At 60.0% G+C, this 115,343-nt stretch carries 96 protein-coding genes and 5 pseudogenes (1 of these 101 running past the window's edge); 39 read left to right on the top strand and 62 right to left on the bottom strand.

The features are described from left to right. Positions 1–136: 136 nt before the first annotated feature. Positions 137–1,447 carry an MFS transporter gene (locus tag AACY08_RS13440; RefSeq protein ID WP_339469839.1) on the bottom strand — a complete coding sequence of 437 codons (1,311 nt, stop codon included), beginning with the start codon at positions 1,445–1,447 and terminating at the stop codon, positions 137–139. 160 nt (positions 1,448–1,607) lie between these two features. Between AACY08_RS13440 and AACY08_RS13445 the strand changes: the two genes are divergently transcribed. From AACY08_RS13445 to AACY08_RS13460, 4 genes are all read left to right on the top strand, one after another. Next, positions 1,608–2,714, top strand: coding sequence for a sugar diacid recognition domain-containing protein (locus tag AACY08_RS13445; RefSeq protein ID WP_339469840.1), 1,107 nt, complete (start codon positions 1,608–1,610; stop codon positions 2,712–2,714). Between the two features lie 91 nt (positions 2,715–2,805). Next, complete coding sequence (locus AACY08_RS13450; RefSeq protein ID WP_339469841.1) at positions 2,806–3,945, top strand: glycerate kinase; 1,140 nt, start codon at positions 2,806–2,808, stop codon at positions 3,943–3,945. Positions 3,946–3,998: 53 nt separating this feature from the next. Continuing rightward, a complete protein-coding gene (locus AACY08_RS13455; protein WP_339469842.1) occupies positions 3,999–5,063 on the top strand; it encodes a DUF1176 domain-containing protein in 1,065 nt (354 codons plus the stop codon). Between the two features lie 61 nt (positions 5,064–5,124). Continuing rightward, positions 5,125–5,637, top strand: coding sequence for a GNAT family N-acetyltransferase (locus AACY08_RS13460; RefSeq protein WP_339469843.1), 513 nt, complete (start codon positions 5,125–5,127; stop codon positions 5,635–5,637). Here the strand turns inward: AACY08_RS13460 and AACY08_RS13465 are convergent. From AACY08_RS13465 to ccoN, 3 genes are all read right to left on the bottom strand, one after another. Then, entirely contained in the window at positions 5,634–6,326 is a 693-nt protein-coding gene (locus AACY08_RS13465) for an aspartate/glutamate racemase family protein (RefSeq protein WP_339427510.1), read from the bottom strand. The genes AACY08_RS13460 and AACY08_RS13465 overlap by 4 nt on opposite strands. Before the next feature lie 90 nt (positions 6,327–6,416). Next, positions 6,417–6,626 carry a cbb3-type cytochrome c oxidase subunit 3 gene (locus AACY08_RS13470; RefSeq protein ID WP_339470045.1) on the bottom strand — a complete coding sequence of 70 codons (210 nt, stop codon included), beginning with the start codon at positions 6,624–6,626 and terminating at the stop codon, positions 6,417–6,419. Between the two features lies 1 nt (position 6,627). Continuing rightward, a complete protein-coding gene (ccoN, locus tag AACY08_RS13475) occupies positions 6,628–8,055 on the bottom strand; it encodes a cytochrome-c oxidase, cbb3-type subunit I (RefSeq protein ID WP_339469844.1) in 1,428 nt (475 codons plus the stop codon). A gap of 300 nt (positions 8,056–8,355) precedes the next feature. On the opposite strand from ccoN, the gene AACY08_RS13480 reads away from it, so the two are divergent. Next, the gene (locus AACY08_RS13480; protein WP_339469845.1) at positions 8,356–8,850 is read left to right on the top strand and encodes a hypothetical protein; all 495 of its coding nucleotides are present in this window, start codon (positions 8,356–8,358) and stop codon (positions 8,848–8,850) included. A 70-nt stretch (positions 8,851–8,920) separates the two neighbouring features. Then, positions 8,921–9,034, top strand: a pseudogene (locus AACY08_RS13485) (DUF3313 domain-containing protein); the annotation flags it as partial. A gap of 64 nt (positions 9,035–9,098) precedes the next feature. Here the strand turns inward: AACY08_RS13485 and AACY08_RS13490 are convergent. Beyond that, positions 9,099–10,499, bottom strand: a complete 1,401-nt coding sequence (locus AACY08_RS13490; protein WP_339469846.1) for a DUF1254 domain-containing protein — start codon at positions 10,497–10,499, stop codon at positions 9,099–9,101. Positions 10,500–10,655: 156 nt separating this feature from the next. Further along, a complete protein-coding gene (locus AACY08_RS13495; RefSeq protein WP_339469847.1) occupies positions 10,656–11,021 on the bottom strand; it encodes a response regulator in 366 nt (121 codons plus the stop codon). Between the two features lie 238 nt (positions 11,022–11,259). On the opposite strand from AACY08_RS13495, the gene AACY08_RS13500 reads away from it, so the two are divergent. The 5 genes from AACY08_RS13500 (at position 11,260) to AACY08_RS13520 (ending at position 17,833) form a co-directional block, all read left to right on the top strand. Next, positions 11,260–14,757 carry a response regulator gene (locus tag AACY08_RS13500; RefSeq protein ID WP_339469848.1) on the top strand — a complete coding sequence of 1,166 codons (3,498 nt, stop codon included), beginning with the start codon at positions 11,260–11,262 and terminating at the stop codon, positions 14,755–14,757. Continuing rightward, a complete protein-coding gene (locus AACY08_RS13505; RefSeq protein ID WP_445261444.1) occupies positions 14,758–15,588 on the top strand; it encodes a CheR family methyltransferase in 831 nt (276 codons plus the stop codon). It begins immediately after the preceding gene. After that, positions 15,585–16,190, top strand: coding sequence for a chemotaxis protein CheB (locus AACY08_RS13510; RefSeq protein ID WP_339469850.1), 606 nt, complete (start codon positions 15,585–15,587; stop codon positions 16,188–16,190). The genes AACY08_RS13505 and AACY08_RS13510 overlap by 4 nt, the downstream gene beginning before the upstream one ends. Then, the gene (locus AACY08_RS13515; protein WP_339469851.1) at positions 16,184–17,377 is read left to right on the top strand and encodes a hybrid sensor histidine kinase/response regulator; all 1,194 of its coding nucleotides are present in this window, start codon (positions 16,184–16,186) and stop codon (positions 17,375–17,377) included. Before AACY08_RS13510 ends, AACY08_RS13515 begins: the two co-directional genes overlap by 7 nt. A gap of 78 nt (positions 17,378–17,455) precedes the next feature. Beyond that, positions 17,456–17,833: a response regulator gene (locus AACY08_RS13520; RefSeq protein WP_339469853.1), complete on the top strand. Its 378-nt coding sequence runs from the start codon at positions 17,456–17,458 to the stop codon at positions 17,831–17,833. A gap of 30 nt (positions 17,834–17,863) precedes the next feature. Here the strand turns inward: AACY08_RS13520 and AACY08_RS13525 are convergent, their stop codons facing one another. The 4 genes from AACY08_RS13525 to AACY08_RS13540 form a co-directional block, all read right to left on the bottom strand. Next, complete coding sequence (locus tag AACY08_RS13525) at positions 17,864–22,525, bottom strand: hypothetical protein (RefSeq protein ID WP_339469854.1); 4,662 nt, start codon at positions 22,523–22,525, stop codon at positions 17,864–17,866. Positions 22,526–22,756: 231 nt separating this feature from the next. Beyond that, positions 22,757–24,400 (bottom strand): response regulator, encoded by a 1,644-nt coding sequence (locus AACY08_RS13530; protein ID WP_445262028.1) that lies wholly within the window; start codon positions 24,398–24,400, stop codon positions 22,757–22,759. Between the two features lie 44 nt (positions 24,401–24,444). Continuing rightward, entirely contained in the window at positions 24,445–25,947 is a 1,503-nt protein-coding gene (locus AACY08_RS13535) for an ATPase domain-containing protein (protein ID WP_339469856.1), read from the bottom strand. Positions 25,948–26,090: 143 nt separating this feature from the next. Further along, entirely contained in the window at positions 26,091–27,146 is a 1,056-nt protein-coding gene (locus AACY08_RS13540; protein WP_339469858.1) for a tetratricopeptide repeat protein, read from the bottom strand. A 216-nt stretch (positions 27,147–27,362) separates the two neighbouring features. Here AACY08_RS13540 and AACY08_RS13545 point away from each other — a divergent pair, with 216 nt between their 5' ends. From AACY08_RS13545 to AACY08_RS13560, 4 genes are read left to right on the top strand one after another with little or no spacing between them, the layout of a single operon-like run. Continuing rightward, positions 27,363–28,130 (top strand): SDR family NAD(P)-dependent oxidoreductase, encoded by a 768-nt coding sequence (locus AACY08_RS13545; RefSeq protein ID WP_339469859.1) that lies wholly within the window; start codon positions 27,363–27,365, stop codon positions 28,128–28,130. 12 nt (positions 28,131–28,142) lie between these two features. Then, positions 28,143–29,327, top strand: a complete 1,185-nt coding sequence (locus AACY08_RS13550) for an acetyl-CoA C-acyltransferase (RefSeq protein ID WP_339469861.1) — start codon at positions 28,143–28,145, stop codon at positions 29,325–29,327. A 12-nt stretch (positions 29,328–29,339) separates the two neighbouring features. Continuing rightward, positions 29,340–30,467, top strand: coding sequence for an acyl-CoA dehydrogenase (locus AACY08_RS13555; RefSeq protein ID WP_339469862.1), 1,128 nt, complete (start codon positions 29,340–29,342; stop codon positions 30,465–30,467). A gap of 11 nt (positions 30,468–30,478) precedes the next feature. Beyond that, positions 30,479–31,252: an enoyl-CoA hydratase gene (locus AACY08_RS13560; RefSeq protein ID WP_065873077.1), complete on the top strand. Its 774-nt coding sequence runs from the start codon at positions 30,479–30,481 to the stop codon at positions 31,250–31,252. An 82-nt stretch (positions 31,253–31,334) separates the two neighbouring features. On the opposite strand, the gene AACY08_RS13565 is transcribed toward AACY08_RS13560, so the two are convergent. The 12 genes from AACY08_RS13565 to arnC form a co-directional block, all read right to left on the bottom strand. Then, positions 31,335–32,486 carry an acyl-CoA dehydrogenase family protein gene (locus tag AACY08_RS13565; RefSeq protein WP_339469863.1) on the bottom strand — a complete coding sequence of 384 codons (1,152 nt, stop codon included), beginning with the start codon at positions 32,484–32,486 and terminating at the stop codon, positions 31,335–31,337. A 3-nt stretch (positions 32,487–32,489) separates the two neighbouring features. Then, positions 32,490–33,593 (bottom strand): enoyl-CoA hydratase/isomerase family protein, encoded by a 1,104-nt coding sequence (locus AACY08_RS13570; RefSeq protein ID WP_339469865.1) that lies wholly within the window; start codon positions 33,591–33,593, stop codon positions 32,490–32,492. Positions 33,594–33,734: 141 nt separating this feature from the next. After that, on the bottom strand, positions 33,735–34,445 hold the full coding sequence (locus AACY08_RS13575; protein WP_339469866.1) for an HPP family protein: 711 nt from the start codon (positions 34,443–34,445) through the stop codon (positions 33,735–33,737). Between the two features lie 174 nt (positions 34,446–34,619). After that, the gene (locus tag AACY08_RS13580) at positions 34,620–34,853 is read right to left on the bottom strand and encodes a hypothetical protein (RefSeq protein WP_339470050.1); all 234 of its coding nucleotides are present in this window, start codon (positions 34,851–34,853) and stop codon (positions 34,620–34,622) included. Positions 34,854–35,019: 166 nt separating this feature from the next. Continuing rightward, the gene (locus tag AACY08_RS13585; RefSeq protein ID WP_339469867.1) at positions 35,020–36,642 is read right to left on the bottom strand and encodes an ArnT family glycosyltransferase; all 1,623 of its coding nucleotides are present in this window, start codon (positions 36,640–36,642) and stop codon (positions 35,020–35,022) included. Between the two features lie 3 nt (positions 36,643–36,645). Further along, entirely contained in the window at positions 36,646–38,025 is a 1,380-nt protein-coding gene (locus AACY08_RS13590) for a UDP-glucose dehydrogenase family protein (RefSeq protein ID WP_339469868.1), read from the bottom strand. Further along, a complete protein-coding gene (gene arnF, locus AACY08_RS13595) occupies positions 38,022–38,423 on the bottom strand; it encodes a 4-amino-4-deoxy-L-arabinose-phosphoundecaprenol flippase subunit ArnF (protein WP_339469869.1) in 402 nt (133 codons plus the stop codon). The genes AACY08_RS13590 and arnF overlap by 4 nt, the downstream gene beginning before the upstream one ends. Further along, positions 38,420–38,767: a 4-amino-4-deoxy-L-arabinose-phosphoundecaprenol flippase subunit ArnE gene (gene arnE, locus AACY08_RS13600; protein WP_339416309.1), complete on the bottom strand. Its 348-nt coding sequence runs from the start codon at positions 38,765–38,767 to the stop codon at positions 38,420–38,422. Before arnE ends, arnF begins: the two co-directional genes overlap by 4 nt. Next, entirely contained in the window at positions 38,764–40,419 is a 1,656-nt protein-coding gene (arnT, locus tag AACY08_RS13605; protein ID WP_339469871.1) for a lipid IV(A) 4-amino-4-deoxy-L-arabinosyltransferase, read from the bottom strand. The genes arnE and arnT overlap by 4 nt, the downstream gene beginning before the upstream one ends. Next, on the bottom strand, positions 40,416–41,300 hold the full coding sequence (gene arnD / locus AACY08_RS13610; protein WP_339436348.1) for a 4-deoxy-4-formamido-L-arabinose-phosphoundecaprenol deformylase: 885 nt from the start codon (positions 41,298–41,300) through the stop codon (positions 40,416–40,418). The genes arnT and arnD overlap by 4 nt, the downstream gene beginning before the upstream one ends. After that, positions 41,300–43,291, bottom strand: coding sequence for a bifunctional UDP-4-amino-4-deoxy-L-arabinose formyltransferase/UDP-glucuronic acid oxidase ArnA (gene arnA, locus AACY08_RS13615; protein WP_339469872.1), 1,992 nt, complete (start codon positions 43,289–43,291; stop codon positions 41,300–41,302). The genes arnD and arnA overlap by 1 nt, the downstream gene beginning before the upstream one ends. Next, positions 43,288–44,319, bottom strand: a complete 1,032-nt coding sequence (arnC, locus tag AACY08_RS13620) for an undecaprenyl-phosphate 4-deoxy-4-formamido-L-arabinose transferase (protein ID WP_339469873.1) — start codon at positions 44,317–44,319, stop codon at positions 43,288–43,290. Before arnC ends, arnA begins: the two co-directional genes overlap by 4 nt. 412 nt (positions 44,320–44,731) lie before the next feature. Between arnC and AACY08_RS13625 the strand changes: the two genes are divergently transcribed. Together AACY08_RS13625 and AACY08_RS13630 are read left to right on the top strand one after the other, a co-directional pair. Further along, positions 44,732–45,544, top strand: a complete 813-nt coding sequence (locus tag AACY08_RS13625) for a M949_RS01915 family surface polysaccharide biosynthesis protein (protein WP_339469875.1) — start codon at positions 44,732–44,734, stop codon at positions 45,542–45,544. 108 nt (positions 45,545–45,652) lie between these two features. After that, positions 45,653–46,567: a site-specific integrase gene (locus AACY08_RS13630; RefSeq protein ID WP_339469877.1), complete on the top strand. Its 915-nt coding sequence runs from the start codon at positions 45,653–45,655 to the stop codon at positions 46,565–46,567. Between the two features lie 125 nt (positions 46,568–46,692). Here the strand turns inward: AACY08_RS13630 and AACY08_RS13635 are convergent, their stop codons facing one another. Then, complete coding sequence (locus AACY08_RS13635) at positions 46,693–47,550, bottom strand: SDR family oxidoreductase (RefSeq protein WP_339469879.1); 858 nt, start codon at positions 47,548–47,550, stop codon at positions 46,693–46,695. A 335-nt stretch (positions 47,551–47,885) separates the two neighbouring features. Between AACY08_RS13635 and AACY08_RS30450 the strand changes: the two are divergent. Beyond that, positions 47,886–48,641 (top strand): annotated as a pseudogene (locus tag AACY08_RS30450) (MCP four helix bundle domain-containing protein); the annotation flags it as partial. A 132-nt stretch (positions 48,642–48,773) separates the two neighbouring features. After that, entirely contained in the window at positions 48,774–49,499 is a 726-nt protein-coding gene (locus AACY08_RS30455; protein ID WP_445262029.1) for a methyl-accepting chemotaxis protein, read from the top strand. Between the two features lie 164 nt (positions 49,500–49,663). Here the strand turns inward: AACY08_RS30455 and gmtX are convergent, their stop codons facing one another. The 5 genes from gmtX to AACY08_RS13665 form a co-directional block, all read right to left on the bottom strand. Next, on the bottom strand, positions 49,664–50,323 hold the full coding sequence (gene gmtX, locus AACY08_RS13645) for a gamma-mobile-trio protein GmtX (RefSeq protein WP_339469881.1): 660 nt from the start codon (positions 50,321–50,323) through the stop codon (positions 49,664–49,666). Continuing rightward, entirely contained in the window at positions 50,298–52,889 is a 2,592-nt protein-coding gene (gene gmtZ, locus AACY08_RS13650; RefSeq protein ID WP_339469882.1) for a gamma-mobile-trio integrase GmtZ, read from the bottom strand. Before gmtZ ends, gmtX begins: the two co-directional genes overlap by 26 nt. Further along, positions 52,886–54,337: a gamma-mobile-trio recombinase GmtY gene (gmtY, locus tag AACY08_RS13655; protein WP_122257766.1), complete on the bottom strand. Its 1,452-nt coding sequence runs from the start codon at positions 54,335–54,337 to the stop codon at positions 52,886–52,888. Before gmtY ends, gmtZ begins: the two co-directional genes overlap by 4 nt. A gap of 171 nt (positions 54,338–54,508) precedes the next feature. Continuing rightward, positions 54,509–54,988, bottom strand: coding sequence for a hypothetical protein (locus tag AACY08_RS13660; RefSeq protein ID WP_339469883.1), 480 nt, complete (start codon positions 54,986–54,988; stop codon positions 54,509–54,511). A gap of 260 nt (positions 54,989–55,248) precedes the next feature. Next, a complete protein-coding gene (locus AACY08_RS13665; RefSeq protein ID WP_339469884.1) occupies positions 55,249–55,860 on the bottom strand; it encodes a dTMP kinase in 612 nt (203 codons plus the stop codon). A gap of 205 nt (positions 55,861–56,065) precedes the next feature. Here AACY08_RS13665 and AACY08_RS13670 point away from each other — a divergent pair, with 205 nt between their 5' ends. Together AACY08_RS13670 and AACY08_RS13675 are read left to right on the top strand one after the other, a co-directional pair. Next, complete coding sequence (locus AACY08_RS13670) at positions 56,066–57,268, top strand: M48 family metalloprotease (RefSeq protein WP_339469885.1); 1,203 nt, start codon at positions 56,066–56,068, stop codon at positions 57,266–57,268. Then, positions 57,256–62,703: a WGR domain-containing protein gene (locus AACY08_RS13675; protein WP_339469887.1), complete on the top strand. Its 5,448-nt coding sequence runs from the start codon at positions 57,256–57,258 to the stop codon at positions 62,701–62,703. Before AACY08_RS13670 ends, AACY08_RS13675 begins: the two co-directional genes overlap by 13 nt. Positions 62,704–62,797: 94 nt before the next feature. On the opposite strand, the gene AACY08_RS13680 is transcribed toward AACY08_RS13675, so the two are convergent. From AACY08_RS13680 to AACY08_RS13725, 10 genes are all read right to left on the bottom strand, one after another. Further along, positions 62,798–63,295: a flavin reductase gene (locus AACY08_RS13680; protein WP_065930110.1), complete on the bottom strand. Its 498-nt coding sequence runs from the start codon at positions 63,293–63,295 to the stop codon at positions 62,798–62,800. An 11-nt stretch (positions 63,296–63,306) separates the two neighbouring features. Next, positions 63,307–64,266, bottom strand: a complete 960-nt coding sequence (locus AACY08_RS13685; RefSeq protein ID WP_339469888.1) for a PDR/VanB family oxidoreductase — start codon at positions 64,264–64,266, stop codon at positions 63,307–63,309. 50 nt (positions 64,267–64,316) lie between these two features. After that, positions 64,317–65,057: an SDR family NAD(P)-dependent oxidoreductase gene (locus AACY08_RS13690; RefSeq protein ID WP_339457110.1), complete on the bottom strand. Its 741-nt coding sequence runs from the start codon at positions 65,055–65,057 to the stop codon at positions 64,317–64,319. Positions 65,058–65,068: 11 nt separating this feature from the next. Continuing rightward, positions 65,069–65,545 carry an aromatic-ring-hydroxylating dioxygenase subunit beta gene (locus AACY08_RS13695; protein WP_339469889.1) on the bottom strand — a complete coding sequence of 159 codons (477 nt, stop codon included), beginning with the start codon at positions 65,543–65,545 and terminating at the stop codon, positions 65,069–65,071. Between the two features lie 14 nt (positions 65,546–65,559). Further along, positions 65,560–66,834, bottom strand: a complete 1,275-nt coding sequence (locus tag AACY08_RS13700) for an aromatic ring-hydroxylating oxygenase subunit alpha (protein WP_339469890.1) — start codon at positions 66,832–66,834, stop codon at positions 65,560–65,562. Positions 66,835–66,853: 19 nt separating this feature from the next. Next, positions 66,854–67,216 (bottom strand): hypothetical protein, encoded by a 363-nt coding sequence (locus AACY08_RS13705; protein ID WP_017528258.1) that lies wholly within the window; start codon positions 67,214–67,216, stop codon positions 66,854–66,856. A gap of 16 nt (positions 67,217–67,232) precedes the next feature. Then, complete coding sequence (iacA, locus tag AACY08_RS13710) at positions 67,233–68,405, bottom strand: indole-3-acetate monooxygenase (protein ID WP_339469891.1); 1,173 nt, start codon at positions 68,403–68,405, stop codon at positions 67,233–67,235. Positions 68,406–68,751: 346 nt separating this feature from the next. After that, positions 68,752–69,375 carry an NIPSNAP family protein gene (locus AACY08_RS13715; protein ID WP_339469892.1) on the bottom strand — a complete coding sequence of 208 codons (624 nt, stop codon included), beginning with the start codon at positions 69,373–69,375 and terminating at the stop codon, positions 68,752–68,754. An 86-nt stretch (positions 69,376–69,461) separates the two neighbouring features. Beyond that, positions 69,462–69,983 (bottom strand): nuclear transport factor 2 family protein, encoded by a 522-nt coding sequence (locus AACY08_RS13720; protein ID WP_339469894.1) that lies wholly within the window; start codon positions 69,981–69,983, stop codon positions 69,462–69,464. 1 nt (position 69,984) lies between these two features. After that, a complete protein-coding gene (locus AACY08_RS13725) occupies positions 69,985–71,109 on the bottom strand; it encodes an amidase (RefSeq protein WP_339469895.1) in 1,125 nt (374 codons plus the stop codon). A 194-nt stretch (positions 71,110–71,303) separates the two neighbouring features. Here AACY08_RS13725 and AACY08_RS13730 point away from each other — a divergent pair, with 194 nt between their 5' ends. Both AACY08_RS13730 and AACY08_RS13735 read left to right on the top strand, forming a co-directional pair. Beyond that, on the top strand, positions 71,304–71,780 hold the full coding sequence (locus AACY08_RS13730) for a MarR family winged helix-turn-helix transcriptional regulator (RefSeq protein WP_062380616.1): 477 nt from the start codon (positions 71,304–71,306) through the stop codon (positions 71,778–71,780). 137 nt (positions 71,781–71,917) lie between these two features. After that, positions 71,918–73,413, top strand: a pseudogene (locus AACY08_RS13735) (aldehyde dehydrogenase family protein). Positions 73,414–73,462: 49 nt separating this feature from the next. Here AACY08_RS13735 and feaR read toward each other — a convergent pair. From feaR to AACY08_RS13770, 7 genes are all read right to left on the bottom strand, one after another. Then, positions 73,463–74,362, bottom strand: a complete 900-nt coding sequence (gene feaR / locus AACY08_RS13740) for a transcriptional regulator FeaR (RefSeq protein WP_339469896.1) — start codon at positions 74,360–74,362, stop codon at positions 73,463–73,465. Between the two features lie 23 nt (positions 74,363–74,385). After that, positions 74,386–75,507 (bottom strand): MFS transporter, encoded by a 1,122-nt coding sequence (locus AACY08_RS13745; RefSeq protein ID WP_339470047.1) that lies wholly within the window; start codon positions 75,505–75,507, stop codon positions 74,386–74,388. Between the two features lie 126 nt (positions 75,508–75,633). Next, positions 75,634–76,839: a multidrug effflux MFS transporter gene (locus AACY08_RS13750; protein ID WP_339469897.1), complete on the bottom strand. Its 1,206-nt coding sequence runs from the start codon at positions 76,837–76,839 to the stop codon at positions 75,634–75,636. Beyond that, complete coding sequence (locus AACY08_RS13755) at positions 76,836–77,684, bottom strand: alpha/beta fold hydrolase (RefSeq protein WP_339469898.1); 849 nt, start codon at positions 77,682–77,684, stop codon at positions 76,836–76,838. Before AACY08_RS13755 ends, AACY08_RS13750 begins: the two co-directional genes overlap by 4 nt. Positions 77,685–77,750: 66 nt before the next feature. Then, positions 77,751–79,043, bottom strand: a complete 1,293-nt coding sequence (locus AACY08_RS13760; RefSeq protein WP_339469900.1) for an NAD(P)/FAD-dependent oxidoreductase — start codon at positions 79,041–79,043, stop codon at positions 77,751–77,753. Positions 79,044–79,101: 58 nt separating this feature from the next. Further along, positions 79,102–79,524, bottom strand: coding sequence for a RidA family protein (locus AACY08_RS13765; protein ID WP_339469901.1), 423 nt, complete (start codon positions 79,522–79,524; stop codon positions 79,102–79,104). Between the two features lie 33 nt (positions 79,525–79,557). Then, positions 79,558–80,697: a tyramine oxidase subunit B gene (locus AACY08_RS13770; RefSeq protein WP_339469902.1), complete on the bottom strand. Its 1,140-nt coding sequence runs from the start codon at positions 80,695–80,697 to the stop codon at positions 79,558–79,560. A gap of 183 nt (positions 80,698–80,880) precedes the next feature. Here AACY08_RS13770 and AACY08_RS13775 point away from each other — a divergent pair, with 183 nt between their 5' ends. The 6 genes from AACY08_RS13775 to AACY08_RS13800 all read left to right on the top strand — a co-directional run bounded on the left by AACY08_RS13775 (position 80,881) and on the right by AACY08_RS13800 (position 85,220). Next, the gene (locus AACY08_RS13775; RefSeq protein ID WP_339457087.1) at positions 80,881–81,705 is read left to right on the top strand and encodes an AraC family transcriptional regulator; all 825 of its coding nucleotides are present in this window, start codon (positions 80,881–80,883) and stop codon (positions 81,703–81,705) included. A 149-nt stretch (positions 81,706–81,854) separates the two neighbouring features. Next, the gene (locus AACY08_RS13780) at positions 81,855–82,583 is read left to right on the top strand and encodes a response regulator (protein WP_339457085.1); all 729 of its coding nucleotides are present in this window, start codon (positions 81,855–81,857) and stop codon (positions 82,581–82,583) included. Further along, positions 82,580–83,671 carry an ATP-binding protein gene (locus AACY08_RS13785; RefSeq protein WP_339457083.1) on the top strand — a complete coding sequence of 364 codons (1,092 nt, stop codon included), beginning with the start codon at positions 82,580–82,582 and terminating at the stop codon, positions 83,669–83,671. The genes AACY08_RS13780 and AACY08_RS13785 overlap by 4 nt, the downstream gene beginning before the upstream one ends. A gap of 37 nt (positions 83,672–83,708) precedes the next feature. After that, positions 83,709–83,906, top strand: coding sequence for a hypothetical protein (locus AACY08_RS13790; protein ID WP_339457082.1), 198 nt, complete (start codon positions 83,709–83,711; stop codon positions 83,904–83,906). Positions 83,907–83,961: 55 nt separating this feature from the next. Beyond that, entirely contained in the window at positions 83,962–84,324 is a 363-nt protein-coding gene (locus tag AACY08_RS13795) for a hypothetical protein (protein WP_339469903.1), read from the top strand. Further along, complete coding sequence (locus AACY08_RS13800; protein ID WP_339469904.1) at positions 84,312–85,220, top strand: ABC transporter six-transmembrane domain-containing protein; 909 nt, start codon at positions 84,312–84,314, stop codon at positions 85,218–85,220. Before AACY08_RS13795 ends, AACY08_RS13800 begins: the two co-directional genes overlap by 13 nt. Positions 85,221–85,324: 104 nt before the next feature. Here AACY08_RS13800 and AACY08_RS13805 read toward each other — a convergent pair whose 3' ends face one another. The 9 genes from AACY08_RS13805 to AACY08_RS13845 form a co-directional block, all read right to left on the bottom strand. Then, the gene (locus tag AACY08_RS13805) at positions 85,325–86,263 is read right to left on the bottom strand and encodes a helix-turn-helix domain-containing protein (RefSeq protein ID WP_339469905.1); all 939 of its coding nucleotides are present in this window, start codon (positions 86,261–86,263) and stop codon (positions 85,325–85,327) included. A gap of 50 nt (positions 86,264–86,313) precedes the next feature. Next, complete coding sequence (locus AACY08_RS13810) at positions 86,314–87,120, bottom strand: 2-keto-4-pentenoate hydratase (RefSeq protein ID WP_339469906.1); 807 nt, start codon at positions 87,118–87,120, stop codon at positions 86,314–86,316. Then, on the bottom strand, positions 87,117–88,724 hold the full coding sequence (locus AACY08_RS13815) for a bifunctional 3-(3-hydroxy-phenyl)propionate/3-hydroxycinnamic acid hydroxylase (RefSeq protein WP_339457076.1): 1,608 nt from the start codon (positions 88,722–88,724) through the stop codon (positions 87,117–87,119). Before AACY08_RS13815 ends, AACY08_RS13810 begins: the two co-directional genes overlap by 4 nt. A gap of 61 nt (positions 88,725–88,785) precedes the next feature. Beyond that, positions 88,786–89,388, bottom strand: a complete 603-nt coding sequence (locus AACY08_RS13820; protein WP_339469907.1) for an amino acid synthesis family protein — start codon at positions 89,386–89,388, stop codon at positions 88,786–88,788. 15 nt (positions 89,389–89,403) lie between these two features. Further along, positions 89,404–89,862 (bottom strand): VOC family protein, encoded by a 459-nt coding sequence (locus tag AACY08_RS13825; protein WP_339457073.1) that lies wholly within the window; start codon positions 89,860–89,862, stop codon positions 89,404–89,406. A gap of 11 nt (positions 89,863–89,873) precedes the next feature. Beyond that, the gene (locus tag AACY08_RS13830) at positions 89,874–90,914 is read right to left on the bottom strand and encodes a VPS10 domain-containing protein (RefSeq protein WP_339469909.1); all 1,041 of its coding nucleotides are present in this window, start codon (positions 90,912–90,914) and stop codon (positions 89,874–89,876) included. Between the two features lie 12 nt (positions 90,915–90,926). After that, on the bottom strand, positions 90,927–91,721 hold the full coding sequence (locus AACY08_RS13835; protein WP_167655331.1) for an SDR family NAD(P)-dependent oxidoreductase: 795 nt from the start codon (positions 91,719–91,721) through the stop codon (positions 90,927–90,929). A 27-nt stretch (positions 91,722–91,748) separates the two neighbouring features. Continuing rightward, positions 91,749–93,239, bottom strand: coding sequence for an aldehyde dehydrogenase family protein (locus tag AACY08_RS13840; protein WP_339469911.1), 1,491 nt, complete (start codon positions 93,237–93,239; stop codon positions 91,749–91,751). A gap of 11 nt (positions 93,240–93,250) precedes the next feature. Next, a complete protein-coding gene (locus tag AACY08_RS13845; RefSeq protein ID WP_339469913.1) occupies positions 93,251–94,792 on the bottom strand; it encodes an acetolactate synthase large subunit in 1,542 nt (513 codons plus the stop codon). A 288-nt stretch (positions 94,793–95,080) separates the two neighbouring features. On the opposite strand from AACY08_RS13845, the gene AACY08_RS13850 reads away from it, so the two are divergent. Next, positions 95,081–95,839 carry an IclR family transcriptional regulator gene (locus tag AACY08_RS13850; protein ID WP_339457066.1) on the top strand — a complete coding sequence of 253 codons (759 nt, stop codon included), beginning with the start codon at positions 95,081–95,083 and terminating at the stop codon, positions 95,837–95,839. Positions 95,840–95,868: 29 nt separating this feature from the next. Here AACY08_RS13850 and AACY08_RS13855 read toward each other — a convergent pair whose 3' ends face one another. From AACY08_RS13855 to AACY08_RS13865, 3 genes are all read right to left on the bottom strand, one after another. Further along, entirely contained in the window at positions 95,869–97,191 is a 1,323-nt protein-coding gene (locus tag AACY08_RS13855; RefSeq protein WP_339469915.1) for a hypothetical protein, read from the bottom strand. A gap of 38 nt (positions 97,192–97,229) precedes the next feature. Beyond that, positions 97,230–98,666, bottom strand: coding sequence for an aldehyde dehydrogenase family protein (locus tag AACY08_RS13860; RefSeq protein WP_339469918.1), 1,437 nt, complete (start codon positions 98,664–98,666; stop codon positions 97,230–97,232). Between the two features lie 81 nt (positions 98,667–98,747). Continuing rightward, positions 98,748–100,196 (bottom strand): APC family permease, encoded by a 1,449-nt coding sequence (locus AACY08_RS13865; protein ID WP_339457061.1) that lies wholly within the window; start codon positions 100,194–100,196, stop codon positions 98,748–98,750. Between the two features lie 308 nt (positions 100,197–100,504). On the opposite strand from AACY08_RS13865, the pseudogene AACY08_RS13870 reads away from it, so the two are divergent. Both AACY08_RS13870 and AACY08_RS13875 read left to right on the top strand, forming a co-directional pair. Continuing rightward, positions 100,505–100,725 (top strand): annotated as a pseudogene (locus AACY08_RS13870) (hypothetical protein); the annotation flags it as partial. Positions 100,726–100,879: 154 nt separating this feature from the next. Then, positions 100,880–103,018, top strand: coding sequence for a methyl-accepting chemotaxis protein (locus AACY08_RS13875; RefSeq protein ID WP_339469919.1), 2,139 nt, complete (start codon positions 100,880–100,882; stop codon positions 103,016–103,018). Here the strand turns inward: AACY08_RS13875 and AACY08_RS13880 are convergent. Further along, positions 102,966–103,982, bottom strand: a complete 1,017-nt coding sequence (locus AACY08_RS13880) for a helix-turn-helix domain-containing protein (protein WP_339469920.1) — start codon at positions 103,980–103,982, stop codon at positions 102,966–102,968. The two genes, AACY08_RS13875 and AACY08_RS13880, sit on opposite strands and share 53 nt — an antisense overlap. Positions 103,983–104,191: 209 nt before the next feature. Between AACY08_RS13880 and AACY08_RS13885 the strand changes: the two genes are divergently transcribed. The 3 genes from AACY08_RS13885 to AACY08_RS13895 all read left to right on the top strand — a co-directional run bounded on the left by AACY08_RS13885 (position 104,192) and on the right by AACY08_RS13895 (position 107,696). Beyond that, complete coding sequence (locus AACY08_RS13885) at positions 104,192–105,568, top strand: aspartate aminotransferase family protein (protein ID WP_339469921.1); 1,377 nt, start codon at positions 104,192–104,194, stop codon at positions 105,566–105,568. Positions 105,569–105,595: 27 nt separating this feature from the next. Then, positions 105,596–107,050 (top strand): aldehyde dehydrogenase family protein, encoded by a 1,455-nt coding sequence (locus AACY08_RS13890; RefSeq protein ID WP_339469922.1) that lies wholly within the window; start codon positions 105,596–105,598, stop codon positions 107,048–107,050. A gap of 82 nt (positions 107,051–107,132) precedes the next feature. After that, positions 107,133–107,696, top strand: a complete 564-nt coding sequence (locus AACY08_RS13895) for a cytochrome b (protein ID WP_339469923.1) — start codon at positions 107,133–107,135, stop codon at positions 107,694–107,696. 300 nt (positions 107,697–107,996) lie between these two features. On the opposite strand, the gene AACY08_RS13900 is transcribed toward AACY08_RS13895, so the two are convergent. Then, positions 107,997–110,222, bottom strand: coding sequence for a putative bifunctional diguanylate cyclase/phosphodiesterase (locus tag AACY08_RS13900; protein ID WP_339469924.1), 2,226 nt, complete (start codon positions 110,220–110,222; stop codon positions 107,997–107,999). Then, the gene (locus AACY08_RS13905) at positions 110,219–110,506 is read right to left on the bottom strand and encodes a hypothetical protein (protein WP_339469927.1); all 288 of its coding nucleotides are present in this window, start codon (positions 110,504–110,506) and stop codon (positions 110,219–110,221) included. The genes AACY08_RS13900 and AACY08_RS13905 overlap by 4 nt, the downstream gene beginning before the upstream one ends. Positions 110,507–110,629: 123 nt before the next feature. On the opposite strand from AACY08_RS13905, the gene AACY08_RS13910 reads away from it, so the two are divergent. The 4 genes from AACY08_RS13910 to AACY08_RS13925 all read left to right on the top strand — a co-directional run bounded on the left by AACY08_RS13910 (position 110,630) and on the right by AACY08_RS13925 (position 114,586). Then, positions 110,630–111,442, top strand: a complete 813-nt coding sequence (locus tag AACY08_RS13910) for a DUF1206 domain-containing protein (RefSeq protein WP_339469928.1) — start codon at positions 110,630–110,632, stop codon at positions 111,440–111,442. Positions 111,443–111,589: 147 nt separating this feature from the next. Beyond that, positions 111,590–113,032 carry an ATPase domain-containing protein gene (locus AACY08_RS13915; RefSeq protein ID WP_339469930.1) on the top strand — a complete coding sequence of 481 codons (1,443 nt, stop codon included), beginning with the start codon at positions 111,590–111,592 and terminating at the stop codon, positions 113,030–113,032. 23 nt (positions 113,033–113,055) lie between these two features. After that, positions 113,056–113,418, top strand: coding sequence for a response regulator (locus AACY08_RS13920; protein ID WP_065873108.1), 363 nt, complete (start codon positions 113,056–113,058; stop codon positions 113,416–113,418). Between the two features lie 298 nt (positions 113,419–113,716). Further along, positions 113,717–114,586, top strand: coding sequence for an isocitrate lyase/PEP mutase family protein (locus AACY08_RS13925; RefSeq protein ID WP_339469932.1), 870 nt, complete (start codon positions 113,717–113,719; stop codon positions 114,584–114,586). A gap of 55 nt (positions 114,587–114,641) precedes the next feature. Here the strand turns inward: AACY08_RS13925 and AACY08_RS30460 are convergent, their stop codons facing one another. Together AACY08_RS30460 and AACY08_RS30465 are read right to left on the bottom strand one after the other, a co-directional pair. Next, positions 114,642–115,136, bottom strand: coding sequence for a methyl-accepting chemotaxis protein (locus tag AACY08_RS30460; RefSeq protein WP_445262030.1), 495 nt, complete (start codon positions 115,134–115,136; stop codon positions 114,642–114,644). Positions 115,137–115,229: 93 nt separating this feature from the next. Next, a pseudogene (locus tag AACY08_RS30465) lies at positions 115,230–115,343 on the bottom strand (PAS domain-containing protein) (its annotated part continues 654 nt past the right edge of the window); the annotation flags it as partial.

A 115,343-nucleotide genomic window follows, 5' to 3' on the forward strand; every position in this document is an offset into this window, starting at 1 on the left:
CTCCCACTCGGGTGCTGACACACCAGTGCTGGCTACGGCCTTTGCCCCGCACGCGTTCTATAACCTTACGATGAACCAGTTTGATGCGCGACAGCGCTACGTCGAAGATGTAGTGGGGCCTCCCACACGGACTGCATTAAGCCTTCAGGGTTCGCGTCATCCGCAACGCCAACACACTACCTGCAACAATCACCGCCGCCAGCAGGTACAGCGCCATGTCCGTAGACCCGGTGGCATCCTTCACAAACCCAACGATATAAGGGCTGAGAAAGCCAGCCATCTGGCCCATGGAGTTGATCAACGCCAACCCGCCCGCCGCCGCGCCCGCACTGAGCATGGCGGTCGGCACCGGCCAGAACATCGGCAGACCGGTGAGGGCGCCCATGGTGGCGATGGTCAGGCCGAGAATCGCAATCGCCGGGGTGGTGGCGAAATTCACCGCAATCACCAGGCCGATCGCGCCCATCAACATTGGCACCACCAAGTGCCAGCGCCGCTCTTTGCGCAGGTCCGCAGAGCGCCCCACCAGCAACATGAACACCGCCGCCAGCAGGTACGGAATGGCGCTGAGCCAGCCGATCACCAGGTTATCGCTGAAGCCCAGGCTCTTGATGATCGACGGCAGCCAGAAATTGATGGCGTACACGCCGCTCTGGATGCAGAAGTAGATCAGGCCGAACGCCCAGATCGCCGGATTCTTGAATACCTCAGCCAAGGAGTCGGTGGTGGTTTTGGGTGTGTTCGCTAGGTCGGTGGCCTGGTCGGCTTCCAGCACCGCCCGCTCGTGGGGCTTGAGCCACGTGGCGTTGGCAAAGCTGTCGCTGAGCAGGAAGTAGGCGAGGGCGCCCAGGATCACGGTCGGAATACCCTGCAACAGAAACATCCACTGCCAGCCCGCAAGACCACCTTGGCCAGCGGCGAAGTGGTTGAGGATCCAGCCGGAGAACGGGCTGCCGAGCAAGCCGGAGACCGGGATCGCCGACATGAACAGCGCCATGATCCGCCCACGGCGGAACGTCGGGAACCACTGCGAGAGGTACAGCACAACACCGGGGAAGAAGCCGGCTTCAGCCGCACCGGTAAACAGGCGCAGGGTGTAGAAATGCGTCGGCGTGGTGACGAACAGCAGGCAAGTGGACAGTGTGCCCCAGACGATCATCATCAATGCAATCCAGCGGCGCGGACCGAACCTGGTCAACGCCAGGTTGCTCGGTACGCCACACAGCACGTAGCCGATAAAGAAGATCCCGGCGCCGAGGCCGTACACGGTTTCGCTGAATTTCAAGGCATCAAGCATCTGCAATTTGGCAAAGCCAACGTTTACCCGGTCGAGGTAATTGAACAGGTAGCAGATGAAAATGAAGGGGATCAGGCGCAGGGTGATGCGTTTGTAGATGGCGTTTTTATCGTCATCGGTGGCCAGTGCGGTAGCGGCGCTCTGTGACATGGCGTTCTCTCTTTATTATGATTTTTCGCGACGCGAGGGTAACGTTGATCGCCCAAAGAGTCTCGGCCACCTGGCAGGCTGCTGTCTTTGTGCTTGCGCACAGCCAACCCTGCTTTGCGCTGTGCCTATGTACAACCCGCTTTCTAAGGAATTTAGCCCCATGTTCGAGCTGGATCATGACTTGGCGCAGAATATCGTCGATCGGACCATGGCGATTCTGCCCTACAACGTCAACGTCATGGACAGCCAGGGCCTGATTCTCGGCAGCGGTGAGCCTGAGCGTATCAACACCCGCCATGAAGGCGCGCAACTGGTGCTCGCCAATGGCCGCGTGGTGGAAATCGATGGTCAGACCGCCAAGCACCTCAAGGGCGTGCAACCGGGCATCAACCTGCCGCTGATGCACGACCAGCGCCTGATTGGCGTGCTGGGCATTACCGGCGAACCGGAAGGCCTGCGCACCTACGCCGAACTGGTGCGCATGACCGCCGAAATGTTGGTGAGCCACCGCCACCAGCAGGCCGAACAGCAATGGCGTCGTCAGCGTTGTGATGACTTGCTCGCCTTACTGTTGGCCGAAACCGGCGACTCGCCGCGCCTGGTGGATGAAGCCCAACAGTTGGGCCTAAAACCGCAGCTGGCGCGCACGCCATATCTGTTTGAGCTGGGCGCGGGGCAATCGGCAGAGGCCTTGAGTGCCTGGCTGACCTCGCGTTATCCGGACAGCTGGTGCGTCAGCTCGGCGCAATACTCATTGCTGTGGTGCCGGCCGGCGTCGGTACAGGTCGATAATCCTCGCTTGCTGGAAAAACTCGAAGGGCTGGGCTGGAATATCCTCCGTGTGGCCGTTGGCGGGCAAGCGGACGGGCTGGCTGGGTTGCGCCGCTGCTATCGACGCGTGGGTGACCTGCTCGCCTATGGTCGCGATGTATTGCCGCAGTCGCGCTTGCTGACGCTCAACCGTTATCGCCTGCCGGTGATGCTCTGGCGCCATCGAAATGATGATGCGCTCGATGAGTTGCTCAACCCGTTGCGCAAAGTCCTCGCCAAGGACAGCAACGGCCAACTGCTGGCAACGCTGCGCAGTTGGTGCGAACACGACGGGCAAAGCCAGGCCTGTGCCGATGCGCTGGGCATTCACCGCAACAGCCTGCGTTACCGCATGGAGCGCATCGCCGAACTCAGTGGTGTCGACCCGCTGACCCTCGACGGCATGCTCGCGCTCTATCTGGGCGTGCAGCTGCTGCCCCAGGCTTTGTCGCAATGAACAACAAAGCGCATCCGTACTTGTGCATTGGACTGGCGTCAGCGGCGGTGCCAACTGGCAGCATGGGCGTTATAAAAACCGGAGAAAGCCCATGAAAATCATCATCGCCCCCGACTCGTTCAAGGACAGCCTGAGTGCCGAGGGCGTCGCCCTGGCCATTGCGGCCGGGTTGGCTCAGGTCTGGCCGAATGCACAGTTGATCCAGTGCCCGATGGCGGATGGCGGTGAAGGCACGGTGGATTCGGTGCTTGCGGCCTGTAATGGCGAACTGCGTCGCCAACGCGTGAAAGGCCCGCTGGGTGGCACGGTTGAGGCGCGCTGGGGCTGGCTGGCCGATAGCCATACCGCGATCATCGAAATGGCTGAAGCCAGCGGCCTGCAGTTGGTACCGCCAGGCCAGCGCGATGCGTGCTCCAGCAGCACCTACGGCACCGGCGAACTGATCCGCGCTGCGCTGGACCTCGGCGCCCAGCGCATCATCCTGGCGATTGGCGGCAGTGCCACCAACGACGGTGGCGCCGGTGCGATGCAGGCCCTGGGTGTGCAACTGTTTGACGCTGAGGAACACGCCTTGGCGCCGGGTGGCTTGGCGCTGTCCGGTCTGGCGCAGATTAACCTTGAACAACTCGACCCACGCCTGGCCCAGGTACGCTTTGAAATTGCCGCCGACGTGAACAATCCTCTGTGCGGTCCCCAGGGGGCGTCTGCGATTTTCGGCCCGCAAAAAGGCGCCAATCCCCAGCAAGTCCAACAGCTGGACGCCGCCCTCGGTCACTTTGCCGACCACTGCGCCAAAGTGCTGCCCAAAGACGTGCGCGACGAACCCGGCAGCGGCGCCGCCGGCGGCCTGGGCTTTGCCGCCAAAGCGTTCCTGGGTGCACAGTTCCGTGCCGGCGTGGACGTGGTTGCCGACCTGGTTGGCCTGGACGCAGCCGTACGTGGCGCCGACCTGGTGATTACCGGCGAAGGCCGTTTCGACGCCCAGACCCTGCGCGGCAAGACGCCGTTCGGCGTGGCGCGGATCGCCCGGCAGCACAACGTGCCCGTTATCGTGATCGCCGGCACCTTGGGCGATGGCTACGAGCAGATGTACGCCCACGGCGTGGACGCCGCATTCGCCTTGCCTTCCGGGCCGATGAGCCTGGAGCGGGCGTGCAGTGAGGCGCCGCGCCTGTTAACCGAGCGGGCGGCAGACATCGCGCGGGTGTGGCGCACCGCTTCCCGGCACTGACGTAACGCCTCCTACATGGGATAATTCGCGTCTTTTCGACACGGAGAGTCCCCATGCTGCGCCCCGCACTCCTGGCCATGATACTGACCGGCGCCACCGCTCCAGCCTTCGCACAAGCCCCCTCGGAAACCGTGCCACTGCTGCGAGAAATCAAGGAATGGGTGGTCGGTTGCGACAACGTGCGCAACTGCCATGCCCTCAGCGCACCCAGCGGCGTTGATGAAGAGGACTACAGCTCGCTGACGTTGCACCTCTGGCACCAAACCGGTCCGCAGGGGTATCTGCGCCTGCGCTTGGATCACCGTGGTGAACCCGTGGACCTTTCCACCTTGCTGCTGGACGGTCAGCCGCTGGGCCTGGCGTTGATCTGCGATTTGCACGTTGAGTTGGACGATCAGGGCGGGGATCCCGAGGTGCAGTCCTATGGGGTGATTGAGGACGCTTCGGCACGGCGCTGGTTACAGCGTTTGCGCAACGGTCAGCAACTGCAGTTGCCAGGCGATGAGCACGCGCATGTGTCATTGAGCGGGCTGAGTGCTTCGCTGTTGTTGATGGATGCGGTGCAGGGGCGCGTGCATAACGTGACGGCGCTGGCCCGACCCGGTAAGGGCGCGGCCAATGAGGTGTCGCCACGCCTGCCGACGCCGGTGCTGCGCACATTTGTGTCACCGCCGCCGTTAAACGCGCAGGAGCAGGCGGGCCTGGTAGCGGTCGCGTTGAAGGCGGCCACGCCCGACGAGGGGGACTCTGAAGCACAAGCAGGTGCCTTGACGGCGCAGCAAGCGATGACCGTGGTGAGGTACGACTGTGCGGCCTACAACTGTGAGTACGACGTCAACAGCCGCCAGCGACAAGCGCCCTACGCAGAAACGCCTCTCAATGTGCAACCGTTGCCCCTGGATGGCGCCGCGCTGCAAGGCTCGGTGTGGTATGACGAAGCCTCCGGCACCCTGAGTTATTTCTACAAGCAGCGTGGAATCGGTGATTGTGGTGGCGCAGGCTCCTGGGTGTTTGACGGCGAGCGTTTCCAGCTCAGCGAGTTTCACATCATGCCGCGCTGCACCGGGGTCGCTTCGGGGGATTGGCCAGCATTGTGGTCGACCACGCCGGCGCCCTAGCCATCGGGCAGGCTTGGCCCCTACACTGACCGGCCACGTGTTTTTCAAAGGATGAAACGCAATGCACACACCTGAACCCCATATCGTCATCCAGCGCTTCACCGAGGCCCACCTTGAAGGCGTCGCTGCGCTCTATAACGAACCGGCTGTATGCCGTCAGGTGCTGCAAATGCCTTTCCAGTCGGTCGAGGCGTGGCGTAACAAGCTGGTCCAGGACAATGAGCGCCGGCTACAGTTAGTGGCGGTGCATGGGGGTGAAGTGATCGGCCAGCTGGGTCTTGAGCAGTACCTGCGTGTCCGCCGGGCCCACGTTGGGTCCTTCGGCATGGGCGTCGCGACGGCGTGGCAGGGCAAGGGGGTTGGCTCCCTGTTGTTGACTGCCGCGTTGGACGTCGCCGACAACTGGATGAACCTGCGCCGAGTAGAACTTACCGTGTACGCCGACAACGAAGCGGCGCAAGGGCTGTACCGTAAGTTCGGCTTCGAGGTCGAAGGCGTATTGCGCGATTACGCCCTGCGCGACGGCAAACTTGTCGACACCGTGAGCATGGCGCGTCTGCGCAAGTCGGCTTAATTCCCTAAGGCAAACGCCACCGCAGCGGCTGCATGCAGCTCGGTGGTGTCCAGCAACGGCAGGTCGCTGTGTTCGGGCTTGATCAGCAGGCTGATTTCCGTGCAGCCGAGGATGATCGCCTGGGCGCCACGTGCGGCCAGGGACTCGATCACGCCTTGGTAAACCTTGCGTGACGCATCACTGATCACGCCAACACACAATTGCTCATAGATGATCCGGTGCACGGCCTGGCGCTCGTCCGCCTCAGGCACCAGCACGGTCAAACCCTGGGCGGCCAGGCGCGACGTGAGGAAATCCTGCTCCATGGTGAACGCGGTGCCGAGCAGCCCGACCGTCAGCGTGCCAGCTTCCACGGCCGCCGCGCCCGCCGCATCGGCAATATGCAGGAACGGAATCGACACCGCAGCTTCAATACGTGGCGCCACCAAATGCATAGTGTTGGTACACAGCACTACACATTCAGCACCGCCCGCCTGCAACCGGCGCGCGGCCTCTTCGAGGATCAGCGCGGCGTCGTCCCAGCGGCCGGCGTGTTGGGCCTGTTCCACTGGGCCGAAATCCACGCTGTACATCAACAGTTGCGCCGAGCGCAACGGGCCGAGCGTGTCGCGCACGCGTTGGTTGATGAGGCGGTAGTACTCGGCGCTGGACTCCCAGCTCATGCCGCCGATAAGGCCGATGGTGCGCATGCGATGCTCCTGACACGGAAAGTCGCTTCACCTTACGCATTGACGCCTGCATAGTCATACGCAGTTGTCCGCGAAATGACCGGTGCAGTTTCACATGTTCTGGTTGACCCAGCCCGGCTTGGCCTCTTGCGGCGCCACCGCGTTGATCTGCTTGCCAGTCGCCTGCTCCACGCGCCGCGCCGCCTCCGGGTCATCGGCGAAAGGCATCAAGCTGGCGTCGTCCAGGCTCTTGTCCGACTGACCGCGCAAGCAGTACTCCACCGCGCCATACAGGCACACCACCATCAGCAAGCCCCACATATCAGGCGATCCGCGCATCAAGCTGGGCCAGCTTCAAGTCCGCGACGCGTACCGTGCGCCAGGTGTTGTAGGCCATCAACACCATCCCGGTGAGAAAGAACACGCCACCGGCAAACCGCACCACAAACCCCGGATGACTGGCCTGCAAGGCTTCGACAAACGAGTAAGTGAGGGTGCCGTCATCGTTGATGGCCCGCCACATCAGGCCCTGGGTAATGCCGTTGACCCACATCGAGGCGATGTACAGCACGGTGCCAATGGTTGCCAGCCAAAAATGCAGGTTGATCAGCGCCACGCTGTGCATCTGCTCGCGGCCGAATACCTTGGGGATCATGTGATACAGCGAGCCGAAGGTGATCATCGCCACCCAGCCCAGCGCTCCGGCGTGCACGTGGCCGATGGTCCAGTCGGTGTAGTGGGAGAGGGCGTTGACGGTCTTGATCGCCATCATCGGCCCTTCGAAGGTCGACATGCCGTAGAACGCCAGGGACAACACCAGGAAGCGCAGGATCGGGTCGGTGCGCAACTTATGCCAGGCATCCGACAACGTCATCATGCCGTTGATCATCCCGCCCCAGCTCGGCGCCAGCAGAATCAGCGACATTGCCATGCCCAAGGACTGTGCCCAGTCCGGCAGGGCGGTGTAGTGCAAATGGTGCGGCCCGGCCCAGATATACAGGGTGATCAGCGCCCAGAAGTGCACGATGGACAAGCGATAGGAGTACACCGGCCGTCCGACTTGTTTCGGTACGAAGTAATACATCATCCCCAAAAAGCCAGTCGTCAGGAAAAACCCTACGGCGTTATGCCCATACCACCACTGCACCATGGCATCCGTCGCCCCGGAATACACCGGGTATGACTTGAACCAGTCCACCGGGATCGCCAGGTGGTTGACCACGTGCAGCATGGCGATCACCAAAATGAATGCGCCGAAAAACCAGTTGCCCACATAGATGTGTTTGGTTAAGCGCCGCACCACGGTGGTGAAAAACACAATGGCATAGGCCACCCACACCACGGTCATCCACACTGCGCCGGAGAACTCGATCTCGGCGTACTCCTTGGTGGTGGTGTAGCCCAGCGGCAGGCTGATTAACATGATCACGATCACCGACTGCCAACCCCAAAAGGTAAACGCGGCGAGGCGGTCGGAAAATAACCGCACCTGGCAGGTACGCTGTACCGCGTAATAGCTGGCGGCAAACTGCGCGCTGCCGGCAAAGCCGAAGATCACCAGGCTGGTGTGCAAAGGGCGCAAGCGGCCAAAGGTGGTCCAGGGTAAATCCAGGTTCATTTCCGGCCAGACCAGTTGCGAGGCGATCCACACACCCATGGCCATGCCGACCACGCCCCAGACGATGGTGGCGATAGCGAATTGGCGGACGACTTTATAGTTATAGGCCTGTCCGATTGTTGCTGTGCTCATGCTCAGTCCTCCCACGGTTCCACGTGGCGGCACTGTAGGAAGCGTGGTTAAAACAAAACAGACTCAGAGGCACCTCATTGCAGCGGATCAGTTGCCAATATGCCTGCAGTCTGTGGCCCAGGAATTCCAAGCCCTTGGCGTCAGTACGGCTCATGCCCAATGGGAATGGCGAGGTGCTGACCGTTAAGTCAGACACGCCGGCCACTGCACTTCGTTGTTTTGCCGGCGTTAGTCGCGCGGCCGGCCACCGCATCTGCCATGATTGAACTTCGCAACCTGGCTCACCGGAGGAGATCCGCAATGGACGATGTACAGCAACTGGGCGAGATGCTTCGTCATTACGCCGATAGCGAAACGCATAAAAAACAGCAGTTCGACGTGCAGTCGGCCCGCTGGGCGCAAAAACTCGACGCGTTGTTCGGGCAGATCGAGCAATGGCTGGAACCGGTGAAAACGGTGGGGTTGCTTGAAGTGCACCGTGAGCCTTACGTGGCCAGTGGCCCAAGCATCCCGGTGGAGACGTCGACCTTCAAGACCGAGAAACTGACCGTACAGATCACCGGCAAACCGGTGGAGTTCGTGCCGGATGTGATGGGGGTGGGTGGGTTGATCTCCGTCTCCGTCATGGGGTTGACTGCCGCGCGGCATGGCAGCGTTTCCCTGGTGTTGCCTGCGGATAAAAACGATTGGCTGTGGAAGAAGACCAATGGCCTTAAAGACCCGGACACGTTCGGCTTTGACGCGAACTTCCTGGCGTCGCAGTTGCAGAGCCTGATTCCTCGCGAACGCGGCTGAACGGCAGGTGATTGGAGCGGGGCTATACCTACAGCTCAATGTTCCAACGCCGACCGCCAGGAGTTCAATAATGAGATTAAGGCAAGTCATTACCGTGCTGTGTGTCGCTTCGCTTGGACTGGCGGGCTGTGCCAGCAAGATTACGCAACCCGATGAATACGCGGGTTTTCTCTCGGACTTCAGCTAACTGAATGAAGCCCATTCGCCCTGGCCGGCTCGTTGTGGTCACAACTGGCGGCCAGTCGCTGCTACTTCAGGGGTGTCAGGGGTGGGAGCTTCCATTGGCCATTAACCGCTTCCGGCTTGGGCAGGTAAATGCGCAGTACCGCGTAGAAGGGCGCGGGCGGCGCGGGCAGCCAATTGCTCTGTTCAGCCTTCGGCGGCTCGTGGTGTTGCAGCGCCAGTGTCACGCCGCCGTCGGCGTCGCGCTTGAGGTTGGGCAGCATCCGTGAATTGATCAGGTAGCGTTTCTTGTGGTTGGGCACCAGTTGCCCGTTCTTGGCTTCATACATCGTCAGCGACCAGAACGCATCGGCCGGTGGCAGTTGGTCTTTGGCAAAGTGGACGGTGTAGCTATGACGCGCACCGTTGGCCGGTTTGCCTTCGCTATCGACGGAGTAAGTCATGTAGGTGACTTCTTCAGCCGAATTGCCGAACAAACGCTGGATAGCGCCGGCGTAGCGGTAGAGGTAGTTGTTTTTCAGGCGATCACGGCTGCCATGCAGTTCGCCACTGGTGACCTGAAGGGTGTCGAGCTTGTCTTTCTTGAATGCTGCAAACTCGGCTTTGCCATCTGCGATGCCTTGTTGCAGGGCTTTGCGTTGTTCCGCGCTGAGTTGGCTGACCTTGAAGGGCGCGCCAGGCGCGATGCCGATGGTGGCAAAGCGGGCCAGCAGGTCTTTCTCGCTGTCCTGAGGTTTGGCGTAGGCGAGCATAAAGTTCAGGTAGCGAAACAGTTGCGGGCTGTCTGTCATGGCCGCCGTGGGCTTGGGCCACTCGATCTTTGCCACCTTGGCCGGTGCGGCTTGCTTCACATAGCCGCTCAGCGGCTGCACCTTGTAGCCGTTCTGGATTTGCTTGACCTTGTTCAGGTCTTTTTCATCAAACAACTGCGTGCGGTAGAGCGCGTAGACCAGATTGCTTTCGCTGTAGATCACCCGGTCCACATCCACAGGCTGCTGGCCCTTCCAATCAGGACCCGCGACCATGTAGTGGCCGCCATGGTTGCCGGTGCTGCGAGTGCCCAGGTACGCAATGTTCTGGCTATAAAGGTCGATCAACTGCACCGAGTAATAGCGATCGTCCTCAATCCCGGGCAACGTCAGCACCATCGGCTCCCTGCGCAGGTCCATCCAGACGAAGGAATAGGGCGTGTCAGGGTTCGCCTTGGCCTGCGTGGTGTGTTTCGGGCTGAGCACTTGGGCGGAATGCCCCAGTCGGTTGATCGGCGCCTTGAAGTTGGCGCCGCCTTGATCAACAGCCTGGGTATAGAGCGTCTTGTACATCTCCACCACCGGGTAGCCATACAGGTAGGCTTCCTTGGCAATCGCCCGGGCCTCACTCGGTGTTGCCGTGAAGTCAGCCCAGGCGCCGGTACTCATGAGTATCGAGAGGCTCGCCAACAGCAGGCGCGTCGGTTTTCCAATCATGTTGTTGCGTCCTTCGTGAGTGCGTTTTGAAGAATGAGTAGGGTTGGCGCGGAGAAACGCTGAGTTTCCGGTTTTATTAGTCGAAGGTCACGTTAATCTCTGAGCATCTGACGCAAAAATGCCGCCCATGAAGGCGGCACTGAAGACAAGCCGGGATTACAGCGCAGGCAACATCGATTTGACTTTGTCGCGCAGTTGATCGATGGAAAATGGCTTGGCGATGACCTGCATGCCTGCAGACACGTCGATATTCTCGGCATAGCCGCTGGCGAACAGGATTGGCAGGGCAGGGCGCAGTTCGCGGACCTTGGTCGCCAGTTGCTTGCCATCCATGTCTGGCAGGCCAACGTCGGTCATCATCAGGTCGATCACCTGGTCAGTGTTTTGCACCAGTGCCAGCGCCTCTTCGGCATCGGCCGCCTCTACCACACTGAATTCCAACTCCTCCAAGACATCGACGATGAGCATGCGCACGATGGCATCGTCTTCGACGACAAGAATGGTGGAGGTGACTGCAGACATAATCGAATTCCCAAAAAAGGCGAGGGTTTACACGCGGCCGTTCTGACAGGCCTCTTCCTTGAGTAAGCGGGCACTCATGACAAGTTCCCGCTGGCCGTAAAAACAATGCGATAGGAAAGACTAGAGAGAATAGCGGGTTCCTTCGCAGGAATCTGTACAAAACCGTTCTAGAAAAATAGTCTTGCCCGCCACTTTGCGGCAAACTCCCGGTTTTTCCACCTTTGGCCAAGGCATTTCCATGACTCCCGCGTCGTCCGTCGATGAAAAGAGCTTTCGTAACCTCCTGAGCCGAAACGTTGCACTGCCCCTGGGTGTGGGTGTGCTCAGTGCAGTGTTTTTCGTCGTGCTGATCACCTACCTGTTGTCGGTGATCCAGTGGGTGGAACACACCGATCGGGTTATCAATAACCTGAATGAATCGTCCAAGCTGACGGTGGACCTGGAAACCGGCATGCGCGGCTTCCTGATCACCGGTGACGAGCATTTCCTCGACCCCTACGAAGTGGCCAAGCCGCGAATCCTCGCCGACCTGCACAATTTGCAGGCGCTGGTGGCGGACAATCCGCAGCAGGTGGACCGTCTCAAACGCCTGGAAGCATTGCAGGCCGAGTGGAACAACTATGCCCAGGCGATGATTGATCTGCAGCGCGCGAGCGGCGACTACCGCGGTGCGATCAAGGCCGGGCGCGGCAAGCGCCTGACTGACGAAATCCGCAAGGAATATGACGACGCGGTGGCGATGGAGCAGCAGTTCCGCATCGCCCGTAATGAAGATGTCACCCGTACAACGGTGATCAGTGTCACCCTGTACTTGGCCTTCGTGTTGGGGTTAAGCGGCTTCCTGGCTTATATCGGCCGTAAGAATCTTGTTTCATTATCAGACAGTTACAGCGAAAACCTTGCGTCGCAACAGAAGATCGCACGACGCCTGGAACGGCAAGCCTGGTTGCGCAATGGCCAGACCGAACTGGCTGAACAGGTCCTCGGCCAACTCACCGTGAACATGCTTGGCCGCAATATCCTGCAATTCTTTGCCCAGTACATGGGCTCGGCCGTGGGCGCGTTGTACGTGCGCGAAGAACACGGCGGCCTCAAGCGCGTGGCCACTTACGGTTTCTCCCGCGAGCAAGAGCAACGGGAGCAGGCCATCTACAGCGATGAAGGCATCGTCGGGCAGGCTGCCCATCTGGATCGCCTGATTCGCCTGGACGACGTGCCGGTGGATTATTTCAAAGTCAGCTCCGGCCTGGGCGAGGGCGCTACCCGCAGCGTGCTGGTGGTGCCGACCAACAATGACGAGCGGGTCAACGGGGTAGTTGAGCTGGGTTTCCTGCGCCCATTGGAAGAGCGTGACGAAGAGCTGCTGGAGCTGATCTCCAGCAATATCGGCACCTCCATCGAGACCGCTCGGTATCGTCAACGCCTGCAGGAAGTGCTGGCCGAGACCCAGCAGCTCAATGAAGAGCTGCAAGTGCAGCAGGAAGAGCTCAAGACCGCCAACGAAGAACTGGAAGAGCAGTCGCGCATCCTCAAGGAGTCCCAGGCCCACCTGGAAACCCAACAGGCCGAGCTGGAGCAGACCAACGAGCAACTGGCCGAGCAAACCGAAACCCTCGCCGAACAACGCGACGCCATGGACCGCAAGAATATCGAGCTCAACCAAGCCCAACTCGCACTGGAAGATCGCGCCGAAGAGCTGCAGCGCTCCAGCAAGTACAAATCTGAATTCCTCGCCAATATGTCCCACGAGCTGCGCACACCGCTGAACAGCTCGCTTATCCTGGCCAAGTTGCTGGCCGAGAACCCCCAGGAAAACCTCAGTGCTGAGCAGGTCAAATTTGCCGAGTCGATCTATTCCGCCGGCAATGACTTGCTCAACCTGATCAACGACATCCTGGACATCTCCAAGGTCGAAGCCGGCAAGCTGGAAGTGCGCCCGGAAACCTCCAGCGTGGCGCGCCTTGTAGACGGCCTGCGCGGGATGTTCGAGCCGCTGGCGGCTGATCGTAAACTGGGTTTCCAGGTGGACGTGCAGGAAGGTACGCCGACCCTGCTGTTTACCGACCGCCAGCGCCTGGAGCAGATTCTGAAAAACCTGCTGTCCAACGCGCTCAAGTTTACCGAGCAAGGCGAGGTCAGCCTGTCGGTGTCCCGGGCACCAGGGGAGGGCATTGCTTTCACGGTGCGCGATTCCGGCATCGGTATCGCCCCGGACCACCAGGAAAGCATTTTCGAAGCCTTCCGGCAGGCCGACGGCACCACCAACCGTCGTTATGGAGGCACCGGCCTCGGGCTGTCAATTTCCCGCGACCTGGCCACCCTGTTGGGCGGTTACATCAGTGTGACCAGCGAGCCAGGCAAGGGCAGTGTCTTTACGCTGGTAGTGCCAGAGCAGTATGTAGAGCGCGAAGCAGACGCGGCACCGATCGAACAACCACGCCAAGCAGTAGTGGTGCCTGCGCCAGTGCCGGTCAAGGTGTCACCGCTGCCGGTGGCCGATGCCAAGCAGATCCCGCGTTTCGCCGACGATCGCGACAAGGCCCCCTTCACCGCGCGCTGCATCCTCGTGGTGGAAGACGAGCCGAACTTCGCCCGCATCCTGTTCGACCTGGCCCACGAGCTTGGTTATAACTGCCTGGTGGCCCATGGCGCAGACGAAGGCTACAGCCTGGCCGAAGCGTACATCCCTGACGCGATCCTGCTGGATATGCGCCTGCCGGACCATTCCGGGCTGACCGTGCTGCAACGCCTTAAAGAACACGCCAACACCCGCCATATCCCGGTGCATGTAATTTCCGTGGAAGACCGCGTCGAGGCGGCCATGCACATGGGCGCCATCGGTTATGCCGTCAAACCCACCACCCGCGAAGAGCTCAAGGACGTCTTTGCCCGCCTGGAAGCCAAGCTGACCCAGAAGGTCAAACGCGTACTGCTGGTGGAAGACGATGACCTGCAGCGCGACAGCATTGCCCGCCTGATCGGCGACGATGACATCGAGATCACCGCCGTTGGCTTCGCCCAGGAGGCCCTCGACCTGCTGCGCAACCATGTCTACGACTGTATGATCATCGATCTCAAGCTGCCCGACATGCTCGGTAACGAGCTGCTCAAGCGCATGGCCACTGAGGATATCTGCTCGTTCCCGCCGGTGATCGTCTACACCGGGCGCAACCTGACCCGCGATGAAGAGGCCGAACTGCGCAAGTATTCGCGCTCGATCATCATCAAGGGGGCGCGCTCGCCGGAACGCCTGCTGGATGAGGTCACACTCTTTCTGCACAAAGTCGAGTCCCAGCTGTCCCATGATCGCCAAAAGATGCTCAAGACTGCGCGCAGCCGCGACAAGGTCTTCGAGGGGCGCAAGGTCCTCTTGGTGGACGACGATGTGCGCAACATCTTCGCCCTGACCAGCGCCCTGGAGCACAAGGGCGCCGTGGTGGTCATTGGGCGCAATGGCCGTGAAGCCATCGACAAACTCAACGAAGTCGAGGATATCGATCTGGTGTTGATGGACGTGATGATGCCGGAAATGGACGGTTACGAGGCTACCGCCTTAATCCGCCAGGACCCACGCTGGAAGAAGTTGCCAATCATCGCAGTGACGGCCAAGGCGATGAAGGACGATCAGGAACGCTGCCTGGCCGCCGGCTCCAACGATTACCTGGCCAAGCCGATTGACCTGGACCGCCTGTTTTCTTTGATTCGCGTGTGGCTACCGAAGATGGAACGCATTTAAGTGGAGCGACGTTTTTTGGAAACAAGCAGTGACATCGAGTTGCGCCTGTTGATTGAGGCGATTTACCTCAAGTACAGCTACGACTTTCGCGACTACTCCGGTGCGTCGGTCAAGCGCCGCGTGGCCCACGCGTTGCGCCAGTTCGACTGTGCGACCATTTCCGCCTTGCAGGAGCGTGTGCTGCACGATCCGGCGGCGTTCATGCAGTTGCTGCAATTTCTGACGATCCCGGTGAGCGAGATGTTTCGCGACCCGTCGCACTTCCTGGCGATCCGCCAGGAAGTGGTGCCGTTGCTCAAGACCTACCCGTCGATCAAGATCTGGATCGCCGGCTGCAGCACGGGCGAGGAGGTGTACTCCATGGCCATCCTGCTGCGTGAAGAGGGTTTGCTGGAGCGTACGATCATCTACGCCACGGATATCAACCCGGCGTCGCTGGATAAGGCCAAGCAAGGCATTTTCTCCCTGGAAAACGTGCGGGCCTACACGGCCAACTATCAGCAGGCGGGCGGGCAACGTTCATTTGCCGACTACTACACGGCAGCCTACGATTACGCGATCTTCGATAAGACGTTGCGCGAGAATGTCACGTTCGCCGACCACAGCCTGGCGACTGACAGTGTATTCTCAGAAACTCAATTAATTTCGTGTCGTAACGTGTTAATTTACTTCAATAAAAAGTTGCAAGATCGCGCGTTTGGATTGTTCCATGAGTCGCTGTGCCATCGCGGCTTTCTGGTGCTGGGCAGTAAGGAAACCCTGGATTTCTCCGCGTATGGCAAGCAGTTCGAGCCTCTGGTCAAACAGGAACGGATCTACCGAAAACTATGAATCAAGCGGCTGCGAGCCCGGCATCGGTCCGGGGCATAGAGGCTATCGTCATCGGTGCGTCTGCCGGTGGCGTGGAAGCCTTGCTGACGGTCTTCAGCGAATTGCCAGCGGATTTCGGCTTGCCGATCATCACCGTGCTGCACTTGCCGGATGAACGCCGCAGCCAATTGGCCGAGGTGTTCGACCGGCGTGTTGCCATGCGAGTGGTGGAGGCCCGTGACAAGGAAATGCTCGAGCCCGGCACCCTGTACTTCGCCGGGTCCGGCTACCACCTGTCGGTGGAGCAGGATCGCAGCCTGTCCCTGAGCCAGGAAGACCGTGTGCACCACTCGCGACCGGCGATTGATTTCCTGTTTGAATCGGCCGCCGATGCCTACGGCAAAGGCTTGATGGCTATCCTGTTGACCGGCGCCAACCATGACGGCGCCCGGGGCCTGGCCCATGTCAAGCAGCAAGGTGGCACGACTGTGGTGCAAGAACCCACTGAAGCTCGCATTGCTGTCATGCCCCGTGCAGCGCTGGCGCTGCACACACCCGACCACATTCTAACGTTGAGCCGGATTGGCTCACTGCTGGCTTCCCTGGAATATTCCCCATGTTAAGTACTGTCGAGGCCAAACTGCTGATCGTCGACGATCTGCCGGAAAACCTGCTGGCCCTCGAAGCGCTGATCAAGCGCGAGGACCGGCAGGTGTTCAAGGCGTTGAGCGCTGACGAGGCCTTGTCCCTGTTGCTGGAGCACGAGTTCGCCCTGGCGATTCTCGATGTGCAGATGCCCGGCATGAATGGTTTCGAGCTGGCCGAATTGATGCGCGGCACCGAAAAGACCAAGAACATCCCGATTGTGTTTGTCAGTGCTGCCGGCCGTGAGCTCAATTACGCCTTCAAGGGCTACGAAAGCGGCGCCGTGGACTTCCTGCACAAGCCGCTGGATATCCATGCGGTCAAGAGCAAGGTCAATGTGTTCGTTGACCTGTACCGCCAAAGCAAAGCAGTGAAACTTCAGGTAGAAGCGCTTGAGCGCAGCCGTCGCGAGCAAGAACTGTTGCTGTCGCGCCTGCAGGCCACACAGGCCGAGCTAGAGCAGGCGGTCCGTATGCGTGACGACTTCATGTCAATCGTCGCCCACGAAGTGCGCACGCCTCTCAATGGCCTGATCCTCGAGACCCAACTGCGCAAGATGCACCTTGCCCGGGATAACGCCGCCGCATTCACCCTGGACAAGATGCACGCCATGGTCGACCGCGACGAGCGCCAGATCCAGAGCCTGATTCGCCTGATTGAAGACATGCTCGATGTGTCGCGCATCCGTACCGGCAAGTTGTCGATACGCCCGGCGCGTTTCGACCTGGCGCAGCGTGTGAGCAACCTGGTAGAGAGCTTCGGCCCCCAAGTGGCGGCGGCGGGCTCTTCCATGGAACTGATCGTCGACGGCCCCGTGGAAGGCAACTGGGACGAGTTCCGCATCGAGCAGGTGGTCACCAATCTGCTGACCAACGCTTTGCGCTATGGGGCCAAGAGCCCGGTGGAGGTGCGCGTGTACAGCGAACACGGCGAAGCTCGCGTGGAAGTGCGTGATCACGGGATCGGTATCAGTGAAGACAACCAGAAGCGGATTTTCCAGCAGTTCGAGCGTGTGTCTGCCAGCCAAGTCGCCGCGGGCCTCGGCCTTGGGCTGTTCATTTCCGAGCAGATCGTTGCAGCCCATGGCGGCACTATCGAGGTCGAGAGCCAGATAGGCGAGGGTGCCTTGTTTCGGGTGTGTTTGCCCCTTGAGGCATTGGCATGAAATCAATCGTCACCTTGACGCAACCTCTGCGTGACCCCATGGTCGTAATTGCAGCAATTGACCGGACAAAGGCTTCCCATGAGTGAAGATGCGCAAGATGTCGTTCTGATCGTAGAGGACGACGAATCCATTATGTTTGTGCTGGGCGAGTACCTGGCCGGCCTCGGCTATCGGGTATTGAAGGCCATCGATGGGGAGCAGGCCTTCGAAATCCTGGCAACCAAGCCGCACCTGGACCTTATGGTGACCGACTACCGCCTGCCTGGTGGGATTTCCGGGGTGCAGATCGCCGAACCCGCGATGAAGCTGCGACCCGAGCTGAAAGTGATCTTCATCAGCGGTTACCCACAGGAAATTCTCGACTGCAACAGCCCCATCACACGCAACGCGCCGATCCTGGCCAAGCCGTTCGACCTGGATACGCTGCAAGCGCATATCCAGCGGTTGTTGGCTTAAGGGCACGGCGCGCGCCGCGCATTTCAGTGGTTAATGGGATAGTTTCTGCACGTTCGCATTGAGCACACTGGCGGGTGTAAACGCGAATTGCCAGCCCTGCTTTCCATCGAACCCGTCGAGGAACGCTTGAAGGCCTTTACCGTTGGCTTTATCGAGGTGGTATACCGTCATACCGCCGCTGACCTGCGGTGGGTTGCCATGGCGGATCATTGCCACGTCCAAGTCCGGACTATTGGTATTGAACAGAAATAATTCATTGTGTTTGGTCTTCTGAACATAAACCGTGTGGCCGAAATCCCCACCGTCATTGGCATGCTTGAAGTTGATAAGCCCGGACTCCTTGATGTCGGCGGCGTTGAAAGTGGTTTTCAAGTTGTCGGGCTTGATGCCCATGATGTCCAGGTAACTTGGCGAATAATTGGTGGCCGCCAAGGTATCCATCCTAGCCAGAACAGCGTCATACACCTTGGTTGAGAGTGTTCTCTCGGCTTGCCCTACGCGCAGGGCCGCCCTGTAACAGATCAAACCCTTGTTGGCCGGATGGGTATGAAGTACCTCCCAGTTCTTTTTCAACTCAAGGTGGGAGAGGCTACGGGGCACTCCGGAGGGGATAATCGGGTCTTCATACAGCGTTTTGAAGTCTGCTGAGAACACACTGTTCCTGGCCTGCCAGGCATCGTCATGATCGAAGACCTTGAACTCCAGCTTATTGGCGTCTGTGCTGTGCGTTTTATAGTGCGGCCCCAGTTTTTTGTCATGAAAAACCTTTTTCAAGCCCGCTTCCATTGCGTCTGCGCTGGGAAAGGTGGCGACGCCGAGATTCGGGTCATAAAAGTAAAAGCTCTTTTGCCCGTTTTCGATTCGGACGCCGGCCGCCATTGCATGGTTGGGCGAGTCAATCATGAGGGATTTTGATGCGGTAGCCGCGTCCAATTCCTTGACCATGTTTTGATAGGACACCTGTCGAATGGGCATGCCCGCATGGAAAGACGTTTCACCGCCGACCTGAACCTGAAGCTTGCGTAACCTCTCGATAAATCTGCGAGAAGCCGGATCAGCCGGGAAGGCAGCAGCGGTATACAGGTTTTTGATCAGCGTTTTTTCCTTGCCGTACGCCATGGCGGTTGCCATGGCGCGCGAAAGGGCGGCGCACTGCCCGTCTGACAATTGCGCGGTCTGACTGAAATACACCACTTGAGGCACAGGCACGACGTTACCGAATCGGGGCTCTACGCTGTTTATAAAACGCGTGGAGCTGCTCTTGCCGACCCCGTAGGTGATGTCATCGTAGCGTCGGACGAGAACCCCTATCTGTTCCGCTGTCATGCCCTGTTTAGTGGCCAGACGCATAATGTCTTCAATGGATGAGGTGCTGGAGAGTTTCTCAACGATCTTCGGGTCACCCAACGTGTAGCCATTATCAAACCTGGTTTTTTCTGGGCCGCTGCGATGTTCACCGACAACGCGCTTCCATTTCTTGACCATGGCCTCATCAATGCGCTTGGTGGGGTCTGATGCTCTGGACCACGCTCCGAAATGATCCACCTCGATGCGTGCAGCCGGTAAAAAGTCTTTCAGTGGCGGACCATAAGCCTGTTGTGTAAAGGGGTTATAGGCGTACCACTTGTCTTGCTTTAGAGCCGCAGGCCCCTCCAAGAAGTCGTTGTCGAACTTGAATGTGCCGTAAGACGAAGCGTCGACGTTTTTACCGGCCTTGAGCAGTTCGTAACTGTCAGTGCTGCCGGCCAAGAGTTTGTAACCGCCGACAGCGCCTTTTTGCAGGCCTTTGAGGGGTAGGGCCACCAGATTTGCGAAGGCGTCGAGGGGGTTGAGCGTAGACATCGCTGTGCGCCCGAATACTTTCGTAAGCCTGCCCAGCGTATTCAGGGATGACACCCCCGCTTGCACGCCCTTGGCGGCTTTGGCGGCAGCGCCCAGACCGACCATGAAACCGAAGGCATCAAATGCCAAGTCGACGATTCCCGCACCGATGTCCCCGGCCTGGAAGCTTTTGATCGCTGGATACACCGGAAGAAAGTTCACGAGGAACGCGCTGGCATGCTTGTACCAAGGCAGACGCGTATCGAAGGTAGTCTGGCCCCTGGCTTGATCTTCGAATGAGCGTATATCCGCGTGGCTCATCAGGGCGTCGGCAATATAGGCGGTGCGGTCACTGTTGAAACTGTTGGGGATACCGTCGGAGGCGGTTTCATCCCTGACCGTCGCCGCGTGGTTTCCCTTTGGCAGCACCTTGGGGTACTCAGAACGTGAAAGGCCCGCTCGGTATTCCTCCACCAATGCTCCCGGAACCACGTTTTTCAAATCATCGCGCTCACTGAGCGTATTTTTCTCCAGGTTGATTTCATATACGGTAACAACGCCCTGGCGTTCGGTTCGGATCAGCAGGCCGGTCCGGTTGGTCAACGGGCGTCTTTTGGTTCCTCCGTAATTGTCAGTGCTCACCTCCACCTGTTTGAAGGTTTCAAGCGTGCCTTGCTCAATATTCTTACGCGCTTCGAGGGGCAGGGTAGCGATCAGGTGCTTCACCTGTGCGCCCATTGCCTTCTCCATCTGCGCGGCATAAACCGCAAACGCTTTGGCGAATACCACATTGATATCGGGCAGGTCCTTTACAGCGTTCAGGCGGTTAATGGGCACGCTGGGGTCGTTGGACGTCCAGCCCCGGCCAAGTGCCCCGGTGAATCCCCCGTTCATGTAAATATCCACGACCGAATGCGGGCCTACGTCATCTCGGCCCTTAGTCACCGCCTCAAGGCTCTGCTTTTCAAAGTCGATGCCTTCACCCAGTGCCTTTTTCACGGCCCCGAGCGCCAATGCGCGACGCGTTGGCATTTCACGGGAGAACGCCTGAGACCCGGCGCTCAACTCTTCAAGTTGTGCGTTGTAGGCCTTGCGTACGCTGTCCACCTGGAGCGCGGTGTACTCATCCTTGGCGTTGACGGCGATGACGCCATTGGCGACGCCCCAATCCATGAGCGCAGCCTGTTGCGCTGAGGCCGCGACCACTCGATCTTCAACGGTAATGGGTGCCCGTTCCGCAAGATTGATCACTTGCGCATACGTCATAAGCGCAGTCGACCCCGGTGCCTTGGCTTCCAGGCGTGCCACTGCGACCTCAAGGCTGACCCAGGAGTGGGAGCCGCAGGTGACGCCGGCGGGAATGTCCTTCACCAGGTAAGCCGGCGCCCGGCGTGATAACAACAAGTAAGCGGCCACAGGAGCCAGTTCCGCAGTGGCTTTTTGCTTGCCTTCCAGATGAGCGGACAGCGCCGTCACAACCGTTGAAGGATGTTTGCCGACGTGCTCGGAATGCGCCAGGTCGAAACCGGCAACCTTATTACGACTGGGGGCGCCAGAGCGGTCCAGCAAGGTTTCCTGATCCAGGGACAATTGCAGTGCCGTCAACAGCCAATCGGCAACACTGGTTTCGCTCGAGAGGCCTGCGAATTTGGCTTCAAGTGACGTGCCCACCCGCTGCCCTTCAGCCGAGTTGATGATGCTCTCGATAACCCTGCGGGGCTGGGCCAGCGTCGATTGATCCAGGGCCAACTTGCTGGTCAATTGCCTGAATAGGCCGTATTTGGCGCCTGGCAGCATCGCAAGCGGTTGGTAACTGCTCAGCTGATCTTGATGGCTCGGTGGTAGCGGCCAGGACAGTGCGCCGCCAAGATTGCCATGCGGCGGCGACAGGGAGGTGGCGGCAGTGGTGCTGGTGGCGAGGTTGCGCAACTCAGCGAGGTTGGTGGGCATCATCCAACCATTGTCCTCAATAAAGCGCTTGAGGCTGATAGTGCTGCCAGTCTCCAAGCCCTGCTCGCGAGGGTAGGACGAGTGTGGATCGATAGGCAGGGTGATGACACCCAGGATCGTTTCCAGATCATTTTTGACCCTGGCCGCGAGTTGATCTGGCGTCATGTAACCCACAGAACCGGTCGGTAATTGGGCCTTCTCCTGAGCGTCCAGATGTAAGGGGGAAAATGCAGCCAACACTCGATTAATGATCTGGTTGTTAAATGTGTGTCGGTTATTGATATCCCCCCTCTCTCGCTTTTGGTGTTCGAGCGCATCTTCGTGATTCAAGTGCGCGCTACCTTCGAAAACTTTCAGCTGCTCCAACTGCACAGCACGGTCGTTTGCAGCGTCAACGGTTGTTGGCAGGGCTTCGCCATAAAACGCCGCCGCCTCCTTCACCTGCGCCATGTCGCCCCTGGGGGCGAATATGTAGGTTTGACCGTTCGCCAGAACAGTAGCTGCCTGCATGATAAGCGGCCAAGACAGGGGCAATGCGTGGCTCCTGTCCCCGACGAAACTGCCGAAATACTTGGACGTCACCGACTGGCTCCGGGCACCAGCAAGAGGCTTGACCCTGAGCACTGCAAACCCCGGGGTATTGCCTTGCGGCGGGAACAATGAGATGGGTTTTGAAAGGTCGATCCGATTCTTCTGCGCCCATTCCTTGAGGTCCGGGGACTGGAGGAGGGCGCTTAGCTGTTGGCGCCATTGCCCGAACGTCGAATCAGGCGGAATCGGCCCAATCGGCTGATCGCCGATAGACCGGGGCTTATCACTGTGAGTGCGCAAGCTATTGGCATACAGCTCGGCCAGTTGATGGTCACCATCAACGCTTGGCGGCTGCACAGAAGCGTCGGTTTGCAGAGCCGACAGCGACATGCGCGGTGCTTGGATAAGCGGGGGGGCAAGTGGGACAAAATGGGCAAGCGACGGCGTGGAGAGGTGTGCAGACAGGGTCATCAGTGCGTTCTCAGTCGGGACTGTCGAATAGGTTCGCAGCGTCGTTCTGCGAGGGTTTCCTACCTGTTTGTGTACCGAAGGAACTAAATGATTCCACGACTACCCTGCCGACCAATTACCAAGTAATGCAGGACGGGTGACAGTTGCTTGTCAGTGGTCCGTCATCTCGACTGACTGCTTGATCATCTCCCGGACCTTCGCCGTCAACAGATCAAAGGTGAACGGCTTGGTGATCAACTGCATCCCGGGATCAAGGAAACCGCCACGCACCGCCGCATGCTCGGCGTAACCGGTGATGAACAGCACCTTGAGATCCGGGCGGATCTGCCGGCCGATTTCCGCCAGTTGGCGGCCATTCATGCCGGGCAGGCCAACGTCGCTGATCATCAAGTCAATACGTTGCTCCGACTCGATGATCGGCACCGCCGTGTTGGCGTCACCCGCTTCGACATAGCCATAACCCAACTCTTTGAGTACCGTACTGACCAGCACGCGCACGGCGGGGTCGTCCTCGACAATCAGCACCGTTTCGCCCGCATTGGCGCAAGGCAGAAGCGCTGGGTCAGCCGCCACCTCGGCGACGACGTCACCGATGAACCGTGGCAGAAACAGACTGACCGTCGTGCCTTCGCCCACTTGGCTATGGATGATCACATGGCCACGCGACTGGCGGGCAAACCCGTAGATCATCGATAAACCCAGTCCCGTGCCCTGGCCGATGGGCTTGGTCGTGAAAAATGGGTCGAACACGCGGCCGATCACACTTTCCGAAATGCCACAGCCCGTGTCGCTGACGCGCAGTTCAACGTAGTCACCGGGCAGCAGGGTGCCGTAGGCGGCGGTGAATACACTATCGAGGTGGCGGTTAGTGGTCTCCACGGTCAGGCGGCCACCGTTGGGCATCGCGTCACGGGCATTGATCACCAGGTTGAGCAGGGCGTTTTCCAACTGATTGGGGTCGGCCTCGGCGGTCCACGGTTCGTGGGTGAATTGCATGTCCAGCGTGATACTTTCGTTGATGCTGCGTTTGAGCAACTCACCCATCGAGGTCACCAGTTGGTTGATCTCCACGGGCTTGGAGTCAAGTGATTGCCGGCGCGAAAACGCTAGCAGCCGATGGGTAAGGCTCGCTGCACGGTTAGCGGAGGTCACGCCTAGATCGATGAGGCTGTCCAGGTCGTCCAATTTGCCCCGGGAAATACGCCTTCGCAGCATTTCCAGGCTGCCGATGATCCCAGTCAACATGTTGTTGAAGTCGTGCGCGATACCGCCGGTGAGCTGGCCAACGGCTTCCATTTTCTGGGATTGGCGCAGGGCTTCCTCGTTGCTTCGCAGCTGCAGGGTGCGTTCTTCGACCTGCTGCTCCAGGGTTGCCAACGTACGTTGCAGGCGCAGTTCGCTCTCACTTAAGTCAACCAGGCGGTCGCGCGCCTCATACTGCCGGCGCCGGCTGCGCACGGCAGTAGTGACCAAGCTGATCAGTGTGGAGGGGTGAAACGGTCGTTCCAGAAAGGTCACGTTGCCAAGCAAATTGCTCAGGTGAGACGAGCCGCTTTGCTCCTTGCCGCCATGGTGAGTCATCAGCACGATGGGCAAATCGGACCAGGGCGGCTGGCGACGCAGGCATTCAAGCAACGCATTGAGGTCAACACCACGCAAGGCTTCGACGGCCACGATCAGCAGGCCGGCGCCTTGCTCCAGCGCCTCGCACAGTCGTGGCAAGTCGCTGGCAATCAGGCTGCCATACCCCGCTTCTTTAAGCATCATTGACGCGAGTACGCTATCACGTCCCATCGGCGCAAGAATGATTGCTCGCTCGGATACCGGTAACTGCGTACTCACTCTGACGGGTCCACGAGCAGCGGGGCTTCACTCCCCATATAAGTCGGCACCCCGCGCAATACGCCCTGGAACGACTCGAGTGGGGCACCAACGGCCACGCCGCCCGCACCGATGCGGTACTCACGGATGGTCGACTCGTGGGTACCGGTACGTTTCTTGATCACGGAAATAGCCCGTCGGACTTTGCCGAGTGCCTCGAAGTAACGCAACAGGATCACCGTGTCTGCCAGGTAAGTGAGGTCGACGGGCGCCTGCATGTCACCGACCAGGCCGTGCTGGGCAACGGTCATGAAGGTCGCGGCACCGCGCCGGTTGAGGTAAAGCAACAGTTCGTGCATGTGCAGGATCAGCGAGTTCTCTTCCGGCATGGCGGCCTGGAAACCGTTGACGCTGTCGATCACCACCGTCTTGATGCCGCGCTCGTCCACGCAGCGCCGCACGCGGTGAGAAAACTCACCCGGTGACAGCTCGGCGGCATCCACCTGCTCAATGAAAAGATTGCCGGTTGCCTGCAGTGCCGGAAGATCGATGTTCAACTGCCGCATGCGTTCGAACAGCAGGCTGAGTTCTTCATCGAAAATAAACAGCGCGGCTTTCTCTCCACGCGACACGGCGGCAGCAGCGAACAGGATCGAAATCAGCGACTTGCCAGTACCGGCTGGGCCCAGGATCAACGTGCTGGAGCCGGTCTCGATGCCGCCACCCAGCAATGCATCCAATTCGCCAATGCCGCTGGTGAGTGTTTGACGGACATAGCCGGCGCGATGTTCGGCGGCCACCAGTCGCGGGAATACGTGGATGCCATCGCCGGCAATGGTGAAGTCATGAAAGCCACCGCGGTATTTTTGCCCACGGTATTTAACCACGCGCACGCGACGCCGCTCGGCACCGTAGACGGGGGTCAGCTCTTCCAGGCGGATAACGCCATGGGCAACGCTGTGTACGGTTTTATCCAGCGCTTCGGTGGTCAAGTCATCCAGCAACAGGACCGTGGCGTTATAGCGCACAAAGTAGTGCTTGATCGCCAGGATCTGCCGGCGATAGCGCAGCGAACTCTGCGCCAGCAAGCGGATCTCCGACAAACTGTCGATCACCACGCGGGTCGGCTTGACCCGTTCCACCACTTCGAAGATCTGCCGGGTCGCTTCGCCCAATTCCAGGTCGGACGAATACAACAGACTTTGTTGGTGATCAGTGTTGAGAATGCTTTCGGGCGGCGTCAGCTCGAATATGTGGATGTTGTCATCGAGGTCCCACCCATGGGACTTGGCACCCTGGCGTAACTCGCGCTCGGTTTCCGAGAGTGTGATGTACAAGGATCGCTCGCCGCATTTGGCGCCGTCCTGAAGAAAATGGAGGGCGACGGTGGTTTTGCCGGTCCCAGGCTCACCCTCGAGCAGGAACAAATGGCTGCGAGACAAGCCGCCGGCAAGAATGTCGTCGAGACCGACGATACCGGTGGCTGCTTTGTCACTTGATAGCGCATTGGATGTAGACAAGAAGTGCCCTCAGGTCACATACGAGTAGAGGTGCGCGGTCGTTCGAACGCGCCATATTCTCTTGACCGTTGTGTATTCCGGGGGTTCAACCGTTTCAGGAGGTTTGTGCGGTGCGTCAGCTTTCAGAACACTTTGCCGACGCGCTATAGACCCTGTTGCAGTGCCGGATCGTCGGGATTCTGCTGTTCCAGTTGCGCGAGCAGCACTTGTACGTTCTGGAGCTGGCCGCTTTCCTTCCAATAGTTGACCAGCAAAACCCGGGCTTTGCGATTGGCGGGGTGGCGTTGAATGATCTCTTCCAGTTGTCGCTGGGCGGCTTCCAGTTCCTGCTGGGCGTGCAGGGTAGTGGCGAGGTCGTAGCGGTAATCCTGATTGCCCGGTTCCAATTCCACCGCTTTGGACAGACCCAGCAGGGCATAGGTGCGCTCGCCATGGTGCAGCAGCCACATCCCCAGCGCGTGTTGCAGATACGCTGATTCCGGGTGCGCCGTCAATTGGCGCGCCAGTAACTGCCGGGACTCGTCGGTCTTGCCCTGTTTGTCCAGCAGCTCGATCTGCGCCACCACGGCTTGCAGGTTGTCTGGCTGCAGTCGCATCGCCTGTGCCAGCGCATTTTGGGCTTGCGGCAACAGTGCGCTGTGTATGTACAGGCGCGCCAGTTGAATCCAGCCTTCGGCCGTTTCGGGTTGGGCCTTGAGCGCTTTCACAAACTCATCCAGCACCTGCTGCAAAGGCCCGAAGTACAGGCCCAGGGTGTCGGGGGACAGACCCAGCAGGGCGTTGGCGGCGGTGAATCGTACAGCTTGTTCGGGATCATCCAGTACCGGGCCGAGTAACAGCGTGCGCTGGCCGGTGGGCACCAGGCCGACAATGCTATGGATGGCCGCCTCGCGGACCAGCGCCGATTCGCTGCTCAGGTCTTTGTCTGCAAGCTTCAAGGCATGAGGGCTAGGGTAATTGGGCAGTTCGGCGTGCAACGCCGCGCGGCGCTCGGGCGACAGGTCCGTCCGGCCGAGTTGCTGATACAGCACACGGGCGGCTCCTGGCTCACCGTTGCGCGCCTGTTTCAGGGCTATGGAGTAACCATGGGCAATCGCAGCCGGTACGGCCACCGGGGTGGGACGGGAGAAATACCAGATCAGCACAATCGACAATAGGGCGCACAGGCCGATGATGAAGTAACGGCGAGACTTTGACATGCAGGCGTCCGAAAGCAAGGCAGGAATGCAAAGCCGTCAGCTTCGGTCAGAGCATGGCGGGTGTCAAACCCGGGAGAAACTTGCGCCCCATCGCATGTTGATCGGCGGGGGCGATGACTGGCCAAAACAGTCAGGTAGCTTGAAGGTTTTGACCATTGCCGCAGTGGCGCTCCAGAGCGACTATTCCGACAATTCGGACCGTTCAAGGAAACAATAATGCAGATTGAAAACAAAATCTTCCTGGTCAGCGGCGGCGCTTCCGGCCTCGGTGCGGCTACCGCTGAGATGCTCATTGCCGCCGGTGCCAAAGTGATGCTGGTGGACCTCAACGCCGACGCGGTGGCGGCCAAGGCCCAGCAGCTCGGCTCGAACGCCCGCAGTGCAGTGGCGGATATCAGCCAGGAAGCGGCTGCCGAAGCCGCCGTGCAGGCCACGGTTGCAGCGTTTGGCGGTTTGCATGGGCTGGTGAACTGCGCCGGTGTGGTGCGTGGCGAAAAAATCCTCGGCAAAAACGGCCCCCATGGGCTGGCAAGTTTTGCCCAAGTGATCAACGTCAACCTGATCGGCAGCTTCAACCTGCTGCGCCTGGCGGCTGCGGCCATTGCTGAAACCGAGGCGAATGCCGATGGCGAGCGCGGTGTGATCATCAATACCGCTTCCGTGGCCGCATTCGACGGGCAGATCGGCCAGGCAGCCTACGCCGCCTCCAAAGGCGCTATTGCCAGCCTGACGTTGCCTGCCGCACGTGAGCTGGCGCGCTTTGGCATTCGCGTGATGACCATCGCCCCCGGCATTTTCGAAACACCGATGATGGCCGGCATGACGCCCGAAGTGCGCGACTCCCTGGCCGCCGGCGTGCCGTTTCCGCCACGCCTGGGCAAACCCGCCGAATACGCTTCGCTGGTGCGCCACATCATTGAAAACAGCATGCTCAATGGCGAGGTGATCCGTCTCGACGGCGCCTTGCGCATGGCTGCCAAGTAAGGAGTATTCCCCATGACTGATCCCATTGTTATTGTCAGCGCCGTGCGCACGCCCATGGGCGGGTTCCAGGGCGACCTCAAGGGCCTGACCGCGCCGCAGCTGGGTTCCGCCGCGATTCGTGCCGCCGTTGAGCGTGCCGGTATCGCCAGCGACGCCGTGGATGAAGTGTTGTTTGGCTGCGTGCTGCCCGCAGGCCTCGGCCAGGCGCCCGCACGCCAGGCCGCATTGGGTGCCGGGCTGGACAAGGGCACCCGTTGCACCACCCTCAACAAGATGTGCGGCTCGGGCATGGAAGCGACGATCCTGGCCCATGATTCGCTGCTGGCCGGCAGCGTCGACGTGGTGATTGCCGGCGGCATGGAAAGCATGTCCAACGCGCCGTACCTGCTGGACCGTGCGCGTAGCGGCTACCGCATGGGACACGGTCGTGTACTTGACCATATGTTCCTCGACGGCCTCGAGGACGCCTACGACAAGGGGTGCCTGATGGGCTCCTTCGCCGAAGATTGCGCCCTGCATAACGGTTTCACCCGGGAGGCCCAGGACGCGTTCGCCATTGCCTCGCTGACACGTGCGCAAGAGGCAATCACCCATGGCAGCTTTGCTGCGGAGATCGTCCCGGTGCAAGTCACCGTGGGCAAAGAGCAGAAAACCATCCTGCATGACGAACAGCCGCCCAAGGCCAAACTGGACAAGATCAGTAGCCTCAAACCGGCGTTCCGCGAAGGAGGCACCGTCACGGCGGCCAACTCCAGCTCGATTTCCGATGGCGCGGCGGCGCTGCTGCTGATGCGCCAGTCCGACGCTGAGAAACGCGGCCTGAAGCCACTGGCAGTGATCCATGGGCATGCGGCATTTGCCGATGAGCCGGGGCTGTTTCCGGTGGCACCGGTGGGGGCGATTCGCAAGCTAATGACCAAGACCGGCTGGAGCCTGGATGACGTCGACCTGTTCGAGATCAACGAAGCTTTTGCCGTGGTCAGCCTGGTGACCATGAGCAAACTGGAAATCCCCCACGCCAAGGTCAACATCCACGGGGGCGCGTGCGCCCTGGGCCATCCGATCGGCGCCTCAGGGGCGCGGATTTTAGTGACGCTGCTCTCGGCACTGCGCCAGAACGGCCTCAAGCGCGGCGTCGCCGCCATTTGCATCGGCGGTGGTGAAGCCACAGCCATGGCCGTCGAATGCTTGTACTAAGGACTTATCATCATGCTGGCGAATGAAGAACAACGACAGATCAGCGACGCGGCCCGGCAATTTGCCCAGGAACGTCTGAAACCCTTTGCTGCCGAATGGGACCGCGAGCACCGTTTTCCCAAAGAGGCCATCAGTGAAATGGCCGAACTCGGCTTTTTCGGCATGCTGGTGCCGGAGCAGTGGGGCGGATGCGACACCGGTTACCTGGCTTACGCCATGGCGCTGGAAGAAATCGCCGCAGGCGACGGTGCCTGCTCGACCATCATGAGCGTGCACAACTCAGTCGGTTGCGTACCGATCCTCAAATTCGGCAACGAGGAGCAGAAAGAGCGATTCCTCAAACCCCTCGCCAGCGGCGCGATGCTCGGTGCCTTTGCGCTGACCGAACCCCAGGCCGGTTCCGATGCCAGCAGCCTGAAAACCCGCGCGCGCCTGGACGGCGACCATTACGTGCTGAACGGCTGCAAACAATTCATCACGTCTGGGCAGAACGCCGGTGTAGTGATTGTATTTGCCGTGACCGACCCAACTGCCGGCAAGCGCGGGATCAGCGCGTTTATCGTGCCGACCGACTCGCCGGGCTACAGTGTGGCGCGGGTCGAAGACAAGCTCGGCCAGCATGCGTCTGACACCTGCCAGATCCTCTTTGAAAACCTGAAGGTGCCGGTCGCCAATCGGCTGGGTGAGGAGGGCGAAGGCTACAAGATTGCCCTCGCCAACCTCGAAGGTGGCCGCGTGGGTATCGCCTCGCAAGCGGTCGGCATGGCGCGCGCTGCCTTCGAAGCGGCCCGCGACTATGCCCGCGAGCGCGAAAGCTTCGGCAAACCGATCATCGAACATCAGGCCGTGGCCTTTCGCCTGGCCGACATGGCCACGCAAATCGCAGTTGCCCGGCAGATGGTGCATTACGCCGCCGCCCTGCGTGACAGCGGCAAGCCAGCGCTGGTGGAAGCCTCGATGGCCAAGCTGTTTGCCTCGGAAATGGCCGAAAAAGTCTGCTCGGCCGCCTTGCAAACCCTCGGCGGTTACGGTTACCTGAGCGACTTCCCCCTGGAGCGGATCTACCGCGATGTGCGGGTCTGCCAGATTTACGAAGGCACCAGCGATATCCAGCGCATGGTCATCTCACGCAATCTTTAAGGAGCCGATACATGAGTTACGAAACCATCTTGCTCGAAGTCCAGGGCCGCGTCGGGCTGATTACCCTCAATCGTCCGCAGGCCCTGAACGCCCTGAATGCGCAACTGGTCAGCGAATTGAACCAAGCGCTGGATGGCTTGGAAGCCAACCCCGAAATCGGCTGCATCGTGCTGACGGGCTCGAAAAAGGCCTTTGCCGCCGGCGCCGATATCAAGGAAATGGCCGAGCTGACCTACCCGCAGATCTATCTGGACGACCTGTTCAGCGACAGCGATCGCGTAGCCAACCGTCGTAAACCGATCATTGCCGCGGTCAACGGCTTCGCGTTGGGCGGCGGTTGCGAACTGGCGTTGATGTGCGACTTCATCCTGGCCGGTGATAACGCCAAGTTCGGCCAGCCGGAAATCAACCTCGGCGTACTGCCAGGCATGGGCGGCACGCAGCGCCTGACCCGCGCGGTGGGCAAGGCGAAGGCCATGGAAATGTGCCTGACCGGACGCTTTATCGATGCCGTGGAAGCGGAGCGCTGTGGAATTGTCGCGCGTATCGTGCCGGCCGATGAATTGCTGGAAGAAGCGCTGAAAGTCGCCACCCTGATTGCCGGCAAATCAGTGCCGATCAGCATGATGGTCAAGGAAAGCGTGAACCGTGCGTTTGAAGTGAGCCTGTCGGAAGGCGTGCGCTTTGAGCGCCGAGTGTTCCACGCAGCGTTTGCAACGCAGGATCAGAAGGAAGGCATGGCGGCGTTTGTGGCCAAGCGTGCGCCTGAGTTCAAAGATAAGTAACAGCTGCTAGCCTCAAGCTGCAAGCCTCAAGTAAAAACCAGCTTCCCTTTACTTGCCGCTTGCAGCTTTCAACTTGAGGCTGCTAAAGCATGTAATTCTTCAGCTCCCTGGCAATCACCATCCGCTGAATCTCGCTGGTCCCTTCGTAAATCTGCGTGATCCGCGCATCCCGGTAGTAACGCTCCACCGGGTAATCCTCCAAGTACCCATACCCGCCGTGAATCTGCATGGCTGACGAGCAGACTTTCTCCGCCATTTCCGAGGCAAACAGCTTGGCCTGGGAGGCTTCCGACAGGCATGGCTTGCCCGCGCTGCGCAGTCGAGCGGCGTGCAGGATCAGCAGGCGCGCTGCATTCAGCTGGGTTTGCATGTCCGCCAGCAAATTGGCCACGCTCTGGTGTTCGATGATTGCCTTGTCGAACTGCACCCGGTCACGGGCGTACGCCAGCGCCGCCTCAAACGCCGCACGGGCGATTCCCAATGCCTGGGCGGCGATGCCGATGCGCCCGCCTTCCAGGTTGGACAGGGCAATCGCCAGCCCCTTGCCACGCTCGCCGAGCAGGTTGGCCTCAGGCACCGTGCATTGGTTGAGGGTGACGGCGCAGGTGTCCGAAGCGCGGATACCCATCTTGTGCTCGGTGCGATCCACTACAAAGCCAGGCGTTGCCGTAGGCACCAGGAACGCTGAAATGCCTTTCTTGCCCAGCTCCGGGTCGGTCATGGCGAACACAATGGCCAGCTTGGCGCGCTTGCCGTTGCTGACGAACTGCTTGGCGCCATTGAGGACCCACTGGCCGTCACGCAGTTCGGCACGGGTGCGCAGGTTGTGGGCCTCAGAACCGGCCTGGGGTTCGGTCAGGCAGAAGCAGCCAATCGCTTGGCCGCTGGCCAGGTCCGCCAGCCAGGCTTGCTTCTGTGCATCTGTGCCGTAGTTGAGGATTGGCCCGCAACCCACTGAATTGTGGATACTCATCACTGCACCCGTGGCACCGTCTCCGGCGGAAATTTCTTCCACGGCGAGGGCGTAGGCGACGTAATCGACATACGTACCGCCCCATTCTTCCGGCACCACCATGCCCAGCAGGCCCAGTTCGCCCATCTTCGCCACCAGGGCGTCGTCGATCCAGCCGGCTTTCTCCCAGGCTTGCGCGTAGGGGGCGATTTCGCCGCGGGCAAAGTCGCGCGCCATGTCGCGGATCATCACTTGTTCTTCTGTGTATTCAATGTCTTGCATGGCTTAGTTCGCAACCTTCTTGAAGTGATGAAAGAAGCTTTCTACATGGCTGAGCGCAAGCCCATGCAGGGTTGGCGGGTTCCAGCGGGGGCTCTTGTCTTTGTCGATGATCAGGGCGCGAACACCTTCGATCAGGTCGCCGCGTTCGAACCATTGCCGGTCAAGGTGCAACTCCAGGGCAAAACATTGCTCCAGGGGCAGGCGGCGGCCGCGACGTAACATTTCCAAGGTGACGGCCATGGCCAGCGGCGAGCGGGTTTTCATCAGGTTGGCGGTGGTCAGCGCCCATTCGTGGCTATCGGCGACGGTGACTTCCTGAAGCTGCTCAACGATGCTCGGTACATCCGGCAGCGCGAAGAAGTGGTCGATGGCCGTGCGCAAAGCGGCCAGCGGTGCATCGGGCAAGTGCTGCACAGCCAGTTTGGCGAGCACGCCTTGCAGGTCTTTAAGCGGTGAGTCGTGCCATTGCAGACGATCAAGCTTCTGGTCCAGCTCGGCGAGCTTCGCGCTGTCGAGATACCAGTCTGCCAAACCGCAGTACAACGCATCGGCCGCGCGGATCTGCACCCCGGTGACGCCCAGGTATGTGCCCAGCTCGCCGGGGATACGCGAGAGGAAGTAACTGCCGCCCACGTCAGGGAAGTAACCGATTGCCACTTCCGGCATCGCCAGGCGACTGCGTTCGGTGACGACGCGCAAATCGGCGCCCTGCACCAGGCCCATGCCGCCGCCCAGGACAAACCCGTCCATCAGCGCCAGTACCGGTTTGCGGTAATGGTGAACGGCCAGGTCCAGCGCGTACTCCTCGACAAAAAAATCTTGGTGCAGGCTGTCGCCGTTCTTGAAACTGTCGTACAGGGAACGTATATCGCCGCCGGCACAAAAGGCCTTCTCGCCCGCGCCGCGCAGGACCACGGCGTGCACCTGCGGGTCATCGGCCCACGCCTGCAATTGGGACGCCAGGCGGCGCACCATGTCCAGGGTGATGGCATTCAAGCCGGCGGGGCGATTGAGGGTGAGGTGGCCGATATGGTTGCGAATCTCGGCGAGCACTACGTGCTGATGCGTATCTGCGTGGCTTGTCTCGGTTGAAACCTGAGCAGTCATCGATAACTCCCTGCTTTTATTGTTCTTTATCAAGATGTTCGCGAACGAAACATCCCTTGATCGTACCAGTGCAAATTTGCCCAGTACAACCTTCAATCATGCAGGTCGTTTTTGCATTTATGCAGCGAGTGGGCGATGGACTCAAGGCACCCGACTCGCCAGCACGTCACCAATACTGCGGCGCCTGGCGTGGGTTTCGGCTGCGTGGATCAGTTGTTCCAGCGCTATGGGCTCCACGTCATAAAATTGCTCCATTTCGGCCAGCGCGTGTTTTAAATCGGCGGCGGTGATGGCGGGGTCTCGATCAGCGTTAGGGTGGGGCAAGAGGGTGGCCGGTGATTCAGCGGCGCCTTTGGGATAGCGCGTGCGCGTGGCATTGTTATAAGCCAATGCGCAGGCCAACAAGGCGCCGGCACCGAGTAGCACGGCGCCTAACTCATACCAACCCAGCGCTGCGGACGCCGGGTCAGCCAATACCAGCGTCATGGCCAGGCCACCGGCCGGCGGGTGGAGGCAGCGCAGCCAGCACATCAGCACCACCGTGATGCCCGCCGCCAGGCAGGCGCCACCCAGGGAAGGGCCGAGAACTCGGGTCACCATCAGGGCGACGACACCCGCGCAGAGGTAGCTGCCGATGATCGACCAGGGCTGCGCCAATGCACCCGATGACACGGCGAACAGCAACACGGCCGAAGCGCCGAGCGGGCCAAGCAGGTGCAATGCGACCTCCATGCCAAACACTTGGGCGCATAACCAGACACTGAAGAGTGTGCCCACGGCCATACCGATGGCGGCACGGCTCCATTCGGTGGGGCGGGTGTTGATTGCAGCGGGGAGCCAGCGAGCGAGCATTGAAGAGGGTCCATAAACAGCGGGCAAAAAAAAGGCTTGTCTGGTTGCCCGGAAAAGCCCTTTGAGCGTTCCAACCGTTGGGGGAAGAAACCTCTGCAGTGTGCCGACCTTGAAGAAAGGGTGCCAATGCATATTAATGAAGCTTGAGTGCAATAATAATGAATTGTAACGGCATTAATTGGGCAGAGAGCAACAGACCTTACCGAGCACGCGATTGCAGGTTTCTTCGTCCAAAAAACGTCGGTGAAGGCTTTCCTGTAGCCCCGGCTCACTGGCCAACGGCCCTTTCAATGCCACCAAGGCATCGCGCAACCCCATCAGCCGGTCCAAAGGCAGCATGGACACGTAGCCGACATGCACTTCGGCACGGGTCAGGGCAGACTTATCAAGCGAAACATGATCTGGCACGGTGTTGTCCTCTCGTCCTTGTTATGACCCATGGCCTGTGGCGGTAAATAAATACCGCTCCCAGGCGAGTTTACAGTCGGGTTTTGGGCACAGGAAAGGGAAAAGGCACCAGCCATTACGTAAAGCTACGTAGGAGTTTTCTGCACCGGGAGCGCCGGCGCAGGGGTCAAGGTTGCGCGGTTTTCGCCAGGTGCAGTAGCACGTAAGGGTTGTGGTCGAATTCACCGGCCAGGGTTGGGGTGATGGAGCGAAAGCGCGGGTCCGTCAGGCCTTCGTAGTCCGCAGCGCTCATCACCAACCAGGCGGGCCCTTGGATCGGCTTCAAGTCGGCCGCTTGCTGGGTGAACAACGGCACTTGGTCGCAGTCGACGTTGACCATGTATTTGATGGCCTTGGCGTCCTTGCCCAAACCGTGCAAAACCACCGGCGCCCGTTGTTGCATCACCTGCTCATGGACCTGAAGGGTAAAGGTGCGGGTGTCGTAGACACTGCGTTCCAGCGGTTCGACCACCAGAATATAGGTGGCCCAGACCGCCAATACGCCTGTAAACGCTGGTCCGACCGGGCGCAGCCGCGTCTTGAACAACGCCAGCAGCGACAGAACCTGCAGCCCCCCAAGCACGCCGAGCACCCAGCCAATATGGCTCATTTGTTCCGGATAGCGCGGTCTCGCGAACAGCAACCCGGCAATCAAAAGCGTCGGTAACGCCGTCCAGATACCCAGCATCAACCCGCGCAGCCAGGCGAAGAGCCGCCCGTGCGCCACGTGGAAGGGATACGCCGCAATAATCGCCGCCATGGGCAACATCGGTAGCACATAACGCGCCTTTTTGGCCTGGGGAATCGACAGGCCGAGCATCACCAGAAGCCCTGCGGCCGCGCAGTACCACACCAACTGCAACGCCGGCCCCGGGGCACGCCGCCCGCTGATCAGCATCGCCAGCAGCACCAACAGTGCCATTGGGTACGCCATGGCATAGTTGCCCAGGGAACTGGTGAAGTAATACAACACGCCACTGGAGCCTTCGCGGCCATCCATGCGTCCAAGGAACTGCATGCGGATCACGTCCTGCATGAAGCCTTCGCCGCCACTCAGCTTGGCCATCAGCAACAACAGGCCAACACACGCCCCCAGTAACGCCAGCGCGAGTAGGCCGAAGCTGAACAGCTGGCGCCATTGCCGGTTGATCAGATAGTAGCTGCACAACACGCCAGTGGGGATGACCAGGCCAATCGGCCCGCGGACGGCAAAGCCGACAATCAGCAACAGGTACAGCCAGTGCAGGCGTTTTCCCGCACCGAAGTGGTCATGGGCATAACCCAGGTAGAACACCGCCAAGGCGATCGCGGCCAGCATCTGGTCGAGGGACACCGAGCGGGTTTCGCTGATAAACGTGCTGCTTAGCAAGAGTATTGCAATGCTCAGCAGACCCCAGCGCTGGGAGTAGGGCGCCGTCAGTCGATACACCAGGGTGACGATAAACGCCGAGGCAATCGCCGTGGGCAGCCAAGCGGTAAAGCTGGTGACCTGGCCCAATGGCAAGGACAGCAGCCACGTCAGCAGTGTCGAAGTGGCCAGGTAATCTGCATAGGGCTGCCCGTAAGTGGTGGGGAAAAAGCTAGGCCCATGGCGCAACATCTCCTGGGCGAACACCACGAAGCGTGAGTCGAAGCCAATAATCGCCTGGTGCCAGCTGCCGGCGATAAACAGCAACAACGCCAGCAACCCCAAAACGAGGGATTGGCGGCGGATCGTTGGATTTAACAAGGGCGGTTGAGCTTTGTTCACGTCTCAGGCTTCCACAACCTGTGGCAGCCACTGCTGCTGGGGAATCGGCAAGTTGCACGAGTCGCCGCGGCCAATCGGGTAGTACTGGAAGCCTTTACGCGCCAGACGTTCGCCGTCGTAAAGGTTGCGACCGTCAAAGATCACCGGGGTTTTCAGGCGTTGGTGGATCAGGTCGAAGTCCGGCGCCTTGAACTGTTGCCATTCGGTGCAGACGATCAGCGCATCAGCCCCGCCCAGGGTGGACTCCGGGGTGCCCATGAGCATCAGTCGTGGGTCATCGCCGTAAAGGCGCTGGGTTTCCTGCATGGCTTCCGGGTCGAACGCACGCACATTCGCACCGGCGGCCCACAACGCTTCCATCAGCACGCGGCTTGGCGCATCACGCATGTCGTCGGTGTTGGGCTTGAACGCCAAGCCCCACAGCGCGAAGGTCTTGCCGCGCAGGTTGCCCTTGAAGTACGCGTTGACCCGCTCGAACAGCTTGCTCTTCTGGCGCTGGTTGATGGCCTCCACCGCTTCGAGCAGGTCGCTGGAGCAGTGGGCTTGCTTGGCGCTGTGGATCAGGGCGCGCATGTCTTTGGGGAAGCATGAGCCGCCGTAGCCACAACCGGGGTAGATGAAGTGGTAACCAATGCGCGAGTCGGCGCCGATGCCAAGACGCACGGCTTCGATGTCCGCGCCCAAGTGTTCAGCCAGCTCGGCGATCTGGTTGATAAAGCTGATCTTGGTCGCGAGCATGCAGTTGGCGGCGTATTTGGTCAGTTCGGCGCTGCGCAGGTCCATGAAGATGATGCGGTCGTGGTTGCGATTGAACGGCGCGTACAGGTCACGCATCACATCACGCACTTCTTCGCGCTCGCAGCCGATGATGATGCGGTCCGGGCGGCGGCAGTCGGCCACGGCCGAGCCTTCCTTGAGAAATTCCGGGTTGGAGACGATATCGAACTCCAGGTGCCGGCCGGCCAGGTGCAGGGCTTTCTCGATATGCGCGCGCAGGGTGTCGCCGGTGCCGACAGGTACGGTGGACTTTTCCACCAGGATCACCGGTTCCTTGCGGTGACGCGCCACTGCATCGCCGACTGACAGCACGTATTTAAGGTCAGCCGAGCCGTCCTCATCCGAAGGCGTGCCCACGGCGATAAACAGCACTTCCCCATGCTCGACGGCCAGCTTTTCATCAAAGGTGAAATGCAGGCGCCCGCTCTCCAGGTTCTCTTTCACCATCGCCGCGAGCCCCGGCTCGAAGATGCTCACATGGCCTTGCTGCAGCAGCTTGACCTTGTTTTGATCGACGTCCATGCAGATGACATCGTGACCGACTTCGGCCAACACGGTGGCCTGCACCAGACCGACGTAACCACTACCAAATACACTGATTTTCATGGGGCATTCCTGGGACTTGTAGCGCTAGCACGACGAGAGTTGATAACCAGCACACCGAGGATGACAAGCGCCACCCCCAGGGTTTTTGAAGCGGAAAAATCTTCATTGAACACTGGCAGGCTGGCCGCCAGCAGGTACACCAGGGCGTAGCTGATGCTCAACAGCGAATAGGCGCGGCCCAGCGGCAGCTGCTTGAGCGCGCCGAGCCAGCAGAGCATCGACAGCGCATAGGCGAGGATCGCCAGCATGACGACACCCAGTGCACCGAGGTCAATGCTTGCCGTGAGCCATTCATTGGGCTGCGGCAGGCGCGTCATGCTCCAGCGCATGCCCAACTGGGCGGCACTGACCAGGCCGACGCTGCCCAAGGCCAAGGCAAAACCTTGTACCCGGCTCATACGTGGCGCCCCAACAGCACGACACCGCCGATCACCAGCGCTACACCCAGCCAGTGACGGCCGTCGATGGGCTCATGAAAGACAAACCGCGCCACCAGTGTGACCAGCACGAAATTCAGGCTGAGCATGGGGTAGGCAATGCCCACTTCAAGGCGCTGCAACACCAGTAGCCACACCAGCAGGCCCAGGCCCAGGCACACCAGCGCCGACCACAACCACGGCGAGCGTAGCTTCAACGCCCAGCCATCCGGCAGGTCGCGCCAGCTTTCCACGGCGAACTTCTGTGAGACCTGGCCCATGCACGTCAGCAGGCAGGCGGCCAATAGCAGTAGCAGGGTGATCATGGGTTCACCTGCGGGAAGATCAGAATCACGATGTTGCCTTGCTCATAGCGCTTGCCGTCACCTGGCAGCAGCGCCACTTCGGCGATTTCATCGTCACCCTTGACGCGCATCACCACGCCGACCGGACCTTTCCGGCGCGCATCACTCATCCATTGCTGGACTTGGGTGGTGTCTATCTTGTGGTCCCCGGCATCCGGGTAGGCGAGGCCGTATTTGACTTCGCCAACGGTGTTATAGAGCGTCACGTCCGGGCGTGCCAGACGCCACGACAGCGCCGACGCCGCGCCCAGGTCATTGCTCAGCAACGCGGTGGCGGGTTGCAGTTCCTGCAGGTGGTCGATGATGAATTGATCCGGGGTCTTGTTGTACACCACCGAGTGCGGCAACGCGGCCGGCAACAACGCGACCATCAACCCACTGCCAAGTATGGGGGCAGCCCACCAGCGCAATGGCTGCGCGGCCTGCAGCAAGTTGACCAGGATCCAACCGAACAGGAAGGTGAACACCAGCACCAGGCTGAGGGTTTCCTGGCCGTGCTCGTATACCGGTTTTTTCAGTTGGAACCAGCTCAGCGCCAGCAGCACCACCACGCCAATGACGAGGTTCAGCCAGCCGTTGATACGCAATGCCCGGTAGCGGCCCTGGGCCAGCTTGTCGGCCAGGGTATTGCCCATCAGCAAGGCCAGCGGCAGCAGGCACGGCATGATGTAGGAGGGCAGCTTGCCCTTGGCCAAGCTGAAAAACGCCAGGGGCATCAGCAGCCACAGCAACACAAAGCCGGTTTTCGCGCTGCGCTTGTCCAGCCACGCCTGTTTTAGGGTGGACGGCAACAGGGCGACCCACGGCAGGCTGAACGCAACCAGCAACGGCAGGTAGTACCAGAACGGCTCGGCATGCTGCGCATCGTCGCCGGCGAAGCGTTGGATATGCTCGTGCCAGAAGAAGAAGTGCCAGTAGTCCGGCTCTTGCAGGTGCACCGCCAACGCCCACGGCACGCTCACGACGATCGCCACGATCACGGCGACCACGCCGTAACCCAGCAGCTCACGCAAACGCTTCTGCCAGATCGCGTAGGGCAGGGCGATCAACACCGGCAGCAGCCAGGCCAGAAAACCCTTGGTCATAAAGCCCATGCCACAGGCCAGACCGAGTAGCGCCCAGGACCCGAGACGACCTTTACGAGTCGTGCTGTCGAAGCAAAACCACAAGGCCACGCCGGTCAGGTTCACCCAGAAGGTGAACTGCGGATCGAGGTTGGCATAGCCACCCAGGGCCGCAACGCTGACGAAACTCATGTAGAGCACGGTGCTGACCAGGGTTTTCTGCGGGTCATTCCACAAGCGACGGCTGACCAGATACACCAGCAGAATGCTCAGGCCGGTGCTCAAGGCCGACGCAAACCGCACGCCAAACAGGTTTTGCCCGAAAATCGCCTGGCCCAGCGCGATCATCCAGTAGCCCGCTGCAGGCTTCTCGAAGTAGCGAATGCCCATGAAGTGTGGCGAGGCCCAGTTGCCGGTCAACAGCATTTCCTGGCTGATCTGCGCGTAACGGGTTTCATCCGGAATCCACAGGCCGTGAGTGGCCAGCGGCAGCAGGTAAAACACGCCAAACGCCAACAGGAGCAAAGGCAGGGCCATGCGACGAATCATGCCTGCTGCACTCCGAGCCAACCTTCACGGCCACTCAAGGTGCCGCGCACCAGTTGTTGCTGGGGCAGGGTGGTCAGGTCGCTGGGCAACAAATCGCCCAGCGGCTTGAAGTCGATGCCGCGCTGTGCTGCCTGGGCGAGCAACTGGCGAAAATCATTGGCCATCAGAATCCCTTCTACTTCTGCGTGGACCGTGTAGACGTTGAGCTTCGACGCGGCAAAGCGGTCGAGAATGAACGCATTAAAGTCTTTGGCAGCCACCACCGGCCCGACGACTTCATCGAAGGTCGGCAGGTCTACCGGAATTTGTGGGGTGCCCGCGCTGCCATCGGCCAAGGTAGGACGAAACAGGCTGGTGCCCCGGCAATCGCTGTTGTAGCGAAAGTTGAACCCTTGCTTGGCTTGCACCACGCGCTCGTCGGCACGCCAACCGGCGGCGGCCGAGCAGTCGATGCGTTCGCCGAGGATATCGCTGAGGGTGTCGACGCCACGACGGATCTGTTCGACCAGCTGTGCCTCACTCCAGCGCCCGGTGTTGGCCTGCCAGCCGTGGTGATCCCAGGCGTGCAGGCCAACTTCATGCCCAGCCGCCTTGGCCTGGCGCATCAAGTGCCCCAGGTCACGGCCAATCGGTTTGCCCGGCCAGGCCGTGCCGGCCAGCAGGATATCCAGGCCATACAGGCCTACCGCATTGGAACGCAGCATCTTCCAAAGGAATTGCGGACGGATCAGGCGCCACAAGTGGCGCCCCATATTGTCCGGCCCGACACTGAAGAAGAACGTCGCTTTCACCGAGGCTTCATCCAGGGTTTCGAGCAACCGCGGCACACCTTCGCGGGTGCCTCGGTAGGTGTCGACGTCGATGCGTAGGCCTGCTTGCATTAGTGCTTATCCGCGATTTCGAGCATCGCTTCACGCAAGAAGAAGTCCAGCGTGTTGCCGATGGTTTCGCTCATCTCTACGGTCGGCTCCCAGTTCAGTAGGCGCTTGGCGTTTTCGATGCTTGGCTTGCGGTGCGCCACGTCCTGGTAACCGGTGCCGTAGAACGCCTTGCTCTCAACGTCGCGGAAACCGGCGAACGGCGGGAAGTTGCCACGCAGCGGGTGCGCTTCGAACTGACGCAGCAGCTCTTCGCCCAACTGGCGGATGCTGGCTTCGTTTTCCGGGTTGCCGATGTTGATGATCTGGCCGTTGCACGCGTCGTTGTCGTTATCAATGATGCGTGCCAGGGCTTCAATGCCGTCGGCGATGTCAGTGAAGCAGCGTTTTTGCTCGCCACCGTCGAACAGGCGGATCGGCGTGCCTTCCACCAGGTTGAGGATCAGCTGGGTGATGGCGCGGGAACTGCCGATACGTGCCGAATCAAGGCGGTCCAGGCGTGGGCCCATCCAGTTGAAGGGACGGAACAGGGTGAAGTTCAGGCCCTTGGCGCCGTAGGCCCAGATCACACGGTCCAGCAGTTGCTTGGAGACCGAGTAGATCCAGCGCTGCTTGTTGACCGGGCCCACCACCAGGTTCGAGGTGTCCTCGTCGAAGTACTGGTCCTGGCACATGCCATAGACTTCGGAGGTCGACGGGAAGATCACGCGTTTGTTGTACTTGACGCAGTAGCGCACCAGCTTGAGGTTTTCTTCGAAGTCCAGCTCGAACACGCGCAGCGGGTTGCGGGTGTATTCGATTGGGGTGGCGATGGCCACCAGCGGCAGGACCACGTCGCACTTCTTGATGTGGTACTCGATCCACTCGGTGTGGATGCTGATGTCGCCTTCCACGTAATGGAAATTCGGATGGCTGCGCAGGCGCTCGATGGCGTCGGAGCCGATGTCCAGGCCGTAGACTTCGTAACGGTCGTCACGCAGCAGACGCTCGGACAGGTGGTTACCGATAAAACCGTTCACACCCAGGATCAGCACGCGGGTACGGCGTGGCTTGCGACCGGACTCGGCGCCGCGCAGCACGGAACCGTCGACCAGGCCCAGTTCGTTGGCCAGGGACGGGCCGGCCAGGTACAGGCCGTTGTCATTGCGCTGGCCAAACTTGATCACCAGGGAGTCTTCGCCGCAGGCAATGCGCAGCGGGTTGACGCTGATCACCCGGCCCGGCGCCAGGCCTTCGTTGCCCTTGAGCACTTCGGCTTGCCACACGATCAGCTTGTGCTCGCCCACGGCGCAGAAGGCGCCCGGGTACGGTTGGGTGACGGCGCGAACCAGGTTGAAGAGTTCTTCAGCTGGTTTTTTCCATTCCAGCTTGCCATCGGCGGCGGTGCGGCGGCCGAAGTAGGTGGCCTGGCTTTCGTCCTGGGCAGTTTCAGCGAGTTTGCCGGCGGCCAATTGCGGCAAGGCATCGCGCAGCAGGTTGCTGGCAGCGTCGCGCAGTTTGGCGTGCAGGGTCAGGCCGGTGTCGCTGCGCTCGATGAGGACTTTTTGCTGGGCCAGGATCGCGCCGGCATCAGCACGCTTGACCATGCGGTGCAGGGTCACGCCGGTTTCGGTCTCGCCGTTGACCAGCACCCAGTTGGCCGGGGCACGGCCACGGTACTTGGGCAGCAAGGAGCCATGCAGGTTGAACGCACCTTTGCGCGCGGTGGCCAACAGTGGCTCGCTCAGCAGGTTGCGGTAGTAGAACGAGAAAATGTAGTCCGGGTTCAGCTTGGCGATACGCTCGATCCACAGCGGGTGGTTGGCGTCTTCCGGGGCGTGCACCGCAATACCGTTGCGCGCGCACAGTTGGGCGACGGAGCCGTAGAAGTTGTTTTCCTTCGGGTCATCGGCATGGGTGAACACGGCAGCAATTTCGTAACCGGTATTGAGCAGCGCTTCAATCCCTGCACAACCAATGTCGTGGTACGCGAATACAACAGCTTTTGAACTCATGATTGGACCTGATCAGCAGAAGTAGAGGTATGGGAAGGCACCAGGCCGTCAACGACGACCACCGGAGCCGGTGCTGCCGGCGTGTTGCGCAGCACTTTTTCGATAAAGAAGCGTGGGCGCGCACGCACGTCGCTGTACATGCGGCCCAGGTATTCACCCAAGAGCCCCATGCCGATGAACTGGCCTCCGGTGAACACGAACAACACCGCAAACAGCACGAACAAGCCATCGCCAGCCCAACCGGCACCGAACACCAGGCGCATGATGATCAGGGCGAAGGCGAACAGCATGCCAAGCGCCGCCAGGCTGAAGCCGACGATGGACAGCAGGCGCAGCGGGGTCGTGGTCATGCAGGTCAGCAGGTCGAACATCAGGCTGACCAGGCGCATGGCGCTGTATTTGGATTCGCCGTGTTCGCGCTCGGCGTGATGGACCAGGATTTCCGTGGTGTGGCGGGCAAAGCCGTTGGCCAGGATCGGGATAAAGGTGCTGCGTTCACGGCAGGCGAGCATCGCATCGACGATGGTGCGGCGATAGGCGCGCAGCATGCAGCCGTAGTCGGTCATGGCCACGCCGGTGGAACGTTGTACGGCCAGGTTGATCAGGCGCGAAGGCCAACGGCGGAACGCCGAGTCCTGGCGGTTGTTGCGCACCGTGGCAACCACGTCGTAACCCAGAGCGGCTTGTTCTACCAGGCGCGGGATTTCTTCGGGCGGGTTCTGCAGGTCGGCGTCGAGGGTAATCACCACTTCGCCTCGGCACTGCTCGAAACCGGCCATGATCGCCGCATGCTGGCCGTAGTTACGGTTGAGGATCACCGCCACCACGTTGCTGCCGTCTTCAGCGGCGGCGTCTTCCAGCAATTGGGCCGAATTGTCGCGGCTACCGTCATCCACCAGGATGATTTCGTATTCGTAGGCCAGTTGCTTGCAGGCTGCCGTCGTGCGACGCAGCAATTCAGGCAGGCTCTCTTGTTCGTTGTAGACCGGGATAACGATCGACACGCAATGAATAGGGTAGGGTTTCAAAGATTCATGACCTCGGGGTTAGAGCAACTTGGAGCGTGGAAGCAGCAGCAGTCATTGGGCAAACGCCCGGTCCGCAGATTTAAAATCAGCGCCAAAGGTGAAGCATAATCAATAGGTTAGACGATATAGCGCGGTTTGCTATGAAGTGCTGCGTTCAAGATTAAGCGTAAATATGTGGAACAGATATGAAAGGCAGATGAAAAACTCGTTTATTTGACAGGTAGACAGCTAGGGTTCAGCTTAACAACTAAGGGGCTTAGGGCTTTAGTTGGTTGGCGAAATAGGAACTGTTTCTGGTACCTGCGGTTCAACTTGGGCGCGCACGCTCAGCCACCGAATGTTAGTGAAGAATCTTCTCTGCAATGCACCCCAAGTGCCGGTAAAGTAAGCCGTCTCTTGCCAGGGTGATCGGATGAATAGCGTGCAGCTTTTACGCGGCCAGTTGCGGCCAGTGTTGATGGGGTTGTTGATGAGCGTGGCGTGTGTCACGACCGTGCAGGCCGATGACGGGGTGGCGCTCACCAGCATCGACCAGGTGCCGGAAGGTGTGGAAGTGCGTGGTAAGCAAATCGCCGCCTATACCTGGGACGATAAACAAGGCAAAAACCTGCTGGTGCTCGCCGAGCAAGTCAGCGAGCGTGACGACGACGGCACCCAGTCCGCCTTTGTGTACGCGGCCCAGTACCTGATCGACGGCAACCGCCCTAAACGCGTGTGGATGCTGTACGACGATGTGCAGCATTGCGAGTTCGACGCGTCCCTGCGCTTCGACCGGGCCGCCACCAAGGTCACCGACCTGACCGGCGACGGCATCACGCAGGCTACCGTGGGGTATTCGCGCACCTGTACCAGTGACGTCAGCCCTAACGAATTCAAGCTGATCATGCATGTCGGCAAGTCGCAGAAGTACCGTCTGCGCGGTGTCGACCGGGTTGGCGCGGCCTGGTGGGACGAAGAGGCCGGCGCCTTGCGCGGCATGCCGTTGCCCAAGGATTGCAGCGTTTCTGGGCAGCAGGCGCTGGTCAGCCAATACAAGGAACAGGGCACCGAATTGCCATTGCCGGGGTGTTATGGCGACGAGAAGGACTTTGCCAAGGCGCCGGAATCGTACCTGACGTTCATGCGCCAGCACTGGTTCGCGCTGATGCAGAAGCAGGACAGCGACTGGAGCCAGACCCTGATCCAGCCGCAGGAACCCACCGAGGAGGACGACACCGCCCAGTGACTTTGTGCCAGGGCCTGTCCTGGGTTAGACTCAGCCTTCGCCAATTCACTAAATACCTTGATTAAACAAAGGCTTGCTCGAGGTATTTAATCCAAAGGCTGATTTACTTTGACTGAGTCTATCCGCAACCCGCTGACCCTCTACCTCACCCGCTTGGCCCCCTCCAGCCAACTGACCATGCGCTACGTGCTGCAAGACGCGGCCGACCGCTTGGGCTTCGAGGACATTAACCTCGAAGACATCGACTGGCCTCTGCTGCAACCCGAACACGTCATCGCCCTGGTCGCCGCTTTGCGCGAGGATGGCTATGCTCCCAATACCTCGTCGCTTTACGTGAACGCAGTGCGTGGCGTGATGAACGAAGCCTGGCGTATGAACCTGATCAGCCAGGAACACCTGCTGCGCATGCGCACCGTCAAGGCCACACCCGGCACTCGCCTGAGCCAGGGCCGCAACCTGCGGCGCAGCTTGATCCGCGAAATGATGGAAGTCTGCGCGGCCGACCCACGCCCGCAAGGCCTGCGGGACGCGGCGGTGATCGGCATTCTGTATGGGTCCGGCATGCGCAAGTCGGAGTCGGTCAACCTCGACTTGGCGCAGATCAACTTCGAAGAGCGCAGCCTGCGGGTGATCGGCAAGGGCAACAAAGAGTTGATCAAGTACGCGCCGGACTGGGCGTTCGCGAAGTTGCAGGCGTGGCTGGCGTTTCGACGTGAGCAGCTCAAGGAGGGTGAGCAGGACGACAGCTTCCTGTTCAACCGCATTCGCCGCGGCAGCCATATCACCCGCGAGCGCATCACCAAACATGCGATTTACTACATCGCGCGCCAGCGCGGCGAGCAGGTGGGGGTGAAGATCATGCCCCATGACTTCCGTCGCTCGTTTATCACGCGCGTGATCGAGGAGCATGACCTGTCGATCGCGCAAAAACTGGCGCATCACACCAATATCCAGACCACTGCCAGCTATGACGTGCGCGATGACAATGAGCGGCGGCGGGCAGTGGATCGGTTTGATTTGTAGAACCGGTGAATGAGATCCCCTGTGGGCTCCGGGCCTGCCCACGATTCAGTTACCTCGGTATTTCTGGTGTACCGAGGTGATGCAATCGCAGGTAAGCCAGCTCCCACAAGGGTATTGGGCAGGGTTCAGAGAATGGGTTTGCCGCCGGTCACCGCGTAGCGCGAGCCGGAGATATAGCTGGCCTCATCCGAGGCCAGCAACACGTAAATCGGCGCCACTTCCACGGGCTGCCCAGGCCGACCCAGCGGCGTCTCGCTACCAAAGCTCTTCACGTCTTCATCGGTCATGGTCGCCACAATCAACGGCGTCCAGATCGGGCCGGGCGCAACGCTATTGACGCGAATCCCTTTACTGCCGAGCAATTGCGCCAGACCACCGGTGAAGTTGGCAATCGCGCCTTTGGTGGCGGCGTAAGGCATCAGCGTTGGCTTGGGCATGTCGGAGTTGACGGACGAGGTGTTGATGATCGAGCTGCCGGCCTTCATATACGGCACCGCCGCCTTGCAGAGACGAAACATCGCGGTGATGTTGATATCTAAGGTCTTGACCCATTCCTCGTCCGAGATGTCCTCGAGCGTTTCATGGCTCATCTGGAACGCAGCATTGTTGACCAACACATCGATGCGGCCGAATTGCTCTACCGTCTTGTCCACCAGCGCCTGGCAGACGCTTCGTTGCGCGATGTCGCCGGGCAGCAATAGGCACTGGCGACCGGCTTCTTCGACCCAGCGTGCTGTTTCCCTGGCGTCTTCGTGCTCGTCCAGGTAAGCGATGGCCACATCGGCGCCTTCGCGGGCAAACGCGATGGCGACCGCACGGCCGATACCGCTGTCGGCGCCGGTAATCAGGGCGATCTTGTTGGCCAAGCGACCAGACCCTTTGTAACTCTGCTCGCCGCAATCGGGGTACGGATCCATTTTTTTCTGGGCGCCGGGCACGGATTGAGCCTGCGGGGTGAAGGGCGGGCGAGGGTAGTCAGTCATTTCAATCTCCATAGATTTCCAAAAGTGCTATGGGATTAGTAATGAGCAGGCCGGCGATAGTTGTAATGGATGCCGGTTGGGCCCGACGAATGGTTTGCGCCGGGCCTGAGCCTGTCAGGCGCAGGGCGGGGCGCTTGCCTGGTGCGCGGGAAAGCGTCGCAACGTCCACAACGTCCACAACGTGGTGAGCATTGCCGCGATGGCACACAGTGCGATGCCAACCAACATCGGCGCAAATGTGGGCTTCAATAACCAGTAGTTGCGGCCGATAACATGGCCAGTGGCGCTTCAGCGGTTGGCTTTCCAACCGGCTCACCAGGCACGGGGATATTTGCATGACGATCAAATTACGCTTGATTCTGTTGATTGTGACCGGATTGGTCACTGCCTTGATCATGAGCTTTGTCAGTTACCTGGGACATAGCCGGATGGGCGACGCCGTGCAGGACAATGAAGTCAGCATGACCGTGCTGCGCAACCACATGGAAGCCGACATGATGCACGATGCCCTGCGCGCCGATGTGTTATCGGCCATGCTGGTGGGCTTGGGTAAAAGCACCAGCACCAAGGCCGAGGTCAACAGTTCGCTGCAGGAACACGCCGAGCATTTTCGCCAAGTGTTGGCGGACAACCTGAAGCTGCCGCTGGACGATACGCTCAAGGCAAACCTGGAAAAAATCCGCCCGAGCCTCGATAGCTATATAGGTGCAGGCGAGAGAATCGTCGCCCTGGCGCTGGACAATCCGGAAGCCGCTCGCGGGGAACTGGATACGTTCAACACCGCTTTCACCCGGCTTGAAGAACAAATGGCAACCCTGAGTGAACTGATTGAATCCAACACCCAACAGACCAGCGTTGGTACTCACCAGACGATCAGCAACGCCAATTTCACCCAGGGCGCCGTGTTGATCGCCAGCCTTTTATTGCTATTGGCCCAGGGCCGCTGGGTCATCCTGAGCATTATGGGCCCGCTGCAGACGGCCAGCCGCATTGCTGCGAGCATTGCCAGTGGCAACCTGAGCGAACCGATTGTCGAGCCCAAGCGCAAGGACGAAGCCAGTTCATTGATTCGCAGCCTCGCCACCATGCAGCGGGATTTGCGCGGCATGATCGAAGTGGTGCGCAGCAACGCTCATGGTGTCAATGTCATGAGCGAGCAATTGAGCCACGGCTGTCATGAAGTGGCTGGCAGCAGCCAGCAACAAAGCACAGCCGCGAGCACCATGGCCGCTGCAGCGAGTGAAATGACCGCCAGCATCGAAGAAATCACTCGTCACGCCGAGCGCGCATTGGACATGGCTAACCAGGCTGAGACCTTGTCCAAGGACGGTGGTCGGGTGATTCATCAGGTGGTCAGTGACATGGACGGTATTGCCCGTTCCGCACAGCAATCCGCCCAGGTTATCCGCACGCTGGACAAGGAGTCCGAGGCGATTTTCAGCATTATCCAGGTGATCAAAGGGATCGCCGATCAAACCAACCTGCTCGCCCTGAATGCCGCAATCGAGGCCGCACGCGCCGGTGAGCAGGGGCGTGGTTTTGCTGTCGTCGCCGATGAAGTACGCAGCCTTGCCGGACGCACCAGTGCTTCGACCCAAGAGATTGCCAGCATGGTCGGGCGTATCCAGCAAAGCACGCGGGAAGCGGTGACCAGTATGGAGGAGGGCGTAGCTCAAGTGGATAAAGGCATGGCGGTGACCGCCGAGGTGGAGCGGGCGATTCGCGAAATTCTCCAGGCCACCTTGAACACCACGGAAATGGTCAACGATATCTCCCGCACGATCGGGGAACAAAGCCTGGCCAGCAATGAAATTGCGCATCAGGTCGAGATGATTGCGGGTATGTCGGAGAGTAACAGTCGGGTCATCGCAACGACGGCGTCGACCACGGACGAGTTGTCGTCGTTGGCGGGCAAGCTGTCGCAGTCAGTTGACCGGTTTCGCTTATAAGTATTTAAGCTATTGATTTAACTCGACTAAATAGTCACAGATAAGATCACCTATTGTACTAAGATGACCGTGGGCCAGTAGCGCTGGGAGCTAAGGCCGCGATGGATAGTTAGTGTATGTACTAAGATGCTGTACTACAAGCCATCCCTCAACAGCCCGTCAGATCATTCGATTTCCTTCAGAATTTTCCTAATTGCAGGCACGTAACCATGCTTGTAGATCTCACCTGAATCCCCTTTCACCTGACCTGCCCTGGTGACCATCCAGCCTTGCTTGTCGAAGAAATCGTCCGAAACCGCAGCTCTTAGGGCTGTAATCTCCATGTCACTGAGAACCCCTTTCAGTGAAGGCAGCAGCTGAACTGACTCGCTCTCTTGAGATATCTCGACCACATTGGGGCGTCGGTCAACAACTATGTCCTTGTGAGATTTCAACAGGTTGAGTTCGGCCAGGTAGCGGCGACGCTCGGCCAAGATCTGCGTAAAAACTGCACGCAGCGCTGGATCGTCGATACGTCGAACTAGCTCATTGTCGCTTGGTACACCCTGTTCCTTGGACTTCGCAGGCAGTTTCCTATCTGTCCCCACACTGGCAGCCCAAGCCTCAATTAACTGCCGAAAGCGAAACCCCCCGGTGTTGCGTATCGTTGAAGCAGATGGCCCTCCAGCCTCAACAGAGAGCTTGGCAATCGTGGCAATCGAGAAATTGCGACTCCCCGTTTTCTGATGAGCCTCCAGGACGCCATGCAGCACGGTCAGGGACTTGGCTTGTTGCTTGGTAGCCTGAGACACGAGTTCTTCAAAGATCAGCTGCGGATCGATCACGGATGGCCTCCCGTACTTGTTTTGAGGTGGTTGTGATCAGGTCAGAAAGCTTCGCTACCGGCTGCTTCGTAACGCGCTCTAGCGGCTCCATGGCGGCTGGAAGAAGCTTTAGGCCTTCTCCGGCCTCAAGCAGGCTGGAAACCTCGCGGAATCCCTCCATTTGGTTTTTAGGAGACAGCGTCAAAGCCATAGACCTCATCATTGCATTCCCAGCGATGAGCTGGAGGCGATCATCCATTCCCATCAAAATAGGTGCGTAGCCGCCCTGCATGAGGAGATGGTTTAAAGCGCGGGAGCGCTTTTCGATGGCAGGTGTGGCCCTCAGCTCATCGGTCAAATCAGCGTAAATTTCAGCGTTCTCGCACAGCTGAGATATCTGCCATAGCTCGCTACGGGTTTCGATGAATGAGATGGGCTGATGGATGTCCTGCAAGGAACCCACAGCTACCAGCTTCGTGCCCGAATCATCTGTATCCCGACCCTCTTCGATTGCGACAATCTTGCTGATGATCTGGAAGCAGGAGACCAAGTCTTTCGCGTACTCATCAGCCTCCTTGATCTGCTTTTCGTAGCGCCTTTCAGCCTGTTGCAGCTCCGCATGCAGGAGGAAGGGGCGCTTTTCTTGCTCAGCAAAGTACATTTCGTTGAGCAGCTCATCGCGATCTTGTTCGATCTCAACGGCAAGTGATGAGACCTGAGAGGCTAGATAACTCAGCATGTTGAGGTGGGCCACAAGCGCTGGTAGATAGCGTGCATCCGTGATGAACCAGCGGCAGCGGGGACAGTTTTCTAGGCCATGTGGGACTGGCCCATAGATGTGGCCTTTACTGCTCCGACCGACAATCTCCCCTCCGTTCCAGCATCCGCCTATGTTGCTCATTTCGTCAGATCGAGCGCTGTTTCCGCCGACAAGGCATAAGCCTATGTGACGCTGCTCCCAGCCAATGGCGTTGCGATTCGCCAACGCAATGTCGATTGCGCCAGCATCAATGAATGCCGTTTTAGAGTGGATCTGACGCATATCAGCGTCCCGGAGGAAGATCTTCAGGCTTTCATCCTGCGCAGCACTGATGCGTCCGCTGGCCAAGTCCATTACCTGGGACACCATCGCCGGGGTTGGCTTGGTGTAGTGCAGCGTCATAATGATCCTGGAGTGCCCAGCAATTAGCTTAGATAGCACTTGAATCGGGACACGCCCCTCCATGGCATAGCACGTCAAAAGCGAAACACGGAGGCTATGAAGCGGGAAATGCGTTTTGACCGGTAGTACATTTAATTCGGGGTCGACAGGGTGCACAAAACGCAACCTAGAGCCGTCTGACAGGGTTTGACCACGCGCGGCAGCCCGATCCTCTAGCGTGGAGAGCAATCGATACCATAGGTTGGGCAGTGTATTGCCTGCAATGGGCTTGTCGCGCTCACCTGGAGCCGCTGTGGGGTCGCGGAAGAGGAAGCAGATCGAGCCCATGTCTTTCTTCTGCTCGACAGTTTTGACACTACCAAAGTGCTTCTCTACCAGCTCGGTGCAGGGCGTAGGGCCGTTAATAGGGTTGTATTTCTCTTGCCAGTCCCTCAGGCGTTCCAGCCAGTACAGGACATCTTCGTTCTGCCATGGGATCGTGTAGCCACGCTCACGAGACTCCTTGTTCTGGTCTGCCGTTTTGTTCGTACTGACGTAGAGGCCGGTCATGATTTCACCGATATCCCGGTCGTGGATACGGCAGAAGACCCCTCGTTTCCATGGGTTCGCCTCACGGCCTAGAGAGAACCCATGGCGCTTGTTCAGAATCCAGTCGCCACCCTCGTACCGCCACGTATCTGCCTCACCAGAGTCCAGAAAACGTACCTGATAAGTGCGAAGCGGCAAATGAAGCTTTATGTGCAGCGCCATCGACCTAACGGGAGACCAGATTTCGTAACGATCATTTTTGTAGCGCCATACGCAGTCCGGGTCATCTTCGTCGATGACTGACTGCGCAACCGGAAACCAGTCTCCGAAATCCGAGCGCAATTGGCCGGACTGGGATTGAGCCCATTCCCAGTCGCGGAATGTTCCCCTGGGCTGCGGGCACAGAATTTCGCGAAGCTCCCGAATGTATGCGTAGGGCAAGGGGTTGTACACGGTCTCGGTGATTACCGTCTTTTCCTTCCCTTTGACAAACGGATTCTTGACCACGGCCATAGGGACGCCATGGTCATTTGGCTCGCTGTAGCTGTGAGTGATAATCCAGCCGAGCAGATCCACGATCCAATTCTGGTTTTTAACGGCAGTCGCGGCGTTCATGGATGCCTCCAGGATTGGCCTCAGCTCCGGCAGCAAACCTTTCTCTGCGATCTGGAAAAACACGTCTGGACTGGCCCCGCCCGGCACCGTGGGTAGGTAATGAGCCATGAACCAATTCATCGCGTTGATTTTCACGCCAATGGAGCCGGTCTGCGTGGCTATCCAGCCGGAAAAGAGCTGACGCCAGCGCTCCCAGGCTTCGCCTCGCTCTTGAACAATCCAGTTGAAGTTCGTGTCCGAAGAGCGACCGTCACGCGAGCCGCGTCGTGTTGTCTTAGTCAAAATTTCTTAACTCTGTACTTTGCTTGTGGCGATTCGAAAGCTGCCAGGATCTCTGGCAACGCTTCGTCCCAATCGTTGAATGGCGAAATGATCTTGCCGCTGTCGGTCAACTCATCGAGCCTCTCTTCAGCGGCTGTAAGCGCAGAAGAAACGTCCGCAACACCTGGTGCGGTATATCTCTTCTGCGAATCCAGGGAGCGGTGATGCATCGCTTTGCGGATGATCTGCGGGGGAACCCCAGCCTTGGTCATCCGCCGACCAAAAGCGTGTCGATGGCCATGGGTAGATCGGCCCTCGGGTTTTGAAACCGTTTCCCCAATTCGCGCCAGGGCCCGCTTGTAATTGCCGTTGAGCGCTTGAAGGGTGTAAGGCTGGCCTGCGGCGGAGTCTTCGTAGGAGACGAATGCGTATGGGTGGTGCCGCTCTACTGTGGTCAGGTAGCGGAGATGCACCTTCCACAGCATCATGAAGAGCACGCTGAAGCGTGGAGGAAACCAGTGCAGCTGGATGTAATTGTCGACGTGGTCAACCATCCTGGTTTTCCACCCAACACGTTTGGTGCCCTGGCGAAGATTTCGGGGCGTTAGGGCGTACTTCTCCCTTAAGTAAGCCGCACGTGTTGTCGTGCCTTTGCGCCCCCTCCAATTGTCTGGTGCCTTGCCTTCCTCTGGGTGATAGACACGAACCATGGCGCCACCCTCGATCAGTGGGTGATCTTCGACATCCACTACCCATAGGTGCTGTGCGTCGCTCTCTCGCAAACCCGCGCCATGCATCATGATCAATATCAATTGATCTCGTACTGCACACCTAGGATCAGAAGCTCCACCGAAGCCATCCATGTACATCGCTTGGAACAGCTTCTCAGGGAATGCCACGGCATCATCATCAGCGTTGCTTAGCGTGCGCCGGCCTCGAATATTCCTCGCCTGATCCACGTTCTCCGAGAGCGCCTTGCTTCTAATGTGCCCTAGGAAATCATTGCTGTTACGGCGATGCCAGGCAGCGAAGTTAAGTCTCTGATCATAGGTACTGGCGGTCATCAAGGGGTTCATGGCCGGAGCGTCGTACAGATCAGCCAGATAGTCTGTGAAGCCCTTGAGAACTGAAACGTGACGGTTGGATGAGTTGCGACTGGCTGGAACCCACCCTAGACCAGATGGATCTAGGCCATCATCTCCAACCGTTCCGGTATAGAGGCGTGAGGCAAAAGCCTGGAAGAGGGCGCGGGGATCAGAGAAGTTGTGCTGGTTGGCCTCCATGTACTCCAGCAGCAGCTTTGTGGCCTGGGTGACCGAACGCTGCCAGCTAGGACTCAGGTGGTGGTTATCCAGGATGTAGTCAACCAGCGAGGACACCACTCCATGCTCAGTTATCAAGACAGGGATCTCGCTCTGGATTCCCGTATCGTCAACCACCACCTTCGCTACTACCTGAACCACCGCCATCCAATGCACCCACCCAAAAAGGTGCGGATGGTACAGATAGTACACGTATAGGTGTCAACACTTTGATTTCTAGGGGGAGGTAGAGCTAGGTTTTACCTCTAATCAAATGCACTTAGTATAGTTTTAGGTGATACCAATAATAGTCATTTAGTTTAGTTATACCTTTTTGCGCTATAGAGGACCGGTTAGAATATTGAAGAAAGGCACTTGCATTGCCGCCACTTTCCCTTCAAACATTGAGATATCCCCGATGGTCAACAAGGTTTTCTCCTTCAACCCAGAACTGCTTAGCTTGACTCTTTCTATTTGACCTTTAGATATTAAGTTAGGATTAAAAACCCACTGATCATGGGTATATCTATTTCTTTCGTCAGCTATGTCAATTGCGGCTGGCAAATAATTTGATAAATACTCTATAGTGGCCATCCCAAATCTGCTTGAGACCGACAACTCTTTAAGAAATCTTAGCTTCTTACCCAAAGTCGCAGTTTCTGACGGTAGCTTTAAAGCTTCAGTCTCGTTCTTTGAAATTTTCAATATCACTTCAGTGACAGCAAAATCTAAAGTAGCGAATAAAACCGATATTTTACCAAGTAGTTTGAAATAGTCGTCAGTGCTGGTTTCGGAGGGCATGTGTTGTAGTTTATCCATTATGCGTTCTCTATTAGGATATGCCGTGGAGCGTTTTCGCAAGATCAATTATCGGCACGGAGTAGCTCTTGTGTCGATGCTCTGAATCCTCGGAGGGTGTTTCTGGCTTCAAATCTGACCACCAGAGCCCCCCAGTCCCGCATAGGACGGTTCGCATAATGTATATTATGTTAAACCAGATGCTATGTCAGATATGTTCATAAGCCACGTAATTCAATGATTCGACGAATTCGCTTGAAACTGATCCTACGCTATACGTGTCACCCAGCTACTTTTTGGATCTCAGCCACCACATGCTTCACTGCGTCTTCGATCGCACCTTCATTACGGCACATCACCCAGCCGTGATCCGCAACCGCCTGCTCGAACATCTCTGTGCATGTAACATGCTCTGCATACTTCTGGATCACTGTACCGCCCAATCCTCGCGACCGTGCAGTTGCCCTCGCCCACGAAATATCCGGCGCGGTGACAACGCCGACATGCACATCCGGTACTCGCACGTCTCGCTCCTGGTTCAACTGGAGAATCTCTGCAAACGAGACGGTGTGTCGAAACGCAGCATCGGACGGATACCAGCGATCAATCAGGATAATGCTGTCCCACGGCTGCTGAGTCAGCACGTTCCGGGATATCCAACTGCGACTGTCGGCAAAGCGCTCGCACACAGCCCATTCCAGATCCCGTGAGGGATTTCTGGCAAGTTCATTAACCAGGGCCATGGTTTCCCTTCTGTAGGGATCGCTTTTTCTCTCGCAAAGTCGGATGACTTTCTTGTTGTCCGCCCTCAGTGTTGCCGTTACGGCCTCCAACAGCGTGGTTTTGCCGGTGCCTTTGGGCCCATCCAGAGAAACAAAAAACGGAATATTCATTTGTCACACAGTTATCAGGACAAAGATGACCACTCTAACTACATTTTCATGCTGCCCACGCACCCATGCACTTTCACAAGTAATTTTCCCACCCCCTAGGTATGCTCCGCGTCTATTGCCGATCACTGATACCGGGATGCCAGCCCAAGTCTCTGCTGCACAGTCGCAGTCTATGGAGCCGTATCCTCTCAAGGACGTTTGAAAGATGAGCACCCCCGCGCTGGACATCAGCAGCCTGACCCCCTTGCCTTACCATCAGCGTGTGGTCGATTACCTGAAAGCCCATGAACCTGTCGTGTGGGAATGGGCCTCGTCTCTGGGTGTTCAGCAGGAACATGCCCAGGATGTACGCGCGCAGTTGCTAAGAGACACGTATCGCCTGAGCCCAGAGACCCACCCGCAGGCCTATCAGGCGTGTGAGACGGCGCTGCAATGCTTGCAGATCCAGGCGCCCGCGACCCTTTATCAAGCCGGCGATGGCACGATGAATGCCAGCCTGTATTACCTGGCCGGTGAAGTGCACGTGGTGTTCTACGGGCCGGTTCTTGAGCGACTGGACGCTCAGGAGTTACTGGCGCTGCTGGGGCATGAGCTGGCCCATTACCGCTTATGGTCTGAGCACGGTGGCGACTATCTCACCGCCGAGCGGATTCTCAATCACGCCATGGCCGATATGAATACGCCTCCCAGCCTGGAACAGACCGCACGTTTATATAGCCTGCACACCGAAATCTACGCCGACCGAGGCGCGGCCCTGGTGGCTAGCGGACCGAAAGCGTCGATTACCTCGCTGGTCAAGATTCACACCGGGATTGTCAGCGTCGATGCCGCCAGTTATCTGAAGCAGGCTCAGGAACTGGATGGTAATGAGGCACAGGTCTCCCAAGGCGTTTCGCACCCGGAGACGTTTCTGCGCTCCCAGGCGGTGGACAACTGGTGGCGGCAGGTGCCGGATACCGACAATTGGCTATATGGCCGGTTGCGTGGGCCGTTGTCGCTCAATCGCTTGGATGTAACCGGCCAAGTCGAGCTGACCGCCCTCACCCGCAGGTTTATCGCCGGCTTCATCGGCACCTCTGTGCTGCAATCGGAGGTGGTGCTCAATCAGGTGCGTGGTTTCTTTCCCGACTGGAAAGACAATGAAGCGACGCTGGACCTGGGCACGCTAAATGCCGAGCTTGTCGACGCGAGCATCCACGAATACCTGCACTTCATCATGCTCGACCTGAGCCTGGTGGACCGCGACCTGCGTGATGATGCCTTGTTGCACGCGGCGCGCACCGCGAAGAAACTCGGCAGTGCCGACGACTTTATCAGCGTGCTCAAGCGCGATATCAAATTACCCAAACGTGAGCTCGACCCGATCGTTCGCGCGCTCAAAGCGGAGGTCGACACATGGACCCGATAACCCAACCCATCAACTTCACTCAATTGCTGCAGACCCATGATGGCGTCGCCGTCCCCATTGACGATGTGCTGTTCCTGGCGCTGCCGCTACTGCGCCAGGTCGCTCACTTGCATGAACTGGGACGTGTCGCCCAGCTCAGTTATCTCGATGTGCTGCAAGGGCCGGAACGCACGCTGCAACTGCGCAATCCCGAGGGCGTTACGCCACGGCTGGCGTTGGAAGCGATCAAGCAGGTGCAACCTAATCCCGAGTCGGCGCTGAATGTCGTCGGCAAGGTCCGCCTGATCCGGGATTCGGAAAGTGGTGTGGCCGTGACCGACCTGCAAGTCCAGGAAGACCCGCATGAGACGATTGATCACCCGGTTTTCCTCACTGACCTGCACAGTTGGGAGCATCGCCTCGGGCACCACGACGAAATCACCGATATTTTCCAGCTCGGCCAATTGCTGGCCTGCCTGGCGTGCGGGTTGGATTTCGCCGATATCAACGACCTCAAGGCCTTTGCCCGTCACCGCCGTAACCTGTTTCAGCTCAACGGTCGGCTCAACCCGGTGCTGGCCAATCTGATCGTCGAAATGACGGAGCTGAACCGCCATGAGCGCTCCAGGGATGTCAGTTCGCTGATTCGACGCCTGGAATCCTGGCGCGAGCAGCCGGCCAGCCTGGATGTCGAGCGTGTGTTGGCCCAGGCCGAAGGCCCGGCTTCACGGCGCACCGTGGTGCTGGAGCATCTGCGCAACCGGTTGTTTGACCTTTCACGACGCAACCGCCTGTTGTACTTCAGACCGACACAAGCCAACGTCAACTTGACCGTAGCCAGCGTCCCCTTGGTGATGCGTGTTGAAAGTATCCGGCCCGAAGCCTTGTGCACCTGGCAGCCCACCTTCGGTGGCTTCTCCGAGCAGGTGTTGAGCGGCAAATCGGTTGGCCTGCAACAATGGTTGCGGTTTGAAGACCAAACCTGGTTGCAGGCGTCGCTCGAACGCATCATCCAGGAAACCCGCCGCGACCGCGCAGAGTTCGGTTTCAGCAACCTGCGCCTGGTCGTAGCCTTCATGCGCTGGCACAACCTCAAGGACACGCCGCAAGAGCGCATCGTCACTCCCCTGCTCTGGCTACCGGTGGAACTGAGTCGCAAAAAGGGCGTGCGCGACCAGTTCATGTTGCAGTGCGATGAGACCGAAGCGGAGTTCAACCCGGTACTGCGTCATCAATTGCGTCAGCTCTACAATATCCAGTTGCCGGAAACCGTTGACCTGCAAAAGACCTCCCTGGAAGCCATCCACGCCGATATTGCGCGCCAGATCAAACTGACCGAGCCCGGCGTCGAGCTGCGCCTGCAAAGCAAGCCGCAAATCGAGCTGATCCACCAGAAGGCCGTGCAGCATCTGCAGCACTTCCAGCGCCGTCGTGCCCGCCAGCGCTTGTCGACGCCTTTGGTGAAACCGGATTTCAGCTACGACCGCGAAGATTTCCGTCCGCTGGGCCTGCAATTGTTCCAGCAGAAGGTCCTGCCCAGCGAGTTGCCGCTGCGCTTGGCCGTAGGCGCCAAACCCGTGCTGCGCAATCAACATCCTCAGATGGTTGCCAGCAGCGCCGAAAACAGCACCTTCGCCATGCCCGAGAACCAGGGGCATCGCTACGCCTGGGACATCGACCTCACCCAGGTAACCCTGGCCAACTTCAACTATCGCAAGATGTCGCTGGTGCGTGACTACGCACAGCTGATCGACGAGCCGGCGCAAAATGAAGCGTTTGACCGGATGTTCTCGATCGAGCCTCGAGACGTCGAAGTACAATCCTCGGACCCGATCCCGCTGCCCGACCAGTGGAACGTGGTGGCCGGCGACGCGACGCAGAACGCCGCCGTCAGTCTGGCCAGGACCGGTCGTCACTTCATCATTCAAGGGCCTCCGGGCACCGGCAAGTCACAGACCATCACCAACCTGATCGCCGACTATGCCGCGCGGGGCCTGCGGGTGTTGTTTGTGTGTGAAAAGCGCGCGGCGTTGGACGTGGTGTTCCATCGCCTGCAACAGAGTGAACTGGGCGAATTGTGCTGCCTGATTCACGACTCCCAGACGGACAAGAAAGCCTTCGTGGGCAACCTGCGCGAGTGTTATGAGCGCTGGATTGCCGGCGATGCTCAATCGCCGCAGTTGCAAGCACGGCGCGACGCCACACTGGCCACCCTGAGCCAACAACTGGGCCTGATTGAGCGCTTTGAGCAGGCGATGGTCGGGGTGCCGGAGTCCTTGGCCTGCTCGGTGCGTGAGTTGGTCCGTCATGTGATCGAGTTGCCACCCGTTACTGCATCGCTGCCGCCCGAAGCCCTGGAGCGCCTTCCCGAATGGCGTCACTGGCAGGCACAACACGAGCTGACCGGCCGGTTGTATCAGACCATCAAGGAACGCTTCGGCCTCGACAGCTTTGCGCGTCACCCCTTCAGTCGTCTGGCCTCAGGCCTGATCGCCCACGAGCATGCCTACGGCCAGCTCAAGGCGTTTCTGGAGGAAGCCAGTGGGCTGATGGACAGCGTCGAGTCTCTCCTGGAGTCATCGTCCACCCTGCTGTCCGGTGACACCCACCTGACGGATGCATGCTTGCTGACCCAGGCCGCCGAGCAACTGACAGGGGCCAACCTGGCGGAGCACCTCGACCTGCTGGTGCCTGGTTCAGCGGGTTCCCAAACCCTGCACGCCGAACAGGCCGCCTTGCAGGCACTGATCGTGCAACTGCACAACGCCAGTGAAACCACGCGCCATTGGCGCGAAAAACTTGAGCCTCAAGATACCAAAGCGGCCATGGAGCAGGTACTGCGCCAGGAAGGTTCACTGCTGCGTTGGTTGCAACCCGCCTGGTGGCGCCTGCGTGGCGAACTTCAACGCCGCTACGACTTCAGTCAGCACGCGATTCGCCCCAGCCTGCGCAGTGTGCTTGACAACCTGGCCGGCGAACACCGCGCCACTGCCGAGCTGCACGTCGAACAGCAACGCCTGCAAAGTCGCTATGGCATCCAGGATATCGACTTGTTCGTGCACAATCTGAACGCCCTGCTACAGCAACTGAGCGCATCACCGTTGTTGCAAAAGTGGGTCGAAGGTCTGCGTGGCAACCCGAGCACCTTGCCCGGTGTACGCCAGGAAGCCAGCCTGCGCCAGCCCATAGCGCGCCTGGCCAAGCTGGTTGCCCAGCATTGCGTGTTCGACCCGGCGCCAAGCCTGGCCGAGCTGGCCGAATACCTGCGCGACCTGCGTGAAGAACTCGACGAACTGCCCGACACCCTCCCCCTGCTCAACGAGCTGCACCAGGCCGATCCCGTCTGCCTTGCGGTCGTGCAGCAGTATGCTTTGCCACAGCACGCGCTGGACGGGTTGATTGCCCAGGAAAACCTGACCCGCCTGTACCGCGCCAACCCGCAGTTGGCACGCTTCGATGGCCCGGCCTTGAGCCTGGCCGCGCGTCAGGTCAGCCAGGCTGAAAGTAACCTGCTCAAGAGCAATGCTCACGTGCTCAGCGCTACGCTGCACCAGCGCTTTTTGGAGCATGTAAAGCAATCGGCGATGTCGGTGACACAATTGGACGCGCCGGCCCGCGAGTTCAAGAAAGCCTATGGCAAGGGCCGTCGCGAACTGGAACATGAGCTGGGCAAGACCATGCGCCATCGCTCCATTCGCGAAATGGCCAGTGGCGACAGCGGTCGGGTGATCAACGACCTCAAGCCCATCTGGCTGATGAGCCCGTTGTCGGTGTCCGACACCCTGCCGTTGACCCCAGACCTGTTTGATGTGGTGATTTTTGACGAAGCCAGCCAGATCCCCAGCGAGGAAGCCGTGCCAGCCCTGAGCCGCGCGCAGCAGGTGATTGTGGTGGGTGACGAGATGCAGTTGCCACCGACCAACTTCTTCTCCAGTGCCGGCGACCAGGACGATAACGACCTGATTGCCATGGAGGACGGGGAACAGATCGCAATCAACCTCGATGCCGACAGCCTGCTGAGCCAGGCCGCACGTAACTTGCCGGCGACCCTCCTGGCCTGGCACTACCGCAGCCGGCACGAAGCGTTGATCAGTTTCTCCAACGCAGCGTTCTACGAAGGGCGGCTGATCACCATTCCTGACCGGCGTATCGAGCGCCCTGCCCCAGCCCAAGCTGCCCTGGACTCCACCGATGCCCAGGCGGTGATTCAGGGTGCCAACACGCTGCTCGACAGCCCGATCAGCTTTTTGAAGATGAGCGATGGCGTCTACCTCAGCCGCAGCAACCTGGCCGAAGCCCGCTACATCGCCAACCTGGTGCGTGAACTGCTGCAACGCGAGACCGGCCTGAGCCTGGGCATTGTGGCCTTTTCCGAGGCCCAGCAAGGCGCTATCGAGCAAGCCCTGGAAGACCTGGCCAGCAACGACCCGGCCTTTGCCACACGCCTTGAGCGCGAGTATCTGCGTGAAGATGCCGGGCAGTTCAATGGCCTGTTCGTCAAGAACCTGGAGAACGTCCAGGGTGATGAGCGCGATGTGATCATCCTGAGCATCTGCTACGCGCCGGGACCGAACGGCAAGATGTTGATGAACTTCGGCCCGATCAACCAGCGCGGCGGGGAAAAACGCCTTAACGTGATCTTCAGTCGTGCGCGCAAGCGCATGGCGATTGTCTCCAGCATTGAGTCCGAAGCCATCACCAACACCCACAACGATGGTGCCGCCGCACTGCGTGCGTTCCTGCAGTTCGCCCAGGCCAGTGCCAGCGGGGATGCGCCGCGCTCCCAGGGTATCCTCGCCAACCTCAATCCAGGCGCCAAGCAGTCCTTTGCCGTCAGTCTGCCCAAGGACCACCTGCGCAGTACCCTCGCCGCCGCGTTGCGCAAGCGCGGCCATTCGGTCCAGGAATATGTCGGGCGTTCACAGTTCCGCTGTGACCTGGCGATCAGCGACGCCAGCGGTGAACACTTCAGTCTGGGGGTGCTGCTGGACAGCGACACGTCGGCCGCGGCTGACGTGCGTGAGCGTTACATCTTCCGCCCGACGGTTTTGCGCAGTTTTGGCTGGAAGATCATCGATGTGCTCAGCCATGACTGGTTGCGCGACCCGGAGGAAGTACTCAATCGCATCGAAGCGCTGCTTCGGGGTGAAGAAGCGCCTGCACTGCCGGCGCCGGAACAGGCCGTGGAAACTGTCGAGGTCGAAGCCGAGCCACCGCCCCTCCCTGAAGCGGCACCGTCAATGCGCGAGTTCACCTATGGCGAAGGCCACTCCAACAAATTCTGGCGTATCGGCGTCACGGAGGCTGAGGTGGTGGTGAGTTTCGGCCGCATCGGTACCAAGGGCCAGACTCTGATCAAATCCCTAGAGAGTCCTGAACGCGCGTTGCGCGAAGCAGAGAAGCTGATCGCGGAGAAACTGCGCAAAGGGTATCAAGAGCAGGCGCGTTCAATCTGAACGCGCTGCTGCGGCCCGAACATGAACATTAATTTATGAACATTCCGATATCAGACGGGTTTTGCCGCCCGTCCGTGCTGGGCGCCTCTGAGGCTCAGCAGGCCTTCGATGCCTCGCCCAAGCGGTGGTAAGCACGGTTGAAATAAACCAGGCCCTCGTCCGCGCCGCTTTGGCGAATGGTCTGGACCTCACAGTAGAAGATACTGTGGGAGCCCACTTCATGGACCTGCACGATCCGGCAGTCGAAATTCACCAGCGCTTGCAGCATCACCGGCGCACCGCTTTCAAGCGTGGTCCAGCCTGTGACGGCAAAGCGCTCATCCATGCTCAACGTGCGGTCGGCAAAGGCACCGGACAAATGCTGATGGTCGCCGCACAGGGTGTTCACACACACTGTGCCGTTGCGCTTGAAATGCTCGTTGGAATGAGAGGAACGGTTCATGCACACCAACAGGGTGGGCGGTGAATCGGTCACGCTGCACACCGCCGAGGCGGTAAAACCGAACCGGCCTGCCACGCCATCGGTGGTGATGACCGACACGGCACCGCCCAACATGGCCATTGCATTACGAAAGCTGCCTACGTCTACCATGATCGTTCCCCTTAGATATCCAGCACGAGTTTTTTGGATTTGGCTCGTGAACAGCACACTAGAATTTGGTCATTGCCGGCCTTTTCGTCGTCCGTGAGGTACACGTCCCGATGGTCCGGCTCGCCTTCGAGCACATCGCACAGGCAGGTACCGCACACACCCTGCTCGCAGGAAATTTCGATCTTGATGCCGACCTGCGCCAGTGCGGCGAGAATGCTCTGCCCTTCTGCCACCTGCACGGTCTTGCCGCTGCGGGCTGCCACCACTTCGAAGCTGCCACCTGAGCTGTCCACTTCCACTTGGAAATATTCCTTATGGATGTGCGTTTCGGTGTAGCCCTGGTCGCGTGCGCCCTGGATCACCCAGTCCATGAAACCTGAGGGGCCGCAGGTATACATGTGCACGCCGGCCTCGCCTTTGCCTAACACCTTGGCCAGGTCGAGCTTCTGTTCAGGCCCCTCATCATCGAAGTGAGTGAACACTTGCGCGGCAAACGATGCGTTGGCCAGCTCTGCCAGGAACGCGCTGCGGCCGCGCTCACGCCCGCAGTAATGCAGTTCGAAGGTGTTGCCCGCCGCGTGCAGTGCATAGGCCATGGCGATCATCGGTGTGATGCCGATCCCGCCACCCAGCAGCACCGAGCGACGCGCCTCGACGGCCAGCGGGAACAGATTGCGCGGTACGCTGATCTGCAACTCACGGCCTTCGAGCAGGGTGTCATGCACCCCGACCGAGCCACCACGCGAGGCCGGATCCTTGAGCACGCCGAGGCGATACAGGCTCGGATCGGCGGGGTTGCTGCACAAGGAATACTGACGTACCAGCCCCGGGCCGATATGGATCTCCACGTGCGCACCGGCGTCGAACACCGGCAGCGGCGCGCCGTCGCGACGGGTCAGGTCCAGAACGACAACGCCGTCCCCTTGCAGCTCGCGCTTGCGCACGACTACGTCCAACAGTTCTTCAGTCATGGCCGTTATTCCATGGAGTTCGCAAAGGCCGCCGTGGCGGCCGCTATCAGTCAGCGCATGAACAAGCCGCCATTCACATCCCAGGTCGCCCCGGTGGTGAAATAGGCTTCGGGCCGGGCTAACTGCACAATCAGGTCACCGAGAAAATCCGCGTCCCCCAGGCGCTGCACCGGGATATTGGCGAGCAGTCCCGGCAGGCGTTCGACCGGTATGGCTGCGCGCACCGCCGCCGACTCGATAGGGCCTGGGGCAATGGCATTGACCGTCACCCCACGCGCGGCGAACTCTTTGGCGAAGATCTTGGTCAGCGTCACGATGCCGCCTTTGCTCGCGGCATAGTGCGCGCCGGTCGCAGTGCCGCCGTTCTGGCCGGCCAGGGACGCCATGTTGATGATCCGCCCATAGCCGGTTTCGGCCATGTACGCGCCCAGCACCTGGCAGCCGAGGAACACGCTGCGCAGGTTCAGGCCTACCACGGCGTCGAATTCCTCGGGGCTGATCTGCATCAGCGGCGTGGTCTTGGTGACTGCAGCGTTATTGACCACCACGTGCAGCGCGCCGAAGCGCACCAGCACCTGGTCCAGGCCCGCTTCGAAATCGGCTTTGCTCCCGGCGTCCAGTTGCAGCGCAAGCGTGCGCTCACCCCCCGGGTCCAACTGGTGGGCGCACGCCTGTGCGGCTTCAAGGTTGAGGTCGGTGATTGCCACCGAGTACCCGGCCCGCAGGAGGCTGGCGCAGAAATGCTGCCCTAGCCCCTGCCCCGCGCCCGTCACCAATGCGATATGGCTCATGTCGGTGCTCCTCAAAGGATGTAGCCGATACCGGCAAGGGCATCGTCACTGTTGATCAGGCTGACCACTTTGCGCTGAATCCTGAAACCACCCTCGCTGCGGATCAGTTGGTAGGTAAGGTCGGCGCTGTAGAACTTCAGGCTTTCCTTGCGGAACTCACGGATGTTCTGCGCGCAGCGCACAGTCACCTGCACGCCGTCATCGGCCAACACCCGGAACCGCGACTGCATGCGCACCGTGCGCGGTTGCGGGCTGGTGGAGATCGATTCGCCGCCGGTCAGGCGCTGTACCCGTAATTCACGCATATGATGGTCGTCGTAGGCGTAGTTGAGGGTGTTCTCGAAGTCGGTTTCCTTGGGGTCGATGGGAATGATGTAGGTGCCCTTCTCGGTCCACATCTTCAGCCAACTGTCGTATTCACCGTGGTCGAGCATGTCGCCTTCCTGCCAGATGAAAGCGGTCACTTCTTGCAGTAGTTGCAGGTTCATAAGGTTCTCCACGGTCAGGCCGACATCATCTTTTTCCACTGCTGGTAGGCGGCGCGCATGCCGGTTTCTGCACTCACATCGGATACCAGGCCGTCTGCACTGGCCTGCTCGCCGGGCAAGCCACGGTTGAGCATGATCCACAGGTCGTCACCGGCGCTGGCGCCCTTCTGTACCCGCTCCCAGGCCTCGGAATCGTCCGGGGTGCCGAAACCCATCGGGCCCTGGAAGTGCTCGTGCAGACGCAGGCGATAACGGTTGGCCACGGCCGGGCCGCCGTCCATGGTGATCACCGAGTGGTGGATTTCGGTTTCGGTCACCGAGATCGGCTGCAATACCCGGAAAAACGCCATCGAGCACGCGACGTTGGGGAACAGGTTGAGGTTGAAGCCGGTACCGCCGACCGCACGCACAATACGGCGTACTTGCTGCTCCTCGATGCCTTCGTCACGCAGCTCGGCTGCCAGCCCTTCGAAACGCTCGGGGATCGGCTTGTCGAGGTCTGCCTCAAGGTCGATCAAGTCGGGAATCATCACCATCACGCTGTGACCGTTGCCCAGGTCCTCGACGTAGCCGGGCCCCTTGACGAAGTCGAACAGCGCCAGGGTTTGCTCGTCCACCGACGACAGGAAGCTCTTATGCACCAACGGGAAGTGGTAGGCGTCGGTGGTGTTTTCCAGCTGGATCTTCCAGTTGCCGGGGAAGCGGAAACGGTGCTCGCCCGGCACCTTGATGCCATAGCCGGCGCCCTGCTTCATGAACAGGTCCATCCATTTCTTCGCTGCGCCGAGATAGTCCTCAAGCGGCTCGATGTCGTCCTTGAAGGTGGCGAAGATCATGCCGGCATAGCTTTCGGTGCGCAGGCTGACCAGCGGCAGTTCGGCCTTGTCGATGCAGTCGCCGTAGCTTTCCGGGTGTGGAATGCCACGCAGCGAGCCATCGAGTGCGTAACCCCAGCCGTGGTACGGGCAGACGAAGCTGTTGGTCTTGCCTTTCTTGTGTTCGCACACGGTGGCGCCACGGTGGCGACAGCGGTTGAGCAACACGTGCACGTCTCTCTTGCGGTCACGCACCACGATCACCGGCTGCTTGCCGATATAGGTGGTCTTGTAGCTGCCGTTGTCGGGGATCTCGCTTTCGTGGGCGACCCAGATCCAGGTGCTGTAGAAAATCTTCTCCAGCTCGGCGTTGAACAATTGTGCGTCGGTGTACATCGAGGTGTGGACGCGGTCTGCCTGCACCAGGTCGGCAGGGTCGACGCCGAGGTTTACAGCGGGAATCAGCTTGCTCATGGGAGTGTCCTCGTCGGCATCAAGTGCGCTGAATAATCAGCTCGCGCCCAACCCGGGCTTCAACCTTGGTGTAGCGCCACAGCTTGTAAGGGCCATCGCCCACCGGGGTGCTACGAAACAGGTTGCACGCGGCATGCACGGTCTCGATGTCCGGCACGTCGGCCAACAGGTAGGTGGTCCAGGGGAAGCCATCGGACGGCCCGACCATGCTCTGGTCGTCATCCATATTGCCCAGCACCTTGACCCCGGCCAGGTCGTGGATACCGTTCCACATTGCACTGAACGCTGCCCACACCTGTAATTGTTCGTCGCGCGGGGCATCGAAAAAATTCTGGTTGATGCCCATGCAGAACAGCACGCGCAAGGTCTTCTTATCGCTCATTTCATTTCCTCGACGGTTAGAGGTAGCCAGGCAAAGGCTGTTTGCCGAAGAACATGGCTCCGGCATTTTGATAGGTGATGTCGCCCATGAAAGCGTGCTGGGTCACCACCTGGGCGTCGTTGACGCAGCGTGCCAGCGGGCTGTCGTTGTACACACCGCTCATGCCCGAGAGCATCTGCGCGGTGCGCGCCACATCGGCAGCGACGCGGGTGGCATGGGTCGACGACAGGCGCAGCAGGTTGGTTGCGGCCACCGGCACCGCATCGCCGGCCAGCACATAATCCCAGGCGCGGTCGATGGACTCGTAGAAGAACGCTCGCGCGGCACGCAACTCGGCTTCCGCCCGCGCAATATCGACCTGGGCCAGGGGCCGGTCGGCAATCGCCGGGGCGCCGGTGACCGAGACGCGCCCGCTGGCCATGTCCGAAAGGGCATCCAGTGCCGCGCGGGCGACGCCAAGGCCGACGACCGAAAGCACTTGGGTGGCGAACGACAGCGACGGGTAACGAAAGAACGGCTCGTCCAGGTTCGGCAGGCCGCCGCGCACGAAGGTCCACTCCTCGCAGACCCGCACGTTTTCCACCACCAGGTCATGGCTGCCGGTGCCGAGCAGGCCGACGGTGTCCCAGGTTTCGTCGATGCGTATCTCACTGCGCGGCATCACGGCAATGCGTGGCAGGCCGAAGGTGTCGCCGCTCTTCGGGGCGATGCCGACGCCGACAATGTCGGCGCCGAGGGAGCCGCTGGAGTATTTCCAGCGACCATTGACCACAAAGCCGCCTTCGACCACTTCCGCCGGTTGCGGCGGAAAGATGCCACCGGCGAATACCCGGTCAGGGCCGTCGGCATACACCTTGGCGATGCTGTCCAGCGGCAGTGCGGCAAGGTAAACCGGGCTCATGCCGAAGCTGGCAACCCAGCCGGCCGAACCGTCCGCCTGGGAAATGCGCTCGATCACCTGGCAGAACTCGGCGGGCGAACACTCCAGGCCACCAAAACGCTTGGGCACCAGCGCCCGGTAAACGCCGTGCTGTTTGAAGGACTCGATCACGTCCTGCGAAATGTGACGCTGACGGTCAAACTCACCGGCTCGGGCACGTTCACGCACATCGACAAGCAAGGCGTCGAAGGTCGGGCCACTGGCAAGTGAGCTCACGGTATCGACCGCTGTTTTTTTTAGCGAATGCATACATTTACTCCGTTGTCAGGAACGGTATTGGGCTGAACAGGAAGGCAGTGTCGAGCTGGGACGGGAGACGGAACGGGGGCGATGGATCGGCATAGTGGTTACCTTTGTTTTTGTGGGTGCCGTTGGGGTGAATCTGAGCTCGATTACGTGAATTGTCAATTGATTTATCGCCTTTAAAAGCAATACTAATCACGTAATATTCTGACGAAAACTCAGATCATGTAATGTACATATCATTGTTTTTATTGATTTAAAGTTATTTTTAGCCGTCTTTATGCCATGACGTTTATTCACTAAATAATTGTGCGATTATCGGAAAGCGATATTATTTTTTAGCATCGCGCTTTCAGCGCAACGGTGAGAACGGCGCCGGCAGGTAAACCGTGGAATGCATCTGCTTGAGCTGCGGCGCCGAATCTTCAGGTGGCCAAGCGCCGTCGGCCACGGCACGGGTACGTACTTCAAGGCGCTGCTCCAGCGAGCTGTAGGGCCAGATATGCAGATAACGCGGAATCTGCCCGCTGGTGGCATAGAACGCGGCATATACCCGGGAATAATCCGCCCCGGTGCGACGCTCTACGGACTTGCACCAACCGCGCAACGTCGGTGCCAGTCCACTGGGTACCAGGTTGTATTCGCGCAATTCGTAGAACGGGCCGTGAGCCCCGGGAGGCAGCGGCTCGACGAAGGCGAAGGCGCTGTAGTCGTCCACCTGCTGGTCAAGCAGAAATTCGCCAATCGCAAACCCATCGGCCGCCAGTAGATACCGTTCGCGCTCGCGTTCGCGAGCGCCGCCATCGTCGAACCCGCGCAGGACCGCGATGCGATTCTGCTGGCCGATTTCCGACACCCAGCAGCCCATCAAATGCACGCCCTCGCCCGCTTCGCGCAAGCTCCGCTCCAGACGCGGCAAGGCTTGAGGCACGGTGCGAACACGCAGGGTAAAGGTCAACAATTCGAACAGTTTCAAGGCAATCTCCAGGGGCTACGCGCACGGCGCGACTGCCCTTGTCGGGCAGTCGCGGGAGCGTGCAAAACGGGCGGGGGGAGTGAGCGCTATTGGCGAGGCACCGGTAACTCGGCGTCGCTGTTCCAGGCCTCAACCGGGCGACTGAACAGGTTTTCGGTCTGGAAATGCGCCATGCGCCACTGCCCGTCTTCCTCGGCAAAGCGCACGTTCAGGCGCGCGGCGTTAAGGTGGGAGGCGCCGCTGGCGAAGGTGGACGTCTGCAACATCACCCAACTGCCAAGCACGGTATCGTCCTGCACCTCGATCAGCTCGCTGGTGAGGAAGTGCACGTTGAGGGCAAAGTGCGCCGGGGTTTTCATGTAAACGGCGAACATCGCGGCAATCGCTTCGCGTCCACGATAACCACCGAAGCTCTGGGCGTACTTCGCGCCTTTGCCCTCCCACACCGCATCAAGGGTGAACAGACCGGCCAGTTCGTGCAGTGGCGTGCGTGCATCGAGTGCATCACACAGCACCATGTAGCGGTTCATGCAGGCACGGGCGCTGGCTTCGATTTCAAAACGGCGCAGGCGTCGCTCCAGGTCCGCTCGCGGTATGGTTGCGCTCATTTCAGACCTCTCCCCCGGCGTACAGACGCTCGAGCAGGCGGCCGGCAATGGCCAGCAGTTGCTCATCGGCGCCCTTGGCCCCCACCAGTTGCAGGCCCACCGGAAGTCCTTCGGCGCTGGCCAGAGGAATGCTCAGCGCCGGGTGTCCCGACAGGTTGAACGGGCGCACGAAGGCGGTCATTCCGAGCACTGCCTGGGTGTCAGTTGCCTCGGTCAGGGTCAAGGGGAAGTCCGGCATGGTCGGCAGTACCAGCACATCGACGTGCTGCAAGGCGGCGTCGACTTCGGCCGTGAACTGCGTGCGCACCCGCTCGGCTTCGGCCAGCGCGGCCGCCGTGGTATTGCCGGCGGCGGCCAGGCGCGCGGCGATGTCGGCGCCCACCTTGCCGGTTTCCAGCAAGTGACCGCAGGCATCGAACGTTTCGCGGTTGATGACCACCATGCCAGCGTCATAGGCCGCCTTGAGGCTGGGCAGCGCGAGGCGTTCACCGGGCAGCCGGATCACCGCGATGGCGGCCTCGATCACACGCTGTACGGCTACGCTAGCCTGCACCGTCACGATGCCCAGGCGCGGCGCATCCGGCGCCGCCACCGGCTTGAAGCTGGCGTCGATCGCCTGCATGGCGGTGACCAGCATCGGCAGGCTCGCGGCAAACGGACCGACGCAGTCGAGGCTGCTGTGCGCCGGCATTACGCCACGGCGGCTGACACGCCCGAACGTCGGCTTGAAGCCGAACACCCCACAGCAACACGCCGGGATGCGCACAGAGCCGCCGGTGTCGGTTCCCAGGGAAAAATCCGTCAGCCCGGCCGCCACGGCAGCCGCCGAACCACTGGAGGAGCCGCCCGGAATGCGCCCCGGGAAACGCGGATTGGGCGCGGTGCCGGTCCAGTGATTAATGCCCGTGGTGCCAAACGCCAGTTCATGCAGGCTGGTCTTCCCCACCAGGCGACAGCCCTTCTCCAGCAGCGCCTGCACCACATCGGCGTGGGCCGTGGCAGGTGCGGCATCCTCCAAGGCCTGGCTCGATGCACGAGTGGGCAGGCCGGCGATATCGATGGTGTCCTTGACCATCACGGTCGGCCCATCGCCGCCAAGGGAAAGCTGTTCAATCACCAGGGTCATGTCGGGTTACCTTCATTGTGAAATGCGGAATGGGGCGCCCGATGCGCCCTTTCCTTTTTTCACACTCACCGAATATTACGTGAATTGTCAACTAAATTTCCCAACACAAGGCAGACTGCTATCCGGGCAAAAGCCGTGCCGAATTCACGAGAAAAGTCTATGATTGCCCGCCGCCCCCCCGACATGAGCAGACCATGAGCGCACCGAAAAAACACGCAGGCCGCTACGACCCCGGCAGCGAAGACTTTCACAAAGAGGATTTCCCGTTCTACTGGCTGGCCATGGTGCATGGTCGCTACAGCCAGTACATGGAAAAGGCGCTGAAAAAAATCGGCCTGGATATCCCGCGCTGGCGGGTGTTGTTCATTCTCAAAGAGAACGGCCAGTCGAGCATTTCCGAAATTTCCACCCACGCCATCGCCAAGCTCTCGACCATCACCAAGACGGTGTATCGCATGAAGGAAGACGGCTTGGTGGACACCGCGCCCTGCGAGGACGACGGCCGCGTGACGCAGGTGCGCATCACCGAACAAGGGCGTGAGGCGATTGAACGTATCCAGGTCGCCACGGGTGACGTGTTCAAGCGCAGTTTCACCGGCATGACCGAAGCGCAGATCCAGCGCCTGAACCGCATGCTCGAAACGGTTTTCGACAACCTTGGCGAACCCTAGATCAGCGGCGACACAACCTGTCAGGCATAACCAAATTCCTGGCAGGCTCGAACAAGCAGGCACGCGGGCATCGGTTTTTAATGCAAAGGTCTTTCGAGCGCCCCAGCGCGCGACGAATCCTTCATTGGAGCGCCACCATGCACATTGCCCTGCTGCCCTCAGTCGTTGCCTTCCTGGGTCGCGACCATTCCAACTTCATCAATGGCGCCGCGCACACCAGCGCGTCCACCCAGCGCATCGGCGTGGTCGATCCCGGAACCGGCGAGACCATCGCGCAGCTGCGTGACGGTCTCGCCGAGGATGTGAACCTGGCCGTCGACGGCGCCACCGCTGCCTTCAAGGGCGCCTGGGCGCAAGTCACCCCCTACCAGCGCGGCGTGCTGCTCAACCGCCTGGCCGATCTGATAGAGGCCAACGGCGAAGAGCTGGCGCAACTGGAAACCCTGAGTTCCGGCAAATCGATCAACCTGTCGCGGCATATCGAAGTGAGCCAGAGCGCCGTGTTCCTGCGCTACTTCGCCGGCTGGGCGACCAAGATCGGCGGCCAGACAATGACCCCGTCGTTCCCTTCAATGGCGGGTGAGCAGTACAGCGCCTACACCCTGCGCGAGCCGGTGGGCGTGGTGGCGGCCATTGTGCCGTGGAACTTCTCGCTTATGATCGGCGTGTGGAAACTGGGCGCCGCGCTGACCACCGGCTGCACGGTGGTGCTCAAACCCAGCGAATACACACCGCTGTCCCTGCTGCGCCTGGCGGAACTGGCGATCGAGGCGGGAATTGCGCCGGGCGTGATCAACGTGGTAAACGGGCGCGGCCAGGTGGGCCAGCAGTTGATCGAACACCCGGCCGTGCGCAAGGTGTCGTTCACCGGTTCGGTGCCCACCGGCATCGCGGTGGGCAAGGCCGCCATGGCGGCCGACCTGACCCGCGTCACCCTGGAGCTGGGCGGCAAGAATGCCGCCGCGCTGCTCGCCGATGCCAATGTCGATGACGCCGTAGCGCGCTTCGTGCAATCGGCCTATGTGCACCAGGGCCAGGTGTGCGCGGCCCCCGAGCGTTTGTTCGTGCACCGCTCCATCGTCGAGCAGGTGACGCAGAAGATGGCGGCGATGTTGTCGCAGATGGTCATAGGCTCGCCTCTGGATGAACAGGCTCAGTTCGGCCCGCTGTCGAACAAGCCGCACTTCGACAAGATCCTCGGCTTTTTCGACCGTGCCCTGCAGAGCAACCAAGTGATATGCGGTGCGCGTGCCGTGGACCGTTCCGGTTACTACGTGGAACCGACGCTGATCATCGCCAACGGCAAGGACGATCCGCTGCTGCACGAGGAAACCTTCGGCCCGGTGGTATGCGTGCTGGCGTTCGACGATGAAGAAGAACTGGTCACCTTGATGAACGACAGCCCGTTCGGCCTCACGGCCAGTATCTGGACCAACGACTTGTCCAGGGCCTTGCGCCTGATCCCGCGAATCGAGGCGGGGACGGTGTGGGTCAACATGCACACATTTGTCGACCCAAGCGTGCCATTTGGCGGGATGAAGGCGTCGGGCATGGGGCGTGAATTCGGCAGTGCGTTTGCAGTGCGTTTATCGACGACTACACCGAGCTGAAATCCGTGATCATGCGCTATTGACCACGCCGGACCTGTGGCGAGGGAGCTTGCTCCCACGCCGCATCCAGGCTCAGTGCCCGCGGCGCCTATAGCTGCTGGGTGTCAGCCCCGTCTGATTCTTGAACGTCTTGGAAAAATGCGCCGAATCGGCGAAGCCCCAATAGCTGCCGATCTCGGTGATCGAGCGATGTGCGCAAACGGGATCGCGAAGGTCCTGTGCGGCCTTCAACAGCCGCTCACGCAGAATATAGCGGCAGACGCTGTCGCCACTCACCTCAAACAACCTGTAGAGCTGGCGGCTGGAGATGCCCAGCTCTTCGGCCAGCGACGCCGGCGACAGCCGGGGTGAGTCAAGCCGCTGCTGGATGACGGATTGCACTTCATGCAGCTGCCACCCAGGGCAATGGTCGCTCGCACGGTACTCCAACACCGAGGCCAGCAACGCAACCAACGCCCTTTGCAGACCATCACCATCCTGCGGGCAAGACCACTGAGCCAGCTCACCCGCAGCGACCTGCCGTACCAGCGTGCCGAGCAGTTGGCCACACACCCCCGTGGTCGACAGCTTGCCGAAGCGGCTACGGTCCAGCCCCTTGAGCAACTCACACGGCAACGGGATCGACACATGGGCGAACAACCCTTTGGGGGTCATTTTCACCGCGCCGGAAAAGTCCAGCAAAGCCAAGTCACCTGCGTGCAGGTCAAGCACCTTGTCGCCCAGCTCAATGACCATCGAGCCCTGCTGCTGCAATACAAGAAAACACCGGGCCGATGAGCTGCGCCCGCTTGAGCGAGCGGCCTTGGCAATCACACTGGCATTGCTGCGAATGTGGGCGACCGCCGTGGTGCCCACCAGCGTCTGTTGCATTTCCCCGATGAAAAGGCTCTGGCAATGGTCATAGCGCGTGTCGAAACGACCGCAGGTCGCGCGCACACATTCGTTCCAGGTCGACAATGTTTGACCACGCATGGGTATTCCCCCTCTTCACTCGCTCACAATCCGGACATCACGGCGGTACCCGAAGCCTGGATGCGATGGAACGCCAACTGGGCTCTCAACACCGCCGCGCCATAGATGGCCAGCACCGCCACCGAACAGGCACCCGAGAACACCAACACCGCCGAGTAGCCGAATGCCTCGATCAGAAAACCACCGATGGCCGGCCCGAATGCCGCACCGAGGGACAGGCACAGCGCGCCCAGCGCGACAAGCTTGCCCGACAGGTCGAACTCAGCCATGACGCCGAAGGTGTAAGCCAGCACGAAGCCGATCGAAAAGAGAAAGCAAATAACGCCTACCACGTAGGTCGTCAGGGAAGAAAACTGCGCCAGTGCCACCAGGCCCAGTAACTCGGCGAGGATAACCACAGCCACCGGCATGAAGCGCCCCACCTTCAGGCCGATCGCCGACGCGATGAAGCCGCCGCCGGCATTGATCAAGAAACCCAGCGCCAGCACCATGCCGATGGTGTCGGAGGCCAGGCCGGTCTTTTTCCCCATAAGCTCCAGGAATGCCCACACCGACATGATGCCGGTCAGGAAAATCAGGCTGGCCACCAGGCTCAACCATACGATGATGCGACTCTCGGCGGTCGCAATCCGCCCGGCGTTCCCTGGCACCTCCAGCTGTCGCTCGCTACGGCGCGGTACCCAGGGCAGCGGCAGGATGCCCATCACCGCCATGGCAATGGCGATGGTGATCAGCATGCCTTCAAAGCCCCACACCGGCGCCACCGCCACGGGTAGCACGATGAGCAGGAAGGCGCCCGGCACGGTCTCGATACCCAGCTTGAAACCAAACGCACGCTCAGGCTGCGAACTGTCACCGAAGATCGTCATCGCCAAGGCATACAAGGCACCTGTCCCGGCGCCCGCCAGAGCCATGATCGCCAACAGCGCTTCATAGCTAGGTTCTCGCAGCACAAACAAGATCGCGCCCACCACCAGCGCTGACGAAAGTGCCGAAATGACCCGCCAACTGAGCCGGTGAATCCACAGCAGGGACGCCAGCCCGAACGCGCCAAACCCCAGGTTCATGGCCATGGCCAGGTTGCCCAGTTGGTGCTCGCCGAGCCCGAAACGCTCGGCAAACGCGCCAAACAGCACGGGCAGCACGTTCAATAACAAGGCACCTGCACCCGAAACCAAGCCTGCACACACATAGACAGAGGTCTTATCGATCGAATTTATTTTTGTAGTTTTCATCCAGGTATCCCGGTTTTTTTAAACAGAAGCTCACGCTTACTTAACGACGGCAGTCACCGCGCTAGCGCGGGCAGGCGTGCGAAGGGTCACGCAATACGCGACCAGCGAGCCCAGCCCGCAACACCCCACCACCCAACACATCGGCCAGGCGCTGCCATCAGCCAAATGACTGACCCACAGGCTGGCCAACGCCCCAGTGGCAAATTGCACCGAAATTCCCAGCGCCACGCTCGCGCCGGACTGGCGTGGAAACAGCATCATCAGGCTGGCCATGCAATTGGCGCCGATCAAACCGGTCACGCCCATGTACAGCACCATGCAACACACGATGCTCGCCAGCCCACCCCATTCGGTATACCCGACCAGCATCAGCGCCAGCCCTGCCCCGCTCACCAGCACCGCACCGACGCCTAGCATGCGTTGCGGCCCAAAACGACCCACCCAACGCGCGTTGATGAAGGTCACCAGGATGATGCCGAGGATGTTCAGGGCGAACAAAGCGCTGAACACCCGGGGCGAGACACCGAAATACACGACGTACACAAAAGGCGAAGCCGTGATAAAGGCGAACATGCCGCCAAACCCCAGGGACATGCACAGGATCAGCGCCATCGCCCTGGGTTGCCGGGCGATGGTCAGGTACGCCGCGAAGGCCGCCCCAACGGACGCCCCGCGATCCTGTACCGGTAGGCTTTCCTTAAGGGTCAGGGCCACCAGCAACAGGCACAGGCTGGACAGGATGAACAAGGTGGCAAAGATCGTGCGCCAACCCTGGATCAGCACCAGCCAGGTCCCGATCATCGGCGCGACCAGTGTCGCCATCATCGTCAGCACGTGCATCCACGACAGCACTTTGGCTGCCTCCGCCAGGCCTACCCTGTCCCGGGCGACGGCGCGTGCCAGCACCAGCGCGCCCGCGCCACCCAACGCCTGGAAGAAGCGCCAGGCAATCAGTTGCTCGACGCTACCGGCAAACAGGCAACCCAGGGTCGCAGTCGCGTACAGCACCAGACTGCCGAGCAGCAACGGGCGCCGGCCATAGCGGTCGGACAGCGGGCCGTAGCACAGCATGCCCAGGCACAGCCCGGCGAGAAACGCGCTGATGGTGTGCTGCACCTGCGCGGTGCTGGTCGACAAGTCATCGGCGATTTGCGGAAAACTGGGCAGGTAAGTATCAATCGAAAACGGCCCAAAGGCCGTCAGGGATGAGAGCAATACAATCAGACGTGCCCGCGGTTTCATCGGCCGGGAATCGCGAGGCCGTCAAGAAATACGATGACCAGCCGGTTGAACGTCTCGCCCTGGTCGTCGTGCACATAGTGGCTGGCGTCCGCGACTTCGGCCGTGCGCACGTGCGCATTGCTGTCGCGCATGGCTTGCAGCGTCGCCGCCGGCAAAAAGTCCGAGCGCATACCGCGAATGAACAATGTCGGACAATCCAGCGCGCGTACCGCCGGCCACAGATCGGTAGGCTCAATGCTCAGGCGCGCCTCGGCGATGCCTTGTTGATCGTGGCGCCAGGTGATCGCGCCCGCGCTGTCCTTCATCGAGTGCGCCAGCCGCGACGTCAGGCCCTGCGCCGACAAGCCAGGACGCGACGCCTGCCAGAACGCACGGGCGGCGTCCCAATTGTCGAAACGCAACGGGGTCTGGTTCATCTCGCGACGAATGCGCGCAGCACCGTCGCCCTGGCTGGAGGAACCAGGCCCGATGTCTTCGATGATCAGGCCAATCAAGCGCCCCGGCTGCTGCCGTGCGTATTCCAATGCGTTGGCGCCCCCCAGCGAGTGGCCCAGCAACACGAACCGCTGCAAGCCGACATAGGCGACAAAGTCCTGCAGGTCTTCCACATAGGACTGCGTGTGATAACTGTCGGCCGGTGCCCAGTCACTCAGCCCGCGTCCGCGCTGGTCCAGGGCATAGATGCAATAGCCATCGCCCAGCGCTTCTACCAGCGACTCCCAGGTCTGGGCGTAAGCGCGCAAACCATGCAGCAGCACCAGCGGCACGCCGCCCGGCTTGCCCCAGCGTAGAAAATGCAGACGCAAGCCTGCGCGATTGGTGAAAAAAATGCTGTCTGGGGACATTGTCTGGTTCCGCCGCTCAGTAAAGGAGAAACACCGTTTTTCTGGGACTGTTGCGGTGCATGTGATCTAGAAACGATCAAACCGATAAGGGCTCGGGTCGATGATCGGGGTATGCCCGCTGACGATATCGGCGGCCAAGTGGCCCGCCGCCGGCGAGGTGCCGAAGCCGTGCCCGGAGAAACCGGTGGCCACGGTCAGGCCGGGGATTTGCGCGACCGGACCAATCACCGGATTAGAATCCGGGGTGACGTCGATCGTACCGGCCCAGGCCTGGGCAGTCCTGGCGTGTTCGAACACCGGCCAGGCCGCCTTGAGGTTGTTCATCGCATCGTTATTGAGCCGCGGGTTGACCGCCGGGTCCTGTACGCGCACGCGTTCGAACGGGCTGACACTGTCGGCCGACCAACGTCGCGAAAGCACCAGGTCATTGAAGAAATACGTGCCCAGTGACACGTTCAATACGCTGCGCTGCGCGCGAAACTGCGGCATGTATTGCCTGGCCAGCAACAGGTGATCGAGGGTCAGGAAAGCATCCAGTTTACCGCGCTGGGTGATGATGAAGCCGCCGTCCTTGTGCTTGCGAAACGAAAAGTCCGGCGCGCCCACGGCAATTTCGGTGGGGCCCTGCATCGGATGGGTGCGCAACACCGAACAGGTCAGGGCCAGGGTCGGCAACGACACCCCGAGGTTGCCCAGGAAGCGTCGCGACCACATGCCGCCAGCCAGTAACACCTGGTCGCAGCGGATCTCGCCTTTTTCAGTGACCACGCCGCTGACTTTGCCAGCGGACATCTGCAGCGTACGCACTGCACACTGCTCGATGATCACCACGCCCAGGGCCATGGCGGCCTTGGCGATCGCGCTGCTGGCCAGGGTCGGTTCGGCGCGCGCGTCGGAGGGTGTGTAGATGCCGCCGGCCCACTCACCGGCGCCGCCCGGCACTTTTTGTGCGATTTCGCGGTTGCTCAGCAGCCGAGAATCCAGTGACAGGTGCTCGACCGATTTGAGCCAACCTTCATGCATCGCCATTTGCGCCTCGTTGCGGGCGACGAACATGATGCCTTCCTGGCGATAGCCCACATCCGCACCGACGCGATCGGGCATTTGCGCCCATAAGCGGTCAGCGGCCAGGGCCAGCGGAATATCGTGGGCGTGACGACTGGTCTTGCGTACCCAGCCCAGGTTGCGTGAGGACTGCTCGCCGGCGATACGGCCTTTTTCCAGGACCACCACCGGGATATTGCGTTCGGCCAGTGTCAGTGCGGCAGTCAAGCCAATGATGCCGCCGCCGATGATGACGACGGCGGTCGTGGAGGGAAATTCGGTGGACGTATTCACGGGCGCAATAGTCGGGGCCATGATCAAGACTCGCAAAACAATAGAGTTCGGCCACGCGAGGACGCGGCCGCATAATGGGTCACTGCGACAGGCGAATCACTTCGACCTGGGCCTTGGAGGCGTTGCGATACGCCGTCACTTCCAGCTCCACCTTGTATACCGTCGAACCCAGCGGCGGGCAGGTGACGGTACTGGCTGGGTCGACACCACGGAACTTCTCGCCGATCAGGCCCATCACCGCTGGCACGTCCTTGGGGTCCTGGATAAATACCCGCGAGCACACCACATCGGCCAGGCTTGCATCGACGGCGGCCAGCGCGGTTTCGATGTTGGCGAATACCTGATGCGTCTGCTCAAGGATGTCCTCCGGGATCAGTTTCGTCTGCGGGTGGCGCCCGGCGGTATTGGACACATAGATCCAGTTGTCCACCATCACCAGGCGCGAATAGCTGGCCTGGTCTTCAAAGGGTGAGCCGGTCTTGAGCTTGATGATTTTGGTCATGTCGTAAGTCTCGTCAGTGGGTTAAAGGATGGCTTAGCGCAGGACGGGGGTTTCCCACAGGTTAAGCTTCACGCCGATGCCTTTTTCCACGGCATTGCGATACACCACGGTGCCCCAGGCCACGTCTTCCACAGGCATGCCGCCCACCGACATGATGATGATCTCTTTATCATTGCGACGGCCCTGGGCATCACCGGCGACGATCTTGCCAATGTCTTCGAGCTCTTCGGGCTGCATCGTGCCTTCGGCGATCATGTCCATGAACCGCACACCGATGACCGGCACGCAGTGGTGCGCAGGCTTGGGCAATTCTTCGAACCAGGCTTCGTAGAGGCCGGTGTTGTCCAGCACCTTGCGCACGTCGGCGCGCTCCATCCCCTCGTCCAACGAGCAGGATGCCGGCATGGCCATGAAGCAACCCGGCTTGACCCACTCGCGCTTCACAATTGGGTAGTTTTTGGGGTCACCTGTCTCACCGGAGCTACAATAAGTAACAAGGTCGGAACCACGGACCACCTCTTCGAGGCTGTCGACCACGGTGATCGTGGTCACCTGTGGGTAGGTGTCTTTCACCCAGCCAATAAAATCATTCAGGCTTTTCTCGCCACGACCCTTGATCTTCAAGGTATCGATATGCGGGCAAACGGCGATGAAAGCGGCGAGCGTGGTCTTGCCCATCACGCCAGGGCCGAGCAGGCCGACCACTTTCGAGTCCTTGCGGGCCAAGTGCCGTGCGCCCACGCCGGGGATCGCACCGGTGCGATACGCCGACAGCAGGTTGGCAGACATATGCGCCAACGGTGCGCCGGTGTCGGGGTCGTTGAGGGTGAACATCAGGATCGAACGTGGCAGGCCTTTTTCGCGGTTGGCGATATTGGAGCCGTACCATTTGACGCCTGCGGTGCAGAAGCTGCCGCCCAGGTAGGCCGGCATTGCCATCATGCGGCGGTCAGCGGTGGGCTTGGGCATGTTCGGGAAAGGCGAATCCTTCGGAAACACCACCATCGCGCCGTGAGAATCGTTGTTTGGTCCGGCCATGCGGTAGTCACCGCTATAGAGCAGGCCGAACATCTCCTCCATGGTATTCACACAGGCAAGCATGTCGGTTACGCCTGCGCGGATCATGTCCTGCTCGGACAGATAGATGAAGTCAATTTTTGTGGTAGTGGACATTATTATTCTCGACGGAAGATGAAGTCGCTGCGGTAGGCGCTGCTCCCACGCTATCGAGGTCGAGTATCAGTGAGTGTTTCAGGGCGGTATTGTAAATTTCGGACATCAAGCTTCGTCTCCGTCCGCAGAGTTGGCGCGATAAATGCGTGAATATTCCCGCATATCCCACGCCAAGGTCCGGCCATGCCCAACCTGTGTTCACCGCCGCTGCGGCAAACCGCTTACGAACAACCCTGGTTCGTACTCAACTCTTCACGGTATTCGGTAATGCCCTCCGAGCACCCGGCGATTTCGCATTTCTACGCCTTCGATGTCGCTCACTCGGCGGATCTGCTGGCGGTGCCGGACGGCTGCGTGGATATCGTGTTCGACTGTGACGCCACGCGCCCAAGTGTGAGGATTTGTGGTACCCCGCTGGAGGCGCAGCAGGTCGAACTGCTGCAGGGTCATCATTACTTCGGCGTGCGCTTTGCGCCGGGGGTTATCCCAGGTTTCATCAACGTTGTGGCCGAGGACCTGACCGAACAGGAATGGGATCTGCTGGAAGTGTCTACGTTTGCCCAGCGCATTTTCGAAAGCATCGTCCAGGCCCCGCAGTTGCAGGAGCAGATAAAGCTGTTCAGCGATTACCTGGCCCCGCGCCTCATCGGCCGAAGCTCCAAACTCACGACCATGGTCATCCAACAGGCGCTTGCGCATCGCGGTGACCTGCGTATCCAGCAACTGGAAGAACTCAGCGGGTACACCAGCCGCACGATTCATCGCCAGTTCAGCCAGGACACCGGCCTGTCGCCCAAGACGTTCTGCCGGATCATTCGCTGCCAGGCGGCGCTGGAAACCCTGAACACCCGGCACGATGTGTCGTTCTCAGACCTGGCCCTGGACCTGGGCTTTTCCGATCAGTCGCATTTCCTGCGCGACTTCAAGAAGCTGGTCAGTACGACGCCCTGCGATTACCAGCGCAAAATGCTGCAGAGCGCCTACGCCGAGCGCATCCGCTTCGCCTGAGTGCCCTCCCCCAGTTGCGCGAAAAAATAGTTCAGCGAAAAATTAATTCCCCTCTCCATCATTTCTCCATAAAACCTTCGCCGAACGTGCATGCTTGCGGTGCATCATTCAATCCGTTGCTAAAAAGCAGTGCACCCATCGAGCAGACCATGACTGAACCACTCCTTGCATCGCCCTCCAACCAGGCGCTGGTGCTGATCGCCGAAGACGAGCCGGAAATCGCCGACATCCTCACGGCCTACCTCAAGCGTGCAGGTTTTCGTACCGCCCATGCGCAGGATGGGCGTCGTGCGCTCGAACTGCATCAACTGCTCAAGCCAGACCTGGTGCTGCTCGATGTGATGATGCCCAAGCTGGATGGCTGGATGGTGCTGGCGGAGTTGCGTCATCGCGGTATCACGCCGGTGATCATGCTGACTGCACACGACCAGGACATGGACAAACTCATGGGCCTGCGCATTGGTGCGGACGACTACATCGTCAAACCCTTCAACCCGGCAGAAGTCATCGCCAGGATCCAGGCCGTGCTGCGCCGCTGCAGCGATCAAGGCCGTGGCGCCGACCACCGGGTGCTGCGCGTCGACGCCTTTGAAATCGACATCGACAGCCATGAGGTGAACGTACACATCGGCACGCAAAAACTGCCGTTGCACCTGACGGTGACCGAATTCAAGTTGCTCGCACAGCTGGCCAAGGCGCCACGCCGCGTGTTCAGCCGTGCCGAACTGCTGGTGCTCTGCTCGCCGGAGAGCGACAGCCTGGAGCGAACCGTCGACAGCCATATCAGCAAGTTGCGTCGCAAGATCGAAGACCTTGGCCTGCATGGCGTACCGGCCAGCATCCGTGGCGTCGGCTACCGGTTTGGGAGCCAGGCATGAAAGTCGCCAACAGTTTGAGCCGGCAGATTATCGTGTCGATGTCGGCCGTGGTGATGTGCGTGATCGCGCTTGCGCTGGTCGGCTCCTACATCTTCTATGCATTGCTCTGGACCTTTTCGCCGCCGACGGAGTTGGAGATGCAGTCGGATGAGTGGCTGCCCAGCAGCGTGGAATGGGTGTGGATGGGCTTGATTACCTGCGTCAGCCTGGGCGTCGGCGTGGCGGTGGCCGTCAAATTGTCCAAACGTATTCTGACACCGCTCAACTCGGTTGCCGTGAGCCTGCGCAGCCTGGCCGACGGTGACCTGGATGCCCGCGCCGTGGCGCCTGATCTTTCCCTGGGCGAAGCTGCCCTGTTGGTGGATGACTTCAATAGCATGGCGAACCGACTCAAACGCATGGCCGAGGAACAAGCCTTCTGGAATGCCGCGATTGCCCATGAACTGCGCACCCCGCTGACCATCCTGCGCGGTCGTTTGCAGGGGCTGGCCGAGGGCGTATTCGAACCGGACACCGCGCAGTTCTACAGCCTTCTGGGCCAGGTCGAAGGCTTGACCCGCCTGGTCGAAGACCTTCGCGTGGTCGGCATGGGCGACAACGGCCACCTGGAATTGGCGCTCAAGGAGGTGGAGCTGGCCGATGCACTGGAGGCTGAAGCGCGCTTGTTCGAGCCCAGCCTGAACAGCGCCGGTTTTGCGCTGCAATTAAACCTGCGCAAGGGCCCGGTGTACTGCGACCCCGATCGCATCTGCCAGGCTTTGCTCGCGCTGCTGGACAATATTCGCCAGCACGCCACACCGGGCACCGTCAGCATTGAACTGGGCGGTGACGAGCGAGGCCACTTCCTGAGGGTCGCGGATGAGGGTCCAGGGGTCGACGCAGCATTCGCCACACACATTTTCGATGCGTTTCAGCGTGGCGAAAGCTCACGCTCGCGTGCCCAAGGCGGCAGTGGGCTGGGCCTGGCCGTGGTGCGGGCAATTGCCCTCGCCCATGGCGGCGCAGTGACCTGTCGAACAGCGATAAACAGCGGCACGGTGTTTGAACTGAGTTTGCCATGCGGCGCCTTGTTTACTACTCAAGCCTGACAATCAATCAACAATTAATACCCTCTAAGGTGATGGCATGCGTCTCTCTATTGGCCTGTTCAAGAGAGCAATAAAATATCGCCACTTTGCCTTACTGGACATACACGGACGTTGCGTTGCTTTCATGAGTTGCGAAGGGATTCCTGCCAAGGGTGAATGGGTGGAAGTCAACGAAGTCAATCTCGCCTGGCTCAGCCAAACGCTGCCAGGCCAGGAGCGCCGGGGCCGCGAATAGCCGCATCGCCTGCCGCCTGTCTCTGATGTTTAACATTATTACGTGGATAACTGTTATGCCGACACAGCCTTCAGTTCGGAACACTATCGACCTTAAACTAGTGGAAGCGTCACTGACGCTCTACACGTTTAAATTGAGAAAGTTGCAACGTTTCTGGATTCCCCTGCAGAAGTACGCGCCGCAGTGTGTATTGGCGTTGTGGCTGATCGGCGTGTGCGTGTCTTTAGTGACGCTGTCGTATTACCACTGGCTGGTCATCGCCCCCGCTATTTGTCTGTTGATCACCGTGGAAATCATTATCGAAGAAATACAGATCGATCTTTTATTGATGACCGATGAAGCGCGATATCTGCTCGATGTCACCCGTGGCCTCTATCAGCGCACTACGCGCGCCGCAGGCGCCCCATGCAGCCCGTAACGCCGCCGATTCTGCTCGAAGAGAGTAAAAAACTGGGTCAGCAATCCGCCAGCCAGACCCTCAAGGCGATCGCCAAATCCTATCCCGGCAAACTGTTCGGCACCTTGTCGCTGGTCGCGTTGGAGAATGCTTTGCTGCTGGCCTACCCGTTGTTCGCCGGGTTTGCCGTCGACTCGATCATCCGTGGCGATGTCGGCAGTGCCGTGTGGTACGCCGCCGTAGTCCTCGGTTTCTGGGTGGTCGGCGCGGCTCGCCGGGCCCTGGATACGCGCACGTTCACGCGCATCTATGCCGACCTCGCGGTGCCGGTGATTCTCAACCAACGCCTGCAACGCCACAGCACCTCCAGGGCGGCGGCGCGAGTGGTACTGGCGCGGGATTTCGTCGATTTTTTCGAAAAGCATGTGCCCACCATCGCCACTGCGCTGGTGTCGGTTGTCGGCGCGGCGGGCATGCTGTTGGTGATCGAGCCCTGGGTCGGCCTGGCCTGCCTGCTCGCACTGCTGCTGTGCGTTACCCTTATGCCGGGCTTCGCGCGGCGCAACCAGCGCTTGCATGAGCGCTTGAACAACCGCCTGGAAAAGGAAGTCGGTCTGGTGGAAAAAGTCGGCGCCAACACCCTGCGCCGTCACTACCACGTGCTGTCGCGATTGCGAATCGGGCTGTCCGACCGCGAGGCCGTCGCCTTCCTGTCCATTGGCTTGCTGGCGGCGCTGCTGTTCGTGGTTGCCATCAGCCAACTGGCCTTGGCGCCGCAGGTAAAGGCCGGGCATATCTATGCGGTGATGACCTACTTGTGGACCTTCGTCAGTTGCCTGGATGAAGCGCCGTCGACGATCGACCAACTGGCGCGGCTCAAGGATATCGGCAAGCGCGTGGACCCGGGGCTGGCTTAAAGCCTTGGCAGATGGGCGATGCACGTTGCACCCCTGTGTGTTTCCTTGCGTCATCCTGGCAACGTTGAAGATCTTCCCGCATTGGCGCGCGCTTTGTCGTGTCATTACGACGCTCGGCGCGTTTCGGACGGCGATTCGCCGAACAACTCACGGTAATGCGTGGCGAAATGGCTCAGGTGAAAAAAGCCCATCGCCACGGCAATCTCACCGATGTTTTTCTCGCTCGCAGGGGTTGCGATCAACTGTCGCCTGACGGCGTTGAGGCGCAAATTGCGCAGGTACTCGACCGGTCGCATATCGGTGACGGCCTGGAAACTATTTTGCAGGGTCCTGCGACTGACGTGCAGCTGCTCACACAGATCAAGAATGCTCAACGGCGTATCGCCGCTGGCAATGATCAATTCCTGGCTGCGCCGGACCAGGTAGGCACTGACGGCGAAATTGCCACGTCGGCAACGCACCTCGTCGCTGGCGTGGCTGAACAGATCGAGGAACGCGCCAAGCAATTCATCTTCCAGCATCTTTTCCGAGGCCGGGTTTATAGCGCCTGCATGTTCCAAAAAGTGACGAAACAGCGGGTGGATGCGCTGGCGAATGCGCAACAGTAACGTTTCATCCACGCTGAGCGCAGACACGCTGGTCAAGCGTTTGAGCTGGTCGTTGGAGAGTTCGAAGGCGGCCAGTTTGGCAAAGCGCACGGCATCGACATTGAGTGCGAAAAAGTGCGTGCCTTGCGGCGCATGCAACACGAACTCTTCGCCGTCACGCAACAGCACCACGCTTTGCGCGCTCACCTGCTGGCCTTGAACCACCGGCGGGCTGCCCAGTGACATGGCCGCACACAAGCGACCCTTGGGCGAGCGGCCATGCTGTACCACACGTTTATCCAGCACCTCCTGGAATATCTGGAAACGATCGCCGGACAACTGCCACAGTTCGCTGGTCAGGCAACCGCGACCGAGCTGGTCATAGACCTGCTGCCAACCCTGGATCGAGCCGGCGTGCTGTTGAGAGTCATTGAAGGTACGGACTTCGGCGAGCATATGCGTGATTCCTCGGCGGCCAGATTGTTTTTTTTGGCCTGAAGGCGGGCTCAGTCATCCATAACAGTCGCTGGCGATTGCGCAGGCACGAGGCCTGTGCGGAAATCCAAAGCCAGTTCCGTGCCAAGCATGCGCAAACGATAAGCGCCCGGTTGTATACCCAGCGGTGCCAGCAACGCACCGGACAACACGACCTGCCCGACGCCCACGGGATGACCGTCCGCGAGCAGACGCCGCACCAGCCAGCACAGGTTGAACAGAGGGCTGTCTTCGCGCGCCTGGGTATCACCGCTGCCGAGCAATGCGCCCTCATGCTCCAGGCGATACGCCACGCAGGCATGCCGCACCGCATCGAACGGCACGCGCGGCCCGACACAGTAAAGCCCTGCGGCGGCATTATCGGCCAGGAACGCGCCAAGCCCGAAAGCCCAGCCCTGCCAGCGGCAGTCGGCGATTTCGAAGGCCGGGGCCACCTCGGCAATTGCCGCCAGAATCTCCTCGTCACGGTAATCGCCTGGCGCCAGGGGCCGCCCGAACACCAGCGCCAGTTCAACCTCCAGCTTGGGCTGGATCAGCCGCGCGAACGACACCGTGCTGCCCGGCTCGACTGCCATGGCCGACGTGAGCGCGCCATACACTGGTTCATCAAGGCCAAAACGCGCCTGCGCCGCCCGGCCGGCAAAGGCCACCTTCCAACCGCTCAGGCGCTCACCACCTGCCAGGCGCTGTGCCAGGCCCTGGCGCAACAGCGTGTAACCTTGCTGCTTGTCCAGCGCCTCGGGCGGCAACGGTGCAATGGCGCGCGCGCTATGCCCGGCCTCGTGCAGTTGAACGAGCAACTCGTCAGCGCCACTCATGACAGTTGCTCCGCCAGCTTGCGCAGCACGCCGTCAAGCCGCTCAGGCGTGGTGATGGCGGCGACGAAGCGGTCCGGACGCACTACAACGATGCAGTCACGCACCTTGGAGAACCATTCGCCCAGGCGGTTATCCACGTCCTCCACACTCAATGCATCATTGGCTGTCAAGGGCTGGTTACGCCCAACGCCGCTGCGCGAACGATTGACCTGGATGAAACGTGTATCCCAGCGCGTCCAATACTCGGCCATCGCCTCACTGAGATGCTCACGCGGGTTCACGCGATAACCCAGCACGGCATAACCATTGCCGAGCACCTCGTCCAGGCGCCGACGCTGGCCCTGGTCGTCTTCGATATTCGGCTGGATGAACAACTGCCCGACCAGATCATCCTCACGCAACTCGGCCCGCTCGTGATACACCAGCCCCTTGGTGATGGTGGCCTTGGGTTTGAACTTGAATTCCAGCAAGTGCGAGCGCAGGTTATCCACGCTGTTGACCGCCTGGAACAGCCAGTCGCGTACGCCGGCCATCAGCGGGTTAGTCAAGCCGAGGACCGCACCCATGTTGTCGGCCAGCGCCACCAGTTCGGTCGCGTGACCACGCCGCTCCTGGTCGTAGGTAGCGAGGATCGACGGCGCCGCGCGGCCCTGGATGATCGCTGCCAGTTTCCAGGCCACGTTGGCCACGTCGCGCAGGCCCGAGTTGAGACCCTGCCCGGCCCACGGCGGGGAGATATGCGCGGCGTCGCCCACCAGTGCCACACGCCCTTCGACAAAGCGCGCGGCGACCCGCGAGTGGTGGGTATAGGCTCGGATGCGGATGACGTTGAGGTTGTTCACGGCATCGCCGATATGCCCGTGGATCAGTTTGCGAATCGTCGCCTCTTCGCACATTTTCGCTTCGTCCTCGCCCTCCATCAGCATGAATTCCCAGCGTCGCTGCTGGTAAGGCAGGTAGATGCACACGAAGGGCCGCTGCGGGTCGGCATGCAGCGCTGTGTAAGGCGCATCAAGTGTGTCGTTGGCGGTGTCGACCACCACCCACTTGCGCGGATGGGTCAGCCCGAGCAGTTCGATGCCGAGCTTTTTGCGCACGGTGGAGCGTCCGCCGTCGGCACCGATCACATAGTCAGCCTGGAGCTGGTAGATCTCGCCGTCGGCATCGCGCACCTGCAGGGTCACACCCTCGGCATCCTGATCGAGTTCCAGCAATTCGTGGCCCTGACGCAACTCAACGCTGGCATGCTGGCCGAGGTGTTCACGCAGGGTACCTTCGAGCAACTGCTGCATGAAGATATTGCGCATCGGCCAGCCGTAATGCGCAGTGCTTGGCTTGACCTCGGCGAAGCACACGCCGCGCGCATTGTAATAGCGCAGCGGTACGTCGCAGATCATGTCGCGCACCGCCAGCTCGGCGATGCCGATGCCCTGCAGCACACGCAACGCCTCATCGTCCATGCCTACTGCACGGGGATAAGGCAGGATGCCGTCGGCCAGCTCAAGGACGACGCAGTCGACACCGTACATTCCCATAGAGTGCGCGGCCGTAATGCCGTTGGGGCCCCCGCCCACGATGACAACTTGGGTCTTCTCCTGCTTCATCGCTATTCACCGCTTTTCTTGTTGTGGTTTGAGTCCAGCACCGCTTGATCCTGCGCGTTTATCAGTGCAGACCGTCAAGGCCTTTTACGTCTTCGGCTTTCAGCCCGCCCAACCGCGCATGCAGGCGTCCGCGTGTAGCGAAGGCCCAGATCACGACGATCTCATCCGGCGAAGGGCCGTCGCCGAAGGTCACCGAGAAACTGTCGTAGTGCGAACGCACGTACAGGGCGTCCTTGTGCGCCAGCGGCACGTCGATGGTCGAACCTGGGCCACCTCGCTTGCCGGTGGACGGCACCCACGACTGGCCACCGCCCAGGGCGACGCGAATCGGATCGGCGGCCGGGTTGGTCAGAAACGCATTACCGTGCTCGTACTCGCCTGCGCTGCCCACCAGAATGGCCTTGCCGTAACTTTCAATCTGACGCGAGCCGGCCAGGGCCTGGATACGTCGGCCGAATTCTTCGCCCAACAGCGGGGACGGCTCGATCAATTGCGAAAGGTCTTCGCTGTAGCGGCCGGCATACGGGTTGGCGATCACCGCAGCGATGGCGTATTTGAACACCGGTTTGCCATCGGCCAACTGGCCGGTTTCATTGGCCAGCGTCTCTTCAACGAAGCTGTACCACTTGCGGATGTGATAGCTGGCGAAGTTTGCGGTTTTCATCGGGTCTGCCTCTGTTCAAAGGGGGTCGAGTGGGTCAAGCGTGATGTTGCGACTCGGCGCACCGGCGGCCTTGAAGCGGGCCTTGCCGCACGCGTCGTCATGCTCGGTTTCGAGAAAAAATTCCATGCGATTGCAATCGGGATCGTTGAAATACAGGCCGTTGCCGATTTCATGATCGGTAATTTTCACCACCTCGACGCCCTTCTTCAGCAGCATGCCGTAGAGCTGGCGCAAGGTGGTCATGTCACCGGCGATTTCCAATCCGTAGTGCTGCAGCCCCAGCCCGCCCTGGTGGGCGCCGGGTTCTGCGCGAAGCAACGCGATGTCGTGATGCTTGGTGCCAAACGCCATCATCACCCAGCTCTCGCCACGGGCACTTTCGTGCATGCCCAGAATGTCGGCGTACCAGCGTGCCGACACATCAGGATCACTCACCCAGAGCGATAAGTGAGTTCGAAGGATTTCGACTTTCATCACTGTTTACCTCAGTTTTTCTTGACGATGGATTGATGCCCGGCCTTGATTTGCGCCACGGCAGGCGTCCACAGCACATCGGCGATCTCGCTGAATTCGCGCCAGTGCTTCTGCCAGCCATCACCGCCGTTGTCGGACGTAAACAAGTGCCCATACTTGGTCCCCGCCACAATCTGGCGCGGGTTGGCCGGGTTAAAGGCAATCGCCCAGACGCAGGAATTGGGTTGCTGCGGCAACGGCAGCACGTTCCAGCTGAGTGCAGCATCACGGGAGACGAGGATCTTGCTGGTGGTGCCCGGCGTACCATCGGAAATGCTCAGGTACAGCTCGTCCTGCGTGCCCAGCGGCGCATTCATGGCGCGCAAGTAGTAAAGGCCGAAGGCTTCGCGACCGACAATGCCGGTCCAGGTCAGACCCTCGTCCAGGCTGCGGTAGACCGCATTCACGCAGACCACCACGATGACTTTTTCGCCGTGATTGGGCAGTACCACAATGTTGTGGATGTCCGAGTTGTAGTCCCACAGCAGCCGGTCGTCGACACGGGTCCAACTGTCGCCGCCGTCACGGGAATGGAACAACCCGCCCTCCTCCAGGCCGAACCACAGCTGCTTGCGGTCGGTAGGGTCATAGGCGAAGGCCAGCAGCCGTGGACGACTGACACCGTCGCAGAACTCGGGAATTTCCACCGGGGCGCGATCCCAGCTCAGGCCGCCGTCCAGGGTGCGCCACAACACGGCACGCGAAGGCGCGCCGGTGCCGACGAAAATCCGTTGTGCATCCTGCGGATCAACCGCAACTTTCCACACGGTCTGCCCGTTGAAAGGCGAATCGATGCGCTGCCAATGCCCACCGGTATCGTGGCTCACACACAAGCCCACATCGGTACCGGCATAGATCCGCTCGGGCGTGTCGGGGTGCAGGCTCAAGGATCGGGTGATCGCATCGAACTCCAGGTCCTGCCCCAGGCCAAGGCGATGCCAGGTCTTGCCATCGTCGGCGCTGCGGATCACCGCTTGCCCGACGGTGGCGACCAAAAGGGTTCCACTACTCATCTGTGATACTCCTCAGATATAGATGCCACGGGTCAAACCGCCGTCGATGCCGATGGATTCACCGGTCACCGCAGCAGCTTTCGGCGACGCCAGGAAGCCAATCAGCCAGCCCATTTCAATCGGTGCGAGGGTACGGCGAATCGGCGTCGCGTCGATGTAGGCCTGCTCGACCTGCTCGGCGGTCTTGCCCTGCTTGACTGCTTCGCGCTCGTACAGCTCCTGGATATGCGGGGTATCGACGACGCCGGGGTGAATCAGGTTGACCGTGATGCCTGAAGGGCCGAGCTGGTCGGACAGGGTCTTGGTCATGTGCGCGATCGCCAGGTTGCGCATGCCCGAGAGCACTTTGCTGCTGCGCCCGGTGAGGCCGCCGATGTTGATGATGCGACCGAAACCGCCCGCCTTCATGTGCGGGGTCACGGCCTTGGCGCACCGGAAGTAGCCGATCACCTTGGTGTTGAGGTCCGACAGCAGTTCATCATCGCCGGCGTGTTCGATGTCATTGCGCACCACACCCGACGGCGCTGCGGCACCGTTGACCAGGATGTCGATACGGCCGAAGTGCTTGTGCGCCGCCTCGACCATCTCCGACACGGCCTTCATGTCATTGGTGTCACAGAACAGCGGCAGTACTTCATTGCCGGTCTGTGCGCTGATCTCTTCGGCCGCCAGTTGCAGGAACGCCATGCGCCGCGCGCAGATCACCACCTTGCAGCCTTCCTCGGAGAGAAAACGTGCGACTTCCTTGCCGATGCCCATACCGCCGCCGGTGACGATGGCCACGCGGCCTTTCAATTCCAGATCCATAGCAATTACCTCGTGTGATTATTCAGTTCAGGCCAGATCGACAAACACGCTTTTGGTCTCGGTGTAGGCGTCGATCACGTTCTTGCCCATTTCCCGGCCCCAGCCGGATTGTTTGTAGCCACCAAACGGCGAAGACGGATCGACCACGTTCCAACAGTTGATCCAGACCGAACCGGCCTTGAGCTGCGCGGCCACGCGGTGCGCCGAGCGCAGGTCGCGGGTCCACAGGCCGGCGGCGAGTCCATACGGCGAATCGTTGGCGCGCAGCACCAGATCGTCGATGTCGGTCCAGCTCATGACGGTGAGTACCGGGCCAAAGATTTCTTCGCGAGCTACGCAAGCCCGCTCGGCACGGTCGAGGAATACGCTCGGTTCAATGAAATGCCCATGCTTGAGGTGCTCGGGACGGCCGCCGCCGCAGATCAGTTCGGCGCCCTCTTCCTGGCCCCGTTGCAGGTAGCCCTTGACGGTGCTCAGTTGCCGCGCGGACACCAGCGGGCCCATGCTGCTGGCGGGGTCCAGGCCATTGCCAAGTACATGGGCGGCGGCATGGCGCTGGAGTTCTTCGAGTACCTTGTCGAGCACGCTGGCATGCACATAGAGGCGCGAGCCGGCCGTACACACCTGGCCCTGGTTGTAGAAAATCCCATCGGCGGCGCCCTTGGCGGCGCGCACGATGTCGGCGTCGGGCAGAATGATGTTCGGCGACTTGCCGCCCAGTTCCAGCGAGACCTTTTTCATGTTGCTGGTGGCCGCCTGTGCGATCAGGCGCCCGACCTGGGTCGAGCCGGTAAAGGCGATCTTATCCACGTCCGGGTGCTGTGCCAGCGGTGCGCCGGTGTCGGCGCCCAGGCCGGTAATCAGGTTGACGACGCCGGCAGGAAAGCCTGCGGCCTCGATCAGTTGCACCAGGCGGATCGCGATCAGCGGCGTTTGCTCGGCGGGCTTGAGCACAGCCACGCAACCGGTGGCCAACGCCGGGCCGAGCTTCCACACGCACATGGTCAGCGGGAAGTTCCACGGCACGATCAGCGCGCAGACACCGACCGGCTCGCGCAAGGTGTAGTTGAGCATTGGCGCGCCGCTTGCCGGTGATACAGGCAGCGTGCTGCCTTCGATCTTGGTGGGCCAGCCGGCGAAGTAGCGAATGATATTCGCCGCGCTGGCCGCTTCACCGCGGGCGTTGGCGATCGGCTTGCCGTTCTCCAGGGTGATCAGTTGCGCGAGTTCCTCGCGGTGCTGGTCCAACAGATCGGCCAGGCGAAACAGCAACAAGCCGCGCTGCGCCGGGGACTGCAAGGCCCAGGCGCCGGTAAAGGCTGCGCGCGCGGCCGCGACAGCCGCGTTCACATCGCGTTCATCGCCTTGGGCGACTTCGGTCAGGGTCTGTTCGGTGGCCGGGTTTTCCACGGCAAAGCGACGACCGCTGGCGGCGTCCTGCCAGGTACCGCCGATGAACAGGCGACCGGGCTGCGCCAGGAAGGCCTGGACGGCAGGTAATAATTCGAGCTGATGCATAGTCGACTCCTTCACAGCGCCATTTCGATCAGGCAAGGACCACGGTCAGCCTTGGCATTGGCCAGCGCCCGTTGCAGTTCGGCATTGGTCTGCACCGTGCAGGCCGGGACCCCGTAACCTTTGGCCAAGGCCTTCCAGTCAATACGCGGGCTGTCGAGCACGGTCAGGCGCAGGGCTTGCGGGTCCATTTCAGTCATGCCGAAGCGACGCAGCTCGTTTTGCAAAATCGCGTAGCGATGGTTGGCGGCAATCAGGATCACCACCGGCAACTGCTCGCGGGCGATGCTCCACAGGGTTTGGATGGTGTACTGGGCACTGCCGTCCGATTGCAGACAAAACACGCTATTGCCGCGTTCTGCCAAGGCTGCACCGAACCCCACCGGAATCCCCTGGCCAATCGCGCCACCTGTATTGGTCAATACCCGATGACGCGCGGCGCGGGCGGAAGCGGTAAAGAACGGGTAGCCGCAGGTGCCGCCCTCGACCGAGACAATGCTGTCATGAGGCAGTGACGCGGCCAGCACTTGGCCGATGGATTGCGGTGTCAGCTCGGCATGGCCGGGCGGCAGTTCGATACCCTGCGGGGTCGGTACATACGCCGGCGCATTCAGGGCATCGGCCAACGCCGCCAGCGCGCCGGCGACGTCGTCACCGACTTCGGCCAACGTCAGCAGACGCTCACGTTCAGCGAGGCGCGACGGGATGCCTTCGTAGCCAAAATAACTGATGGGCTCCGGCACGCCTGCGCATACGACAAGGTCGTACTGCTCAAGAATTTCAATCGCCACTTCCGGGAAATACGGCAGGCGATCCAGGTCCGGCAAGCCACCGCCACGGTAGCTCAGGCGCGGAAAGGTCTCGGCAAACAGGCGCACACCGGGCAGTTGCGCCAGGCGCCCCGCTGCTTCGAGGCCCGCGACCGACAAGCCCTCATCGCCGACGATAAACACCAGGCGCTGACCGTCACGCAGTGCCTGCGCCACGGTTTCGACCCGGTCACCGGCAAATCGGCGCACCGGCGCGCGCAACGGGTTGAACACACCGTCATGCTTCACCGCGTGGGCTTGCAGGTCCATGGGCAGAATCAAACTGGCGATCTGACCTTTGGCCTGCCAGGCCGCACTCACCGCTTCCTGCAAGTCTTCACCGATACCCGCCGCCGTGCGCGAGGTGCGCACCCAACCAGAGACGGTGCCGGCCAAGGCCTGGATGTCACTCGCCAAGGGCGGATCGTAGTTTACATGCCAGGAGGCGTGGTCGCCGATGACGTTAACGATGGGTGTATTGGCCCGACGCGCGTTATGCAGGTTGGCGATGCCATTGGCAAAGCCTGGGCCCAGGTGCGTCAGGGTCATCGCCGGTTTGCCGGCGATGCGGCCATAGCCGTCCGCCGCACCGGTACATACCCCTTCGAACAACGACAACACCGGCTTGAGGGCAGGTGCGCTGGCCATGGCCGCCACCAGCGGAATCTCGGTGGTGCCCGGGTTGGCAAAGCAGTACTCGATACCGCTTGCCGCTGCCGCATTTACTATCAGTTGCGCGCCATTCATTGTCAGCCCTCTCGCTTGAGCGTTTTCTTTGGTGAGATTTATCACACACAGGAACACTTCAAACAAGTTATTTTTACTTAAAATCTCTTATTTTGAGATTTAAGTGATATTTAAATCCGAAAAGCTTAGTGTGTCGACCTGCAGGGTCGGGCTTGCTCGTGAATGCGGTTTGTCAGTAATTTCCATCACTGGCCCACCGCTTTCGCGAGCAAGCCCGCTCCCACATTGGATCTGCGCTGTTTTCGCCTATAGTGCTTACCCGCGTGCCATCCCTTCTCTAGGAACGAAATGAGCAGCCTGAGTAAATTGCTGAATGTCCTGGACCTGTTCGGTCCAGCGACGTTGAAGATCGACCCGGACACCATCGCCGAGCGCATGGGCCTGTCGCGCGCCACCGCGTATCGCTATGTCAAGGAGTTGTGCGACGCCGGCCTGCTGACCCGTGTGGATGCCGGCCACTACGGCCTGGGGCCGCGCGTGATCGAGCTGGACTGGATGATGCGCCAGTACGACCCCATCCTTCTGGCGGGGCGCGAGCTGATGCACGAGCTGTCGGCGCAGACCGGCTTGGCGGTGTTCGCCAGCGTCTTCTACGACGGGCGCATCATCAACACCTACATCGCCGAACCCACCGACACGTATCACTTCTCCTTCGGGCGCGGGCATCCGCTGCCCTTTTTTCGCGGCGCGCAGTCCAAGGTATTGATCGCCTTCCAGAAAGGTCGACGCCTGCAGCGCCTGTTCGAAGAGCATATGGCCAGCGACCCGGACAGCCCCTACGACTGGGCCAGCTTTGCCAAGGCCACAAAGAAGATTCGCAAGGATGGGTACTGCATGACCCACGATGAACTCAACCTCGGCCTGACTGGTATCGCCGCGCCCATCATCCAGCCAGATATCGACGAGGTGATCGGCAGCCTGTCCGCCGTCGGCAGCACCCAGAGCTTCAAGCTGCTGCGTCAGGAAACCGTGATTGAAATGGTCATGGACACCACCCGCCGGATTGCCGAGAACCTGCGCAATCCGCCGGGCGCCGCCGCGTCCTGAGGTTCAGGCGCGACCGCAGCAGTGGTGGGCTAGAACGGCACGGCGATGGTCAACTGGCTGTAAACGTTGGTGCCGTCGCCGGCGACCTGGTTGCCCCCGGTGGTGGCGTCCTGCTTGGGCTTATAGAGGCCGATCAGCGGCGTGACGATCAGGTGCGGGTTGACGGCCCACTCGGCGTATACATCCAGCTCCCGAGCATTGAGGTTCAGCGCATTGCTCTTGCGTACGGTGTCGAAGTCGAAGTACAGCGCACCCAGGGTCAGGTTTTCCAGAGGCGTGGCCTTGAGGGCCACGTGCTGGATGCTGGTGTTGCTGTTGAACGGCCCGGCATAGTTGCCCGCGACTTCGCCTTGCAGCCAGGTGCCATAGCCGGTGCTCAAGCCGGTGAACAGCGAATCCCACTGCTGTGAGTAGCGGGTGTAGCGGTAGCTGACCTTCGGCGTCCAGGCGACATCGGCAAAGGTGTAGCCAGCTTCGCCGTACCAGGCTTTTTCGGGGCCGGTGTCCTTGTCCTGCCAGGCATACTCGAACGCCAGGCTGACATTCGGCAGGCCTGCGTCGCCTTCGCCGCGCACGCTGTAGACATTCATGCCCTTGCGCTGGCGCTGAAAATCACTGGACCAGCGTTCGTTCACATCGATGCCATGCACCCAGGTCAAGCCCAGTGTGCCGGGTTTGGTGGTGTAATCCAGAGTACCGGCGGCCACTTCGGTTTCAGCCTGGGCGCGGTTATCGGACTTGAGCCACAGCAGACTGCCGTGCAGGCCATCCTTGCCGCCCAGACGCAGGAATGCGGTTTGATCGAAGGCGTGCCGCGCGGCCAGATAATACGCACCGCCACGGTTCAACGTGCCATTGGCCGGGCCCTTGCCCAGGTTCGGCCCGTCGTCGTTGATCAGGAAGCCACTGCCGAGCTTGACCACCTGGCGACCGCCGGAAATATCCACGCCGTCCTTGCCCAGGGCCGGAAACAGGTCGCCTGAGCGCCAACCCAGGTACGCATCTTCGATTTTGGTGGTGCGTTCGCTGCCCAGCGTATTACCGGCCGGGTCGCCGTCACCCCAGGTCGCGGAACTGACCAGCGCGAAGGCACCATAGGCGGTGCCATGGCCGGCCAGGGACTGGTCGCCACTCAAGCCATACTTGATGAAACCTTCGCGCCAGGTGGAACCGCCCGACGTGCCGTCATAGTTTTTGCGGCTGTTGAACATGCCGAACACGGCCGTCATGTCGGCATTCAGATGCCGGCTCTCATCGCTGTACAACTCATAGGCCTGGGCCTGGCTGATGGCGCAAAGCGTCAACGTACAGGCCAACGTACCGCTGAGAAATGACGTGGAGGGATACCGCATGATCGAAGCTCCTTGGTGTGCGCCTTTGAGAGGCTGTCTTAGTTGTCGAGGCGTGATTCGGCTGCGCGCTTGTTGACGAACAGCAACTGCTGGCCGGTGAATTCCAGTAACCCTTCAAGGCCGAACTCGACGCCAAACCCAGACATCTTGCTGCCGCCGAACGGCGTGTTCGGCTGAATGCGCGCGTGGCAGTTGACCCAGGCCACGCCACTCTCCAGACGGCTGGCCAATGCCTGCGCCTGTTCCACGTCCGGGCCCCAGACCGAACCGCCCAGGCCCATGTCGCCGGCATTGGCGCGGCGCAACACATCCTCGACATCCTGATAAGCGATCAGCGGCAATACCGGCCCGAACTGTTCCTCGTCGACCAGACGCTGGCCATCGCGCACATCCGCCACCAGCGTGGGCGGGTAGAAGAACCCGGGGCGATCCAGGCGTGCGCCGCCACACAACACACGCGCACCGTGTGCCCGCGCATCGGCAATCAGCGCGTCCACCAGTTGCAGTTGATCAAGGTTCTGCACCGGGCCGAAGTTGACGCCGGGCTCTAGCCCATTACCGACCACCTGGCGCTCGGCAATCCGCGTCAGGGCCTCGGCAAACGCCTGGTACTGGGATTCGTGAATGTACAAGCGCTTGAGTGCGGCGCAGGTCTGGCCCATGTTGAGGAAGGCGGCCTGGAAGATCTCTTCGGCCACCTCCTCCACCGACGTACCCGGCAATACAATCGCCGCGTCGTTGCCGCCCAGTTCCAGGGTCAGGCGCTTGAGGTTGGTGGCGGCCCCGCGCATGACGCTCTGGCCGGTGGCTGTGGAGCCGGTGAATACAATCTTCTGGATCCCCGGGTGCGACGTGATCGCGCTGCCGAAACCCTGCTCGCCAGTCACGCAGTTGATTACACCGTGGGGCACATGGCGCCCGATGATTTCGACCAGGCGCAACGTGCTCAGCGGCGTCAGGCTCGATGGCTTGCTGATCACGCAGTTACCCGCGCGCAGCGCCGGCATGATGTGCCATACGGCGATCATGAACGGCCAGTTCCACGGCGTGATGGACGCCACCACACCCAACGGTTTGCGGTGCAGTTCGATGCGCTGGGTCGGGGTTTCTTCCACCAGCTCCACGGCGATCTCCTGCCCGGCAGCGTAGCGGGTCCAGGCGGCGGCGCCCATGACTTCGGAAAACGCCAGCTCAAGCGGTTTGCCTTGTTCCTGCACGATCAGCCGGGCCAGTGCATCAGCGTCTTTTTCGATCGCATCGGCAATCGCATTGAGGTGCTCACAGCGCTGCCCATGGGTACTGTGGCGCCAGGTCTTGAAAGCGGCCTGAGCGGCGGCCACCGCCTCGTCCAACTGGGACAGCGAGCCGGCCGGGCATTGTGCGAATGCGGCGCCGGTCGCCGGATTGATCACGTCAAACTGGCCGTTTTCACCGGCAACCGAAACGCCGTTGATGAGCATCTTGTAATGGTGCATATGCAATTTCCTTTAACGCAGACGAGCCCTACCGCAGAACGGCAGCGAACAATTCACAGGAGAGAGGTTTCGAACCAGGCCTTAGAGCTTGTGGCTGCCCAGGGCCAGGAACCGCTGCGGCGACACCTTGCGCAGGCGCGCGGCGAGATACAGGCCGCCCAGAAGGGCTGCGGGAATCACCGCGCACAAGCTGTAGGACAAGAGTTGGCTGGCCCCCGTCAGCACATCGAAATGCGCCACCGCCAGTACCAGCACGCACAGCAATGCCAGGCACGACAATACCGGCAGAATGCGCCCGCGCAGCGGGCCGACCTTGAGTTCGGGGTGCCGATGGAAATACACGCAGATCGCGAACGAGGTCATCGCCATCAGCAGGATCACGCACAGGGTTGCCAGGTTGGAGAACCAGGCGAACAGTTGCAGGATTGGGTCGGCGTCCATCGCGGCGAAGATCAATACCACCACGGCCGCGATCAGGCTCTGCAAGGCAGACCCCATGTGCGGGCTCTGGTGCACGCGGTGGGTGGTGCCCAGCACGCTGTGCAGCAAGCCGTCACGGCCGATGGCGTAGAAGTAGCGCGCCGCCGCGTTATGGAACGCCAACAGCCCGGCGTAGATGCTGACCATGAACAGCACGCGAATGATCTGGGTCAGGTGCGGGCCGACGAAGTGATCGGACATGCCGTAGATAAAGGTGGTGGGGTCTTGCATGGCTTGCAGCATCGGCACGATCTTGTCCGCGCCCACACCCACTACCATCGACCACACCGACAGCGCATAGAACCCGCCGATCAGCAGCACCGAACTGTAGGTGGCGATCGGGATGGTGCGCTGGGGGTCTTTCGCTTCTTCCCCGTAGATGGTGGTGGCCTCGAAGCCGATGAAGGCGGCGAAGCAGAACAGCAGGCCAATGGACGGAGTGCCGCTGAACACATGCTGACGGGTGAACGAGTCGAGATTGACGCCGCTGTCACCCCCGGTTTTCAGAATGGCAAAGTCGAGGATCAGGATCGCTAGGTATTCGGCGATCACCACCAACGACAGTACCCGTGCCGAGAGGTCGATCTTGCGATAGCCGAGAAACGCGATGCTGGCCATCGCCATCAGCGAATAGGACCACCAGGGCAATATCACACCCGCCACGCTCTCCATGGTGCCGGCGACCACGCCACCGAACATGCCATACAGGGCGATCTGCAAGATGTTGTAGGCGAACATCGCCAGCACTGCCGCCGAGCCGCCGGCCAGGCCGCCCAGGCCACGGGAGGTGAAGGCGTAGAAACCGCCGGCGTTGGTGACATGGCGGGACATGGTGGTGTAACCCACCGAGAACGCCAACAGCACCAGCAAGGCCAGCAGCAGTAACGCTGGGGTGCCGGCACCGTTGCCCAGCATGATGCCGATCGGGAAACCACCGGCAATCACACTGAGCGGGCTTGCCGCCGAAATCACGAAAAAGATGATGAAGCCGACACCCAGGGCGCCACGCTTGAGCTCCGTAGAGCTGTTGACCGGGAGAGTTACGCTCATGTTATTGACCTTATTGTATGAGGCAGTCGCTGTGGGGTGGCCCCGATCCAGGCGCTATCGGTGCCGGGTAGCGCTTTTATTCTTGAGGTTGCACGCTGGATTCGATCCTATGCCCGCCCACATAACCCTCGCTATCCCAAATCGGTAACATCGCGGCCAGCGCCCCAAAACAGGTCAGGGCCGACTTATCCCCCCGCCGATTTGGGATAACGGCGCGGGTGCGCGCTCGTGCATGCTAGGTTCACCCGCCCTATGCCTGGCTGACCTGAAGTTGCCGGCGTAGGCCATTCAATTATCGAGCCCACCCTATGCCCTCCAAACGCCGCTGGCTGATCCTTGTCATTATCTCCAGCGATTGTTGCTCATCGTCATTGATAGGGCCGTGCTGTACACCGCCTTGCCCGACCTGACCCCGATCCCGCTGACGTTCAGCGAAGAGCGCGAACAGGCCATGGCATTTAGTATCTGGTCGTTTGTGGCCTCCGGCGGGGCGGCGCTCGGCCCAGTCGTGAGCGGCTTGCTGCTGGAGCTGCCGCTGTTCGGCATACCGCGATAATCACTGAATTACCGAACCGGCCTTGTTAAAACCCGAGACCGGGCGATATAGGACATACCAATAAGAAGTCAGTGGCCCAGGCCAACTGATGGTCAACAAGCACGCTGTTCACCTGCGAGATACTCCGATGCTCGACGCCCTCTCCATCCGTTTGAAAATCATCCTGCTGTCCGGCTTGTGCCTTCTGGGCGTCATCGGCCTTATCGTCAGCCTGAACCTCTATCAGAGCAACCAGAACAACCGGTTGATCAGTGCGTCCAGCAGCAAGATGCTGACCGAGAGTGGCGAGACGCTGCTGCTGGCCAAGGCCGCCGAGCAGACGGGGAACCTGCAGCGGGTCTTCGGCAACAGCCTGCTGCTCATTACCGCCCTGTCCGACCAGGCGGCCCATTTGCGCAACATGGCCGCCCAGCGCGGCTTGCCGGCCGCGACGTTGCGTGAGGAGCTGAACCAGAGTCTCAAGGCAACCTTCGAGCGCAATCCGCAGATACTCGGGCTGTGGCTGGTTTTCGAGCCGAACGCGCTGGAGGGTCAAGACAGCGCATTCGCCAACGACGCCGCGCGCGCCTCCAACGAAACCGGGCGCTTCGCCAGTGCCTGGAACCGGGGCGCTGGCGAAGCGGTGAACATCCTGATTCCCGAAAGCGATTTGCAGAAGACCGAACTCAGCATCAGCGGCACCCCCTATAACAGTTGGTACACCTGCCCGCGAGACACCCGGCGCACCTGCCTGATGGCGCCTTATGCCGACACCCAGGCCGGGCAAGTACAACTGATGACCACGCTGTCGATGCCGTTGATTGCCGATGGCAAGGTGATCGGTGCCCTGGGTGTGGACCTCGCACTCGGTGCCCTGCAAGCAGCGGCAAGCGATGCCCAGCGCATGCTGTTCAACGGTTCGGGAAGCATGCTGATTGTGTCCGACAGCGGCGTGCTCGCGGCCTACAGTAAGGATGCCGGCCAGGTTGCCAAGCCGCTCAGCGTCACATTGGGTAAGGAAAGCAAGGCGATACTCGCGGCATTGACGCAAAAAAAAGCGCTGGTGCTGGCCCAGGATGATTTGATCCGCGCCGTCTACCCCGTCGCGCCTATCCCCGACGCGCCAGCTTGGGGAGTGGTCATTGATTTGCCCAAGCAGGTATTGCTGGCTGACTCGGTAGCGCTTCAGACCTTGCTTGACCAGACCCAAACCCGCGACACGCTAGAGTCATTGCTGGTGGCCATCGGCGCCGGGCTGCTGGGCCTGCTGCTCATCTGGTTCACTGCCTCCGGGGTGACGCGCCCAATCAACAGTGTCGCGCAGATGCTCAAGGCGATTGCCAGCGGCGACGGCGACCTGACCCAACGCCTGCACTACCGCAAGAAAGATGAACTGGGCGAACTGGTGAACGGGTTCAACCGTTTCCTCGACAAACTGCAGCCCACCGTCGCGCAGATCAAGCAGAGCATTACCGATGCGCGCGGCACCGCCGACCAGTCTTCGGAAATTGCGCGGCTGACCAGTGAAGGGATGCAGGTGCAATTTCGCGAGATCGATCAACTGGCAACCGCCTCCAACGAAATGAGCGCCACCGCCCATGAAGTCGCCCATAGCGCCTCGAGTGCCGCCCAGGCAGCACGCGGTGCCGACCAGGCGTCCAGGGAGGGCATCACCCTTATCGAGCGCAGCACCCAGGACATCAATGCGTTGGCCCGCGAGGTCAGCAAGGCCGTGACGGAAGTCGAAGCCCTGGCGGTCAACAGCGAGCAGATCGGTTCGGTGTTGGAAGTGATCCGCAGCATTGCCGAGCAAACCAACCTGCTGGCACTCAACGCCGCGATCGAAGCGGCGCGCGCCGGCGAAAGTGGCCGAGGTTTTGCGGTGGTGGCCGATGAAGTCCGCAACCTGGCCAAGCGCACCCAGGATTCCGTCGAGGAAATCCGCATGGTCATCGAACGTATCCAAACCGGCACGCGGGGCGTGGTGGCGACCATGCATTCCAGCCAGACGCTCGCCCAGGACAACGCCGGGCAGATCCATCAGGCCGTGCAGGCGCTTGGCAAGATCAGCGACGCGGTAACGGTGATCAGCGACATGAACCTGCAGATTGCAAGTGCCGCAGAGGAGCAAAGTGCGGTGGCCGAAGAGGTCAATCGCAACGTCTCGACCATCCGTGGTGTGACTGAGACCTTGACGGAACAGGCCGCAGAGTCGGCGCAGATCAGCAGTCAGCTCAACGCACGGGCCAATCAACAGATGAAGCTGATGGACCAGTTCCGCGTGTAACACACGGCGGTATGGCGGCGCGTGATGTCTGGGACGGTAATTCGGCGAACAGCGCATGGTACTCAGCCGCGAAATGGCTGAGGTGGTAGAAGCCCCACTGGGCTGCGGCATCGCCAATCGAGAGATGCGCGGCCTGAGTGGACATCAAGGTGCGGCGTACGCCATTGAGCCGCACACAGCGCAGGTAGTTCAGCGGCGTGGTCTCGGCCACGGCGCGAAAGCTGTTCTGCACCGTGCGCCGGCTGACCTGGAGGCGTTCGCACAGTTCGAACACACTCGGCACGTCGAACTGCCCGGTGGTCGCCATGCGATGGCATTTCTCGACGATAAAACTTCGCGTGGAGCTGCTCGTGCGCTGCTGCTTATCGCAGGCCGGATCGGTCATGAGCTGCACCAACTCGCCGAGCATGGCCTGCTCCAGCGCCTCGTCGTGTTGTCGCTCCTGAAGGCTGTCGTGAGTCTCGCTGGCCATGGCCTGGGCGAATACCGTGAGCAAGCGCCGACGGGCATCGGCGAAACGCTGGCTGGAAACCCGGATCACCGGCTGACGCAGCAACAGGCTCACATCCTTGGCCGAAGCGGTTTGCGCCAGCGCCTGCTCGAACAATTCACGCTCGAACGTGATGGACAGCAGTTGCATGCCCATCGGCATATGAAACATGAACTCTTCGCCACCGCGCAGAAAAAACAGGCTGCTGTCGTCCACCTCCCGCCCCTGCATCCGCATCGAACCAGGCACGTTGATCGGCACCGCGAAGCACATCTTGCCGCGCGGTGCAACGCCGTGCTGCACGACACGCTGATTGATCTGCTCAAGGAAAACGTGGCACCCGCCGGTGGTCAACTGCATCAGCGAACTCTCGGTCGAGCCTGCGGTTAACTGGCTGTAGTCCTGGTTCCACTGCTGCACGTTGGCCGCATGAACGTGAACATCCTTAAAATGACCGATGCTGTTATTTCTCATAATGAGCAATATCCTCGGATATTTTTTATTCTAAGGTCGCTTTATTTGGCGATATTCTCACATAAAGCAATTAATGCAAATTTCGCGACAGATTCAGCTCATTCGACCTCACCTGCGTCGGCGCACCCATGTGCCGATTCGGGCTACCAGCCTGACCCGCGTCACGCAGATGATCAGGCCACATCAATCAACATCGCAGAGAATCCGTCATGAGTGAAGCCAAGCTTGCAGCCTTGCATTTCGCCGATGCACCGCGCATCACCTCCAGCACGCTCCCCGGCCCCAAAACGTGCGAGGCCCTGGCGCTTTCGGCGCGTACCGAGTCCATGGCACGCGGCGGCGGGCGCATGCCGATCGCCATGGACCGCGCCTTCGGTGCGACCTTCAAAGACCCGGACGGCAACACCTATATCGACCTGTCCGCCGGCGTCGGTGTCAGCAGCGTGGGCCGCTGCCACCCCAAAGTGGTGCAGGCGATTCGCGAACAGTCCGAAGTGCTGATGCATGCCCTGGAAATCAACAGCACCCGGCGTACCGAGCTGGCTGCCAAGCTGTCCGAAATCGCGCCCGAGGGTTTGCGTGGCGACTGCATCACCTTCTTCACGCAAAGCGGCAGTGATGCACTGGAGGCGGCGATCAAGTTCGCCAAGCGCATCACCGGGCGGCACCAGATCATCGCCTTTCACGGCGGCTACCACGGCGTGTGGAACGCTTCGGGTTCGCTGACCACCGGCACGGCCTACCGCAAGGGTTTTGGCGCCCAGATGGGGGGCGTGATTCACGCGCCCTACCCTTACGCCTACCGCTTCCCCTTCGACACTACCCACAAAAGCGCCGAGCAGATCGCCGGCGAGTACATCGACTACCTGTTGAACACCCCGTACACCGCCGCCGATGACGTGGCTGCCGTGATTGTGGAGCCGGTACAGGGCGAAGGCGGCTACGTGCCCCCGTCGCCGCAATTCCTGCAACTGCTGCGCAAGGCCTGCGACCGCAGCGGCACATTGCTGATCGTCGATGAAGTGCAGTCCGGCGCGGGGCGCACCGGCAAGATGTGGGCGGTCGAGCATTCCGGCGTGAAGCCCGACATGCTCACCTTCGGCAAAGGCATCGGCAGCGACCTGCCCATGGCCGGCCTGATCATGCGCTCGGACTTGGCGGCGCAGATTCCCGACGGCTCCATGCCCAATACGTTCGCCGCCAACTCGTTGTCGGCCGCCGTGGCACTGACCAACATCAGCATCCTCCAGGATCCTGAACTCGACCTGCTCAACCGCGCGCACACCTTGGGGCTAGAGGCACAGGCGCATATTCGCGGCTTCAACAGCCCGTTGGTCGGTGAAGTGCGCGGTCGCGGCCTGATGATCGGCATCGAACTGATCGAAGACCCGCTCACCAAGGCGCCCCTGGCGGGCGAGAAGATCGGCCAACTGATGGGCTATCTGCTCAACCACGGCGTGCTGATGATTCCCTGTGGCCGCTACAGCAACGTGATGCGCGTAATGCCCTCACTGACGATCTCGCGAGAGCTGTTCTTCAAGGCACTGGACATCTTCGGCGACGCCCTGGCTTCCCTCAAAGCATGATCTTGCCCACTAATCGAGGACCGCAAAATGACTGAGCACTTGAATCATTTCATCGAAGGTGCGTCCTGCGAAGCCTTCGACCGTCGTCGCATAGACCTGGTCAACCCCGTGACTGAGCAGGTGTACGGCAGCTCCGCGCGTGGCACCAGCGAGGACGTGGACCTTGCCGTGGCGGCTGCACGCCGACAACTTGAAGGCGGCGAGTGGAGCCAACTCGACGGCGCCAAGCGGGGGCGACTGCTGTCGAAACTGGCCGACCTGGTCGAACGCGACAGCGAATTGCTGGCCGATATGGATGCCGACGCCATTGGACGCTCGCCGATCGAACCACGTCGAATGGACCTGCCCAACGCGATTGCCAACCTGCGCGCCGCCGCCGGCTGGGCCAACCAGCTCGAAGGTCGGAGCATTCCCACCGGTGGCTACTTTGGCACCAAGACCCTGTCGTACACGGTACGCGAGCCCGTGGGCGTAGTCGGTGCCATCGTGCCCTGGAACTCGCCGCTGATGATCACCGTGTGGAAGCTCGCGGCGTTGCTCGCGGCTGGCTGTACCGTGGTGGTCAAGCCTTCGGAAGAAACCCCGCAGTCGGCCCTGCACCTGGGGCTGCTGGCGCAGGAAGCCGGCTTCCCGGACGGCGTGATCAACGTGGTCACCGGCTACGGCAACGAAGTCGGTCGCGCCCTGTGCGAGCATCCGGATGTCGCCAAGATCAGCTTCACCGGCAGTCCCGAGGCCGGGCGTGAGATCCAGCGCACGGCTGGTGTGTTGTTCAAGCGCGTGGCCTTGGAACTGGGCGGCAAGAGCCCGCAGATTGTGTTCGACGATGCCTCCTTCGACGACGCCCTGCGCGGCTGTACGCTCGGTCTGTTCGCCAACCAGGGGCAGGTGTGTGCGGCCGGTTCGCGGATCCTGGTGCAGCGCAGCCTCGCCGAACGTTTCGGCGTCGCGCTGGCCGAGGCTGCACAGGCGGTGAACGTGGGCGATCCTCGCGAGCCCGGCGTACAGATGGGTCCGGTGGCCAAGAAGGCGCAATTCGATCGCGTCAACCGCTACATCCAGCTGGGCATCGACCAAGGCGCAACGCTGCTGGCCGGCGGCGTCTCGGCCCCTAAGCAGGGCTGGTTCGTGCGTCCGACGATCTTCGCCAACGCCCGCAACGACATGGAAATCGCCCGGGACGAGATCTTCGGTCCCGTCGGCACGCTGATCACGTTCGACAGCGAAGACGAAGCGATCGCCCTGGCCAACGACAGCAGCTACGGCCTCGCGGCCACGGTCTGGACCAGCGACCTGGCCAGAGCGCACCGTGTCGCGGCGGCGGTGAAAGCCGGCGCCGTGGGTATCAACTGCTGGAGCCCATTGGACGCCAACCTGCCTTGGGGCGGCGTCAAGACCAGCGGTATCGGGCGTGAAGGTGGGTTCAGCGGCGCACTGGCCTACACCGAGGAGAAAGTCATCACCGTGCTGCTGCCGGTCTGAGCGCAGCCCCTGTCCTGACCGAGCCACCCTCCAACGTTGAGGGTGGCCATTCAACCGTGCATCGTTCCGTGGAGAGCCTGATATGAACCCAATAGATCAACCGACAATCGATCGGTACCCGACCTCCCTGCGCGTGTTGCACTGGGTGCGTGCCGTGCTCGTCCTGGGCCTGCTGTGGGTCGGCTGGCACATGACCGGCATGAATGATGAAGTGGCGAGCAAATACGAGCTCTACTACCCGTGGCACAAGTCCTTCGGGGTGTTGACGTTCCTGGTGGTCCTGACTCAGCTCGCCGTGCGTTTTCGCACCCCCCATTTGCCGCAGCCGCTGGAAACCCTGGCGGGGTATGAACGGTTTCTGTCACGCCTGACGCAGCGCATGATGTATGTGCTGCTGGTGATCGTGCCGTTGATGGGCTACTCCATGTCGAGCACCTACACGATGAGCGATGGGGTGTTCTTTTTTGGGGTTAACCTGCCGGAGCTGTTGCCAAAGAATGACGATTGGTTCGCGGTGTTCCAATGGCTGCACAAAGTCCTCGCCTATAGCTTGCTGGTGCTGATCGTGCTGCATGTGGCGGGGGCCCTCAAGCATCGCTTCTACGACCGGGACCCACGCAACGACGTCTTGCGCCGCATGCTCTGACGGAATAAGACCATGTGTCCGTAGCGTAAGAAAACGGCCATGCTGCGTGGTCCGGCGGCGCAGGCCCTCGCAGCACCTCCGACCCGCTGCTTCGCCGGCTGTATAAAGGCAACAAAATCGGGACCACCAAATGATTGCGACTCGCTGAGGAGATAGAAATGACAGCTTCTCGATCACCATTTGATCGCGGTTTATCCTCATGCCCATCGCCTAGAATTGCGACAGTCGTTGCGCAGTGAGTGCACGCTGTCGGGCGACGGTGCAACGGATTATTTATTCCACTAAGAGGTCAGTCTGGCTTCAAAAGCCCTGCTCAGGTAGTTGCGGGTTGTTAATAATTGGGTACGTCAAATTGTCGTCAGTCATTGAGACATAACGCTCAGTGAACTCATGAGCCGTCATAGGACGACCATAGAGGTAGCCTTGGCCCTCTTCGCATAAATAATGCCGCATCAGACTTTCCTGTTCGCGTGTTTCTATGCCTTCCGCAGTGACCTGAAGATTAAAGCCGGCAGCCAGCCTGACAACAGCCTCGATGATGACTTCATCTTTTTTACTACGTTCGACGCCACTGACAAACGAACGGTCAATCTTAAGCCGTGTGACCGGGTAGTCTTTCAGAAGGCTCAAAGAAGCATAGCCTGTGCCAAAATCATCGAACGCAATGCCTACACCCAACGAGCGAAGGTAGCGTAGGGGCTCCATAATTCGCTGTTCGTTTCGCAAAATTATATTTTCTGTAATCTCCAGTTCGAGTGCGCTCGCCGGTAAAGAAAAGTCGTTAAGCGCACTTTCAACCGTTTCAGCAAAGTCGCGCGTACGAAACTGAGCTGCGAACAAGTTGACGCCGATCCTGAAGCCGTCACAGCCGATATTTCGCCAATGAGCTGCCTGTTCACAGGCTGAGCGCAATATCCACTCGCCCACCGGTACCGCTAGAAGGCCTGCTTCTAGTACAGGTAAAAAAACCGCTGGAGACATGACACCCAGTGTTGGATGGTTCCATCGTATAAGTGCTTCGGCCCCAGTAATCACGCCATCTGCAAGGCGTACCTGGGGCTGGTAGTACAGTTCAAATTCTTTGTTCGCCCATGCCTGACGCATTGATGAGCTGAGCGCTCCTCTCTTTGACGCGGTGTGTCGATGCTCGGAGGTGAACATACGAACAAGGGATCGCCCGTCAGACTTGGCTTGATAGAGCGCCAAATCCGCGTTGCCTAGCATTTGCTCCCCATCGTAATCAGCGCCTGATCTCATCGACACGCCAATACTGGCTCCGATATAAATAGAATTATCTTGAAACTCTATAGGTTCCTCAATAAGTGCGATGAGCGCCAAACCAAGCTCAATCGCTTTGTGCTCATCGGAAATCTCTGCCATGAACACTACAAATTCGTCCCCACCCAGACGGGCCACCATATGACACGTCGGTACGCGTTTGCGAAGACGACTTGAAGTCACCCTGAGGACAAAATCACCCGCCGCGTGGCCTAACGTGTCGTTAACATCCTTGAAACCATCCAGGTCGATCAGAAGAATTGCCGCTGCTATCTGCGCGTCACACGCCTCCTTAATCCGCTGCTTAAGTGTTGATCGATTAGCGAGGCCTGTCAGATGATCGTACTCAGCAGCGTGCTTCAGTAGTTTTTCCGCCGCTACACGTTTTGTGACGTCACGGATGATCGCCCCAACTTGTGCCTCGCCGGCTTCAGTCCATTGTGAGAGAGAGAGCTCGATGGGTATTTTATGGCCGTCACGATGCAGGGCCGTCAGGTTGACGGATTTTCCGATGATGCTGGTTGGGCCGCCTGAGACTACCCTCGAAAAACCTGCATGATGTCTGGAGCGCATCTCTTGCGGAATAATGATGTCGAGAGTCTTTCCAACGGCGTCTTCGGATCTATGCCCGAAAATAAGCTCGGCCGAATTATTCCACGAGGTGATTTGATTTTTGCTGTTTGAGCAAATAATGGCATCGGGTGAAGTCGACGTGATATTCATGAACCGAGTGAGGCTATCCTCGTTCTTGAGTTCGAGCCGACGTAACTCCATTTTTTCAATAACGATGACGGCCAAGTCCTGAAGAACAAGCTGGTCACGTTCTGAAAATATCTCTCTTGGCTGATTGTCGATCAGGCATAAGCTACCCAGCATATGCCCCGTGGCCGTTACCAGTGGCGCCCCCGCGTAAAAGCGAATATGGGGAGCTCCGACAACCAGGGCGTTTGATCTAAACCGCTCATCCTGCAATGCATCAAGTATCAAAAAAACGTCACGACCCATGATCGCATAATTACAAAATGAGACGTCACGACCTGTTTCACACACAGCGAGGCCAACACGTGCTTTGAAGAATTGTCGGTCGCGGTGTACCAAAGAAATCAGGACGATGGGTACATCAAAAATCCGAGATGCCATTTGGACGATCTGATCAAATTCGTGCTCAGGTGGCGTATCCATCAGCTCGAAAGCATTCAAAATCTGAATGCGCTCTTCATCATTATCACTGACTGGGTAAGTACTCATTTGAGGTTATCGCTAAAAGCTGACCGCACATAGAAAGCGACGCGATTGGTATGGATCGCTGCTACTTCAGCATCGCTGCAAATAAGCTGCAAAAATATGCTCACATCATGAAAAAAAAAGAAAATTCTGTACATTTCAACACCTGTCCGCAGCGTATCGGCAGCTATTTCGAGCGGCTCATCATCTGTATCGTCAAAAAAACGGATATCTGTAGAAATCTCTTTCAGCGCGCAGGCGTGCGGGATGAGCGCGCATCGGGCCGAGACGCGACGCATCGACTTCATATTCAAACACGATGAGCACCTTGATCAGTTCAAAGTTGATGAGCATCGAAACAGGCTTCGCCTCAATCGAACCCCTCCCGGCAAGATGGGTCTGCTCTTGTATCACTCTCGGGAATAGATCCAATGTCCACGCAACACAGCCTAGTAGTACTCGCTCGCGGCGGATACGCCGCTCGAGGCGTGCTTTATTTGATCATCGGTATCTTCGCGCTGCTGGCAGCACAGGATTCGACAAAGCCGAAGGACAGCCATAAGAGCCTGGAAGCCTTGCTTGGCCAGCCATTCGGCTATTTTTTGGTTGGGCTTGTGGTGGCAGGTCTGCTCGCTTTTGCTGGTTGGCGCGTCCTGCAAGCGACGCGTGATGTCGATCATCACGGCACAGAACTCAAGGGTTTGGTTATTCGAGCGGGCCTGTTTTCCGGAGGTGTCTTCAACGGTGCTTTAGCGTTTTTTGCACTCGGCCTCCTCATGAGCGGCATTCGAAGCTCGGGCAATTCAGGAGGGCAAACCCAAGATTGGCTGGCGCATCTGTTGTCTTGGGAATACTCGAACGTGTTGGTGTACGTGATCGCCCTCATTCCACTTGGCGTTGGAGTGGCTCACATCATCAAGGGATGGAAAGCGTCATTCGAGAAATACTTTAACGCCGATGAAGACGTCATGCGCTACGTCCGGCCAGTGTCTCGGTTCGGTCTCATAGCTCGTGGCGTCGTGTTTATAGAGATTGCGTTACTACTGGCAGTCAGCGGTTCTTCCTATCAAGCCATGGACCCACCTGGTATGAAGGAAGCGCTCGACGCGCTCCAGAACCTCCCGGGTGGATGGTTGATTTTGATGGTGATGGCCTTGGGGCTGATTGCTTTCTCGGTTTACAGTTTTTCTGAAGCGTTTTGGCGCACGATAAATATGGATGTGCCAGGCGTACCGAAAACGTAGTTGAAGCCGTTACGACGAGTGTTTTTTTGCATTTCACATCGGTTGGTAGCTAGACGCCACGGCGGCTACTATGCAAATCCTGAATAGCCCCAACGCTCGAATGGCGTTAGCATCCTGCCCATTGGGTTTAACGATCAGGGTCGTACTGTGGAAAAGCTAAATCGCCTTCAAAGCGGAATCGAAGGGTTGGATGTACTGCTCAAGGGCGGACTGGTCGCTGGGGCCTCTTATATCATTCAGGGTCGCCCTGGGTCCGGCAAAACCATTCTGGCCAACCAGCTTGGGTTCCACCATGCGCGCAACGGCGGGCGTGTCTTGGTTGCCACGCTGCTGGCCGAATCCCATGACCGGCTGTTCCAGTTCCTGTCGACCTTGAGCTTCTTTGACGCAGCCCGGGTGGGCGCAGAAATTCAGTTCGTCAGCGCGTTTGACACACTGGAAAACGAAGGTCTTGATGAAGTGGTCAAGCTGCTACGGCGTGAAATCAGCCGGCAGAAGGCAACGGTCTTGGTCGTAGACGGTTTACTCAACGCGCGCTCCAAAGCCGACTCCCCGATCGATACCAAGAAATTCATTTCTGAACTGCAAGGTCACGCCGCCTTTGCCGGTTGCACCGTCCTGTTCCTGACCAGCTCGCGATTGGATGACGGTAGCCCCGAGCACACGATGGTCGACGGTGTAATCGAAATGGGTGAGGCGTTGTTCGGTACGCGTTCGGTCCGGCGTATTCAATTGCGCAAGACCCGAGGTAGCGGCGCGCTGACCGGCCTGCATGAGTGTGAAATCACTGACGACGGCCTGATGGTCTACCCGCGTCTGGAAAGCCTCTATAGCTACCCTTCTTCACACGACGACGCCGACCTCACGCGTATCCCCAGTGGCATCGGGTCGTTGGATGAGATCCTGCATGGCGGCCTGCACCGTTCCAGCGTCACGCTGGTGATGGGGCCATCAGGGATCGGAAAGACCACCCTGGGCCTCAAGTTTCTGGCTGAGTCAACGCCGGAGTCGCCCGGCCTGCATTTTGGCTTCTATGAAAGCCCTCAGCGCTTGCGCCTGAAGGGTGAGTCGTTGGGCATCGATATCAAACAGCTGGAACACAGTGGAGCGCTGACGATCGCCTGGCAACCGACAACCGAAGGTTTGCTCGACGGGCTGGGTGCACGTGTGTTGCGCGTCGTCGAGGAGAAAGGGATCAAGCGTCTGTTCATTGACAGTTTGAGCGGGATGACCCGCGTGTCGAACAACCCCGCGCGCATCACCGACTTCTATAGCGCGCTGATGAATGAGCTGCGTTGCAGGGGCGTCACGGTATTTGCATCCATCGAGATCCACGACCTTGTCGGCTCCGAGGTCAGCGCGCCGGCCTCTGAACTGTCCAGCATTGCCGACAACCTGATGTTGATGCGCTTCCAGGAAATTCAATCTGAACTTAAGAGGACGCTTTCCATTCTTAAAGTGAGAGACAGCTGCTACGACACCTCATTGCTGGAGGTCGTCATCCGTGACCAAACCGTTGAACTGAGAAAGGTTTTCCGACATGCATCCTCAGTTCCCGCACACTCTGCGCTGCCAGGCTCAGCATTATAAGTACTTGGGTAGGTTGAATTGACATGTCCACCATCCTTGTCGTCGACGACGAATACTTGATCGCCGATATTCTCGGCTATGCGCTGGAGGATGAAGGATTCATGGTCGTTAAGGCCGGTAATGGTCGCAAAGGCCTTGAAGTGCTGGAGCGCGAGCGGCCAGCGTTGATCATTACCGACTTCATGATGCCCGTTATGGACGGCCTCGAGTTCGCCACGGCCGTACGTGCGCTGCCGTCGCTCAATCACTTGCCTATTATTCTGGTGAGTGGTGCGCAAGCCCATGTCGGCATGGAAAGATCAGACTTGTTTGATGCAGTGCTGGATAAGCCCTTCAAGATTGATTTGATCATCGCCGAAGTACGACGCCTGTTGACCCCTGCTTGAATGCCGAACCTTTGGCAGGTGTCGGCGATGCAGCGAAGGCGCCCTCCTCTTGCCTGTGCGTTTATCGCGCTGGATGGGCGCTCCGGTTGATCAAAACTCCGTAATCACAGTGACAACGGCAACTTCGAACCTGTCCATATTCATTAACGCGTCTATGGACTGTTCCAGGAAGCGGTATGCGTTAAACGCATACGGCTTCCTTAAACGTCATAATCCCCTGTTTCCTGGCGTGTTAATCTCGCACCACCACGAATAGACATTGATCGTCACTCGACGATGACCAGAACCAGGAAAGAACATGCCGAAACTCTCTCACTCAGCCTTGCGCCGCAAATTCCGTGAATTGCTAGCCACCCCAGCGTGCGTTGAAACCGCTTCCGTATTCGACCCAATGTCGGCGCGTATCGCCGCCGACCTGGGTTTCGAAGTCGGCATCCTTGGGGGCTCGGTCGCTTCGTTGCAGGTACTGGCCGCACCCGATTTCGCGCTGATCACCCTGAGTGAGTTCGTTGAACAGGCCACCCGCATCGGTCGCGTGGCCCAGCTGCCGTTTATCGCTGACGCTGACCACGGCTATGGTAACGCGCTGAACGTAATGCGTACTGTCGAAGAACTTGAGCGCGCCGGTGTGGCCGCGTTGACGATTGAAGACACGTTGCTGCCGGCGCAATTCGGGCGTAAGTCCACTGACCTGATCTCCATTGAAGAAGGCATCGGCAAGGTGCGGGCTGCGCTGGAGGCACGGGTTGATCCAGAGCTGTCGATCATTGCCCGAACCAACGCGGGCGTGTTGCCGACTGAAGCGGTTATCGAGCGGACCCTGGCTTATCAGAAAGCCGGTGCCGATGGGATTTGCATGGTGGGTGTCAGTGACTTCGAACACCTGGAAAAGATCGCCGAGAACCTCACCGTACCTCTGATGCTGGTAACCTACGCCAATCCCAAACTCAACGATGCCCGGCGTCTGGCGAGCCTGGGTGTACGCGTAGTGGTGGCTGGTCACGGCGCTTACTTTGCCGCGATCAAGGCTACCTATGACAGCCTTCGTGCCCAACGCCAACTGACTCACAGTACGTCAAACCTCAGTGCCACCGAGCTGACGCACACCTACACGCTGCCGGAAAGCTACGTGGCCTGGGCGCAAGAGTTCATGGACGTCAAAGAGTAATCCCCAAGCCGGAACGAGGGGATTCCCCTCCTCCCTCTTCACAGAGTTACCGCTATCAGCCCACCCAGCCCACCGCGGTCTTCGGAATCACTTCCGATTCATCCAGCTTCGACGCAAACATGCTCACGGCCTCCACCGCGTCGCTGGTGCTGGTGCGAATCTGCAGGATGACCGAGCCCGCCTGATCGGCCAGGTTGACACCGCGTTGGGCGCCTTCCTGGGTGGCGTTCATGCTGGTGACGGCGTCGCGGGTTTCCGAGAGGATCATGCCGATCATCTCGGCGATTTCCGCCGTGGAACGGCTGGTGCGCCCGGCCAGTTGCCGCACTTCATCGGCCACTACCGCAAAGCCGCGCCCTTGATCGCCCGCACGCGCCGCCTCAATAGCAGCGTTCAGCGCCAACAGGTTGGTCTGGTCGGCGATACCACGAATGGTGTTGACGATAGCGGTGATCTGCTCCGAACGATCGCCCAGTTGCCCGACCAGTCGCGCAGAAGCGCCAATGTTGTCGGCGATGCGGCGCATCTCACTGGCGGTTTCCTGGATCACCTGGGTGCCATGCTCGGCAAAACGCTCGGTCTCGGACGAGATATGGTAAGCCCGTGAAGCGCCACGGGAGTCTTCCTCGAACTTCTCAACACGCTCGGTGATATCGCTGGCGAACTTGACGATCTTGGTCAACTTGCCGTCGCCATCGTAAACCGGGTTGTAACTGGCCTCCAGCCATACCACCCGGCCATGTTTGCCCAGGCGCTT

Source organism: Pseudomonas sp. EL_65y_Pfl1_R83, from assembly GCF_963970695.1.
Taxonomy (GTDB): domain Bacteria; phylum Pseudomonadota; class Gammaproteobacteria; order Pseudomonadales; family Pseudomonadaceae; genus Aquipseudomonas; species Aquipseudomonas tritici.

Excerpts from the sequence above, each read along its gene's own strand:
- AACY08_RS13440 (WP_339469839.1), bottom strand. The coding sequence starts at position 1,447 with ATGTCACAGAGCGCCGCTACCGCACTGGCCACCGATGACGATAAAAAC.
- AACY08_RS13445 (WP_339469840.1), top strand. The coding sequence starts at position 1,608 with ATGTTCGAGCTGGATCATGACTTGGCGCAGAATATCGTCGATCGGACC.
- AACY08_RS13450 (WP_339469841.1), top strand. The coding sequence starts at position 2,806 with ATGAAAATCATCATCGCCCCCGACTCGTTCAAGGACAGCCTGAGTGCC.
- AACY08_RS13455 (WP_339469842.1), top strand. The coding sequence starts at position 3,999 with ATGCTGCGCCCCGCACTCCTGGCCATGATACTGACCGGCGCCACCGCT.
- AACY08_RS13460 (WP_339469843.1), top strand. The coding sequence starts at position 5,125 with ATGCACACACCTGAACCCCATATCGTCATCCAGCGCTTCACCGAGGCC.
- AACY08_RS13465 (WP_339427510.1), bottom strand. The coding sequence starts at position 6,326 with ATGCGCACCATCGGCCTTATCGGCGGCATGAGCTGGGAGTCCAGCGCC.
- AACY08_RS13470 (WP_339470045.1), bottom strand. The coding sequence starts at position 6,626 with ATGTGGGGCTTGCTGATGGTGGTGTGCCTGTATGGCGCGGTGGAGTAC.
- ccoN (WP_339469844.1), bottom strand. The coding sequence starts at position 8,055 with ATGAGCACAGCAACAATCGGACAGGCCTATAACTATAAAGTCGTCCGC.
- AACY08_RS13480 (WP_339469845.1), top strand. The coding sequence starts at position 8,356 with ATGGACGATGTACAGCAACTGGGCGAGATGCTTCGTCATTACGCCGAT.
- AACY08_RS13490 (WP_339469846.1), bottom strand. The coding sequence starts at position 10,499 with ATGATTGGAAAACCGACGCGCCTGCTGTTGGCGAGCCTCTCGATACTC.
- AACY08_RS13495 (WP_339469847.1), bottom strand. The coding sequence starts at position 11,021 with ATGTCTGCAGTCACCTCCACCATTCTTGTCGTCGAAGACGATGCCATC.
- AACY08_RS13500 (WP_339469848.1), top strand. The coding sequence starts at position 11,260 with ATGACTCCCGCGTCGTCCGTCGATGAAAAGAGCTTTCGTAACCTCCTG.
- AACY08_RS13510 (WP_339469850.1), top strand. The coding sequence starts at position 15,585 with ATGAATCAAGCGGCTGCGAGCCCGGCATCGGTCCGGGGCATAGAGGCT.
- AACY08_RS13515 (WP_339469851.1), top strand. The coding sequence starts at position 16,184 with ATGTTAAGTACTGTCGAGGCCAAACTGCTGATCGTCGACGATCTGCCG.
- AACY08_RS13520 (WP_339469853.1), top strand. The coding sequence starts at position 17,456 with ATGAGTGAAGATGCGCAAGATGTCGTTCTGATCGTAGAGGACGACGAA.
- AACY08_RS13525 (WP_339469854.1), bottom strand. The coding sequence starts at position 22,525 with ATGTCGCTGTCGGCTCTGCAAACCGACGCTTCTGTGCAGCCGCCAAGC.
- AACY08_RS13530 (WP_445262028.1), bottom strand. The coding sequence starts at position 24,400 with ATGGGACGTGATAGCGTACTCGCGTCAATGATGCTTAAAGAAGCGGGG.
- AACY08_RS13540 (WP_339469858.1), bottom strand. The coding sequence starts at position 27,146 with ATGTCAAAGTCTCGCCGTTACTTCATCATCGGCCTGTGCGCCCTATTG.
- AACY08_RS13545 (WP_339469859.1), top strand. The coding sequence starts at position 27,363 with ATGCAGATTGAAAACAAAATCTTCCTGGTCAGCGGCGGCGCTTCCGGC.
- AACY08_RS13550 (WP_339469861.1), top strand. The coding sequence starts at position 28,143 with ATGACTGATCCCATTGTTATTGTCAGCGCCGTGCGCACGCCCATGGGC.
- AACY08_RS13555 (WP_339469862.1), top strand. The coding sequence starts at position 29,340 with ATGCTGGCGAATGAAGAACAACGACAGATCAGCGACGCGGCCCGGCAA.
- AACY08_RS13560 (WP_065873077.1), top strand. The coding sequence starts at position 30,479 with ATGAGTTACGAAACCATCTTGCTCGAAGTCCAGGGCCGCGTCGGGCTG.
- AACY08_RS13565 (WP_339469863.1), bottom strand. The coding sequence starts at position 32,486 with ATGCAAGACATTGAATACACAGAAGAACAAGTGATGATCCGCGACATG.
- AACY08_RS13570 (WP_339469865.1), bottom strand. The coding sequence starts at position 33,593 with ATGACTGCTCAGGTTTCAACCGAGACAAGCCACGCAGATACGCATCAG.
- AACY08_RS13575 (WP_339469866.1), bottom strand. The coding sequence starts at position 34,445 with ATGCTCGCTCGCTGGCTCCCCGCTGCAATCAACACCCGCCCCACCGAA.
- AACY08_RS13590 (WP_339469868.1), bottom strand. The coding sequence starts at position 38,025 with ATGAAAATCAGTGTATTTGGTAGTGGTTACGTCGGTCTGGTGCAGGCC.
- arnF (WP_339469869.1), bottom strand. The coding sequence starts at position 38,423 with ATGAGCCGGGTACAAGGTTTTGCCTTGGCCTTGGGCAGCGTCGGCCTG.
- arnE (WP_339416309.1), bottom strand. The coding sequence starts at position 38,767 with ATGATCACCCTGCTACTGCTATTGGCCGCCTGCCTGCTGACGTGCATG.
- arnT (WP_339469871.1), bottom strand. The coding sequence starts at position 40,419 with ATGATTCGTCGCATGGCCCTGCCTTTGCTCCTGTTGGCGTTTGGCGTG.
- arnD (WP_339436348.1), bottom strand. The coding sequence starts at position 41,300 with ATGCAAGCAGGCCTACGCATCGACGTCGACACCTACCGAGGCACCCGC.
- arnA (WP_339469872.1), bottom strand. The coding sequence starts at position 43,291 with ATGAGTTCAAAAGCTGTTGTATTCGCGTACCACGACATTGGTTGTGCA.
- AACY08_RS13625 (WP_339469875.1), top strand. The coding sequence starts at position 44,732 with ATGAATAGCGTGCAGCTTTTACGCGGCCAGTTGCGGCCAGTGTTGATG.
- AACY08_RS13635 (WP_339469879.1), bottom strand. The coding sequence starts at position 47,550 with ATGACTGACTACCCTCGCCCGCCCTTCACCCCGCAGGCTCAATCCGTG.
- AACY08_RS30455 (WP_445262029.1), top strand. The coding sequence starts at position 48,774 with ATGGCCGCTGCAGCGAGTGAAATGACCGCCAGCATCGAAGAAATCACT.
- gmtY (WP_122257766.1), bottom strand. The coding sequence starts at position 54,337 with ATGGCGGTGGTTCAGGTAGTAGCGAAGGTGGTGGTTGACGATACGGGA.
- AACY08_RS13660 (WP_339469883.1), bottom strand. The coding sequence starts at position 54,988 with ATGGATAAACTACAACACATGCCCTCCGAAACCAGCACTGACGACTAT.
- AACY08_RS13665 (WP_339469884.1), bottom strand. The coding sequence starts at position 55,860 with ATGAATATTCCGTTTTTTGTTTCTCTGGATGGGCCCAAAGGCACCGGC.
- AACY08_RS13670 (WP_339469885.1), top strand. The coding sequence starts at position 56,066 with ATGAGCACCCCCGCGCTGGACATCAGCAGCCTGACCCCCTTGCCTTAC.
- AACY08_RS13675 (WP_339469887.1), top strand. The coding sequence starts at position 57,256 with ATGGACCCGATAACCCAACCCATCAACTTCACTCAATTGCTGCAGACC.
- AACY08_RS13680 (WP_065930110.1), bottom strand. The coding sequence starts at position 63,295 with ATGGTAGACGTAGGCAGCTTTCGTAATGCAATGGCCATGTTGGGCGGT.
- AACY08_RS13685 (WP_339469888.1), bottom strand. The coding sequence starts at position 64,266 with ATGACTGAAGAACTGTTGGACGTAGTCGTGCGCAAGCGCGAGCTGCAA.
- AACY08_RS13690 (WP_339457110.1), bottom strand. The coding sequence starts at position 65,057 with ATGAGCCATATCGCATTGGTGACGGGCGCGGGGCAGGGGCTAGGGCAG.
- AACY08_RS13695 (WP_339469889.1), bottom strand. The coding sequence starts at position 65,545 with ATGAACCTGCAACTACTGCAAGAAGTGACCGCTTTCATCTGGCAGGAA.
- AACY08_RS13700 (WP_339469890.1), bottom strand. The coding sequence starts at position 66,834 with ATGAGCAAGCTGATTCCCGCTGTAAACCTCGGCGTCGACCCTGCCGAC.
- AACY08_RS13705 (WP_017528258.1), bottom strand. The coding sequence starts at position 67,216 with ATGAGCGATAAGAAGACCTTGCGCGTGCTGTTCTGCATGGGCATCAAC.
- iacA (WP_339469891.1), bottom strand. The coding sequence starts at position 68,405 with ATGCATTCGCTAAAAAAAACAGCGGTCGATACCGTGAGCTCACTTGCC.
- AACY08_RS13720 (WP_339469894.1), bottom strand. The coding sequence starts at position 69,983 with ATGAGCGCAACCATACCGCGAGCGGACCTGGAGCGACGCCTGCGCCGT.
- AACY08_RS13725 (WP_339469895.1), bottom strand. The coding sequence starts at position 71,109 with ATGACCCTGGTGATTGAACAGCTTTCCCTTGGCGGCGATGGGCCGACC.
- AACY08_RS13730 (WP_062380616.1), top strand. The coding sequence starts at position 71,304 with ATGAGCGCACCGAAAAAACACGCAGGCCGCTACGACCCCGGCAGCGAA.
- feaR (WP_339469896.1), bottom strand. The coding sequence starts at position 74,362 with ATGCGTGGTCAAACATTGTCGACCTGGAACGAATGTGTGCGCGCGACC.
- AACY08_RS13750 (WP_339469897.1), bottom strand. The coding sequence starts at position 76,839 with ATGAAACCGCGGGCACGTCTGATTGTATTGCTCTCATCCCTGACGGCC.
- AACY08_RS13755 (WP_339469898.1), bottom strand. The coding sequence starts at position 77,684 with ATGTCCCCAGACAGCATTTTTTTCACCAATCGCGCAGGCTTGCGTCTG.
- AACY08_RS13760 (WP_339469900.1), bottom strand. The coding sequence starts at position 79,043 with ATGGCCCCGACTATTGCGCCCGTGAATACGTCCACCGAATTTCCCTCC.
- AACY08_RS13765 (WP_339469901.1), bottom strand. The coding sequence starts at position 79,524 with ATGACCAAAATCATCAAGCTCAAGACCGGCTCACCCTTTGAAGACCAG.
- AACY08_RS13770 (WP_339469902.1), bottom strand. The coding sequence starts at position 80,697 with ATGTCCACTACCACAAAAATTGACTTCATCTATCTGTCCGAGCAGGAC.
- AACY08_RS13775 (WP_339457087.1), top strand. The coding sequence starts at position 80,881 with ATGCCCAACCTGTGTTCACCGCCGCTGCGGCAAACCGCTTACGAACAA.
- AACY08_RS13780 (WP_339457085.1), top strand. The coding sequence starts at position 81,855 with ATGACTGAACCACTCCTTGCATCGCCCTCCAACCAGGCGCTGGTGCTG.
- AACY08_RS13785 (WP_339457083.1), top strand. The coding sequence starts at position 82,580 with ATGAAAGTCGCCAACAGTTTGAGCCGGCAGATTATCGTGTCGATGTCG.
- AACY08_RS13790 (WP_339457082.1), top strand. The coding sequence starts at position 83,709 with ATGCGTCTCTCTATTGGCCTGTTCAAGAGAGCAATAAAATATCGCCAC.
- AACY08_RS13795 (WP_339469903.1), top strand. The coding sequence starts at position 83,962 with ATGCCGACACAGCCTTCAGTTCGGAACACTATCGACCTTAAACTAGTG.
- AACY08_RS13800 (WP_339469904.1), top strand. The coding sequence starts at position 84,312 with ATGCAGCCCGTAACGCCGCCGATTCTGCTCGAAGAGAGTAAAAAACTG.
- AACY08_RS13805 (WP_339469905.1), bottom strand. The coding sequence starts at position 86,263 with ATGCTCGCCGAAGTCCGTACCTTCAATGACTCTCAACAGCACGCCGGC.
- AACY08_RS13810 (WP_339469906.1), bottom strand. The coding sequence starts at position 87,120 with ATGAGTGGCGCTGACGAGTTGCTCGTTCAACTGCACGAGGCCGGGCAT.
- AACY08_RS13815 (WP_339457076.1), bottom strand. The coding sequence starts at position 88,724 with ATGAAGCAGGAGAAGACCCAAGTTGTCATCGTGGGCGGGGGCCCCAAC.
- AACY08_RS13820 (WP_339469907.1), bottom strand. The coding sequence starts at position 89,388 with ATGAAAACCGCAAACTTCGCCAGCTATCACATCCGCAAGTGGTACAGC.
- AACY08_RS13825 (WP_339457073.1), bottom strand. The coding sequence starts at position 89,862 with ATGAAAGTCGAAATCCTTCGAACTCACTTATCGCTCTGGGTGAGTGAT.
- AACY08_RS13830 (WP_339469909.1), bottom strand. The coding sequence starts at position 90,914 with ATGAGTAGTGGAACCCTTTTGGTCGCCACCGTCGGGCAAGCGGTGATC.
- AACY08_RS13835 (WP_167655331.1), bottom strand. The coding sequence starts at position 91,721 with ATGGATCTGGAATTGAAAGGCCGCGTGGCCATCGTCACCGGCGGCGGT.
- AACY08_RS13840 (WP_339469911.1), bottom strand. The coding sequence starts at position 93,239 with ATGCATCAGCTCGAATTATTACCTGCCGTCCAGGCCTTCCTGGCGCAG.
- AACY08_RS13845 (WP_339469913.1), bottom strand. The coding sequence starts at position 94,792 with ATGAATGGCGCGCAACTGATAGTAAATGCGGCAGCGGCAAGCGGTATC.
- AACY08_RS13850 (WP_339457066.1), top strand. The coding sequence starts at position 95,081 with ATGAGCAGCCTGAGTAAATTGCTGAATGTCCTGGACCTGTTCGGTCCA.
- AACY08_RS13855 (WP_339469915.1), bottom strand. The coding sequence starts at position 97,191 with ATGCGGTATCCCTCCACGTCATTTCTCAGCGGTACGTTGGCCTGTACG.
- AACY08_RS13860 (WP_339469918.1), bottom strand. The coding sequence starts at position 98,666 with ATGCACCATTACAAGATGCTCATCAACGGCGTTTCGGTTGCCGGTGAA.
- AACY08_RS13865 (WP_339457061.1), bottom strand. The coding sequence starts at position 100,196 with ATGAGCGTAACTCTCCCGGTCAACAGCTCTACGGAGCTCAAGCGTGGC.
- AACY08_RS13875 (WP_339469919.1), top strand. The coding sequence starts at position 100,880 with ATGCTCGACGCCCTCTCCATCCGTTTGAAAATCATCCTGCTGTCCGGC.
- AACY08_RS13880 (WP_339469920.1), bottom strand. The coding sequence starts at position 103,982 with ATGAGAAATAACAGCATCGGTCATTTTAAGGATGTTCACGTTCATGCG.
- AACY08_RS13885 (WP_339469921.1), top strand. The coding sequence starts at position 104,192 with ATGAGTGAAGCCAAGCTTGCAGCCTTGCATTTCGCCGATGCACCGCGC.
- AACY08_RS13890 (WP_339469922.1), top strand. The coding sequence starts at position 105,596 with ATGACTGAGCACTTGAATCATTTCATCGAAGGTGCGTCCTGCGAAGCC.
- AACY08_RS13895 (WP_339469923.1), top strand. The coding sequence starts at position 107,133 with ATGAACCCAATAGATCAACCGACAATCGATCGGTACCCGACCTCCCTG.
- AACY08_RS13900 (WP_339469924.1), bottom strand. The coding sequence starts at position 110,222 with ATGAGTACTTACCCAGTCAGTGATAATGATGAAGAGCGCATTCAGATT.
- AACY08_RS13905 (WP_339469927.1), bottom strand. The coding sequence starts at position 110,506 with ATGAAGTCGATGCGTCGCGTCTCGGCCCGATGCGCGCTCATCCCGCAC.
- AACY08_RS13910 (WP_339469928.1), top strand. The coding sequence starts at position 110,630 with ATGTCCACGCAACACAGCCTAGTAGTACTCGCTCGCGGCGGATACGCC.
- AACY08_RS13920 (WP_065873108.1), top strand. The coding sequence starts at position 113,056 with ATGTCCACCATCCTTGTCGTCGACGACGAATACTTGATCGCCGATATT.
- AACY08_RS13925 (WP_339469932.1), top strand. The coding sequence starts at position 113,717 with ATGCCGAAACTCTCTCACTCAGCCTTGCGCCGCAAATTCCGTGAATTG.